The organism is beta proteobacterium MWH-UniP1 (assembly GCA_036362785.1).
GTDB lineage: Bacteria > Pseudomonadota > Gammaproteobacteria > Burkholderiales > Burkholderiaceae_A > Lacustribacter.
Genome location: CP143625.1, coordinates 401424 through 516766 on the forward strand (window position 1 = coordinate 401424; position 115343 = coordinate 516766).

A 115343-nucleotide genomic window follows, 5' to 3' on the forward strand; every position below is an offset into this window, starting at 1 on the left:
TGCAGCTGCAAGAAATGCAGCAGGCGCTAGCCCGCGGCGATCGCGAACTATTGATTGAGTTGTTATCCAAAGCCAGCCAATGGCGAAAGGGTTTTCAGTCGTAATGCTCTACCCCAAGACGATTGTGTTGACGCCCCGCAAGGGGGCCTGTGGTGAAGTGGTGCTGCCTGGCAGCAAGAGTATTTCTAACCGGATGTTGTTACTCGCAGCGCTGAGTCAGGGTACAACACGACTCACCGCGCTGCTAGATTCCGATGACACCCAGGTGATGATGGATTCATTGCGTAAGCTGGGCGTCTCAATTACGCCCACGTCATCGACGGCGTCCAATAGTTCGTCATCCAGCATTTTCGCATCTGATCTTGCGACCAACACTTCGAGCGCGACAAACACGATCGATTCCGCTGGCGGCTTAGATGTCACCATCACGGGCTGCAACGGTGTATTTCCGATTACCGGCAGCGCGGAGTCACCACTCAAACTCTTTATCGGTAACTCTGGTCTCACCATTCGCACACTGGTTCCCGCGATCGTGGCGTCCTTTGCCAAGACCGGTGGCTGCGTTGAAATCAGTGGTGTGCCCCGTATGCATGAGCGGCCGATTGCGGACTTGGTCGATGGCCTGCGCGCGATTGGCGGGAAGATTGATTACCTGGGGGCAGAAGGCTATCCGCCACTTCGCATTACTGGTGTGCCACTTACGAATACGGCAACGATTACGGTCAAGGGTTCGACTTCCAGCCAATATCTAACGGGATTGCTGCAGGCCGCGCCGCTCTTGGCTTCCCAGTTGGGCGGCAGCGTCACCTTGCAAGTCGAAGGTGAGTTAATCAGCAAGCCGTATATTGAAATTACCCGCGCCGTGATGAAACGTTTTGGTGTCGATGTGGCGCAGATCCGTAGCGATCCGATTGCCTATCGAGTCGTACCTGCTGCGCTCACTTCCCCTGGCTCGCTAAAGGTTGAAGGGGATGCATCGTCAGCGTCTTATTTCTTGGCCGCTGGTGCCATTGGCCATGGGCCAGTCCGCGTGATTGGTGTGGGCTCGGAAAGTGTGCAGGGCGATGTCCGCTTTGCGGATGCCTTGGAGCAGATGGGTGCCAAAATCACCTGGGGCCCGGACTGGATTGAATGTGCATCGTCGTTAGGTTCCCTCGCCGGGGGCTCAGTCTATGTCGATGACGCTGCTGGTGTTTCTGCTTCTGCGGACAGTTCGGGTAGTGACGCGGCCATGTCCCACCACCTGCAGGGCATTGATATCGACTGCAATGCAATCCCCGATGCCGCCATGACCCTGGTCGCCTGCGCCATGTACGCGAAGGGGCCAACCCTGCTTCGCAATATCGGTTCCTGGCGGGTCAAAGAGACCGATCGCATTCTGGCGATGGCCAGTGAATGCAAAAAGCTGGGCGTGACCGTGGAATACGGCAATGACTGGGTTCGGATTCATCCGGCGGCCCAACTCAAACCCGCCACCATTGAGACCTATGACGACCATCGGGTGGCCATGAGTTTTGCTCTGGCCAGCTTTGCCAATGCGCCGGTCAAGATTGCGGATCCTGGCTGCGTGGCCAAGACCTTCCCCCGATTCTTCGATGTCTTTTCCGACCTCTGCGCCCAGGCGGTGCCCGTGCTGGCCATTGATGGCCCAACGGCATCGGGTAAAGGGACGATTGCCAGCCTGGTCGCTGCCGAGCTTGGCTTTGGCTACTTGGATAGTGGGGCGCTGTACCGCATCACGGCCTTGGCCGCCCAGCAAAACGGTATCGATGACACGGATGAGCAAGCACTCGCTTCTATGGCAACAGAGATGGATTTGGAGTTTCTTGGCCAGACGATTCTGTTGGATGGCGTCAATGTGAGCCACGCCATTCGGGCCGAAGAGGTGGGCGTGCTGGCCTCGAAGATTGCGGTCTACCCCGCCGTTCGGGCGGCGTTGCTGTTGCGTCAACGGGATTTTGCCCGTCTACCTGGCCTGGTGGCTGATGGACGGGACATGGGTTCTGTGGTCTTCCCTGGGGCACGGCTCAAGGTCTTTTTAACGGCGACCGCCCGGGTGAGGGCGGAAAGACGCTATAAGCAATTGATTGATAAGGGTTTTTCTTGTAATCTTGACGACCTTTCGGCCGATTTAGAGGCGCGAGATGCGCGGGATGCGTCCCGGGCCGTCGCACCACTTAAACCGGCAGCCGGGGCGGTGGTGTTGGATTCCACCGATCTCTCGATAGACCAGGTGGTGCAAACGGTAGTGAATGCATGGCATGACGTCTCAGTGAGACTCACTGGCCAGCTGACTTAACTCTCTGCACTTTTTTGTTTAACTCCGCCGTCCCTTGTGATGGTGTGCTTATGACTTTTCGTCGGAAACTTTCTTTTAATGTCCCAACAACTTAACAACCTTAGCGATATCGCTAAAAACGCTGCACCCAACTCTTTTGCCGCAATGTTTGCAGAGTCCATCTCCCGCCAGGAAATGCGCGCTGGAGAGGTCATCACCGCAGAAGTTCTGCGCATTGACCAAAACCATGTGGTGGTGAATGCCGGATTGAAATCCGAGAGCTTCATCCCCTTAGAAGAATTCTTAAACGACCAAGGTGTGCTCGATGTCAAAGAAGGCGATTTCGTCTCGGTGGCCATCGAAGCCTTGGAAGATGGCCGTGGCGAGACCCGTCTGTCGCGTGACCGTGCTAAGCGCTTAGCCGCATGGGTGAGCCTTGAGCAGGCACTCGAGAGCGGTGAGACCGTGATTGGTACCGTGACCGGCAAGGTCAAGGGTGGCCTGACCGTGATGACCAATGGCATCCGCGCATTCTTGCCAGGTTCCTTGGTGGACACACGTCCGATCAAAGACACATCCCATATCGAGGGCAAGACGCTCGACTTCAAAGTGATCAAGCTGGATCGCAAGCGCAACAACGTGGTCGTATCGCGTCGCGCAATTGTTGAAGCCTCGATGGGTGAAGACCGCGCCAAGCTGATGGAAAACCTGAAAGAGGGCTCCACGGTCACCGGCGTTGTGAAGAACATCACCGACTACGGTGCATTTATTGATCTGGGCGGCATTGATGGCCTGCTGCACATCACCGATATGGCATGGCGTCGTGTCCGTCACCCGTCTGAAGTGCTGACGGTTGGCCAGGAAGTCACCGCACGTGTGCTGCGTTACGACCAAGATAAGAACCGCGTATCGCTTGGCGTCAAACAGCTTGGCGATGATCCATGGGACGGCATTGGCCGTCGTTACCCACAGGGCACCCGCATGTTCGGCAAGGTCACCAACATCACCGACTACGGTGCATTCGTTGAGATCGAGCCCGGCATCGAAGGCCTGGTCCACGTCTCTGAAATGGATTGGACCAACAAGAACGTGAACCCCGGCAAGGTGGTTCAGGTTGGCGACGAAGTGGAAGTCATGGTTCTGGAAATTGATGGCGAGCGCCGTCGTATTTCGTTGGGCATGAAGCAGTGCCGCGCGAACCCATGGCAGGAATTTGAATCCACCCACAACAAGGGTGACAAGGTCAAAGGCCAGATCAAGTCGATCACCGACTTTGGTGTCTTTATTGGTCTGCCCGGCAACATCGATGGTCTGGTGCATCTGTCCGACTTGTCGTGGACCGAGACCGGTGAAGAAGCGGTTCGTAACTTCAAAAAGGGTGACGAACTCGAAGCCGTGGTGCTCGCCATTGATGTTGAGCGTGAGCGTATCTCGCTTGGCGTGAAGCAGCTGGATGGAGACCCCTTCACTTCCTTCGCATCGCGCTTTGATAAGGGCTCGATCGTCAAGGGCACCGTGAAGACTGTGGATGCCAAGGGCGCCGTGATCACACTGGATACCGATGTTGAGGGCTATCTGCGTGCCTCTGAGATTTCGCGTGATCGCGTGGAAGATGCGACCAAGGTGATGGCTGAAGGCGACACCGTTGAAGCCATGATCGTGAACCTGGATCGCAAGACCCGCACCATCAATCTGTCGATCAAGGCCAAGGATTCGGCTGAGACCGCAGAAACGATGCAGAAGATGGCCGCTGAAACAGCTGGCACCGCCGGTACCACCAGCCTGGGCGCATTGCTGCGTGCCAAGTTGGATGACCAGCAGTCTAAAGAGTAATGACCAAGTCTGAATTGATCGCTCGGCTTGCCGAGCGATTGAATCAGCGGGGCACACCGCTTGCCACGCGTGATTGCGAGTTTGCAGTCAAGACACTTCTTGATGCGATGGCCGAGGCCTTGGGCCACCGCCATCGTATTGAGATCCGCGGTTTTGGTACATTTTCTCTGTCGTATCGGCCTGCCCGTGTGGGTCGCAATCCCAAGTCAGGCGCCCAGGTCCGTGTTCCAGAAAAACGCGTGCCGCACTTTAAGCCAGGCAAAGATCTGCGTGAACGCGTAGATTTTCCCAACCCCTAATCGCATCGCCCATCCGGTGACGACCCCGGCAATGGAGACCCCGTTTGGAAATTAATCTCGCCTGGTTGTTAGCCCTGCCAGTGGTATTTGCATTGGGCTGGGCTGCTGCCCGTTTTGATCGTGGCCAGCAGCGCCGCGAAAGCCGTCATGTTCCCAAAGATATTCTGAAGGCCATGTCGCTCGTCTTGGCCGGTGACGCTGCAAAGGCAACCGATGCATTGTTATCAGCGGCACGCTCCCAGCCCGACGCCATGGAATTGCACCGTGCCGTGGGCAATCTCTATCGCCAGCGTGGCCTGACCGATCGCGCCATTGAAGTCCACGAGGCTGCCCTTCGCCACCCCGAGCTCACCATGGCCGATCGTGTGGACCTGGTGCTGGATCTTGCCCGTGATTATTTGGCCGCGGGTTTATTTGATCGCGCGAATAGCGTATTGGAAGATTTTTTAAATCATGTCGCCACGGGCGAGCAGGCTGCAATTTTTAAAGATCGTGTGAATGAGGCGCGGCTGATGCTGCTTCAGACCGCACAACGCACACGTGATTGGCAGCAGGCCATTCATTGGGCCAAAGAGGCGCACCAGGCCGGTGCCACCTTTGGTGACCATGGCTATGAGCAGCTAATGGGCCACTTTTATTGTGAACTCGCGGCACTGGCCGTGATTAAGAATGACACGCAGGCCGCTCTGGGCTATTTGACCCAGGCCGATACCTTTGCTGCTCCAGGACCTGCCAAGCGGGTGGCCATGATGCGGGCGCAGTTGGCGGGATCTGGTGTGCTCGCTTCTGGCGTTACTTCTGTGGCAGGCGCTGACGCGTCTGGGGCTGCGGCTGCCGGTGATGCTGCACCGCCGCCTGCGGTTCGTGCCTGCACCGTGTGTGGATTTCGTTCGAAAACACTGTATTGGCAGTGCCCGGGATGTCATCATTGGGATAGTTTTGAGGCCACAAAATGACCAGAAATTTCCAAAACGTACGGGTGTTGGTGGTGGGCGATGTCATGCTCGATCGCTATTGGTTTGGCGACGTGGAGCGCATCTCGCCCGAGGCCCCCGTGCCTGTTGTGCGCGTGCAAGACTCGGATGAGCGTTTAGGCGGTGCCGCCAACGTGGCCCGTAATATCGCCGCCCTTGGCGCAACTTCTTTATTGATGGGCGTGGTTGGCCAAGACGAGGCTGGTGTCAGCGTTCATAAACTTATTGCCCAGTCGGGCATTGAAGATCATGTTTTTGATGATGCTCATGCCAAAACTACTGTGAAGCTTCGCGTGATTGGAAGGCAGCAGCAGCTGCTTCGCGCAGACTTTGAGTCGGTGCCCGATCACGAAGTGCTGGTTGAAAAGCTAGACCAATTCAAATCACTGCTGCCTGGGATTCAGGCGGTGGTGTTGTCTGATTACGGCAAGGGTGGTCTTTTGCATATCCACGACATGATTCGTGCGGCCAAGGCCCACGGTGTGATGACCTTGGTTGACCCCAAGGGTGACGATTACGAGCGTTATCGTGGCGCCACGATCCTGACACCCAACCGATCAGAGTTCGCCCAAGTGGTGGGCAAGTGGAAGTCCGAAGCGGATATGACCCATCGGGCCCACCATCTGCGTTCTTCACTAGATCTGCAGCATTTGCTAGTGACCCGTTCAGAAGAGGGTATGAGTCTGTATACCGAGATGTCGGGTAAGCCCGCTGAGATTCATGTGGCGGCCCACGCCCGCGAGGTCTTCGATGTCAGTGGCGCAGGCGATACAGTGATTGGCACGCTAGCTGTGATGCTGGCCTCAGGTGAATCGATTACATCGGCCATGGAACTGGCTAACCGCGCAGGCGGCATCGTGGTGGGTAAGCTGGGAACCGCTACGGTGACGGCAGAAGAATTATTTTCGGAAGGTTGAGCATGACAATTATTGTGACCGGCGCAGCCGGCTTTATCGGCAGTAATCTAGTGGCGGCACTGAACCAGGCGGGCGAGAACCAAATCATTGCGGTGGACGATCTGACCGATGCCGATAAATTTAAAAACCTGGTCGACTGCGATATTGCGGATTACATCGACAAAGATGATTTTCTAGATATGGTCGAGTCCGGTGTCTTTGGAAAGTCATCCGGCAAATCCAAGGGCAAGAAGTCGCACGGCATTACAGCCATTCTTCATCAGGGCGCCTGCTCCGACACCATGGAGACCGATGGCCGCTACATGATGGACAACAACTATCAGTACTCGCGCATTTTGTTGGCCTTTGCCCAGCGGCACCGTATTCCGTTTCTGTATGCATCATCCGCAGCAGTCTATGGCGCGAAGACACTCTTTCGTGAAGAGCGGGCTGCCGAGGGCCCATTAAACGTCTACGGTTATTCCAAGTTTTTGTTTGACCAGGTCGTGCGGTCACTCTTGCACCCCGGCCTCGATGGCGGCATGCCAAATTTGAGCGCACCCGTGGTGGGTTTTCGTTATTTCAATGTCTATGGCCCCGGTGAACAGCACAAGGGCCGTATGGCCTCCGTTGCCTTTCATCATTTCAATCAATACCTGGCCGAGGGCCATGTCAAACTCTTCGAGGGCCACGACGGCTGGAAGGCCGGCCAACAAGAGCGTGACTTTGTGTCGGTGGAAGATGTGGTCAAGGTCAATATGCACTTTTTAAATAAAGCATTGGCGGGTGAGAGCGCCAGCGGCATTTTCAATCTGGGTACGGGCCGTGCGCAGACGTTTAATGAAGTCGCCCAGGCCGTGATCAACACGATTGAAGAGGCAAAGGCGAGCACCTCGAATAAGGCTGCCGCAACGAAAGTAAGTAAGACGAGCAAAGCGAGCGCGGTAACCACGGTAAGTGCAGCAACTAAGGCAAAAGCCGGTGCGCAGAAGGCGGGCTTTAACAAGAAGTCGGTCGAAGAGCTGGTTCGCGAAGAAAAGATTCGCTATATCCCGTTTCCGGATGCGTTAAAGGGTAAGTATCAGAGCCACACGCAAGCCGATCTCACCCGATTGCGTGCAGCGGGCTATAAGCAGAAGTTTTTAACGGTACAAGAGGGTGTGAGCCGGTATGTCAACGCTCGCCTTACCGCTTCTTAAATACCGATTAGGTCTCTATGCACGGCTGGCCCGGGTCGATAAACCGATCGGGACACTGCTGCTGCTATGGCCAACGCTTTGGGCCCTGTGGTTAGCGGCTGGCGGCTTTCCGGATCTGCCCCGCTTGATTGTGTTTGTACTGGGCACGTTTCTCATGCGCTCGGCAGGTTGCGTTCTAAACGATATTGCGGATCGCAAATTTGATGACAAGGTCAAGCGCACCCGTGAGCGGGTCTTGGCCAGCGGCAAGGTCTATCTTTGGGAGGCAGTGAGCGTAGCTCTGGTGCTGCTGGGCGCTTCTGCGTTATTGCTGCTTTTCTTAAATGATTTAGCCGTTCAGTATGCCTTTACGGCGGTGTTCGTGGCCGCCGTCTATCCCTACTTCAAACGATTTTTTGCCATGCCCCAAGCCATGCTGGGTGTGGCCTTTGGCTTTGGTATTCCCATGGCCTTTGCCGACACTCAGGGCCAGGTGCCCGCGGTGGCCTGGATGATGTTTATTGGTAATTTCTTTTGGACCATTGCCTATGACACGGCGTATGCCATGGTCGACCGTGATGATGATGTGAAGATTGGAATTCGTAGCAGCGCGATTACCTTTGGCCGCTTCGATGTGCTGGCCGTTGGCATTTGTTATGCGATCTTCATGTGGTGCATGTTTATCGTGGGTCAGTCATTGCCCGGCGCATCTGGCACCCATTGGGTCTATTGGGCGGGCTGGGGCATTACCGCGGTGCTTTGTGCGCTATTCACGCTCAGAATTCGCAGCCGCGATCGGGACGATTGCTTTGCAGTCTTTCGGGCCAATAACTACATTGGCATGCCGTTCTTTGTCGCGATTGCGATTCAGGTGGGGCTCTAGACCCTAGTCCGTTTGGATGGCTATTCGCCGCATATTCTGCGGCGAATAATGGGGCTAATCACCGCAAAACATGCGGCGATTAGCTGCTCCTTCTCTCGTATCAAAAGACTCAGGAGCCAGTTGACCACCCAAATAGTAACGTTTATGATACCAATAATTTCTACGGGCTATGTGCTCAAAGAGTTGACGCGCGTTGGTGGGACGAAGAAACGGCAGCAGCAAGACATTGATTTGGCGGTTGATCGGTGGGAAGAGCATAAGCGCCGAAAGGCAAGGACAAGTTAGTAGCCATGGCACTCACAAAAAACTTCAAAGAGACAGTAGCGGCACGCATACAGAGCGACCCAAGGTTTGCTGAAGCGATGCTGGACGAAGCAGTCACTCTATTCGTGAATGGAGAGCCAGAGACTGCCAAGCTTCTTCTGCGCGACTTGGTGAATGCCACGCTGGGTTTTGAAATGCTTGCCCAGCAGATCGATAAGCCGGTGAAAAGTCTTCACCGCATGTTATCAGTGCACGGTAACCCAACTATGACTAACCTATCAACGATTTTTGCTGCGATTCAGAAACAGCTTCATGTTGAAATTCGTACCAGGGTCGTAGCGGTATAGTCGTTATCTAAGCGATTATTCCCCGCCCCCATACCCACCGCCCACACCATCACTTAAATTCCCGCGACATCTCCGCACCACGATCACGGGCAGCGACCAGGGCACGCTCGATGATGGCCAGGAACTGATCACGATCCAGACTCGCTAATGCAGCAGCGGTCGTGCCACCCTTCGATGTGACTTTTTCTCGCAGCAGCGCAGGCGGCTCGCCAGAAGATTCCAAAAGTGCGACCGCACCTTTCAGGGTCTCGATGGCAAGCTCTGCGGACTGCGCGCTAGATAAGCCAAGGTGTTCGCCGGCAGCAGTGAGCGCCTCGACAAACCGAAACACATAGGCTGGGCCAGAGCCTGATAGCGCAGTAACCGCATCCATCAGATCTTCACGTTCAATCCAGACTGATTTACCGACGGCATTCATCAGTTGCTCTGCTTGTGCACGGGCCGGTGCAGAAACGGTGGGGGCAGCAAAGAGGCCTGTGATACCTAGTGAAATTAAGGCGGGCGTATTGGGCATGGCGCGGACTACCCGAGCGTTGCCACACCAGCGGCTTATCGAATCAATTGAAATACCGGCAGCAATCGACAACAGAAGCGACTGCTGCAGCAAACTTTTAAGTTCTGGTGTGGCCTGCTCAATCGCTTCTTTCATGTGCTGCGGTTTAACAGCCAAGACGACCCAGGTGTTCGCTGCATCTGCTGAAAAACTCGCCGGGCAAGTGCGGGTGTCGATTGAGAAGTCCACGCCATTGGCTCGAATATCTGCACTAAAACGCGACAACAGTTTTTCTTGTGCAGCTGGGTTGAGATCAATCACATGAAGCCGCTGCAGCGGCGATTTGCTCTCGAGCAGGCCACCGATTAATGCGGTTGCCATGTTGCCGCCGCCAACAAACAAAAGATTCATGAGAGATCCTTTTTCAAAAACATGGTCCAGCGCACACCCAAGATACGAAGACATGAGAAATATACGCCAGCAGCGATTACCAAGATGATGCCAAGCCAAATGATGCGAACGAGCGGCGTGTTGGCAAGGGCGGCCCAGTCCAATTCCAGGGCAATGACTGCAATGGCAGCCCCCATCACCACGGCGCTGACTTTGATCTTCACAAGAAAGCCAAACCATCCGGCGCCTGGCGTGTAAATGCCACGTCTACGCAGACCCAGATAGAGCAGTGTGGCATTGGCACAGGCCGCAAGACTTGTTGCTAAAGCCAAGCCTGCATGGGCAAACATAGGCACAAAAACCAAGTTCAAGAGCTGGGTTAAGACCAGGGTGAAGATGGCGATCTTCACAGGGGTCTTGATGTTTTGTTGGGCGTAAAAGCCGGGTGCCAAGACTTTGATGGCGATTAAGCCAACAAGCCCGACGGAATAGGCCACCATGGCCTGCGACGTCATGAGCAAATCTTGATGATCAAACTTTCCGTAATGAAAAAGTGCCGCCCCAAGGGGAATGGCAAGCACGGCAAGACCAACGGCTGCGGGAATCGCAAGGAGCGCGACCAAACGCAGGCCCCAGTCAATGAGTGCGTTGACGCGTTCCATGTTCTTCTCGCCGTTGGCCTTACTCAGACTCGGCAGCAGCACCGTACCAAGCGCTACGCCCAGCAATGCCGTTGGAAACTCCATCAAACGGTCTGCGTACGAGAGCCACGACACACTGCCGCTTTCTAAGCGTGCCGCGATATGGGTGTTGATGATGAGACTCACTTGGGCAACGGAGACGGCGAGTGTTGCCGGCACCATGAGGGTCAGCACACGTCGAACATTTGGGTCACGCCATGCGGCCTTGAGTGACCAGTCATTGTTACTGGTTGTCGTGCCGACGCTCAATGTCGTGCTCGCAGTTGGACTCGTATCGGCACTCGTGCTCGTGGTGCCGGAGGTCGACATCGCTTGCGTCTTACGAAGCGTTCTTCGAATCGCCCAGGCCATTAGGGCCAGCTGGGCGATACCCCCCAGAACCACGGCGATGGCCAAAGCCCAGATCGGCTGGGCTAAGTGGGGTGAAAGCAACACTGCGCAGCCGATAAACGACAGGTTGAGAAGCACCGGGGCAAAGGCCGGGGCCTTAAATTCCGACCAGGTATTGAGCAGGCCCGATGCTAGGGCCACCAGAGAAATCATCAGGATGTAAGGGAACATCCAGCGGGTGAGTACCACGGTGAGGTCAAAGGTCGCCTGGTCCCCCGCAAAGCCGCCAGACATCAGCCAGACCAGGATCGGGGCGCCGATAATGGCGACCAGGCAGACCAGGGCCAGGGCGGCGGCCATAACGAGCGCCGCATGCCGGGCGAGCCGCAGGGCAGGGCCATCGCCCTGTTGGGCCTTGATCTGGCCCAAAACGGGCACAAAGGCCTGGGAAAAGGCCCCTTCGGCGAAGAGTCGGCGCAGTAGATTGGGCAGCCGGAAGGCCACAAAAAAGGCGTCCGTCTGGCTTCCCGCCCCGAAATAGGCGGCAGTCAGGGTCTCCCGGGCCAATCCCGTAATACGGGACAGTAGGGTCAGCCCACTAATCGTGGCGGCGGTCTTGAGCAGATTCATGATCGGCGCTATAGTTTAGGGCTTTTCCCCGAGAACAATAGGAATTCCGAATCCATGGCAAATTCAGCCTCCGCGCGTAAGAGCGCCCGTCAAGCTGCAGCGCGTCGTCTGCTTAACGCAGGCCTGCGTTCGGCTTACCGTACCGCAGTGAAGTCTGTCCGCAAGGCAGTGGTTACTGGTGATGCAAAAGCTGCTGCTGAAGCATACCGCGCCGCAACCAGCGTGATTGATCGCATTGCTGACAAGAAAATCGTTCACAAGAACAAGGCGGCTCGCCATAAGAGCCGCTTGGCCGCCGCTGTAAAGGCAGTAGCTGCCAGCTAAATTCAGCATGTTGGTTAGTGCTGTGCGCTGACTAAATATAGCCTGGCCCGCCGCATGTCATATGCGCTGGCCCAACAAGAACCCGACTGATGTTTAGTCGGGTTTTTTGTCTCATTCCGCTGATTCCTGCGCGAATTGTTTTTGAACTCAGAACGACGCAGGCCTTGACGTACCCATAATAGGCATTATCATGCCCATTATGGGTACAAATACTTCCGACTCGTCTTCGACCGAGCGTCTCAATATCGGCCTTGGTGATGCATTGTTTACGAGCACCCAGCAGCGGCTACTCGCTTTGTTGTTTGGTCAGCCTGAGCGTTCTTTTTTTGCAAATGAACTTATCAAATTGACTGCATCTGGATCGGGAGCGGTTCAGCGGGAACTCAAACGATTAACCGAGAGCGGATTGGTTAATTCAAAAAGAATAGGCAATCAGCGTCATTTTCAAGCGAACTCGGAATCCCCAATATTTGAGGAACTAAGGCAGATCGTTCGGAAGACCTTTGGTCTCGTAGAGCCAATACGGCATGCCTTAATTTCTTTTGGCACATCGATTGAGTGCGCGTTTCTTTTTGGTTCGGTTGCGAAAGGTACCGATAGTGCAGCAAGCGATATTGATCTACTTATTGTAAGTAAAACGCTTACCTATCCGGATCTTATGACTCAGCTGATGGAGGCTGAGGTAAACCTGGGCCGTACGATTAATACGACGATTTATACGCCAACCGACTTAAAGCAGCGAGTGAAAGAAAAGAACTCTTTTGTGACACGCGTACTCGAGCAACCCAAGATCTGGGTTATTGGAAGTAATCTTAGTTTTTGAGGGTAGATTACTTCTTCTCGCGCACACCAAATAGCGCTGTTCCAATTCGCACTATGGTCGTGGCTTCTGGAATTGATTCAGCCACGGCAGACTCCAAATCACTGGACATACCCATCGACAGCACATTGAAGTGCTGTTGCTGTTCAAGGGGAATCTGCTGCTTAATCTTTTGAAATAGTGCGGTGAGTGCGGCGAATTGCTGGCGCTGTAATTGCGTGTCGTCGGTGGGCTCTGGAATCGACATTAGCCCGCGCAGTGTTAGTCGCGGCAATCCTGCAATTGCTAGAGCTGTGGCGATCGCTTCGGATGGGTCTACGCCACTCTTACTGGCTTCACCGCTGGTGTTGATCTGCAGGCAGATTTGTAATGGCGCCATGTCGGCGGGGCGCTGCTCGGATAAGCGGCGGGCAATCTTTTCCCGGTCCACCGAATGCATCCAGTCGAAATGCTCCGCCACATCTTTGGTCTTGTTGCTCTGAAGCGGCCCAATAAAATGCCAAGTCATTTGCTGGCGGTATTTGGCCAGTGTGTTGATCTTATCGACACCCTCTTGCACATAGTTTTCACCGAATTCGGTTAGACCCGCAGCAAATACCTCTTCGACTGCAGATGCGGGAAAGGTTTTGCTCACAGCAAGCAAGCGGATCTGGGCAGGATCCTTGCCGAACTGCTGGCAAGCTTGACCAATACGTTGTTGGATGTTGCGAATGCGGTCAGGAAAACTCATCTTATTGCTCACGCATAGAACCAGCCACCATATCGAAGCGGACCCACCGGCATTCGATATCGCCGTTATATACCGGCACGCGCCGTGCAGCCTTTAATCGCATGGCCGTCTCTAATTTCAAATTGTCAGATAGAACCCAGGCCTGCCAGCCCGCGTAACTCTTCTTCAGAGTCTCGGCAAGGCTGCGCTCAAATTCATTAGACTCGGTGCTTGTTTCACTCGAGTCATCACCGCCTTCGTCATTCGCAGACCGCGCCCGAAAGCGGCCGTCTTGTTCAAGGCGTTTGCCGTAAGGCGGGTTAGTGATCAGCATGCCGTGATCGGCAATCGGAGTGGTGTCACGAAAGGCTGCGGTCTTCCAATGAATGGCCTGCGCGGCAGCTTCCGGTAGCGCACGTGCTGCATTTTGTTGGGCAAGCGCCATCATGCGTGAGTCGATGTCACTGCCTTGCATCTTTGGGATATGGGCGCCGGCTTTTGTATTTTCTATCGTGCGCTCAATTGATTCTTTCGCTTCGGCCCGCAGTGCCCGCCAATTGACTTGGCCCATCGGTGATGTCGGGTGAAAGCCCTCGGCGGCAAAGCTTCTTGGTGCTCCGGGCGTATAGCCAGGGGGCAGCTTTAATGCGCGTTGCATGGCCTCAATCAGCAGTGTGCCACTGCCACAGAATGGATCCATTACCGGGGATTGGCCGTCCCACTGACTGATGGCAATTAATGCCGCAGCCAAGTTTTCTCGCAGTGGGGCCTCGCCTTTGGCCTGACGCCAGCCGCGCTTAAAGAGCGGCTCGCCGGATGTATCCAGATAAATTGTGATCGTGTTTTGATCGATGAAGGCCCAGACCCGAATATCGGGATGGGTCGTGTCGATGGATGGCCGCTTACCACGTGCGATACGAAAACGATCACAGATGCCATCTTTCACAAGAAGAGTTGCAAAGTTTCTAGCGAGTGGTTTTTCTAATCGTGGCTCACGGCCCACTGCCAGATCAATACGCAGTGTCTGACTCACCGTGAACCAGTTTTCCCAGAGAATTTTGGTCGCGATCAATCGGATATCGTCGGGCTGACGAATTGCACCGCCACCGACTTCAATCAAAATCCGCGTAGGAATACGGGCCCAGATATTGGCCCGAGCAATCGCCTCTGCGCTCGCCACGAAGCGTGCACCGCCACGGCCTTTGATGACCTCTTGAAAACCGGGCAGGCCCTGCAGCTCCTCGGTAAGTGCATCTTCAAGGCCTGACGGGCAGACTGCAAAGCCGGAAAGACGTGATGCCGTTTTTTCCGACCAGCGTTTGGCGGCGGGGCTTTTGCCCCGCTTCTTATCAGGTGACTCGGCCGCCTTTGGCGGCCGGGGCTTGAGTCGAATAGTGGTGTCGCTCACTTAAAAGGGCTTCACCACAACCAGAATCACCACAACGGTAAGCAGCAGCACTGGCACTTCATTAAACCAGCGATACCAGACGTGGGAATGCGTATTGCGGCCACGCTTAAAGTCTTCCAAACGGTTGTGGCACATCACGTGATAGCCAATGAGCACAATCACAAAGGCAAGCTTGGCATGCATCCAGCCACCACCAAAGCCATAGCCCAGCCACAGCCACAGACCAGAGATGATCGTGAGTACCGCAATCGGGGTGACAAACCGATAGAGTTTGTGAGACATGATTAAGAGCCGATCACGCTCGGCCTTGTTGGCATCGCCATCCGGCACCATGGCCAAGTTCACAAAAATTCGCGGCAGATAAAACAGACCTGCGAACCAACTGGTCACCATAATGATGTGAAACGATTTCCACCACAGCATTGCTTACTCCCTGACTTCGCCTTGTCCCAAGACCACCCACTTATAAGTGGTCAGGCCCTCGAGCCCCACAGGGCCACGGGCATGAATCTTGTCGTTGCTAATCCCGATCTCTGCACCCAGGCCATATTCAAAGCCATCGGCGAATCGGGTCGAGGCATTGATCATGACGGAAGCGGAATCGACATCGCGTAAAAACCGCATGGCATTGGTGTGATTTTCGGTCACGATGGCATCGGTGTGATGGGAGCCATAGTGGTTGATGTGATCCATTGCTTCTTCCATACCCGTAACAGTGCGCACCGCTAGAATTGGCGCTAAGTACTCGGTATGCCAGTCGTCTTCCGTTGCGTCTTTGATGTCCACACCATCAAGATCCAAAATCTTTAATGCAGCCCGGGTCTTGTCGCAGACACGAAGTTCCACACCCTTGGCCCGATAAATCGCGACCAACTCGGACAAAATCCGTGGGTCGGCCGATGCGGCGACCAAGAGGGTCTCCATGGTGTTGCAGGTGCCGTAGCGATGGGTCTTGGCGTTATCGGCAATACGCACGGCTTTTTCTACATCAGCATCGTCATCAATGTAGACATGGCAGATGCCATCTAAGTGTTTGATGACGGGGACCTTGGCTTCCTGGGTAATACGCTCAATTAATGATTTGCCACCGCGCGGCACGATCACATCAATGTATTGGGGCATGGTGATCATGGCAGATACCGCCTCGCGATCCGTGACCGGAATCACCTGCACGCCAGTTTTGGGCAGACCTGCCGCGGCCAGTGCCTGCTGAATGAATTCGGCTAGGCAACGATTGCTCTCAATGGCCTCTGAGCCGCCGCGTAGCACCGTGGCATTGCCTGCTTTGATACACAGTGCTGCTGCGTCAATCGTGACATTGGGCCGCGACTCATAAATGATGCCAATCACGCCGAGGGGCACCCGCATATGGCCGACAGAAATACCCGTGGGCCGCTTACGAAGTTGCGTGATCTCGCCAATCGGGTCGGCCAGCGCAATGATCTGGTGAATGCCCTCGATCATGGTGGCAACGGCTTTGTCGCTTAGTGTCAGCCGATCAACAAAGGCGGCATCGGCACCATTGGCTTTCGCTTTGGCCACATCTTTGGCATTGGCTTGGGCCAGTACGGCGCGGTTTTGGTCAATGAGATTGGCGAGTTTGGCCAGCGCATCATTTTTTTGACGCGTTGTGGAGGCCGCCATCTGCCGGCTGGCAAGGCGGGCCTGCTGGCCCAGATCAGCCACCTGCTGACGAATGGCATTACTTGAATCGGACATGATGTTGCCGTGACTCCCAGTGATGGGGATAAATTTCTAAAACGAACGGTGAAACGGGCGGTACAGCGCTTTAGGCAAACTCAATGGCCAAGCGCTCCAACGCAACCCAGGGATCATCGTTTTTCAGGCCTTTGACGATTGTATCGACCTCTGCCGCCTGACGCAGGGCCCGCCAGGTCTTCGCCGGGTTGGCCCGCCTGCAGGCACTGCTGATCAGGCGCTCTTTATGCCGAGGGATACGGGCCTCGCGCAGGGCCATATCGGCGGAGCGGCCGTTGGCCATGAGCTGCTGTGTGCGGGCCAGCATGCGTAAATCTTCGGATACGGCCCAGAGCACCAGAGGAATGGGTTCGGCCTCGGCTTTTAAGCCCCGCAGAATACGGATGGCCCGGGCCAGATCACCGGCAAGCAGCGCTTCGCCCAATATAAAGGGGTTAAAACGGGCCACATCAGCAATCAATTGCCTGACGTCTTCCACATCCAGCGCTCCATCTTTTTTCTCGTGATGCAGGGCGAGTTTCAGAATCTCTTGGTGGGCAGCAATCAGATTGCCTTCGCACTGATCGCAGATCCAGGCAATGGCATCGGGCGTGGCGGTCAGGCCCACGCTACGCAGCCGCTGCGACAGCCAACCCGGCAGATCAGATCGGTAGAGCTCGGGCACGATGATCACCGTGCCGGCCTGATCCAGGGCATTGAACCAAGACGAGGCCATCATGGCCCGATCGGCCCGTGGCAGGGACACGAGCAGGGTGACATCAGCAGGCGGGTTGGCACACCAGGTCTGAATGGCCTTGCTGCCCTCGGTACCTGGCTTGCCGGTGGGTAGCCGCAGGTCCATTAGCCGCTGTTCAGAAAAAAGAGAGCCCGTGCCACTTGCGGCGATCCAGCCCTTCCAATCAAAGCTGCGGTCCGGCACTTCGACCTGGCGCTCGGTAATGCCAATGGATTTGAAATGTTGACGCAGACCGTCAGTCGCCTCGCCCACTAAGAGTGGGTCGTCGCCCGATACTGCCCAGACAGTAGGTGTGGATTTGGCGCTTGCCGACTGGATGATTTTTTTTATGCCATCGGCCGCACGCAGATCGAGCTTGACCTGCATGGTTTAGTTGGCCATTGGTTTTACTGCGCGCAGTCGGCGAATGATCTGTTGGGCCAGATCGCGCTGCATGTCTTCAATCATGAAGTTTTCTGCGCTCGTCATGGCCAGTGCTTCGCTCTCGGACACCGTGATGTCGCGGGTCTGGGTGAGGTCTTGTGGTGAGCTTAATTCCACGGCGAAACCATCGGTCACCCGGTAACTCACCCGCATGCGCAGCTGAATCTCTCGCGGCCGGCCCGCACTACTAAAGGCCACCACGGCGCGATCGACGGTCTGAGACATGATGATTAAAACCGCTTCGGCCTCGACTGGCTTTTGCACAATCTTGACCTTGGGCTGGCCGTAGAGCATCTGACGCACCTCGTTGGCCACACCACTGTCACCCTGAATCACGATGGTCTTAAATGGGATGCCCAGATCAAATCCGCGGATCTTAAAGCCGCAGCCGGTTATCAATACCGCGGCCAGGCCAAGCACGGCCGCAATAATCAGGGCCCGAATCCAGGTGCGACGACGACGCTTGGCGGCCCCTTTGGCCCCCATGTCGTAGTAGTTGGTGAACATGCGCATATAGGCAATCAGACCACAATGTTGACGAGTCTGCCAGCCACCACGATGACTTTTTTGGCAGGCTTGCCTTCAGCAAATTTGGTAAAGGCCTCGGTGGCAAGCGCTGCAGCCTGGATCTGGTCTTGGCTAGCACTTGCCGCAACCACCACGCTGCCACGGACCTTGCCATTGATCTGTAACACCAACTCAATCGAGTCACGTACCAGGGCCGACTCATCAACGGCTGGCCATGCGGTATCGAGCATGTCGCCATGCTGGGCAGCAAAGCCGAGATCTTTCCAGAGTGTCCAGCCGATGTGGGGTACCACAGGGTAGAGCGTGCGCAGCAGAATCGATAGGCCTTCGGTGAGTGCGAGATTCATATCCGCATTCGCGGCATCTTTGGCGGCGTCCTCCAGGGTATTCAACATCTTCATGGTGGCTGACACGACGGTGTTGTACTGGCGGCGCTGCATATCAAAGTCCGCCTGTTTTAAAAGCGTGTGCATGTCGCGGCGCAGTGCCTTGGCCTGATCATTCGTCATTGCCGAGAAGTCTTTGGCGGCAGGCGTGAGCCGGCCTTGTAGGCCAGTGGAGAAGACCCAGAGACGACGCAAGAAACGATAGGCCCCTTCCACGCCAGAGTCCGACCACTCGAGTGTCTGCTCGGGTGGCGAGGCGAACATGGTGAAGAGCCGTGCGGTGTCTGCGCCATAACGATCGATCAGGGCCTGCGGATCAATACCGTTATTTTTCGACTTGGCCATCTTTTCTGTGCCGCCCATGATCACGGGCTGTCCGTCGGCAATCAGTGTGGCGCTAATGGGGCGGCCCTTATCGTCGAACTGCACGCTGACATCGGCAGGGTTAAACCAGCTCTTTCGGCCTGCGCTGTCTTCACGGTAATAGGTTTCATTGAGCACCATGCCCTGGGTGAGCAGGTTGGAAAACGGCTCGTTGAATTTCACAAGGCCGATGTCGCGCATGACCTTGGTCCAAAAGCGCGCATAGAGCAGGTGCAAGACCGCGTGTTCAATGCCACCGATGTATTGGTCCATCGGCATCCAGTAGTCGTTACGTGCATCGACCATGGCATCTTTGGCGTCCGGCGCGCAATAGCGCATGTAATACCAGCTCGAGTCGATGAAGGTGTCCATGGTGTCGGTCTCACGGCGGGCAGGCTTGCCGCAGCAGGGGCAGTCGACCTTCAGGAAACGCTCATCTTTGGTGAGCGGATTGCCACTGCCATCGGGCACCAGATCCTCCGGCAGCACCACGGGAAGATCTTTTTCGGGCACGGGCACTTCGCCGCAGCTATCGCAATGAATGATGGGAATGGGTGTGCCCCAATACCGTTGGCGGCTAATGCCCCAGTCACGCAGACGGAACTGAATGCGCTTTTCACCAAGGCCCATTGCGGCAAGGTCGTCTGCCACAGCCGTCACCGCTGCCTCATGGGCCAGGCCGTCGTATTTGCCAGAGTTGACGCAGACTGTGTTGGTTTTGTCGGCGTACCACTCTTGCCAGACCGACGTATTAAAGGCCTCGGCGGCGATGTCGTCTCGTAGCGAGCCTGCGAGCGGGAGCGACGACTCGCCGACGAGGCCACGTTTACGAGTGATCACCTGATGAATCGGCAATTGATATTTCTTGGCAAATGCAAAGTCACGCTCATCATGGGCCGGCACACCCATCACGGCGCCATCGCCATAGGTCATCAGCACATAGTTGCCCACCCAGACCGGCACGGGCTTTTGCGTTAAGGGGTGGGTCACGGTAAAGCCCGTGGGCATACCCTCTTTTTCACGAGTTGCTAGGTCGGCTTCGGCAACGCCACCGGCCTTGCACTCCTCAATAAATTTGGAGAGTGCCGGATTATTGGCGGCAGCAGCAGTGGCAATCGGGTGTTCCGGTGCAACGGCCACAAAGCTCACGCCCATGATGGTGTCGGCACGTGTGGTGAAGACAAACATCTTGCCGTCTTGAATCAGGTCACCCTTGGCATCTTTGATCTGGTGCGGAAAGGCAAAGCGAACACCGGTGGATTTGCCGATCCAGTTTTCCTGCATGATCTTGACCCGCTCTGGCCAGCCAAGATCCGATAAATCAGAGAGCAATTCATCCGCGTATTTGGTGATGCCCAGGTAGTACATGGGGATCTCACGCTTTTCGACGACTGCGCCGCTGCGCCAGCCACGGCCATCCACCACCTGTTCATTGGCCAACACCGTCTGGTCAATTGGGTCCCAGTTCACGGTGCCGGTCTTCAGATAGGCAATGCCCTTTTCGCGCATCTTCAAAAAGAGCCACTGATTCCACTTGTAGTAATCGGGCGAGCAGGTGGCGACTTCGCGGGACCAATCAATGGCAAGGCCCATCGATTGCATCTGCTTTTTCATATAAGCGATGTTGTCGTAGGTCCACTTGGCCGGAGCGACCTTATTGGCCATGGCGGCGTTTTCTGCGGGCAGGCCAAAGGCGTCCCAGCCCATGGGCATTAAGACGTTGTAGCCCTGCATGCGAAGCGCGCGGGCCATTACGTCGTTGATCGTGTAGTTGCGGACATGGCCCATGTGCAGCTTGCCCGATGGGTAGGGCAGCATGGAGCAGGCGTAGTACTTGCCCTTTGGGAAGCGCGGGTCGTTCTCGCGGGCCCGGTAGGCATCACTCGATTGCCAGGCGGCTTGGGCCTGGGATTCGATGGTCTTGGGCTGGTAATTCTGGTCGGACGGGCCTTGCGGGGATGACATGGGAGGAACCATTTTCTGTAATTTCGGCAATCTCGGGATTTTATCAAGGGGGGTTGGCCAGAGTCCTTAGAATGCAGGCATGGCTGACCTTTTACACCGATTAAATCCAGAACAGCGTGCCGCCGTTACGCTGCCCGCAGAATCCGCACTCATCCTGGCTGGCGCCGGCAGTGGCAAGACCCGGGTCTTGACCACCCGCATTGCCTGGCTGATCTCCAGCGGCCAGGTGAGCCCCCAGGGCATCTTGGCCGTGACCTTTACCAACAAGGCCGCCAAGGAGATGGTGGGCCGGCTTTCGGCCATGCTGGCCGTCAATGTCCGCAATATGTGGATCGGGACCTTTCATGGCCTGTGCAACCGGCTGCTCCGGGCCCATCACCGCGATGCGGGGCTGCCGGCCACCTTTCAGATTCTGGATAGCCAGGACCAGTTATCGGCTGTGAAACGGCTTTTGAAGCTGTTGAATTGGGATGACGAGAAATTCCCGCCCCGGCAGCTTCAGTCGTTTATCAATAGCGCCAAAGAGCAGGGACTGCGTGCCGCTGATATTGATGACAGCGATGGCTACAACAAGAAGTTTATTGAGTTCTATCAGGCCTATGACGAGCAGTGCCAACGCGAAGGCGTGGTGGACTTTGGTGAGCTGCTCTTACGTTCCGTTGAGTTGCTCAAACGCAATACCGCACTTCGCGATCACTATCGCATGCGGTTTCGTCATATTCTGATTGACGAGTTTCAAGACACCAATCCGCTGCAGTATCAGTGGATTAAGCAGTTGGCCGGCGACACAACCTCTGTGTTTGCCGTGGGTGATGATGACCAGTCGATCTACGCGTTTCGTGGGGCCGATGTGGCCAATATGATGAATTTCGAGCGCGAGTTTGGTGTTAAGCACATGATCAAGCTGGAGCAAAACTACCGCTCCTGCGGCCATATTCTGGATGCGGCCAATGCCATGATCCAGAACAACTCGCAGCGCTTGGGCAAGAACCTGTGGACCGATGCGGGTGCTGGTGAGCAGCTACGCGTGATGGAGGCGGCCAGTGATGCACTCGAGGCCTATTGGCTGGTTGACGAGATTCGATCCCTGATTGCCGATGGTTTTGCCCGCAAAGAAATTGCCATTTTGTATCGCAGTAATGCCCAGTCCCGCGTGATTGAGCATGCGTTGTTTAACGCCGGCATTCCGTACCGCGTGTTTGGCGGCCTGCGGTTTTTTGAGCGTGCCGAGATCAAACATGCGCTGGCCTATCTGCGGCTGATGGAAAACCCACACGATGACACCTCGTTTTTGCGGGTCGTGAATTTCCCCACGCGCGGTATTGGTGCGCGCAGTATCGGGGCCCTGCAAGACAAGGCCAAGGGCCTGGGATTAAGCCTTTATGCAGCGGTGCCCCATATGGAAGGCAAGGCTGGCTCGGTCTTGGGCAGTTTCACCCGATTGATTGAGCAGATGCGCTTTGAGGGCCAAGGCTTAAAGCTCAATGAACTCGTTGGTTTGGTGATCGAAAAGTCTGGTTTGATTGCCCACTATCAGAGTGAGAAAGAGGGCCGTGACCGGGTTGAAAACTTAGAAGAATTGATTAACGCGGCGGCTGCCTTTATCTCTGAAGAGGGCGAGAGCATTACCGATGATGGCGAGATCAAGATGCCGCCCCTGGTGGCCTTCTTAACCCATGCATCGTTAGAAGCGGGCGATAACCAGGCCGAAGAGGGCCAAGACGCCGTGCAGTTGATGACGGTGCATTCGGCCAAGGGCCTGGAATTTAATGCGGTCTTTATTACGGGGTTGGAAGAGGGGCTCTTCCCCCATGAGAACTCCATCATGGAGCCCAATGGCCTAGAGGAAGAGCGGCGCCTGATGTATGTGGCGATTACGCGTGCCCGGCAAAAACTTTATTTGTCACTGGCCCAGACCCGGATGCTGCATGGCCAGACCCGCTACAACATGCGCAGCCGTTTCTTGGAAGAACTGCCCGAGGCTAATTTACGTTGGCTCACACCGCGATTAAATCCAGCGGGTGTCATGGGCGGTGGCATGAATTACGAGGGCGGCTCGTCCTATGGGTATGGCAACCCGCGCGGTGGCAGTTGGCAGTCGAACAAAGGCGGTTGGAATCGCGGTGGTGGTTCGGGTGGCAGTAGCGCTTCAACAGGTCCCGGTGGTGGTGGCAAGGCGGCTCAGTTGGGCGCCCATGACAGCGGCTTTAGAGTCGGCCAGACCGTAAGCCATGCCCGCTTTGGTCAGGGCGTGATTGTGGGCCTGGAGGGCTCTGGTGAAGACGCCCGCGCCCAGATCCAGTTCAAACGCGATGGGGTGAAGTGGCTGGCCTTGGCGGTGGCGAAGCTAGATCCCGTCTGAGGGCTGCAAGCTTACTCGTTTGCTTCCGTGAACGGTGTTGCGGTCTGCTCACCTTCACCAAACACATCTTTGGTGCTTTGATAAAACGAGCCGTGGGCAACCGCCATCAGAATCAGGGTGATGGGGAACATAAAGGCGGTCATGGTGCCGGGTTCAAAGCTCATGTTTTGACTGAGTAAGGCCAGCACAGCACCCACGAATACGGTCAGCCCAATCCAGGTGAGCAGGTATCGCAAGAACGCGCCCTTGTTCCGCCAGACCGCGAAAAAGCTGTAAAAAAGTGCCTTGGTGGGCTTGAAGTCAGACCACATCACAAGCTGTGGCGCGAACCAAAAGGCCATCAGCACCGGAATATAAAGAATGATCGATACCGCAGCAGCAGTGCGCATGCTGTTGACCTCTTCACCCTGTGGGGGCACGCCAGCCGTAATCCACTGCACCAAGACTCCGCCATCAAAAATCGAGCTCACCAACAGAATCGCCAGGATTTCCGCGGCATACCAGCCGCCCAGAATCAAAATGGACTTGGCTTTTTCAGAGCGAAAGGCACTCACCAGAAGTGGTGGGGATGGTGGCCGTTGCTCATCCACGGCCCGCGCAATTTCCATAAAACCAAGGGCAAGCCCAGGGGAGAGTAATAGCGGCACAACCGCGCCCACGATTGGAATAAAGGCGAACATCAACATGGATGCCCAGTAGATAAACAGAATCAGGGTCCAGGCCAGGGGCTGCCGATGAAAAAAGCGAAAGCCCGCCCGCAGCCAGGTCTGACCGACTCTGGCTTCAAGCAATCTGGGCTGGGATCGAAGTCGCATGGTGTGATGATTCTATTTTTATCGATTGAGTTTTACCGACTCAGCAGCGTAAATCACTTGGCAGAGGAGTTTTTTGCTTTGGTGGCATGCAAGTCACGCCGCGCCACCAGCAGCCGCTCAAAATGACTCGGGTCTTTGGGTGTGAGCATGGCAGCAGTGCGGGGCTTATGCCAATCGTAAAGCCTGGAAACCCAGAAACGATAGGCCGCTGCACGCAGGGCCATGGGCCAGGCTTCTTGCTCATCTGCTGTGAGTGGACGAACCGATGTATAGCCCGCAAGTAATGCATCACGACGATCGGCAATGAGTTCCCCGGAGTCGGCCTCGGACAAATCAATGCACCAGTCATTCATGGTGACGGCCAGATCAAACACAAAGTGATCCACGCCAGCGAAATAAAAATCAATAAAACCACCCAGCACTGGGCCGGCTGCGGTCTCTTCAAACAGCACGTTGTCTCGAAAGATATCCGCATGTACTGCGCCGCGGGGAAGCCTTGCGGCAAGTGGACTCTGGGCAAAAGCGGCCTGGGCCGCTAGTTCATCTTTTAAAAGGGTGGCCTGTGTGGGCGTGACGAATTCCAATAGCTCAGGGACTGTTGCCTGCCACCAAGACAAGCCACGCAAATTGGGCTGGCTACCAGCATAGTCACTAACCGCCAGGTGGGATTGGGCAATGGCAGCCCCAAGAAGTTTGCAATGCGCAGCCGTCGGTGCCGGCTGCCAGCTGCCTTTTAGCCGAGTGGCCAGTGATGCCGGCTTGGATTCACAGGTGTGCAGGATTTTGCCGCTGCGATCGGCCATGGGCCGTGGGCAGGCCACACCCCGGTCAGCCAAATGCCGCATGAGCTCCAGATAAAACGGAAGTTCTTTGGCAGAGAGTTTTTCAAAGATCGTGAGAACGAACCGGCCCTGGGTCGTGTCGACAAAATAATTGGTGTTCTCAATGCCCGAGGCAATGCCCTCGAAGCCAACGAGTTCACCAAGATCAAAGCCAGCAAGTAGTGATTGAAGCGATCCCTGAGAAACTGGGGTAAAGACAGCCATTGGATTACTTGAGTCGTTTAATCAAACTCGAAGTATCCCATCGTTGGCCGCCCATTCGCTGGACGTCGCTGTAAAACTGGTCAATTAAGGCGGTGACGGGCAGCGGTGCGCCGTTGCGCCGGGACTCTTGCATACACAGGCCCAGGTCTTTGCGCATCCAATCCACGGCAAAGCCGAAGTCGAATTTGTCGTCGACCATGGTCGGCCCACGGGCCTCCATCTGCCAGGACTGGGCTGCCCCCTTGCTAATGATGTCCAGCACCAGCTTCATATCCAGGCCGGCCTTCATGCCGAAGTTAATGCCCTCGGCCAGGCCCTGAACCACGCTGGCCACACAGATCTGATTGACCATTTTGGCCAGCTGGCCTGCGCCGTTCTCACCCACCCGGGTAAAGGCCCGAGAAAAGGCCATGGCAACGGGCTTGGCACGCTCAAAGGCATCGGCATCGCCGCCCACCATCACAGTGAGTGCGCCATTAATGGCTCCAAGCTCGCCGCCTGAGACCGGCGCATCCAAGAACACAAGCCCCTTGGCCTTAGCGGCTAGGCCAAGCTCTCGGGCAATCTCAGCGGATGTCGTGGTGTGGTCGACAAAGACGGCGCTTTTTTTCATGGCATCAAATGCACCATTGGGCCCGAGCGTGACGCCCCGCAGGTCATCGTCATTGCCTACACAGGAAAAGACAAAATCCGCGCCTGTCGCGGCCTCTGCTGGGCTCTTAGCAACGCGGATCTTGCAGTCTTGGTGTTTGTCTGCCCAGGCCTGAGATTTGGCCTGGGTGCGGTTGAATACCGCGACAGTGTGGCCGGCTTTGGCAAGGTGGCCCGCCATCGGGCCACCCATCACGCCTAAACCGAGAAAAGCAACGTGCTTTTTGTCTGCGTTGTCGATCAAGAGTCTTCCTCAACGAAGGCTTCGTCACGCTTCTTGCGGATGAAGGGGAGGGCAACAATGATCAGCAGAACAGCTGCCATGCCCAACATCGTGGCCGAGATTGGACGATCCAGGAAGACCATCCAGTCACCACGCGAGATGGTGAGTGCGCGACGCAGATACTCTTCCATCATTTCGCCCAAGATAAAGCCCATCAGCAGCGGTGCGGGTTCGCAATGCCACTTCTTGAAGTAGTAGCCCATGATCGCAAACGGGATGGTCATGAGTACGTCCCAGACGTTGTTGTTCAAGCTGTAAGCACCAATACAGCAGAACATCAGAATTGCGGGGTACAAGAAGCGATAGGGCACTTGCAGCAGTTTGATCCACAGACCAATCAGCGGCAGGTTCAGGATCAAGAGCATCAAGTTGCCGACCCACATCGAGACGATCAGGCCCCAGAAGAGCGTGGGGTTGCTGCTCATCACCTGGGGGCCAGGCTGGATGTTGTGGATCATCATGGCCGCGATCATCAGCGCCATCACGGGAGTGGTCGGGATACCCAGGGTTAGCATTGGAATAAAGGACGTCTGAGCACCAGCGTTATTGGCTGCTTCCGGGCCCGCCACACCCTCAATTGCTCCTTTACCGAATTCCTGGGGCTTTTTGCTGATTTTCTTTTCAATTGCGTAGGCCGCGAAGGACGACAGCACCGAACCACCGCCAGGCAGGATGCCCAAGAAGGAGCCTAGGGCGGTGCCGCGGATTGCAGCAGGGCCACCGCGCTTCCAGTCCTCTTTTTTCGGCATGTAGTTCGTAACTTTCTCTTTCAGAAGGTCACGTGCTTCGCTTTGCTTTAAGTTGAAAATGATTTCAGCAAAGCCAAACATGCCCATGGCGATCACGGCGAACTCGATACCATCGGATAGTTCGGCAATGCCAAAGGTAAAGCGGGTTGAGCCAGAGTTAATGTCGGTTCCGATCATGCCCAAGAGCAGGCCCAGCACCACCATGCCCAGAGCCTTGATGATCGATCCGTGGGCGAGCACCACTGCAGCAATCAGGCCCAAGACCATCAGCGAGAAGTATTCGGCAGGGCCGAATTTAAAAGCGACCTCAGCAAGCGGGGGCGCAAAGGCTGCTATCAACACCGTGGCGACTGTTCCTGCAAAGAATGACGCTAAAGCAGCGGTTGCTAGCGCGATACCTGCTTTGCCACGTCTTGCCATCTGATAGCCGTCTAGCGTGGTGACCACCGATGCCGATTCGCCCGGCAGGTTCACCAGAATCGCGGTGGTCGAGCCACCGTACTGGGAGCCGTAGTAGATACCGGCCAGCATGATGAGTGCGGTGGAAGGGTCGGTCATCTTGTAGGTGATGGGCAGCAGCATGGCGATGGTCGCCAGTGGGCCGATGCCGGGTAGCACACCAATCAGAGTGCCAAGAAGACAGCCGATAAAGCAGTAGAAGAGGTTGTCCAGGGTAAACGCGGTAGCTGCGCCTAGCGCCAGGTTTGCGAGTAATTCCATTACAAAAGCCTTTCGGAAACGGTTGGCCGTTACCTATCGTTATTGAGTGAAAGCAGGGGGAAGGATGGGGAACTGCAGTTCAATGCCGTAGCCAAACACCGTGATACCAACAATCGCTAAAACGATTGCCAAGATCACGGTCTCCTTCTTGTTGGACTCCTCACTTGCGGCTGCAGCCAAAAAGACCAGGAAACACGCGGAAATCAGAAAGCCGGCGATCGGCAGCAGGAGCGCGAAGCCACCAACGCTAGCGAGTACCAGGCCAAAACCACGCCAATCGGTTTTTTCGGGCGGCTCCTGGGCTTCCTTGGGCAAAAAGGCCATGACCAGAACGATCAATCCCAAGAACAGAATGATGCCGGAGAGCAGGGTAGGGAAATACCCCGGGCCCATTCGGTTGGCGGTGCCCATGGAATAGTCTTGGGCGTAAAGGCCGAAAAACGCCCCGATCAGGACGAACATGATTCCGGCATAAAAATCTCGACGGTTATAAATCCGCATAAAACCTCCGCAAAAAGCTCCAAGATTCTTGCACACTCGCTATCCCCGGTAAACTTAGGGGATTCCTTGTAAACCCACCGTACTCGTCCCAAACAGCTTGTTAAATTTAGGCCATGAACGCTTCTGAAATCCGCGAAAAATTCCTTCGTTTCTTTGAATCGAAGGGCCACACTATCGTTGCCTCGAGTCCGTTAGTGCCAGCCAATGATCCGACCCTGCTTTTTACCAATAGCGGGATGGTTCAGTTCAAAGATGTCTTTCTGGGCCGAGAACAGCGCCCATACAAGCGGGCGACGTCGTCGCAGCGCAGTGTGCGTGCCGGTGGCAAGCACAATGATTTGGAAAATGTCGGTTATACCGCGCGGCACCATACGTTTTTTGAAATGCTGGGCAATTTTTCGTTTGGGGATTACTTCAAACGTGACGCGATTCATTACGCATGGGAGTTGTTGACTCAGGTCTACCAGCTACCCGCGGAACGGCTCTGGGTTACGGTCTATCAGGAAGACGACGAGGCCTATGACATCTGGGCCAACGAGATCAAAGTCCCCACGGCACGCATTGTGCGTATTGGCGATAACAAGGGTGCCCGCTATGCCAGCGATAACTTCTGGCAGATGGCCGATACCGGTCCCTGTGGCCCGTGTAGCGAAATTTTTTATGACCACGGCTCGGAAGTCTGGGGCGGCCCACCGGGAAGCCCCGAGCAAGATGGCGACCGTTACATCGAGATCTGGAACCTGGTGTTCATGCAGTTTGAGCGTGATGAATCCGGCAAGATGACGCCGTTACCCAAGCCCTGTGTGGATACGGGCATGGGCTTAGAGCGCATTGCGGCAGTTTTGCAGCACGTACACAGTAACTACGAAATTGATTTGTTCCAGAACCTGATCAAGGCCGTTGCTCGCGAAACCGGTTGCAAAGATTTAACGAATCCATCACTGCGCGTCATTGCAGACCACATTCGTGCCTGTTCATTTTTAATTGTGGATGGTGTGATTCCGGGTAATGAGGGCCGCGGCTATGTGCTGCGCCGAATCGTGCGTCGGGCCCTGCGGCATGGCCACAAACTTGGCCAAACGCAGCCATTTTTCTACAAGATTGTGGCGGATCTGGTTGCCGAGATGGGTGCTGCCTATCCTGAATTGGCTAAGGCATCTGACCGTGTCGCGGCAACACTCAAGCAAGAAGAAGAGCGTTTCGGTGAGACCCTGGAAAAGGGCATGGGCATTTTGGAAGCGGCGCTAGCGAAAGTCCAAAAGGGTGGCAAGCTCGATGGCCAGACGGCATTCACGCTGTATGACACCTTTGGCTTTCCCTTGGATCTGACGGCGGATGTGTGCCGTGAGCGTGGTGTGGAAGTCGATGAGTCGGGCTTTGATGCGGCAATGACACGCCAGCGTGAGCAGGCCCGTGCTGCTGGCAAATTCAAAGCCGCAGATACGCTGGAATATTCCGGCGTGTCGACCCAGTTCGTCGGCTATGAGCGTTTAGAGCAGACCGCAAAGGTAACGGCGCTCTATCGCGGTGGTGTGTCGGTACCCAGCGTTCATGCGGGTGATGCCGCGGTGGTGGTGCTGGATACCACGCCGTTTTATGCCGAGTCGGGCGGCCAGGTGGGTGATGAGGGCGCATTGCGTGCCGAGAACATGGCTTTTGCGGTAGAGGACACACAAAAGATTTCTGCTGAAGTCTTTGGTCACCATGGGGTGGTGTTAACCGGTGATATCAAAGTCGGTGATGAAATTATTGCGGCGGTGGATACCGTACGTCGTGCCCACACGGTGCGGAATCACTCGGCCACTCACCTTTTACACAAAGCTCTGCGTGAAGTGTTGGGCAGCCATGTCCAGCAAAAGGGCTCGCTGGTCGATCCAGAGAAGACTCGCTTTGACTTCTCACACAATCAGCCAGTGACCGACGATGAGATTCGTCGTATTGAAGAGATCGTGAATGCCGAGATTTTGGCCAATCAAGAAACGCGCGCTCAAGTCATGGCCTTTGATGATGCGATTGCCCATGGTGCCATGGCGCTCTTTGGCGAGAAGTATGGCGATCAGGTCCGTGTCTTGGATATTGGTTCTTCATGCGAGCTTTGTGGTGGTACCCATGTGAGCCGCACGGGCGATATTGGGCTCTTTAAAGTGGTGTCGGAATCCGGTGTGGCCGCTGGCATTCGTCGTATCGAGGCGGTGACTGGTGAGAACGCCCTTGCTTTGCTGCAGAGCCTTGAGCATCGCGTGGCCCAAGCCGCGGCACTGATCAAGGCACCGGCTGCTGAGTTGCCCGCACGTCTGGCCCAAATCATGGACAACGTGAAGGCCTTGGAAAAAGAGATCGGCCGATTGAAGTCCAAGCTTGCTGCCTCGGCGGGTAATGATCTGGCCTCTCAGGCGGTGGATGTGGCGGGCATCAAGGTCCTTGCCGTGCAGATGGAAGGCGCCGATGTGGCCTCGATGCGTGAGACCTTAGATAAGCTGAAAAACGCCCTGAAGTCCGCTGCCATCGTGTTGGCCAGTGTGGAGGGCAGCAAGGTCTCGCTGATCGCTGGTGTGACTGCCGATCTCACTTCTAAGATCAAAGCTGGCGAGTTGGTGAACCATGTTGCAACGCAGGTGGGCGGCAAGGGTGGTGGCCGCCCCGATATGGCCCAGGCCGGCGGTAACGACCCATCGGGTCTGCCGAAGGCGCTGGCCAGCGTAAAAGCATTTGTCGAGTCAAAGGCATAGTGTGGCGACTATGAGCGAACCAGATCGCATTGTGGATACGCGGGGCCTGAATTGCCCCATGCCGATCCTGAAGGCCAAGAAGGCCTTAAACGACATGTCCTCGGCGCAGGTGCTAAAAGTCTTGGCCACCGATCCTGGTGCAGCGCGGGATTTTGAGTACTTCTGCAAAAACACTGGCCATCGACTTATGGAAAGTACTGAGTCGGGCGGGGAATATGTGTTTCTGATCCGAAGAAAGGATTAGACTGCCCGCTGAGGAGGAGGGATCGTCATTTGAGGGAGTGACGATCATTTGGGCGCCAAGCGATTGGCGCCCTTTTCTTTTGCACTCATCGTTCGATTGCCGACGGCCTATCATCGGGCCTGCCCCGGCTCGAAGTGTTCGCTGAGTTTATCGATCGATTTACACCGCTGCGGCCTGTCATTGGGCCCGCCTCGGCTCCAAGCGTTCGCCGAGTTCGGATCCCAATGCCCGCCGCCGAGTTAAGCGATCGATTTAAACAGGCCGCCAGCTCTGAGTGACTTTATAAATTACTTAGTTGATTGTTAATCCGAGCAAGCGCTGTTTCGAAGTCCGCTAAGCGTTGTTTCTCTTGCGCAACCACTGCTTCTGGCGCACGGGCAACGAACGATTCGTTAGACAGCTTGCCTTTGGCCTTCGTGATTTCGTTTTCTAGGCGGGCGACTTCTTTAGATAAGCGCGCACGCTCGGCTTCCACATCAATCTGTACGACCAACATCAGTTTGAGATCGCCCACAATCTGCACAGGTGAGCGCTTGGCCTCTTCGCCAAGGGACTTCTCAAACGTCACATCGCTCAGTTTTGCGAGCGCTTTGAGACTTGCAGCGATCTGTTGCCGCTCCAGGCTATCGAGCCTCAGGTCGATCTTCGTGGCGGCATTGATGCTCTGGATGTTTTCCGTGCTGATGCGAAGCGGCACCTTTTCTGCGGGCGACAGATTCATCTCGGCACGCAGGGCGCGAATGGCGTTGACCATTTCTTTCAACTGACCCACACGGGCTTCAGATAGGGTGTCGATCTTGCTGGGTTCGCTCTTGGGGTAGGGCGCGGTCACAATCGAATCAAACTCGCCGGCCTCAAGCTTTAACGAGCGCTTGGCGGTCTTGGCCACGGTCTGCCAGAGCTCTTCGGTGATAAACGGAATGATGGGGTGGGCCAGGCGCAAGACGGTTTCTAGAACGCGCAGCAGGGTACGCCTTGCGGCCTTCTGTGCATTGGGTTTACCGGTGGCGATCTGGACTTTTGCCAGTTCAAGATACCAGTCGCAGAATTCATTCCACACGAACTCGTAAATCTCGCGCGCTGCCAGATCAAATCGATAGTCGGTCAGATGCTGCTCCACTGCGGCCTCGGTTCGCTGCAATTGAGACGTAATCCACCGATCGACAAAGGTGAAGTTCAACACGCCATCGGGACCGCAATCACCAGCGCAGACATCTAAGCCGTTGTCTTGGCCCTCGCAATTCATCAACACAAAGCGGGTGGCGTTCCAAAGCTTATTGCAGAAGTTACGATAGCCCTCGCAACGATTCAAATCAAAGTTAATGTTGCGGCCGGGTGTGGCCAGGCTGGCAAAAGTGAAGCGCAGTGCATCGGTGCCAAAGGCGGTAATGCCATTGGGGTATTCGGCCCGCGTCTTCTTTTCAATTTGCGCAGCCTGCTTGGGGTTCATCAAGCCGGTAGTGCGCTTGGCAATCAGCGCATCCAATGCAATGCCATCAATCAGATCGATGGGGTCCAGGGTGTTGCCCTTGGACTTACTCATCTTCTGGCCTTCTGCGTCACGCACCAGCGCATGCACATAGACATGGTGAAAGGGCACCTTGCCGGTGAAATGGCAGGTCATCATGATCATCCGGGCGACCCAGAAAAAGATGATGTCAAAGCCAGTGACCAAAACGGAAGATGGCAGAAACTGTTCTAGTCCGCCCTTGATGTTCGGTGTGCCTTTGGTGTGATCCCAGACTTGATTGGGATCGACAAGCGTTGAGAAGGGCACGAGCGCAGATGAGAACCAGGTGTCCAACACATCGGGGTCACGCACAATCGCACCGCTCCAGCCGGCCTTGGCGGCTTGGGCCTTGGCATCAGTTTCAGAGCGGGCCACGAAGACCGCGCCGTCGTGAATGGGCTGGCCATTGGTATCGGCTTTGTACCAGGCGGGAATCTGATGGCCCCACCAGAGCTGACGGGAAATACACCAGTCTTGAATATTTTCTAGCCAGTGACGATAGGTGGATGTCCAGTTTTCCGGAATAAATTTCACATCACCGCTATCAACGACTTCAAGTGCGCGGCCAGCGATGCTTTTGCCCGGCGTGAACGTGCCTTCGGGTGCGGGTTTGCTCATCGCGACAAACCACTGGTCGGTGAGCATGGGCTCAATCACGGCATTGGTGCGATCACCGCGCGGGACCATGAGTTTGTGTTTCTTGGTCTCAACCAACAGGCCAAGCGCTTCTAGATCCGCCAGGATTTTCTTGCGGGCATCAAAGCGATCCAAGCCCTGATACTGAGTCGGCGCATTCGCATTAATGCGTGCATCAAGCGTTAGGATATTGATTTTTTCCAGGCCATGACGCTCGCCCATGGCGTAGTCATTAAAGTCGTGGGCCGGTGTGATCTTCACGCAGCCCGTGCCGAATGCCGCATCGACATAATCATCGGCAATGATGGGAATCTCGCGGCCGACCAAGGGCAGCTTGAGCGTTTTGCCAATCAGGTGCTGATAGCGGGGGTCTTCGGGGTTCACGGCAACGGCCACGTCGCCCAGCATGGTCTCGGGCCGTGTGGTCGCCACGATCAGCCCCTGACTGCCATCGGCCATGGGGTAGTGAATTGACCAGAGTGAGCCGTCTTCTTCTTCGCTCACGACTTCTAAGTCTGATACTGCAGTGAGCAGTTTTGGGTCCCAGTTGACCAGCCGTTTGCCGCGATAAATCAGGCCTTGTTCAAAGAGCGCCACGAAGACTTCTTTGACGACTTCGGAGCACTGGGGGTTCATGGTGAAGTATTCCAGGCCCCAGTCGCAGCTTGCCGCCAAGCGGCGCATCTGACCTGTGATGGTGGAGCCCGATTGCTCTTTCCACTCCCAGACACGCTCAATAAACTTTTCACGGCCCAGATCGTGACGCGAGACATTCTGCGCATCGAGCTGTCGCTCCACCACAATCTGCGTGGCAATGCCTGCGTGGTCGGTGCCCGGCAGCCACAGGGTGTTATCCCCCTTCATGCGGTGCCAGCGGGTGAGTGTGTCCATCAGCGTTTGGTTAAAGGCATGGCCCATGTGGAGCGTGCCGGTCACATTGGGTGGTGGCAGTTGAATGGAAAACGCCTCGCGGCCAGCCGTGTTGCCTGCCTTGTACAGGCCACGGCGTTCCCACTCGGGGCCCCACTGGCGCTCGATGTCCGCAGGTTCAAAGGATTTGGCCAGTTCACTCATGATGATTTTTTCGAGAGGTCGTAATTTTTGATGTCATAGCCACGGTCGCGGTAAAAAGAAAACCGTGCACGGGCCTTGGTCTTGTCGTCTTCGTCTTGTGAGACCACTTCAAAGAGTCGAACAAAACGGGCAAAAAATGGGGGTGGTGAGTCATCAAGATTGAGTAGCAACGTGTGGCTATGTAGCTTGATGTCGCTGTCTAACAAAATGATCGGTGAGTCTTGTGCCTCAGGCAAAGACGCATGGGCATGCGGAATAAATTCCTCAGGCCACAGGCTCCACAACAAATCGTCGTACTCATCCAGGCGCGCACGGTCAGTGCAGAAGACCGCCAGCGGCGTTTCAATCTGCGCCTGGCCAGCGTTTAAGATTTTTCTCGTGAGCCTGCAGGCGTATTCGAGACGGTTCGGTGTGTTGAAATGAAAATCAATCGAGGTCATGGCCGCGGAGCATTGGGCATTACTCCAGGCCGTTTCTCAAGTACTCGACTAGCAAGGACACGGGCCGGCCGGTGGCACCCTTGGCAGCACCTGACTTCCAGGCAGTGCCAGCAATATCCAGGTGGGCCCAGCGATAGGATTTGGTAAAGCGCCACAGGAAACAGGCCGCTGTCACGCTGCCTGCAGCCCGACCGCCCACGTTGGCCATATCGGCAAAGGGCGACTTGAGCTGCTCTTGGTATTCCTCTTGGAGGGGCATACGCCATGCGGGATCGAGCGCGTCTTGGCCGGCTTTGAAGAGCGCTTCAGCAAGCGCATCATCGGCACTGAACAATCCCGTATTCACGCCGCCCAGCGCAATGACACAGGCACCCGTGAGCGTGGCGATATCCACCACTGAGGCAGGCTTGAATTTCTCAACATAGGTCAGCGCATCGCACAGGATGAGTCGGCCTTCAGCATCGGTATTCAGAATCTCAACCGTCTGACCGGACATCGAGGTCACGATGTCACCAGGGCGGGTGGCCGTGCCACTGGGCATGTTTTCACAGGTGGGGATCACGCCAATCACGTTGCGCTTTAAGCCCATTTCGGAAACGGCCCGCATTACACCCAAGACGGTGGCAGCGCCCGACATGTCGTACTTCATTTCGTCCATATCGGCGGCGGGTTTGATGGAGATGCCGCCCGTGTCAAAGGTAATGCCCTTGCCAACCAACACATGGGGAGCGTCTTTGGCGCTGGCGCCCTGGTGCTGCAAGACAATGAACTGAGGCGGCTGGGCCGAACCCTGGGCCACAGCCAAGAGGGCACCCATGCCATGCTTTTCCATGGCGGCCCGGTCCAAGATCTCGATCTTCAGACGCAGCTCACGGGCCAATGTCTTGGCGGTGTTGGCCAGATAGGTGGGCGTGCAGACATTGGGTGGCAGGTTGGCTAAATCCTTGGTCAGCTGAAGACCATTGGCCAAGGCCTGGGCATCTTCAATGACTTTCGGGGCCTCGGTCGGACGCATATCGCCTGGCAAGAGCATTTCGACGTGGGTGATGCCCTCGGCGGCAGGCTTGGCGGTCTTGGCCTTGGGATCGGCTGCGCCGTCTTCCTTTTTGGTCTTGAAGCGATCAAAACGATAGCCAGCTTCTCGGATGCAGGTCACATGGGCGGTCACGCGCCAGTTGCCAGACCGCTCGCCGTTTTTACCCTTCACGGGGACATCAGTCAGAAAAGAAGCGATCCGCTTGATGCCTTTAGAGCCGCTGACCGACTTCACCGCGCCCTTGATGGCGTCGCAGAAGATTTTGTCGGTGAATTCGTCCCGCTTGCCCAGGCCCACCAGCAGTGCACGGGGCGACGGGATGCCCGTCACATCGCGAAGCAGCAGGTTATTGCCCACCTTGCCGTCGATATCACCAGCCTTGATCGCGCGGGCCACAGCGCCATTGGAGACCTTGTCCAGCACCTTGGCGGCGTTGGACAGCTCGACGGCCCCGGTGCTGGTGGCAAATACGCCAATCCAGACACAGTCCGCAGCAGCTCGGTCGACCGGCTTGTTGCTGGCAATGAATTGGGGGGCTTCCCGGTGTTCGCCGGGATCTTTGACTTCTTTTTGATCTTTGCTCGAGGCGGTAACGGTCATGACAAAATGCCTAGATTCGGGAATCCTGCGATTATAAGGAAAATGCTCTTCCACAAATCCCTGCTTCGGGAACTCCGATCCACTGCCGGCGGGGTTTTGGCCATTCTGATGACCACCCTGGTCACCATGATTCTCATCCGTGCCCTGGGCCGGGTGGCCTCTGGCCGGGTCGATGGCGAGCTGGTCCTGCCGCTGATCGTGTTCAATACCGTCAGCCTCATGAATACGGTCTTGATGCTGACCGTCTACATCTCAGTATTGATGGTGCTGTCGCGCTGGTGGCGGGACTCCGAGATGGTGATCTGGCTGGCCTCGGGCAAGAGCCTTTTGGACTTTGTGAAACCCGTCTGGCGCTTTTTGTGGCCCATGATGCTGGTCGTGGCGGTGCTTTCCACCGTGGTCGGGCCATGGGCTCGGCAGCAGATCCTGAACTTTGAAGATGAAATCCAGAACCGCGGGGATGCCCAGCGGGTGAGCCCTGGTCAATTCCGGGAATCCTATTCGGGCCAAAGGGTTTTCTTTTTAGAGAACCCCGACAACGAAAACGGCCGTATTGGCACGGTCTTCATCCGGTCGATGGAAAGCACGGGCCGCCGAGTCTTGCTGGTGTCTTCGACGGGTCGTTTTGAGAAAGATATCGATGGGCAGCAATGGGTGGTGCTTGAGCGCGGCTATCGCACGGACATGATTCCTGGCCAGTTGGAATCCCGAACAACGAGTTTTGATGTCTATCGAATACGCATGGATCAGTCCGCGCCGGGTGTGAAGCCCCAGGAAAACACGCGGGCCATGTCGACATTAGATTTGATGAAAAAGACCGAGCCCGGTGCCAAAGGCGAAATTGCCATGCGTGTGGGCCTGCCGCTGCTCACGCTGGCATTGGGCATTCTGGCCATTCCATTGGCGGTATCGAACGCACGCTCTGGCCGCGCGGTGAATTTGATTCTTGCGCTCTTGATTTATTTGATTGCCAGCAATTTGTTTAGCGCGGTAAAAGCAGCAGTGGGTCAAGGCAAGATCAGTTTTGCAATGGCCTGGTGGCCGCTGCCACTCGGGCTTTTGATTGTTGCGGCCATTATGTTTTGGTGGCGCATGACCCAGCGGCCCGGCCCCATTGAATGGCTCTGGCAGATGGCCCGGCGCATTGGGCTTGTTAAATCAAAAACGACTGCGTCGGCCTAAGGTGACTCACCGATGAAAGCACTTTTATTTCAGCGCTATCTTGGCAAGAGCATCTTTCAGGCCACGATCTTCGTGCTCTGCGGCTTTTTGTCGATGTTTTTGTTTTTCGATTTTCTGGCCGAGATGGACGAAGTGGGCATTGGGGGATACCGCTTTAACCATGCGGTGGCCTATGTGCTGTTGGGTGTGCCCAGCCGGGTGGTGGAGTTGGCCCCCATTGCCGCTTTAATTGGCACCATCTGGGCCTTGTCGCAAAGCGCGGCGAATTCTGAATTTACGGTCTTTCGTGTATCGGGCTTGCTGCCCGCCACGGCGATCAAGGCCATGCTGCGGATTGGGCTACCCATGGTGGTTGCAACAGCTCTTTTTTCTGAGGTGATTGTGCCGCTCTCAGAGGATTTTCGTGGCGGTATTCGTGACGGTAGTGGCTCTGGTCAGATGCGCTCTGGGCTCTGGCTTCGGGATATGCCCGAAGCGTCCGGAGCCGACAGCAAGGCGCTGCGGTTTGTGAACGCGGGCAAATTCACCCCTGAACAGATCTTGCAGCGCATACAGGTCTATGACTTTGATGAGCGGCAACGGCTGGTTGTGACGCTGGAGGGTGAGAGCGGCCATTATGTTGGCCAGGTGGGCGATCGGTATGAATGGGAGTTGCGCAAAGTCAAGCGTGTGGATTTCGCTGCTGATGGATCGGTTTCGCAGCGCTCGCTAGATCAGGTAAAAGTCATGTCCATGCTGTCACCTGAAATGCTCGGGGCATTGGTGACCAATCCAGATCGCATGTCATCAATTGATCTCTACCGTTATGTTGTTTATCTGAAAGCGAATAAACAGCAGTCCGATCGTTATGAAATCGCACTGTGGAAACGGGTTGTTTACCCGTTTGTGATCTGGGTGATGATGCTCTTGGCCCTGCCGGCGGCGTTCATACAGGCACGGGCTGGCGCAGTTGGTGCCCGGGTCTTTGCCGGCATTATTGTGGGTGTTGGTTTTCACTTGCTCAACAGTCTTTTTTCACATCTTGGCGTACTCAATACCTGGCCCGCGCCCGTCATGGCCCTGCTGCCAAGCTTTTTGGGCCTTGCGGTGGCTGGGGTCTTGTTTTATCGGGTCCAGTACCGCTGAAGTAAACTCTCGGCTTTGCGCCGCAGCGTTGCGACCCTCCGGCCGCCTGTCCCCGAATCTTTAGGAGTGTTTGGATCTTGAGCCATCAATGTTCGTTAGTCCCCTCAGGCCGCAAATTTGATGTTGATGACGGTGAAACAATTCTGGCGGCTGCCTTGCGCTCCGGAATTGTGCTGCCCTATGGCTGTAAAGACGGCGCCTGCGGATCCTGCAAGTCGCAGATCGTGGAAGGTCAGGTGGACTACGGCCACTATCAGAGCAAGGCCTTATCGGATGCGGAAAAGGCACAGGGTGGTGTGCTGATTTGTTGTGCCACGGCCAAGACCGATGTGGTGATCAAGGCCCGAGTGGTGGCTGCCGAGGGCATGATTCCTGTACGCAAGATGCCGTGCCGTGTGCAGAGCATCACCAAGGCCGCACCAGATGTGGCGATTGTGAATTTGCAGCTACCCGCCAACGACAAGTTTGAATTCTTAGCCGGCCAGTACATCGACATCTTGCTGAAAGATGGCAAGCGCCGCAGTTACTCCATGGCCAATGCGCCGCATCAGGGCAATGTGATTGAGCTGCATATCCGCCACACGCCGGGTGGCGCCTTTACGGATGCGATTTTTGGAAGCGGCACGCCATCGGCGAATGCCATCAAGGAAAAAGACATTCTTCGCTTTGAAGGGCCACAAGGGACATTCTTCTTGCGTGAAGACAGTGCCAAACCTATGGTGATGTTGGCCAGTGGTACTGGCTTTGCGCCAATCAAGGCCGTGATTGAGCATGCAGCATCGAAAAATATTGCCCGGCCTATCGTGCTCTACTGGGGTGGTCGCCGCCCCCAGGATCTGTATCAAATGGATTTGGCCAAGCAGTGGGAGAAGACACTGCCCAACTTTAAGTTTGTACCTGTTGTGAGCGATGCGCTAGCGGAAGACAACTGGTCTGGCCGAACGGGCTTTGTGCACAAGGCCGTGATGGAAGACTTCCCTGATTTGTCAGGTCACCAGGTGTATGCCTGTGGTGCGCCGATTGTGGTGCAGTCGGCACTGAAAGATTTCGTGGCACAGTGCAAATTGCCCGAAGAAGAGTTTTTCGCGGACGCCTTTACGACTGCGGCGGATTTGGCGAAGAGCTCCTAAACGCCACGCTCCGCCAAAAACGCTTTGAGCGCCCGGCCGGTGTGGGTCTTGAGCTTGGCAATTGCCGCTGGGGTGCCTTGGCCCACCAGGCTGCCGCCACCGGCGCCGCCCTCGGGGCCAAGATCAATCAGCCAATCGGCCTGGGCCCAGATATCGAGCTGGTGCTCAATGACCACGACCGAATTACCCGCATCGACCAATCGATGCAGCACGTGAATGAGTTTCTCGATATCGGCCATGTGCAGGCCGACGGTGGGCTCATCCAACACGTAGAGCGTGTGCATCTGGGTCTTGCCGGATGAGGTGGATGCCTTGACTAGCTCAGTGACCAGCTTGATCCGTTGGGCCTCGCCACCGGAAAGGGTGGGGCTGGGCTGCCCAAGGGTCAGGTAACCCAGTCCCACGTCTTGCAAGAGTTTTAGCGGCCGCTGCACTGATGGGTGGTTTTCAAAGAATTCCACTGCATCGTTGACGTTCATATTCAAAATGTCGGCAACATTCTTGCCCCGCCAGAGTACGGATCGGGTCTCGGAATTAAATCGGCTACCACCGCAGGCATCACAGAGCACGCGAACATCGGGCAGGAAGTTCATTTCCACCTTTTGCCAGCCCTGGCCTTCGCACAGACTGCAGCGGCCATCCCCAGTGTTAAACGAAAAGCGGTTGGCCTTCCAACCACGCATACGGGCCTCTTCGCTCTCGGTCAGTAGCTTGCGAATGGTGTCCCATACGCCAATGTAAGTGGCGGGTGTGGATCGTGGTGTCTTGCCGATCGGGGTCTGATCGACTTCAAGTACACGGTCGATTGACTCCACACCGGTGATTTTCTGGCAGCCCCGCCAGGTGGGCGTGTGGCTAACACGCTTGGCTTTGCGGCCCTGTGCAATGGTGCGTTTCATGTTGGCCATTAGCACGTCGCGGGCCAGGCTGGATTTGCCCGAGCCAGACACACCTGTGATCACGGTCAATCGATGCAGAGGAATTGTGACGTCGATGGACTTCAAGTTATGCAGATTGGCCCTGTGAATTTTCAAGGCCTCTTCGGCTTGGTCACGACGTGGTTTTTTCGGATGCTGCAGTGGTGTGCGCAGATAGCGGCCGGTGAGCGATTCTTTTGCCTTGGCGATCTGACTCTGGGTGCCTTGTGCCACCAGCTGCCCGCCCTGGGATCCGGCGCCGGGGCCAATGTCGATCACGTGGTCGGCGAGTCGAATGGTGTCTTCGTCGTGTTCAACAACCACCAGGGTGTTGCCCTTGTTTTTAAGTGCTGAGAGCAATCGCAGCAGTGCCTGGTTGTCGCGTGGGTGCAGGCCAATAGTGGGCTCATCCAAGATGTAGCAAACGCCTTGCAGGTTTGAACCTAGCTGCGCCGCAAGTCGTATGCGTTGGGCTTCACCGCCCGAGAGCGTTGGTGCCGCACGATCCAGGGCAAGATAAGAAAGGCCCACCTCGGACAGGAAGTTCAATCGGGACTCGATCTCGCTAATCAGGTCTTTGGCAATCGTGCGATCACGGGTACTCAGCGTCTTTTGGACGGTCTGTAGCCAGTTGGGCAGATCGCCTACGGGCTGGGCCGAGACCTGCGCGATATTGTGGCCTTCTATGCGTACTGCAAGCGCGGTGTGATTCAGGCGAGCGCCCTCGCAGGCTGGGCAGCGTAGATCCGCGGGTGTCTCATCTTCCAAGGTGTCTGTGTCCGCATCGTCGGCAAAGCCACGGCTCGATTCCTGCCAGGCCTCTTCTTCGCCCGTCTGTTCGGCATCAAAATCATCAAGCTTGGCGCCGGTACCGAAGCACTGATGGCACCAGCCGTGTTTGGAGTTGTAGGAAAACAGGCGTGGATCTGGCTCGGCAAAGCCGGTGCCGCAGGATGGGCAGGCCCGTTTGGTGGAGAGTGTGGTGACCGTAGCCTTTGGCCCATCGAGTGGCGCCAAGATCTGCACGACACCCTGGCCATAGTTCAACGCCTGCTGGAGCAGGTCTTTTAGCGCTGTTTCGTTTTTGGGCGTGATCACCACATCGCCAATCGGCAGTTCGATGTTGTGCTCTTTGAAGCGATCCAATTTGGGAAATGGCGATACCGGCACAAAGCTGCCGTCGACCCGCAGGGCCTCGTAGCCCTTGGATGCGGCCCATTTCGCGAGATCTTGATAGATGCCCTTGCGGTTAATCACCAGCGGCGCCAACACGCCAATTCGTTTGCCGCGGTGCCGTGTAAAGAGCGTGGCCACAATCGATTCCACGCTCTGCGGTTCAATCGCAATCTCGCAGTCGGGGCAATACTGGGTGCCGACTTTGACAAACAACAGGCGCAGAAAGTGATGAATTTCAGTAAGCGTGCCCACCGTACTCTTGCGGCCACCACGGCTGGTCCGCTGCTCAATGGCCACGGTGGGTGGAATACCAAAGACCGCATCGATATCCGGCCGGGATGCAGGCTGCACGAACTGACGTGCGTAGGCATTGAGCGACTCTAGATATCGGCGTTGCCCTTCAGCAAACAGAATGTCAAAGGCAAGCGTTGATTTGCCGCTTCCCGAGACACCGGTAATCACGGTGAGCTGTTCACGGGGAATGTCCACATCAATGTCTTTGAGATTGTGCTCCCGCGCCCCATGAATTTCGATACTGGTGTTGCTCGCCGCATGGCGGTGTTGTGCTTTCACCGACATTGCGGCTCTGGGTTCTTTGGCTTTGAGTGGGCCGGCGGCGTCGCGCAGGGCCTGGCCAGTGTGCGAGGCCTCGCAGGCCATAACTTCAGCAACTGGCCCCTGGGCCACGATATTGCCGCCCGCGTGGCCCGCTTCTGGGCCCAAATCAATCAGCCAGTCGGCACTGGCAATCACATCCAAGTTGTGCTCGACGACTAGCAAGCTGTGGCCCGCTGCTTTCAGGGCGTTGAGCGCCTTCAGCAGCTTTGCAATGTCATCAAAGTGCAGTCCCGTGGTGGGCTCATCAAAGATAAGCAATGCACCCTTAATCTTTTTGTCGGCCGCTTCCGCCAGCTGGCCCGCAATCTTCAGCCGTTGGGCCTCTCCGCCCGACAGGGTTGGCACTGGCTGGCCGCATTTGAGATAGCTGAGCCCCACATCGACTAGGGGCTGCAGTCGCCGTGCGATTTCCTCATCACCTGCGAAAAACGCCAAAGCCTGTTCAACCGTTAAATCGAGCACATCGGCAATCGAGTGGCCCTGAAGTTTGATTTCCAGAATTTCATTGCGGAAACGTTTGCCATCGCAATCCGGGCAGCGCAGATACACGTCAGACAAGAACTGCATTTCCACATGCTCAAATCCGTTGCCACCGCAGGTGGGGCAGCGGCCATCGCCCGAGTTAAAGCTAAAGGTGCCCGGCGTGTATTGGCGTTGTTTGGCTTCGGGCAGGGTGGCGAATCGATTTCGAATCGCATCAAAAGCACCGACATAGACAACCGGATTGGATCGTGTGGTTTTGCCAATTGGGGATTGGTCAATCAGCATCACGTCGTGGATGAGCTCTGCGCCTTCTAACCGATCATGGGCCCCGGGCGTTTCGGTGGGTTTGCCCTTCGCTTTACAAAGCGCGGGATAAAGCACATCTTGAATCAACGTTGATTTGCCGCTTCCGGACACACCGGTGATACAGACCAGCTGGCCCAGTGGGATATGGACATCAATGTTTTTTAGATTGTTGGCCCGAACACCGATGAGCGACAGCTGTTTTGCGGCTTTGAGTGGTGTCGTTTGACCCTTGGCGGCGGCCACCTGGCGTTGCCCACTCAGATAGTCCGCCGTGAGTGTCTTGGCTTTTAGAAGTTTGTCGTAAGGGCCGTTAAACAGAATCTCACCGCCGTGCTCGCCTGGCCCGGGGCCAATGTCGATGATGCGGTCGGCGGCCTGCATCACGAGTGGGTCATGTTCTACTACGACCAAGGTGTTGCCGGCATCTCGCAGCTGCTGCATGACTTGCACAATCCGATGCAGATCCCGTGGGTGAAGGCCGATCGATGGCTCATCCAGCACAAACAGGGTGTTGACCAAGGATGTGCCCAGAGCCGTGGTGAGATTGATGCGCTGGACTTCACCGCCCGATAGGGTGCGTGACTGTCGATCCAGCGTGAGATAGCCCAGGCCAACATCGACCAAGAACTTCAGTCGCGATGTGATCTCTTTGGTGACCAGGTCATTGGCGGCCTCTTTGGCGGATGCATTGGTGTGGCTCGTCTGGGCGACTCTGGCCACCCAATCAAAGGCCTCATCAATGGGCATCAGCATCACGTCGTGTACGGTCTTGCCCAGAATGGTCCACTGCAGGGCCTCTGGCTTTAGGCGGGCGCCATGGCACTTCTGACACTCGGTATAGCTGCGATAGCGCGACAGCAAGACCCGGACATGCATCTTGTAGGCCTTGCTTTCGAGATATTCAAAGAATCGATTGACGCCGTACCACTGGCGGTTCCAATCGCCCGACCAGTCATCATCGCCGTTAAAGATCCAGTCACGATGGGCCTGCGATAGTTTGCGAAAAGGCGTATCAGTGGGAACGCCGCGCTTGGCGGCAAACTTCATTAACTCTTTTTGGCAATCCAGATACGCATTGGTCTGCCAGGGCTTGATCGCGCCGTCGGCCAAGCTTTTTCCTTCGTCTGGAATGACTAGACCAGGGTCAATGCCAATCACACGGCCAAAGCCCTTGCAGGTCTCGCAGGCGCCAATTGGCGAATTAAATGAAAAGAGTGCGGGCCTGGGTTCCGAGTAAGTGATCTTGCAGCTGGTACAGGCGAGCTGCGAGCTGAAGTCGTGAACTGTGTCGCCAATCTTGATTCGGCAGCGGCCATGACCAAAGCGCAGGGCTGATTCCACCGACTCGTGGATGCGGCTCTTAGGGGTCTCGTCACGGAGCACCAGCCGGTCTTGAATGACATAGAGTGTCTGTGCATCACGCGATTGAATCTTGGTAAAGCCTTGGGCCGACAGCCAGGCTTCAATTTGCTCATCTGGCAGTGACTCTGGCGTATGGATCGGGAAGCTGATTTCAATGCGGCTATCGACGGGGCTTGCCAAGATCAACATGGCAATCCCTTGGGCCGTCTGCCGGGCAACGGGTTTGCCGCAAGATCCGCAGTGCAGGTCCGCAAGCCGTGCAAATAACAGCTTGAAGTGATCCGTGAGCTCGGTCATGGTGCCCACGGTGGAGCGTGATGTTCTTACTGGATTGGTCTGGTCAATCGCAATTGCTGGTGGGACGCCATCAATGCGGTCCACCTGAGGCTTGTCCATGCGATCCAGAAATTGCCGGGCATAGGCCGAGAAGGTTTCAACATAGCGGCGCTGGCCCTCGGCATACAGGGTGTCAAAGACCAGTGAGCTCTTGCCAGAGCCCGACACACCCGTGACGACGATCAACTCGCCGAGTGGCAGATCGAGATCAAGATTTTTTAGATTGTTCTGGCGTGCGCCGCGAATACGAATCGCGTGGTGGGCTGAGCCCGCCAGTGATTTTGGCAAGCCCATGGCTTAGCGCTTTTTCTCGTGATCGTGACTCTGGCCGTGGCCATGTTGGTGATCGTGTTCATGGCCATGATCGGGCTTATGACCATGCTCGTGTTCATGCTTGTGACGTTGTTCTTCTTGGTGCTCGTGACCATGATCATGCGCGTGGTCATGGTGATGATCAGGCCCGCAATGTTCGTCGTGCACGTGGTCATGTCCACAGCCCGGCCCGTGAACGTGGCCCGTTGGTGTGTTTTCAGCGGCGAGCAACACGGCTGATTTGTCTTTCAGTGTGGCATCTTGCTCGGGATCAAACTGGTCCATGCTGGTGAGCACACGAAAGCCCATGGTCTTGAGTTCGCTCGCGGCCATGTCGGCAGTGGTTTCGCCCCGGGGAAATTTCACAAAGTTGTTGCCGACTTCTACCGGGATGGCCCGCTGGGCCAGAAAGCGCACCACCCGCAGCAGTAGCAGTGGGGTGGTAGACGTGTACACGTGGATCTTTGTGCGATGGGTTGGCGATGGGTTAGCGCTTGTGATCGGGCTCATTGGTGACTTTCAGCATGATTTTGCCCACATGGGTTGATGACTCCATTAAAGCATGAGCTTTCTCGACTTCGTTTAAGGGAAATACGGCGTGGATCAGGGGCATCAGTCGGCCGGCGGAGAGTTCTGGCCAGATCGCGTGCTGCAGGGTTTTGGCCAGCCGGGCCTTGGCTTCATTTGATCTGGCGCGCAGGGTTGATCCCGTAAAAGTCAGGCGCTTCATCATCAGAAGCCGCCAGTCGGCATCGGTCTTGGGGCCGGCAAGAAAGGCAATCTGAAGCAGGCGGCCCTCCAGGGCCAGGCTTCGCAGATTTTTTTCGATATAGGGCCCACCCACCATGTCCAGAATCACATTGACGCCCTGGCCGCTGGTCATGGTTTTCACTTCAGCCTGCCAGTCTTGGGTCTTGTAATTCATCACGTGATCGGCACCGATGGCCTTGCAGGCTGTTGCTTTTTCATCAGACCCAACAGTGGTGATGACCTTTGCCCCAATCCATTTGGCCAGTTGAATCGCTGTCACCCCAATGCCGCTCGATCCACCGTGAATCAACACGGTCTCACCAGCACGTAATTCGCCGCGTTCGATCAAATTGGCCCAGACGGTGAGATAGGTTTCGGGCACTGCGGCAGCTTGAAGAAGATTGAATCCATGTGGAATTGGCAGGCAGTGGCCGGCAGGTGTCGTCACAAATTCCGCATAACCGCCGCCGGGTGTGAGTGCGCAGACTTGTTCACCAACTTTCCACTGATCGACGCCCTCACCAACTGCTGCAATCGTGCCGCTGACTTCTAAACCCATGTAGGGTGATGCATCAGCAGGTGGCGGGTAGCTGCCTGACCGTTGCAAGAGATCAGGCCGATTCACGCCCGCATAGGCGACCTGAATCAGCACTTCGCCTACTTTGGGCGTTGGCGTTGGCACATCAATAATGGCGAGATCCGGCGTGCGGCTTGAATCGTGGGCAACAACGCGCATGGTTTATTTCCAGGAGTCTTTGAGTGTGACCGTGCGATTGAACACCGGCTTGCCAGGCTTGGAGTCGCGATAGTCCGCAACGAAATAGCCATGCCGCTCAAACTGAAAGCGATCTTCGGCGTTCGCCTCTTTTAGGCTCGGCTCCATCGCGGCCTGAATCACCGTGAGCGAGTTGGGGTTGAGGTCGTCCATGTAGTTGCGCTCCAGCTCGGGCGGATCGCCTTCACGTCGTGCACCTGGCGTTGGGTGGGCAAAGAGACGGTCATAGAGCCGCACCTCGCCCATATAGGCATGGGCTGCCGATACCCAGTGGATATTGCCTTTGACTTTGTATTGATCTGCACCGGGTGTGCCGCTCTTGCTGTCGGGAAAAATCTTGGCACGAATCGCGGTGATCTCGCCCTGCTCGTTTTTCTCAACACCAGTGCATTCAACGACATAGGCATAACGCAGACGCACCTGTGCGCCGGGGCTTAAACGGAAGAAGCCTTTCACCGGCACTTCTTGGAAGTCTTCGCGTTCAATCCAGAGCTCACGGGAAAACGGCACGGCCCGCTTACCAAGATCAGGCTGCTGCGGATGATTGGGCGCGAAGCAGTCTTCAGTGTGGTCGGGCGCAACGTTTTCTAGGATGAGTTTGACAGGATCGAGTACCGCCACCTTGCGAAGCGCAGTCTCATTCAGATGGTCGCGCATGCACTCTTCGAGCACGCTGTAATCAATCCAGCCATCTGATTTCGACACACCAATCATTTCCGCGAAACGCCGAAAGCCCTCGGGCGTGTAGCCACGGCGGCGTGCGGCCATGAGTGTTGGCATGCGGGGGTCATCCCAGCCATTGACCGATTTGGAGTCGATCAACTCAATCAGTTTGCGTTTTGACAGCACCACGTAGGTCAGATTGAGCCGTGCAAACTCATATTGATGGGGCAGGGCCTTGGGGTTGAGTTTGCCGCAGGCAGCGACCTTCTCTAACAGCCAGTCATAAAGCGGCCGATGGTCTTCGAACTCTAGCGTGCAGACCGAATGGGTGATGTTTTCAATCGCATCCGATAGTGGGTGGGCATAGTCGTAGAGCGGATAGATACACCAGGTGTTGCCCGTGCGGTGGTGATCGGCATGCCGAATGCGATAGAGCACCGGGTCGCGCATATTCATGTTGGGCGACCCCATATCAATCTTGGCGCGAAGCACATGGGTGCCATCGGGAAACTTTCCGGCACGCATATCGCGAAAGATCTGCAAAGACTCCGCAGCAGGACGATCACGGAAGGGTGAATTTTTACCAACTGCGGTGAGCGTGCCGCGGTTGGCACGAATCTCATCAGCGGTCTGCGAATCAATGTAGGCAAACCCCGCCTGAATTAGCGCTTCAGCAAAATCATAGAGCTGCTCGAAGTAGTCGCTCGCGAAATAGTGATGGTTGCCCCAGTCAAAGCCCAGCCACTTCACATCCGCCTCGATCGCATCCACATACTCCTGCTCCTCCTTGGTCGGATTGGTGTCGTCTAAGCGCAGGTGGCAGCGGCCCTGATAGTCGCGGGCCAGACCAAAATTCAGGCAGATCGACTTGGCGTGGCCGAAGTGCAGATACCCATTGGGTTCCGGCGGGAACCGGGTGACCACCGACTGAACGCGGCCAGCGGCCAGGTCTGCGTCGATGATGTGACGGATGAAATTTACGGGGGCTGCGGGAGGGTTTGTCATGGGTTGAGATAAAACGGCTGAAACCCCGATTTTAGCTACACTGAGCGACTAATTTTGACCTTCTTTGACCGGGATGCCGCCAGTGAGCACCGATTCTGCCAAGACCGATCTGCCCGAGCGTTTATTGCTCATTGATGCGTCGAGCTTTTTGTATCGCGCCTTTCATGCACTTCCGGACCTGCGCACCAAGACTGGCCTGCCAACAGGGGCCTTAACGGGCATGGTCAATATGCTGCGTCGTGTGCAGGCGGACTATCCCTCACATTACGTGGCCTGTGTCTTTGATCCCAAAGGCCCCACCTTCCGGGATGCGATTTATTCCGAATACAAGGCCAATCGGGCGTCCATGCCTGAAGATCTTGCGGCCCAGATCCCACCGGTGTTTCAGGCGGTGAAGGCCCTGGGCTGGCCACTGATTGTGGTGGATGGGGTGGAGGCTGACGACGTGATTGGCACGCTAGCGGTTCAGGCGGCTGAGAAAAAACTCCCCACCATTGTGGTGACCGGCGATAAAGACTTGGCCCAGCTGGTCAATGACCATGTGGTGCTGATCGACACCATGAGCCGTGATGGCGGCCCCGCCAAGGTGTCAGATCGCGATGCGGTGATTGAAAAATTCGGTGTGCCGCCCGAGAGGATCGTGGATTACTTAGCCCTGGTGGGGGACACGTCGGACAACGTGCCCGGCGTGGAAAAGGTTGGCCCCAAGACGGCGGCTAAATGGCTCTCCCAATATGGCTCTTTGGATGGCGTGGTGGAAGCTGCACCAAGTATTTCTGGTGTGGTGGGGGAAAACCTGCGTAAAGCGCTGGACTGGCTACCCACGGCCAAGGTCTTGGTGACCGTTAAAACAGATTGTGATTTGTCCGCCGCAATTGAGAGTTTTGAGTCGGATCTGACCTGGCGGCCAATTGATTTAGCCGCGATTGCAGAGCTCAAAGAAAAGTATCAGCTCGACCGCAGTCTGCGCGGGGTGGGTGAGACCGACGGTGCAGGATCGGCGGGTAGCACTCGTGCCTCTGGTGCGTCTTTGGGCCGTGATTTTTCGGCTGCCCGTCAGTCGGTGTCTGACACCTCTACCATCGCTGCGTCAGGACTCTTTGATATGGCGGGCGAATACATGGCGATTACCGATTGGCCGGCCTTTGATCGGCTATTTGCGGAATTGCAAAGCGCGCCCCTGGTGGCGGTTGATACGGAAACCACATCCATTGATGCCCGGGCTGCAAAGATTGTGGGCATCTCATTTGCGGTTCGCGTGGGCCAGGGCTATTACATCCCGCTCGCACACCAGTATGCGGGGGCGCCCGCCCAGTTGGATCGTGATCAGGTCTTAGCGCGTCTGAAGCCATGGCTTGAAAGTGACACCCATAAAAAGGTCGGCCAGAACCTGAAATACGATCAGCACGTGTTGGCCAGTGTTGGCATTTTTATGCGTGGCATTGCCCATGACACGCTTTTGCAATCCTATGTTTTAGAGGCCCACAAATCCCACGATCTGGATTCACTATCGCAGCGGCATCTGGGCCGAAAAGGCTTGAGTTATGACGAAGTCACTGGCAAGGGTGCTTCCCGCATTGGGTTTGAGCAGGTTGCCGTGGATGTGGCCACCCGTTATTCCGGCGAAGATTCGGATTTCACGCTGCATGTTCACGAGACACTCTGGCCGCAGATTCAGCAAGAGGCATTGTTGACCAAGATTTACCAAGAGATCGAAATGCCAGTGGCCCAGGTGCTCTGGCAGATGGAGCACAACGGTATTCAGATTGACAGCGCTTTGCTCAATGAGCAAAGCGAAGAACTCGCTAAAAAAATCAGTGCCCTTGAGGCCCAAGCCTATGAGCTTGCAGGTCAGCCCTTTAATCTTGGCTCACCCAAACAGTTGGGAGAGATTTTGTTTGGCAAGCTTGGCTATGCGCCTGTGAAGAAAACGGCCACCGGTGCGGCATCGACTGATGAAGAGGTCTTGGAAAAGCTAGCCGAGGACTATCCGCTTCCCCGTGTGCTGTTGGAGTGGCGCAGTTTTTCAAAACTGAAGTCGACCTACACCGATAAGCTGCCGACTATGGTGGATCCCGTAACTCAGCGGGTCCACACCACGTTTTCTCAGGCCGTTGCGGTCACAGGCCGACTGGCATCGAGTGACCCCAATCTTCAGAACATTCCGGTGCGTACCCAAGAGGGCCGCCGAATTCGGCAGGCCTTTGTTGCGCCAAAGGGCCACAAGCTGATGGCTGCAGACTATTCACAGATTGAGCTGCGAATCATGGCGCATTTGTCGGATGATCCTGGTTTGTCAAAAGCGTTTCTTGCTGGCGAAGATGTACACCGAGCGACCGCGAGCGAGGTCTTTGGGGTGCCACTCGATCAAGTCTCGGGTGAGCAGCGGCGCTACGCCAAGGTCATTAACTTCGGCCTGATCTACGGCATGAGTGCCTTTGGCTTGGCGCGCAATTTAGATATCGACCGTGGTATCGCGAAAAATTACATCGATCAGTATTTCGCAAAATACCCAGGCGTGGCCCGCTATATGGACGAGATTCGTAAAAGCGCCCGTGCCAAAGGCTATGTGGAAACGGTCTTTGGTCGCAGGTTATGGCTGCCCGAGATCAATTCCCCCAATGGGCCGCGGCGCCAGGGCGCCGAGCGGGCGGCGATCAATGCCCCCATGCAGGGCACGGCTGCCGATCTGATTAAGCTTGCCATGATTGAAGTGCAAAAAAGCCTGACCGAGAAAAAACTTCGGTCACGGCTGGTCTTGCAGGTTCACGATGAACTTGTTTTAGAAGTGCCTGACGAAGAGGTGGAAACGGTCCGGGCCATGCTGCCGCAGAAGATGGAAAAGGTAGCGACGCTGAAGGTGCCGTTGATTGTAGAAATTGGTGTTGGATACAACTGGGACGAAGCCCATTAAACAAAAAAGGAGACAGAGATGAACAGTTTTTTAAAAGACGAGATTAATTCCTTATCCCCCAAAAGCGACTCTGGTAGCACACGGCGCGGTTTCTTGCAGGGATCGATTGCAGCCGGCTTTGCGGCTGCAGTGGCGCCTACGGGGCCATTACTTGCGCAGGTGATTAAAACCGATACGGCCGGGCTGACGGCCGGCATGGTGGAGATTCCCGCTGCAGACCGTAAGATTCCCGCTTATCGGGCGATGCCAGCGGGAAAGACCAAGCTTGGCACTGTGATTGTGGTGCACGAGATTTTCGGTGTGCATGAGTACATTCAAGACGTCTGCCGGCGCTTTGCGAAGCAGGGCTACTTGGCAGTCGCACCTGATTTTTTTGCTCGCCAAGGGGACGTCAGCGCGTATAAATCGATCCCTGATATTTTCGCCAATGTGGTGAGCAAGGTGTCAGACACCCAGGTCTTGGGCGACGTAGATGCGACGATAAGCTGGGCCGCCGGAAATGGTGGTGATCCTTCAAAAGTGGGTATCACGGGCTTTTGTTGGGGCGGCCGCATTGTCTGGATGGCTTCTGCTGCCAATCCAAAATTAAAAGCGGGTGTCGCTTGGTACGGCCGATTGATGACCATGGTGAATCAGGCCACGCCGACTCACCCACATGACATTGCGGGTAAATTGAATTGGCCGGTGCTGGGTCTGTACGGAGGCAAAGACGATGGCATTGGTCTGGATACCGTGGAAGAGATGAAGACCCGTCTGTCCTTTGGCGGCAAGGCATCCCAGGAATCAGAGTTTGTGATCTACCCCGATGCGCCACACGCATTTCATGCGGACTATCGGCCAAGCTACCGCAAAGAGGCCGCAGAGGATGGCTTTAAGCGTGCGTTGGCCTGGTTTAAGAAGTACGGCGTGGCTTGATTAAGTAAGCCCAGCGCTGGCACTTGGGCTGGCGTTGCTCACCGCCTGCCTCGACGAAAGTCACGGGGCTTGACAGCCCCTGTAGACTCCAAAACATGATGCTTACCTACACCCTAATTTGCGCTATCGCGGCAACGATCTGTTCAATCCTATTGGCGGCGACCATTTCGCTTGGTCCGCTTTCTCGCGTGGTCGACCGCTTGGTAAGTTTTTCTGCCGGCATGCTGCTTGGTGCGGCACTCTTGCATCTGCTGCCCGAGAGCATTCATATGGGCGGAGAGATTCATGGGGTGAGCAAGGCATTGCTTGCCGGCTTGCTGGGCTTTTTCGTGCTGGAGCGATTGGCCATTCTTCGGCATGACCATCATCATGAGCATGACGGCCACGATCACCCCCAAGGCCATGACGCCCAAGCCGCAGGCCGCGGTGGTTGGGCCTTGTTGGTGGGCAGCAGCATTCATGCCCTTGCCGATGGCATTTTGATTGCAGCGGCATTTCATGCGGATGTGGCGTTGGGTCTTTTAACTGCACTTGCGATTGCGACTCACGAGGTGCCACAGCAAATCGGCAATTTCTTAGTCTTGCTCAATAGCGGTTTTACTAAACCAAAGGCGCTTATTTTTAATGTACTGACCGGTACCGGTGCGCTGGTCGGTGCACTTGTCGGCTACTTTTATTTGGCCCAGGCCAGCGATTGGGTGCCCTATGTGTTGGTGATCGCGGCAGCTAACTTCATCTACATCGCCCTGTCGGACTTGATTCCGCAGTTGCATGCCCAGGCCCATCATCACGGGGGGCTGAGGCGCGCCGCCTGGTTGCAGCCAGCACTTATGCTGCTGGGAATCGCGGTCGCAGGTTACGCCTCAAGTCTCTTACACGCCCACTGATTTCGACGCTTTCGCCATTTGCACGCCATTTCCGGGGCGGCAATGTGGTAACTTTGCCAACGTATTTGGGTGGTGGATAAGCAAAAAATCAGTCCGCTGCGCGGTCTAATTAATTACGGAGAAGAATGAGTCATGGGTGACAACGCTGAGATAACAGTGAAAGGCCTGCTTGTTGTGGGCGAAGGTGTCAATCTGAAAGGAACGTTCTCAGTGCCTGAGAAAGCCGTTATTTCTGGCACTCTGGAAGGCGAATTAACCGCTAAAGAAATTAACGTTCTTCAGACCGGGGTGGTTCGCGGCAAGATTGTTGCCGACGTTGTCGACATTAGCGGCCAGGTCTTTGATGCATTGACCTCGAAGCGCTCGTTGTTTGTTCGGTCCTCGGGTGTTCTTACCGGAACGGTGAAATATGCCGAGTTAGAGATCGAAAAAGGCGGCCGACTCGAGGGTCAGCTGGATCGCTTCTCCGAGGGGGGCGGGGCCTCTGCTGTCCGGCCGGCCGGCGTGGTTGGGGCTACCACCGGAACTGTGCCAGGAAAAGATGGCACTCCTGAGAAGAAAATTTAACGAGGGCGGATATGGCAATTTTTGGATCTAAACCAGAACAATCTTCCGAAGATCTTCCGAGCGATCAGCAGGGCGGCATGTCGCCCCAGTCTGCTGCTCCACCTCAGCGGCAAGATGTCGTGTCCTCCGGGGCCCGCGACATATCGCCCTCGGGTCGTGATGAGGCGAATCGCCCATCGGTCATTAGCGAAGGCTTTTCATTTGTGGGCGAGATTCGCGGCAAGGGCCCCCTGACTGTTGACGGGGCAACCGAGGGGGTCATTGAGGTTGGGTCCCTGGTCATTGGCGTGGGTGGCCGATCAGAGGGTCAAATCAGTGCCAAATCGATCAACGTCAAGGGCCGACTTTCGGGTACCGTGAATTGTGACGAGTTGGTCATTGGCGGTCGCGCCGAGGTGGATGGTCAAGTGACCTATGGGTCTCTTACGATTCAGCGCGGCGGAAACGTCCGCGGCGAACTCAAGCGAAAGTAAGCTTGTTATCCCTGCCGCTGGGCCCCTGCCGATCACGGCGGGGGCTGGCCCCGCAGGCGTTTAGGTGGTCTGACCGCTGATCAGGCCTTTTACGGTGGCGCCGTGGTTCATCCCCACCGACTTTGCCCAGATATTTCCCTCGACAACCGCACCGGCGGTTAATTCAACGCGCTCCGAGGCCTGGATACTCCCCGAAACCCGGCCGGCGACCAACACACGGTGGGCAGCAATGTCTCCGTCAACAAAACCGGTCTCGGCTACGGCGACTGTGGGGGTCGTGCCCGAGGTGGCCTCGATATCACCAAGTACCTGGCCGTCAATCCGCACGTTTTCGCCAACCCTCAGCCGGCCATGAACTTCAGACTTCGGCCCAACCAGGGTTCGAAATAGCTCCCCTTCAAGGAGAAGAAAGCTTTTTTCGGTTTTTTTCTTGAAGATGCGAGAAATTGGAGGCATTTTGACTGCTTTTCGAAGGGCGTTAGTACGAATGTTATAGGACGTTTGATAGGGTCGGAAAGATAGTGTAAGATTTTCCTACAAAAAAATAGTATAAACGTCATATGCAATTTATCTGGATCAGTGGCCCCGTTGGGCCCATTCGATCTGTTGAGGTGACAGCCAAAAAGTTGTTAATTCTGGCCGGAGTCGTTCTTACGGTTGTTTTCGTATTGATCACTTCACTCAACTTGGTCGGCGCACGTGCCATTTTCAATACAAGTCCCGAGTTGGTGCAAAAACTCGGCGGTCTGATTACTGTCGCAGAGCAGGAAGCTCGCGAGGCCGAGTTCAGCTCGGAAATCGCCCAGATTCGTCTCGTGCTGAAAGAAATGGAGCGCGAACTGCAAAAGGCAGAAGACTTTAAGCACCGCCTTCAGACCCTCATGTCCCGCGACCCTAAAGAGATTTCCAACCGTCGCGAGGCTTCTGGTAACGGTGGTACCTCTCTGTTTGGCGAATCAAAGGCGGGTGGCCGCGGTGGCCCCTTTATCCCGGGCGACCTAAAGAAAGTCATCGGAGATCAAGACAGTAACCCCCATCCGCTGGGCGTTTCTTCAGATGCTGGTGCAACCGGTTTGGTAACCCCCGAAGTGCGGCGTCTGAGCGCCCGCGCTGAGCAATTGCGCGGCAGCGCTGACAAACTATCCCGGGCCTGGTCGAGCAACTTCGACGTGTTGAACACTTTGCCTCTGGCCGTGCCGGTGGACCACAACCGTGCTGAGGTCGACGTTTCGAGCGCCTTTGGTTTTCGGAAAGACCCATTTAATGGTCAGCGGGCTTTCCATGCCGGTATTGATTTTTCGGCCACACCAGGCACACCTGTCTACGCGACCGCCGATGGCATCGTGGCCGAAGTTAGTAATTCCCCCGGTTATGGCCGAACCATCATCATCCAGCATCCGTCTGGGTACATGACGCTTTATGCCCACTTGTCCACGATCCGCGTGAAGCAAGGCGATCGCGTCAAGCGTCATGCGGTGATTGGCGGCATTGGTTCCACCGGCCGTTCAACCGGCCCCCATCTTCACTACGAGGTTCTCTCAGGCGCCAAAGCGCCTGTGAACCCGAAACTCTTTCTTTCTGCGTTAGGCAACTAGCCTAGTTAGATTCTGTTTGAGCCGTCACAGCTCAAAGCTCTATCTTTGGCGGGCACACCCGCCCCGCTTGTTCCCGCGGTCCAAGAGATGCCGGTTTTGCTTACATCGACGCTCGCAAGCCTGGCAGAATTTTGATGCATCGCTGGAATCGGAAGCTCATGGCTTGAGAGGTTGTAAACCCTCGTATTTAATGTGCATTCCGTATCCTCGATAGAGTGGAACCACATTACCGTTGATGGCTGCATCCGGATCGAAAGGGTCATCAACGGAAGCAGCTGCGACAGAAGCAAATTGGCCGGGGTGACCCAGTTTGTTGAAGTGCCCTTGTATCTCAGCAAGGTTGGTCGGTAGCTTTGCCTCAGCCTCGGGATAGCGAACTGCCCGTACAACCACCCACTCAGGCCCCGCGTCGCCAACGAACCAAAGCGAGGGATTTACTCGAGGATCCCCGTTCCACGACATCAAATCCCGCCCCTGTTTGATAAGTTCATCTCGAACCACTTGGACAGCGAGGTCTTGCAACTCCCAATCGGTCATTACGATCTTTTCGGCGGATATCAGAGCCGGGGGGGGGGTGACTGGTTGACGAGACCTGGCGTCCAGGAGCCCCCAACCCGGCTCTGTTAGCTCCCAGTCTCCACCGACCTTGCGGCATTGGCATTACGCAGGCGTGCCCGGCGTAGCCGTCGGCAACAGCAAGCAGCCCATCCGGATTGCCCGGGGTTTCTAGCCGATCATCCACATCTTCAAGCTGTATGTAAAAGAGCTGATTACCGAGCCGAAAGGACAAATGCTCAAGAAACGGTGGGTTAAGGTGCGCGCGCAGCCAACTCTGCAGTGGCCCTGCGCTTGGTTCTGAATGTGAAGCCCTGCTGCGTTCCAACAGCGCGCAAAGTCCTCAGTAACTTCGGACATGTGAATGTCATACATTTTCTGCACCTAGTCTCGTCAAAGATCTGACTCTCTCATGTAAAGCGGTTGCCGTGGCTCACCCAAGAGCACTTCAGGCCCGTGTGGGGTCGAAATACGGACCGCAACGCACTCATCGTCAATGATCGCCCGCTTGAGTTCAGTGGCGGTTCGGCAAAAGACGACCCTGCGATCACACTCTCCGCAAAGCCGAGTGCGCTCGTCAGCCGTCGGTGTAAGTGAATCCCAGATCTTGGGGCACTTAAACTTGAATTCGCAGTTACGGATCTCTGCATCTCTTTGCACGGCAATCTCTTTTTTGAATTCTTTACTATTTTAAAGGGCCGTATGGAGATTGATGCTCTCTTCCAAATGCGCAGAGCTCATCGTCCAGTGCGGCATAACCCACAAATGAACTGTCCGTGGGCCCAACAATTTCAAACTCCATTGATGGTGAGAATTCAGATCGCACTTTTTTGGCCAGATCGTAAGGCACCCCAATATTTTCTTTGTCATTGCGATCAAAGTCTGGCCAACCTTCGCTAACGCCGAACATTTCGCTAAGTTTCTCGTCGAAGCGTTGACTGCGATATAAAAAATTACCGGCCGCAGCGACGTAGAGAAGATGTTTGCAGGAAACCTCCTCGGTAGGTTCCAGTGGATGCCCGCAAAAGGGGCAGTGGATTGGTTGGGCGTACCAATTTTCTAATTCCACGCAGTTAGTCGTTGACATGAAACCACTCCTCTTCCGGCAAACTGCGCAAAAACTTATCCACTAGATCAAGTGCTCCGTGCTTATCCGCCCACTGCAGATGCTCTCTTAATCTCGCCGCCTTGCAAGCCGCTGGTTCATGCCAAGCCGCCAAGATTAGCGGTAGAGGTGGTTCCCATCGTGCGTCGACTTGTCTTGTATTTGGTAGAAGGTCATAGAGGCGTTTCCAACTGACTGGCATCGGACAGACCCTCTCGTTTTCCTGGCAATAGTTCAAGAGTGCTGCTAACCGTGGACCTTCACTGTTCATAAACGAGACTCCCTTACGCTAGCCCAAATCCCCTCGAACGCTGCCTTTTTAAGTTGCATATTTTGGAGTGAATAGGGCTCACCCAATGAGCCCGCTGCGCGGCATCATGATCAATCTTTGCAAAGATTGGACGGGTTTGCTCTAAATTCCACTATACTGACCATATACATTATGTGGCAAAAATCTGATGGCCGAACAGCCGCCGTCCGCCATGACCGTCCGCGACGTTGCAGGGTTCCTGGCCGTGGATGAGAAGACGATCTACCGCCTAGCCCAACAGGGGGGGGCTACCCGGCTTTAAAGTGGCAGGTACTTGGAGATTCCAGCTGCAGGATATCCAGGGGTGGATTGAGGCGCAGAAGATGCAGTCGCGCAAGCGTAACGGCTGAAAGGGTTTTGTATGGCAAAAACAGACAAGAAAAATGGTGGCGACCTGGGCTTTGAGGCCGAGTTGTTCAAGGCAGCGGACAAGCTGCGAGGCAACATGGAACCCAGCGACTACAAGCACGTGGTGCTAGGCCTGATCTTCCTCAAGTACATCTCTGACGCATTCGATGAGAAGCACAAGCAGTTGATGGCAGAAGATTCCAGTGCTGCCGAAGACCGTGACGAGTACGCCGCTGACAACGTGTTCTGGGTACCCAAGGAAGCTCGTTGGTCAAACCTGCAAGCCAATGCCAAGCAGCCGACTATCGGCACGCTGATCGACGACGCCATGCGTGTGATCGAAAAGGACAACGAGAGCTTGAAGGGTGTGTTACCCAAGGACTACGCACGTCCTGCGCTCAACAAGATCATGCTGGGCGAGTTGATCGACTTGATCTCCAAGATCGACCTGATGGCAGGTGGCGAACACAGAAGCAAAGACGTGCTTGGCCGTGTTTACGAGTACTTCCTCGGTCGCTTTGCGGGTGCTGAAGGCAAAGGCGGCGGCGAGTTCTACACGCCTCGCAGCGTCGTTCGCACTCTGGTCGAAATGCTGGAGCCGTACTCGGGCCGTATCTATGACCCTTGCTGCGGCTCAGGTGGCATGTTCGTGCAGAGCGAGAACTTTGTCCGTGAGCACGGTGGACGAATTGGCGACATTGCTGTCTATGGTCAAGAGTCCAACTACGTGACGTGGCGACTTGCCAAGATGAACTTGGCAGTGCGCGGCATTGACAGCGACATTCGTTGGAACAACGAGGGTAGCTTTCATAAAGACGAACTGCGTGACCTGAAAGCCGACTTCATCCTCGCCAATCCTCCATTCAACATAAGTGATTGGGGTGGCGAACGACTGCGGGATGATGTGCGTTGGAAGTACGGCGTACCTCCGGTCGGCAATGCCAACTTCGCTTGGTTGCAACACATCGTGCATCACCTTGGTCCGAACGGTACTGCGGGCGTGGTGCTTGCGAACGGTTCGATGACTTCCACACAGTCCGGCGAAGACGTGATTCGCCGTGAGATGGTTGAACAGGATGTGGTGGACTGCATGGTTGCACTGCCGGGGCAGCTTTTCTATTCCACGCAAATCCCAGCTTGCTTGTGGTTCCTAGCACGCAACAAGAACCCCGGAAAAGGACTACGTGACCGCCGTGGCAGCGTCCTGTTTATTGACGCTCGCAAGATGGGTGTGCTGGTTGATCGTGTTCGTCGTGAGCTTACCGACGAGGATGTTCAACGCATCGCAAACACCTATCATGCTTGGAGGGGTGAAGCAGGCTGCGGTGAGTACACGGATGTAGCTGGCTTCTGTCGCAGTGTGCCGCTGGCCGAGATTGCAAAGCATGGGCACGTACTGACACCCGGGCGCTACGTGGGTACGGAAGAGGTCGAAGACGACGATGAATCGTTTGAAGAAAAGATGCAGTCGTTGACTGAAAAGCTGGCTGAGCAGATGGCGCAAGGTAATGAGCTAGATGCACTCATTCGCAGGAAGCTTGAAGGGGTAGGCTATGGCTTCTGATTGGGAAATTTCTTCAGTTGGAGAAGTGAGTCATGTCGTTACAAAAGGTACGACTCCAACAACCCTCGGATATCAATTTCAGGAAAGTGGTATCCGATTCGTAAAAGTTGAGACACTTTCAAACGATGGAGCTTTTTATAAAGATAAGTTTGCCTACATTTCAGAAGAAGCTCACGAAGTATTAGCTCGATCCCAGCTACGTGAGAACGATATTCTCTTTAGCATTGCGGGCACCATTGGGCGGACTGCACTTGTAACAGCCGAATGGCTCCCTGCGAACACTAATCAAGCAATAGCCATAGTTCGACCGAACACTGATGCCGTATTGCCTAAGTTTTTGCGCTACGTCCTTACAAATCCTAGTTTCACCCAAACAGCGAATACAAAGACTGTTCAATCAGTTCAAGCGAACTTTAGTCTGGGGGAGCTCAAGCTTTCCAAATTCAATCTGCCATCGATTTCGGATCAACAAGAAATTGTTGGTGTACTTGGATCACTCGACGACCGCATCACACTGCTACGAGAAACCAACAAGACACTAGAAGCTATTGCACAAGCCATCTTCAAGTCATGGTTCATCGACTTTGATCCAGTGCGAGCGAAGATGGAAGGCCGTGCACCCGCAGGCATGGACGAAGAAACTGCTGCATTGTTTCCTAATGAGCTTGTGGAAAGTGAGCTTGGGTTGGTGCCGAAGGGTTGGTCGGTACAAGGTTTAGACCAGATTGCAACCTATTTGAATGGCCTTGCGCTGCAAAATTATCCACCAACAGGCACTGACGATCTTCCCGTAATCAAGATTGCTCAGCTACGCAAGGGTGACACCATAGGTGCAGACAAGGCGTCCAGAGCAATAAAGCCTGAATACGTAGTTAAAGACGGAGACGTTCTCTTTTCTTGGTCAGGTAGCCTTGAGGTCGAGATATGGTGTGGTGGGGAAGGTGCACTGAATCAGCATTTGTTCAAAGTAACGTCCGAGAAGTTCTCAAAGTGGTTTTACTACTTGTGGACACGAAAACATCTTGAACATTTCCGGCAGGTTGCAGCAAGCAAGGCTACAACCATGGGTCACATACAACGCTAACATCTTTCGGATGCAAAAGTAGTCGTGCCGAGCAAGCAACTTCTGCAAGCCGCCGATGCTCTTTTCCAGCCGCTTATTGATCGGATTACTGCGAACTCGCTACAAGCAAAAACTCTAGCGGAAATTAGAGATGCTCTATTGCCGCGCCTAATCTCTGGAAGGCTGAGGCTTATTGATGAAAGAGCCGGAGGAGCAATTTAATGCTTGACTGGTGTCCTGCTATGCGTGAGGTCTGCGGGTATTGGAGAAATACGCCAATGCTCTTGCAGACCTTTGAGGCAGTCGAGCAATCGCTTGAGCAGGATAACGATACATGTATTGATTGTGCGAAGGCGATGGTTGAGTCCGTCTGCCAGCTCATCATCTCAAGCTTTCACTCCGAAGAGTCACCCTTACTTCCACAAAAAGACAATCCAAGTCTCTCGGACTGGCTTTATGCGGCAATAAGAGCTTTGAAGCTTGGGGATGTGCGTGATGACAAATTCCAGAAGCTCGTATCAAGTCATCACAAGCTTGCAAGAGCGCTCAACGATCTTAGAAACGATGCAGGCCCAGCAAGCCACGGAAAAGACCCTTACTTAAAACGGCTTGCTGAGCACCATCGACGCTCAGCAGTTTTGGCTTCAGATGCAGTTATTGCCTTCTTGCATCAGGCCTATCTGGATAGCAAGCTGAATCCAGAAGTATCTCGTGAGCCATGGGAACGCTTTGAAGAACAAAATCGATTGATTGATGAGTATGTAGGAGTTCGGATTGACGAAGACGAGCCTCAGCAGTTGATCTTCAGATTGCCGAATGGTGATGAATTACCTATACAAGCAGAAGCAAGTCGACTTTTGTATTTGTTAGACCGCAGTGCATATGTTGAGGCTTTGAATGCTGCCAAGGATGCAGCGATAAAGAGCAACAGACAGCATGACAGCGAAGACGAGATAAGAGCATAAGAAAGGAAGAACAAATGGCACTCTGGCTTGTACGTGGGGGAAGCTACGGAGAACACGAATCGAAGTTCATAGACGAAAGTAAGGTTTGCTTGACGTGGGGTGAATTGACGGCAACCGACATGACGGGTATCCCCGACTATGACGGTATCAAGCAGCGTGTCACGCAGTTGTTTCCCAACGAGCCTGTAAGAAAGCTTGGCAACTGGTCTGGGCAAGTCTGGGCTTTTGTTCTTGCGATGAAGGAAGGCGACTGGATCGTCATGCCACGCAAAAACAAAGCCACGATTGCGATTGGAGAAATCAAGAGCAAGTGTAAGTTCGACGCCAGTGCTCCCAACGACTACAAGCATTACCGTGAAATCAAGTGGCTCGATACCGAAATCCCACGCAGTAACTTTGACCAAGACGTGCTGTACTCATTCGGTGCCTTTCTGACTGTCTGCGAAATCAAGCGTAACGATGCCGAAGCACGTGTTCGAGCCATGGCAAAGAACGGCTGGCACGTTCCAGCAGTTGGTACGACGAAGGCGAGGGTTGTGGGTACGACAGATGGAAACACTGCAACAGCCACAGCTACGGATGAAGCAGGCGTTGACCTAGAGCAGCTTGCCAAGGATGCCATCGCCAAGCTGATCATCCAGAAGTTCAAGGGACACGGCATGGCACGTCTAGTCGATGCCATCCTGCGTGCCCAAGGCTTTACCACTTACCTTAGTCCCGAAGGCCCGGACAAAGGTATCGACATACTCGCTGGAAGTGGCGCTTTTGGCTTCGAGAGTCCCAAGATTTGCGTTCAGGTCAAATCCGGCGACACACCTGCCGACCATCCCGAATTCACACACTTGATCGGTGCCATGCAGAGCGTACAGGCTGACTATGGTTTGTTCGTGTCGTGGTCTGACTTCAAGCAAACGGTCAACAAGGAGGAAGCCGCCAAGTTCTTCAAGGTACGTCTGTGGAATCAGAACGACCTGATCGAACAGTTACTCCTGAACTACGACAAGCTCGATCAAAACATTCGGGCTGATATCCCCTTGAAACGCATCTGGCTCGTGGCAAACGCCGACGCTTGATCTGACATAAGAATACGGAGCGAGACGACCATGGCCTTTATGAGTGAAGCTGCGCTGGAGCAGATGCTTGTCGATCAACTTAGCACGCTGGGCTACAGCATTGCAGCAGAGGAGGTCATTGGGCCGGATGGTTCGCATCCAGAGCGTGAAAGCCACGATCAGGTCATTCTGACACGCAGGCTTGCCGAAGCCGTTGCCCGTATCAACCCCAGTGTTCCCGAAGAAGCAAGGGCAGATGCAGCTCGCAAGCTGACGCAGACAGAGTTCCCCACTCTGCTAGAAGAAAACCGCCGTATCCACAAGCTGCTGACTGAAGGGGTGGATGTTGAGTACTACGACCGGGATGGCACGCTGAAGGCTGGCAAGGTTAACCTGATCGACTTCCATAACCTCGACAACAATGATTGGCTGGCGGTCAATCAGTTCGTGGTGATTGCCGGTACTTACAACCGCAGACCTGACGTTGTGGTCTTCGTCAACGGGCTGCCTGTGGCTGTGATCGAACTCAAAGCACCTGGCAGTGACAACGCCACCCTGGCCAGTGCGTTCAACCAACTGCAAACCTATAAGTCACAAATCCCAGCGCTGTTCACGACCAATGCGGTGTTGATTACGAGTGATGGACTGACCGCACGTATTGGCTCGCTGAGCGCAGACATTGAGCGTTTCATGCCATGGCGCACTACCGATGGCAAGGATGTGGCAGCCAAGGGCACACCGGAACAGCAGACACTGATCGAGGGTGTTTTGGAGCGTGGCCGCTTGCTGCAACTGCTTCGTGACTTCACGGTGTTTGGCGATACAAAGGTTGGGCTAGCGAAGATCATCGCCGGATACCACCAGTTTCACGCAGTCAATCATGCGGTGGCCTGCACGATCAAAGCCAGTCGGCCAGAGGGTGACAAACGTGCAGGGGTCATCTGGCACACGCAGGGTTCAGGCAAAAGCCTGCTGATGGCTTTTTACGCTGGGCAGCTTGTGCGTCACAGTGACATGGCAAACCCAACCCTTGTCGTACTCACTGACCGAAACGACCTCGACGATCAACTGTTCGGCACGTTCTCCATGTGCCAAGACCTGATTCGTCAGCGTCCAGAACAAGCCAACAGTCGGGAAGACCTGCAAAAGATTCTCAGTCGTTCATCGGGTGGCGTGGTTTTCACGACTATCCAGAAATTTAGCCCGGATGCAGGCACAAGCACATATCCCGTACTCACAGACCGCCGCAACGTCATCGTGATCGTTGATGAAGCCCACCGCAGTCAATACGGATTCAAGGCCAAGATGGACAGCAAGACGGGTGAGATTGGCTACGGCTTTGCCAAGTACCTGCGTGATGCTCTGCCGAACGCATCATTCATCGGTTTCACCGGTACACCCATTGAAGCCGATGATGTCAATACACCCGCAGTGTTCGGCAACTACATCGACGTTTACGACATTAGCCGCGCTGTGGAAGATGGTGCGACGGTGCCCATTTACTACGAGTCTCGGCTTGCACGTATCGAGCTGGATGAGGACGAGAAGCCCAAGATCGACGCCGAGATTGAAGCACTGACTGAAGAAGATGACCTGATCGAACAGGAACGCTTCAAGAAGAAATGGTCAACGATTGAAGCATTGGTGGGCAGCGACAAGCGCATTGACTTGGTTGCCAAGGATTTGGTCGATCACTTCGAGGCACGAACAGCAGCGATGCCGGGCAAAGCCATGGTTGTCTGCATGAGCCGCCGTATCTGTATCAAGCTCCACGATGCCATCGTCAAGCTTCGGCCTCAGTGGTACAGCAAAGACGACACGCAGGGTGCGATAAAGGTCGTGATGACTGGTGCAGCCAGTGACCCTATCGAGTGGCAAGAACACATCGGCAATAAGCAGCGACGTGACACGCTGGCTGGCCGTGCCCGTGACCCTAAAGACGATTTGAAGATCGTCATTGTTCGGGACATGTGGCTGACCGGGTTCGATGCGCCCTGTATGCACACCATGTACGTGGACAAGCCGATGCGTGGTCACGGATTGATGCAGGCCATTGCTCGTGTGAACCGTGTGTTCAAAGACAAGCAAGGTGGCTTGATCGTTGACTACATCGGTATCGCCCAAAACCTCAAGTCAGCTCTGCAAATCTACAGTCCCGGCGACCGTGACAAGACAGGCATCGACGAGAGCCAAGCAGTAGCCGTGATGCTGGAGAGATACGAAGTGGTGCGTGACATGTTCCACGGCTACGACTACCGCACTGCACTTGATGGCACACCCCAAGAGCGCATGTTGATGATGGCTGATGCCATTGAATGGGTCTTGAACATGCAGCAGAAACTGGCTGCAAAAGAAAATACCGAGGACAAGAAAAAGCAGGCACACAGACGCTATCAAGATGCCGTGCTGGCTTTGAGCAAGGCGTTCAGTCTTGCCAGTGCAAGTGACGAGGCACGTGGCATACGAGAGGAAGTGGGTTTCTTCCAAGCCATTCGTGCAGCCTTGATCAAGAGCGCTATTGGTAGTGGTGCAAAACAGCAAGACAAGGACATGGCGATCCAGCAGATCCTCAGTCGTGCAGTCATTTCCACTGAGATCGTGGACATACTGGCAGCGACAGGATTGAAGACGCCGGACATTTCGATTCTGTCGGAAGACTTTTTGGCTGAGTTGCAGCAGATGGAGCGCAAGAACCTCGCCTTGGAAGCACTCAAGAAGCTGCTGAATGATGGCATTCGATCACGCAGCAAGACCAACGTGGTCGAAACCAAGGGCTTCACCGAGCGTCTTGAAAATGCTGTGGCTCGATACCATGCCAACGCCATCACGACAGCCGAGGTGTTGCAAGAGTTGATCGAATTGGCCAAAGACATACGTGCTGCAAGGGCACGTGGCGAGGACAGCGGCCTGAGTGACGACGAGATTGCTTTTTACGACGCACTGGCTGAGAACAGCAGTGCAGTCGAGGTCATGGGCAACGATCAACTCAAGCTGATTGCCCACGAACTACTGGAAAGTCTCAAAGCCAACGTGTCCGTGGATTGGGCGCATCGTGAGAATGCACGAGCAAGGCTACGGGTCTTGGTTAAACGCATCTTGAAGAAGTACGGTTATCCCCCTGACATGCAAGATCAGGCAGTACAAACGGTACTCCAACAAGCTGAGGCGTTAAGCGCGACTTGGGCGACAAACTACGCTGAGTGATGCACAAACTCAGCTAATGCGGAGTTACACAAGCGGTTTTAGAAGAAGTAGGTGGTGGCGATTCGGGGATTCGAACCACGGACCTGCGGATTAAAACTTAGGCCAAGACCACTACGACCCCCTGGTTCTTAGCCAAGTACTTTGTCCAAATGAGCGCCTGCTGACTTTTTGGCGGGAGCTAAAACTATTGTCGTACCAACCTCATTTAATCAGTGCGCCCCAGAACCCCCTGTTTTTCAGAGGCGTACCTAGCCTTGCTCAGGTCAACAGGTTTTGAGCAGAAAGCGGTTTGAGCAGGGTTTCGGGGCTGTTTCCGGCGGGGCGAGGTCAATAGCCCCAAAGCAAAAGGCCCCGCGTGTTGCGTGGCTCCGGGCATGCTCATGTGGCCATGAGCAAGTTAGTGCTGGTAATTTTGGCGGCCCAGCAGGGGTCGCTTCGCTAACTTGCTGAGGTCAAAATAAATCAAGTTCTGGTGGTGTCGGGGATTCGAACCTCTTGAACATAACGATACCCCGAACAACTGAGCGTAGGGAGTATAAAAAACCTGGCTAACCATATAAATGAGTGGCAAACAAAAGTTTGACAAAAATCTCATCGCACTAACTGTTCGCGGATTTTGAAAATTTGTGAAATGCTTATTCCAAATTCATTCTTGTAACGCACCCACAAAAACCGCATGCTTCGCTCCTTCACAACAAGGAGTCAAGAATGAATATAGCTGCTCATTTACAAGAATACGGATCGCGCATCTTTGCCACCGCTACGATCACGATTGGTCTTATGGTTTCCGGCCAAGCCATCGCATTCGGACCGATTGTGTCCCCACAGGAGCTAAAGACCTTGGCAAGCCGAGGGGATGTGCGGATCCTTGATATTCGAGAAACGCAAGGCACGCCTGAGGCACCAAACTACGATGCTGGACATATCCCCGGCTCAGTATCTGCGCCCTACTCAAGCTTTCGAGGAAACAAATCCAACCCGGGCCGCCCCGTACCTGAGGCAAAGCTTTCAGCGCTATTAGGCACCATCGGGGTGACGCCTGACACGAAAATTGTCATTACAAATCGCGGCACTGATGCCACTGATTTCGGGGCGGCAGCACGCGTTTATTGGACCCTGAAGGTTGCGGGCCTGAAGAGTATTGCCATCCTTGACGGTGGACTGAAGGGGTGGGCATCTGCTGGCTATGCTTTAAGCACGGAAAAACCAAGCATTAAACCCACCACACTTAGTCTGAAATACGACGAATCAGCAATTGTGACGACCGATGAGGTGTCACAAGCGCTAGGCTCAAAAGATTCAAAGACCAAACTCGTCGATGCAAGACCTGCAGGATTTTTCAAAGGCGAAGTGCGCCATGATGCCGCCAGCCGCTACGGCACTCTACCGGGGGCCCAAAACTTTAGTCACGATTTATGGTTCTTGCCCAAGTCAGCGACTTTGAAACCCAGAGGCGAGATCGAGTCTTTGGCAAAGCGTGCAGGACTGATTCATGACCAGGAGACCGTTTCTTTTTGCAACACAGGACACTGGGCGGCAACCAACTGGTTCGTTCTGTCAGAGGTTTTAGGTCAGAAGGGGGTCAAGATGTATCCAGAATCGGTCGTCGCTTGGTCTAAGACCGAACTTCCTCTGGACAACGAACCTGGTCGTGTTGGAACGCTGTGGCGGGACCTCAAAAGGATTTTTTGATCAAAACCGATCGTAGATTACGCCCCAGTTCCGCGTGCTCTGGAACTGGGGCTCGGTCGGTAACAGCGCTAATTAGGCCTTCGAGCGACTCTTTGTTTGGCTTAATTGCTCCGATAAAAAGAACGGCAGTGTCCTTCACAACAATCACGGTCGGAAACGTCTCGATCTCGGGGCTACCTGGTAGCTCTTCAAAGTCATCAAGGTCTACCCAGGTCACTCTGCAGCCGTGAAAATCCTTGACGATCGTTTTGAAATTACGACAGACCCCGCACCAATCCGCGCAAACAATCAGAACACTTGCCTCGAGATTCAACCTTTAGGCCCAATGAAAATTCTCACCAACGCAGCGCCACGGGCGCAATCAGGCGCCCAATAAGCCCGGTTAGGAATATCCCAAGCGTGTACCAGATGGCGACAAAGGTGGGCGAAGATTCTGGGCAGGCCAAGGCGTACCCCAAGGCACCAAGGCCTCCTGCCAAAAACCCGCTGGCCCATCCGGCCTGCTTGAGTCGTGTTGGCGCAAGTGTTCTAAGCACAAGGAGTATGCCAAGCAATGCCGGCAAGGAAAACACCATGAGTGTCCATGAGCATGATGTCCATGTTTGACCAAGCACAGCGGCACTCTTTTCGTTGCCGGGTGCAAGCGCAAAATACACAAGCCCAACAAGCAGCATGCCCCCCACCACGGCCAAGAGCAGTTTGCTCGCACGACCCAGCCTTGAGACCGGTTTGGCGAGAGCGGCCGTGAGTAGTCCCGCAGCGATGGCCAGAGCGAAGGCATAGCCAAGCTTGACCCAGGTGATAAACAGCGTAAAGCTCTCAGCAGACAAAAGACCAATAAGACTTACCGACAACAAAACACTCACAAGAAACCCGGCCGCCGAGACCGGGACGAGTCGCCTGGGCACGGAAGACGCTGGCGCAGGGCCTCATCGCCCAGGATTTCGTTGGCGAGTTCCACCCAGGCTTCAGGGCTGCTGGCCAGTCCGTGCAGCATGACGATGATCCGCCTGTTCGGATCGTAGGGCTGCATCAAGTAGACGTGCGGGCGGTCGATGCCACCCTCGCGCCCGAGCAGGCTGCGCAGCGACTGGCGGTTGAAATTGGCACGGGCCAGCCATACGCCATAGCCGGCCGTGAAATTGGCCGCCAGCGGCACACGTTGGCCGCGCAGCATAATGGCCGATTCCACATAGGGGTCATGCACCGTCAGACGGGCTGTACGAGCATGCAGCACGCTGTCCAAGTTGTCTCCGTCGGGATGCAGCAGAACCGTCATGGACGGCGCGGGCATCTCGCTCCAGGGCAGCGGTTGCTGATCATGTTTTGCCGCTGGGCGACCACCCCGAGTTGGGGCGGCGCTCAGGGACTCGTCCGGAATGACCGCCACAAGCTCGGCGCCAAAGCCGTCGCGCCGGTAGAGGCTACGCAATCCACGGAAAGACAGGGACGAGGCTGGCAGGAGTTCGGCTGGCACCGCCGTACTGCCCGGTAAGCGCGCGCCGCGCATATCCAGCTTCAGTTCCCAGCCTGCAATGTTCCAACTGGTCTGGTCGGGCAACTGCGTCGGCATTTGTTGCCGAACTTCGAACATGCCGGTGGCCGCATGCTCGACGGCATAGTTATACCAATCCCGCACTTGGGTCTGGCGATCCTCGAAGGCCCGCTCTCCCGGAGTATGGTCACCAAGGAACAGATAAGCATAGGCATAGCGAATCGTCTCAAGCCAGGCGGCTTGCTGCGCTGAGCCGGGCTTCATGGCCTGAGCCTGCGCCAGCCATAGTTCGGACAGTGCAGCCAGGCGTCTATCCGTGGCGACCCCCGTCACGGTAGCCAAGGCCTCCGCGCACTCCGAGGAGATCGGCTTTGCGCATGCCTGCTCATCCAATGCCGCCACCCTGATGGTCTGGACAGTCGCATCGCTGAGCTTGCCACGTGTCAGGATGTCGCCGCGCTTGAGTTCGATGGCCTCCCTGGCAGGTAGCGTATGAACTTCAACCACTGGGCCGAACTCGCGCAGGATCGAGCAGCCCCCCAGCAGCAGCGGAGCAAGAGCGGCGCATGCAATGAGAAGGCAGGCCTGCGGGAACCTCATGGATTCACCTCGTTGGCAGGGATGCCTGGCACGCCTTGTCGAATCGACATCGAGAAGTCATCCTCTGACACATCGGAAGCAAGGGCACGTTCGTTGATATGCCCCAGTGCCTGCAATTCATCGTAACGATAGCCAGGCGTCAATCCATGCAGGTCGTAGACGTACCGCGCAAAATATCCAGACAGCAGCAGGCGATAGTCCATTGGCAATGCGGGCGCAATGACCCGGGCCAGCTCGAATACGATGGTCGTGCAGTTACTGGTTAACGTGTTGTAAAAGCGCGGTTTCTGCCGCAGTTCATTGGCCGCGTTCAGATACTCCAGAAACAACGCGCGGGCACTCGCCTGATTCATCTGCAAGCGATAGAGATAAACATCTTCGCCTCGCGCGTTGCTGCGCGTACGCACAATGTCTCGCTCATCGGCGGCTACCAGGATCTGCTCGAACTGACGGAAGAATCCTCCTACCGCCGAGAAGGACTCATGGCGTTCCTTGCGAATTTCCAGCGAGAACACCACGCGTTCACCGCCATCGAAGCCGAACGACACCAGGGTGTGGGCGATGTGCGGCCCCATCCAGTAGGAAAGCACCAAGTCGGCGCTGCGCAGACGATCCAGGTCGTATGTGCGGCTCTCCCACTGCGGGGTGTAGTCGGTTTCGCTGCGCCACTGGAAGTTGCGCACATTATTCAGGTGAACATGGTTGCCGTCGATCCTGGCCTCCAGCAACTGAGCGACATCGTCAGCCCATACACGCTGGTGTGACGGCTGCAGCGTCCCCCACCACATGAGCAGGGAGGCGGCTGCGATCACAAATGCGAATCCGGCGATGTTGCGATTGCGCCGCCCAAGCAAGCCCGCCCGCGACAAGACAACGGTCACACCCAATGTGGACCACATGGCAATGACAAACCATCGCACCACCGAAGGTCCCGGCATCTGATGCCACAGAGCCAGCGCACCCCACACAGTCAGCAGCAGTACCACAAAGCCGATCGCCAAGCCTGCAAGGGCGCGCAGGACTCTGTGCATCACTCCGCTCATTGAGGCTGCAAAAGCTCAAGCAACAGTTGCCGGTGCGCATCCCGTAACTGCACCAGCGAGATGGAAGGATTCCCCTTGGACAGCATCGAGGAACTCAGCCACAGCACTGCGGGCGCGAGCGCCAACGGGAAGAAGTGTTCGGTCAAGACGCCCGGACGAATGATGCCCCGTTCTATGTTGCGTTGGATGATGAGCTGCGCCCGCTCTTTCAGTCCGTGCGCAACTTCGTTGTGCCAACGCTGCACCAGCTCTGGTGTTCTGGCGCTTTCGGCCAGAAGCAGCCGGTAAATCGACATCGTGGCAGGGGAGCTAAAGGTCGCGTATAGGCGATCCAGGTAGACATCTACCAGCTCTGGCAACGTCAGATCTTCATCCGGGAGCCAGCCCTGGAAATCGCAAATCTGCTTTGTCGTACGTTCGAGCAAGGCATGAAAAATTTCTTCCTTGCTTTTGAAGTGGGCGTAGATGCCAGCCTTGGACAAGCCTGCGCATTCCGCCAGGCGCTCCATTGACACGGCGTTGTACGTCCGATCCGCGAATTCGACCAAGGCCGCGTCGAGTATTTCTTCTTTTCTGGCGGCAGAGGACAGGTAGCGGCGCTTGTCGGGCGCGTCATCTTTCTTGGGTAGCATTCAAAGGCTCTGTTCAAAGATCTGAGGGGTGTTCCCACGGGCCGGTCACCGGCTCTACCAGAAATCAGGGCCTTCCTTGAACCCAAGCCGGCAGCTCGAATTGATCTGCGTCAATGACCGACGAGCCCGCTGATTGCGGTTCCCGCTGATTGCGGTTCCCGGATTGTAACGTATAATTAAAAACAACCGTCCAGTGGTTTGTTTTCAAATTTCACGATGCAAGCCAACTCAGAGGCGCGAACGAACCCGGCACATCGGGATGTGACACAGGAAGAGCACCTAATCAACCAGCCAGGGGACACGGGGATGCACATATCAACAAGGAGATGAAGTGGACTTGACAGCACTTGCAAGCAGGAAAAGAAGGCCTGCGGACATCGGCCACGAACTCCGCATTGCGTGGGTGGCAGCTATCCCCTCCTCTGCAACCAGACCCTCTTCAGCCCGATACCCGTACGGAACGTGACCATGCCCCCAGCTTCCCTGTTGTTTCCTGCGTTCAGCTTGCGCACTGCCTCGCTGGCACTGAGCGCCGTCGTACTGACCGGCTGCATGTCGCTCGCTCCTGCTCCTGATACCCCGCCGCTGCCGGTACCCGAGGTTTGGCCTGGTCATCTTGAATCGAGCACCGAGGGTGCCCACGCGGGAGAACTTGCCTGGCAGGCCTACTTCACGGACCCTTTGCTGCAACGCCTCATCGAGACCGCGCTGGAGAACAACCGCGATCTGCGCCTGGCCGCGCTGCGTGTCGAGGAAGCCAGCGCCGCATTCCGCATTCAGCGCTCGGATCGATTTCCTGCCGTGGGCGTGGGTGCCCAGGGTGGACGCGCCCGCGTCCCTGGCGATCTGAACATGTCGGGCCGGTCGCAGGTGGGCGGCGAATATCGGGCCGAGGTGGGTTTGAGCACCTGGGAGCTGGATCTGTGGGGCCGGGTCCGCAACCTGGAAGACGCCGCCCTGCAAAGCTGGCTGGCTTCCGACGCGGCCCGCCAGGCCGTCCACCTGGCGCTGATCGCCCAGGTGGCCGACGGTTATCTTGGCTTGCGCGAGATAGACGAACGCGTGGCTATCGCCCGTCAAACCGTCGCGACCCGCGAGGAGTCCTATCGCATTTTCCGGCGCCGCGTTGAAGTCGGCTCGACCTCGAAGCTGGACCTCACTCAAGTCCAAACTTTGCTGAACCAGGCTCAGGCGCTGCTAACCCAGCTTGAGCAAGCCCGCGCCACGCAACGGCATGCGCTGGCGATGCTGGTGGGCGCCGATCCTGGCCCGCTGCCCACCAAGGTGCCCTTCGATGAAACGACGGTGCTGGCTGAGCTGCGGGCCGGTCTGCCTTCGGAGCTGCTGGTCAGTCGCCCGGACATCATTTCCGCCGAACACCAATTGCGTGCCAGCGATGCCCACATCGGCGCGGCCCGCGCGGCGTTCTTGCCGCGCATTGCGCTGACTGGCAGCTTCGGCACGGCCAGCTCCGACTTGAATGGCTTGTTCGATTCCGGCAGTCGCGCCTGGACCTTCATGCCCACCCTGTCACTGCCCATCTTCGATGGCGGGCGCCGACGCGCCAATCTGGAACTGAGCGAAGTGCGCCGCGACATCGCCGTCGCCGGATACGAAAAAACCATTCAAACAGCCTTCCGCGAGGTGGCCGATGCGCTGAGCGCAAAGCACTGGCTGGCTGAGCAGTTGACGATCCAGAGAGCCAACCTGGAAGCGCAAAGCGAACGCGCACGCCTGGCCAAGTTGCGCTACGACAACGGCTCGGCCGCCTTCTTGGAAGTGCTGGATGCCCAACGCGATCTGCTGGGAGCCCAGCAACAACTGGTACAGGCGCGCCGCGCGCTGCTGTCCAGCCAGGTGGCGCTGTATGCCGCGCTCGGCGGCGGCACCCTCGCCGCAGCCGGCGAGGCACAGGGTGCGGCCTCGACTCCCGCTTCCACCCCATCAACCCGTTAAGGCACGCCGAACCCATGACTGTCTCCCCCTCTCTCAAGAAAAAACTCCTGGTCGCTTTCGCTGCAGCGGTTGTTGCCGCGCTGGCCTGGTGGAGCTGGACGAGGTTTACCGACAGCGGCCCGGGCGAAGGATTCGTCAACGGCAATGGCCGCATCGAAGCCACCGAGATCGACGTGGCCACCAAACTTCCCGGCCGCATCGAAGACATCCTGGTGCGTGAAGGCGATTTCGTCACAGCCGGCCAGCCACTGGCCAAGATGCGGCTGGAAACGCTGGAAGCGCAGCGCGACGAGGCCCTGGCCATGCGTCAGCAGGCTGAGCATTCGGTGACCGCGGCGCAGGCACAGGTGGCGCTGCGTGAAGCCGACGTGACTGCCGCCTTGGCTCTGGTTGGTCAGCGCGAGTCGGAACTGGACGCCGCGCAACGGCGCCTGACACGCTCCAGCACGCTGTCGAGTGAGGGAGCCGCCTCGATCCAGGAACTGGACGATGACCGGGCGCGCGTACGGGGCGCCCAGGCGACCCTCGCGGCCAGCAAGGCACAGGCCGCCGCTGCCCGCGCCGCGGTCGAAGCCGCCAGGGCGCAGCTTGTCGGCGCGCAGTCCAGCGTGTCCGCCGCTACGGCCAGTATCAGCCGCATCGAAGCCGACATCCGCGACAGCGAACTGCGGTCTCCGCGCGACGGACGGGTTCAGGTGCGTGTCGCGCAACCCGGCGAGGTGCTTGGAGCGGGCGGACGTGTCTTGAACCTGCTTGATCTGTCGGACGTGTACATCACCTTCTTCCTGCCCGAAACCGTGGCCGGCCGCGTTGCGCTGGGCTCGGAGGTTCGCATCATTCTGGATGCCGCGCCCGAGTATGTGATTCCAGCCACCGTTTCCTTCGTCGCCAGCGCAGCGCAGTTCACCCCCAAGACGGTGGAAACCGCCAGCGAGCGGCAAAAGCTGATGTTTCGCGTGCGCGCACAGATCTCGCAGGAGCTGCTGCGTGAGCACCTGAACCAGGTCAAGACCGGTCTGCCCGGCGTAGCCTGGGTCAAGCTCGACGCCAAGGCCGAGTGGCCTCAGAACCTCTCCGTTCGTGTGCCGGAGTAAGGTATGAGCCACAGCGCGCAGCTCGCGACCGTTGCAATTGTCCGCCAGGTAAGACTGCGCTACCGCGACGTCATTGCCTTGGATGGCATTGACCTGGACATCCCCGCTGGACGGATGGTCGGTCTGATCGGCCCCGACGGCGTGGGTAAGTCCAGCCTGCTCTCGTTGCTGGCCGGTGTGCGCATCATCCAGGAAGGCACGGTCGAGGTGCTCGGTGGCGACATGGCCAGCAAGGCCCACCGCAAGCTAGTGTGCCCGCGCATCGCCTACATGCCGCAGGGGTTGGGCAAGAACCTGTATCCGACGCTCTCGGTCGAGGAGAATCTGCAATTCTTCGCGCGGCTGTTCGGCCATGACGCGCCCGAGCGCCGCCAGCGCATCGATGAGCTGACCCAGGCCACGGGTCTGTTCAAATTCCTGGCACGCCCGGCAGGCAAGCTCTCCGGGGGCATGAAGCAGAAGCTGGGCTTGTGCTGCGCGCTGATTCACGACCCGGATTTCCTGATTCTCGATGAACCGACGACCGGCGTGGATCCGCTGGCGCGTGCGCAGTTCTGGGATCTGATCGAACGCATCCGCGCCGACCGCCCCGGCATGAGCGTGATCGTGGCCACCGCCTACATGGACGAGGCGCAGCGCTTCGACTGGCTCGCCGCCATCGACGACGGCAAGGTTCTCGCGACCGGCACACCGAAGGAATTGCTGGAAAGAACAGGCAGCCCGAACCTGGAAGAGGCATTCATCCGCCTGCTCCCAGAAGAGAAAAAGCGCGGGCACAAACCGGTGGTCATTCCTCCCTTGCCGGAAGACGGCGCCGACGATATCGCCATCGAGGCCAAAGAGCTGACCATGCGCTTTGGCGACTTCGTCGCCGTCGACCGCGTGTCCTTCCGCATCCGGCGCGGTGAAATCTTCGGCTTCCTCGGCTCCAACGGCTGCGGCAAGTCTACGACGATGAAGATGCTCACCGGGCTACTGCCGGCGAGCGAGGGACGAGCCTGGCTGTTCGGTCATGAGGTGGACCCGCATGACTTGGACACCCGCCGCCGCGTCGGCTACATGTCGCAGGCATTCTCGCTCTACAGCGAAATCACGGTACGCCAGAACCTGGAGTTGCACGCCAAGCTGTTCAGCGTGCCCCCGAAGGACATTCCGGGCCGCGTCGAAGAGATGGTGGAGCGCTTCGGCCTGGTGGAAGTCATCGACAGCTTGCCGGCCAGCCTGCCTTTGGGCATACGCCAGCGCCTGTCGCTGGCAGTCGCCATGGTGCACAAGCCCGAACTGCTGATTCTGGACGAGCCGACCTCCGGGGTCGATCCAGTAGCGCGCGATGCGTTCTGGCGGCTGCTCATCGAGCTGTCACGTCGCGACCGGGTGACGGTCTTCATTTCCACCCACTTCATGAACGAGGCCGAACGCTGCGACCGCATGTCAATGATGCATGCGGGCAAGGTGCTCGACAGCGACGTGCCCGCCAAGCTGGTCGAGAAGCGCGGCGCTAAAACCCTCGAAGAGGCCTTCATCGGCTACCTCATCGAGGCGGAGGGCGGCACGGTCGCTCCCGCCGGCCCAACCGAGGCCGCCAATACGGCGATTCAGACGCCAGCGACACACACTGAGCACATCGGGCACAACGCTGAAGGCTTCAGCCTGCGCCGCATGCTCAGCTATCTGTGGCGCGAAGCACTGGAACTGCAGCGCGATCCGGTGCGCGCCACCCTGGCGCTGGGCGGTTCGCTGCTCCTGATGTTCGTGATCGGCTTCGGCATCACCCTGGACGTCGAAGACCTGAGCTATGCGGTGCTCGATCGCGACCAAACCACGCTCAGCCAAAGCTACACGCTGAACCTGGCCGGCTCGCGCTACTTCACAGAGCACCCGCCTATCGTCGATTACGAGGATCTCGACCGGCGCATGCGCAGCGGCGAACTGTCATTGGCCATCGAAATCCCCGCTGGCTTTGCCCGCGATGTATTGCGGGGCCAGAACGTGCAGATTGGTGCGTGGCTCGACGGCGCCATGCCGCAGCGCGCCGAAACCGTGCAGGGCTACGTTCAGGGCATGCACCAGCACTGGCTGCTGGTACAGGCCAGCGAGCGCGGCAGCGCCAGCGCAGCAGGCAATGCGAGCGTCGAGACGCGCTTTCGCTACAACCCCGATGTCAAGAGCCTGCCGGCGATGGTGCCTGCCGTGATTCCCCTCTTGCTGCTCATGCTGCCGGCGATGCTGACCGCGCTGGCGGTGGTGCGCGAGAAAGAGACAGGCTCGATCACCAATCTGTACGTGACGCCGGTAACGCGCATCGAGTTCCTGCTTGGCAAGCAACTGCCTTATGTCGGCCTGGCCATGGTGAATTTCCTGCTGATGAGCCTGCTCGCGGTCACCATCTTCAGTGTGCCGGTCAAGGGCAGCTTCTTGACCTTGGCGCTGGCCGCGCTGATCTTCTCCTTCGCAGCGACAGGCATGGGGCTGCTCGCCTCGGCCGTCACGCGCAGCCAGATCGCGGCCATGTTCTTCGCCATGATCGGCACCCTGATTCCGGCCACCCAGTTCGCCGGCCTGATCGATCCAGTGTCCTCGCTCGAAGGCTCCAGCAAGTTCATCGGCGAGATCTACCCCGCCACGCACATGATCTCCATCAGCCGTGGCGTTTTCAGCAAAGCGCTCGGCTTGCCCGACCTGACATGGCCGCTGTGGTCGATGCTCCTGTCGGTTCCGGTGATTCTTGGCGCGGCCGTTTTGCTACTCAAGAAGCAGGAGCGCTGAGATGCGCAGAAGAAACCTGGCCAACATCTACGACCTCGGTGTCAAGGAGCTGTGGAGCCTTTGGCGTGATCCGATGATGCTCGTACTCATCGTCTATGTGTTCACCGCGTCGGTCTACACCAAGGCCACGTCCATGCCGGAGACGCTGCACAACGCGCCCATCGCCATCGTCGACGAGGATAATTCGGCGCTGTCCCAGCGGATTGCCTCGGCGTTCTACCCACCGCAGTTCACGCCACCGGCCATGATCGACTATGGAAGCGTGGATCCGGGCATGGATGCCGGGCAGTACACCTTTGCCCTGGTCATTCCGCCCAACTTCCAGCGCGACGTGCTGGCGGGGCGATCGCCTGCCGTGCAGCTCAATGTCGACGCCACCCGCATGAGCCAGGCCTTCACCGGCAGTGGCTATATACAGCAGATCTTCACCGGCGAAGTCAATGAGTTCGTCAAGCGTTACCGCGGCACCGACGCGCCACCCGTGGATCTGGCATTGCGCGCACGCTTCAACCCGGCACTGGACAAGGCCTGGTTCGGCTCGGTGGTGCAGATCATCAACCACATCACGCTGTTGTCCATCATCCTGACCGGCGCAGCGCTGATCCGGGAGCGCGAGCACGGCACCATCGAGCACCTGCTGGTGATGCCGGTTACACCCGCGCAGATCATGCTCTCCAAGGTCTGGTCGATGGCCCTGGTCGTGCTGATCGCCTCCTTCCTGTCCCTCAATCTCATGGTGCGCGGCGTCCTGGGCGTTCCAGTCGAGGGTTCCATTGCACTGTTCTTCGCTGGCGCGGCGCTCAGTCTGTTCGCCACCACGTCGATGGGCATCTTCCTCGCCACCCTGGCGCGCAACATGCCGCAGTTCGGTATGTTGATGATGCTGACCATCATGCCGCTGCAGATGCTCTCGGGTGGCACCACGCCACGCGAAAGCATGCCCGAGATAGCGCAGAACATCATGCTGATCGCACCCACCACCCATTTCGTGGAACTGAGCCAGGCTATCCTCTACCGGGGCGCCGGCCTGGAGACGGTATGGCAGCCGTTCCTGGCGCTGGCCCTGATCGGCACGGTGCTGTTTTTCCTGTCGTTAGCACGCTTTCGCAAAACGATCGGCCAGATGGCCTGATCGTTAGACCGCCCGAGTGGGCACTCAACCCAGTAAGGAGTTTGACCATGAGCAATGAAACCATCCCTCTCAACCTGTTCAAGGCGAACCTGGAACTGCAGTTGCGCCTCCAGCGCCTGGTGCAGGAAAACGGCCAGCAATGGTTGGAGAACGCCACGCGCGCGGGCAAAGACGGCATTGCCGAGTCCGGCACTGAGATCGAAAGCCTGCTCAAGGCCCAGAACTGGCAGGAGTTGGCCACGCTGCCCGCGCAGGCCTTCTGGCGTCAGTTTCAGCACCAGATGGGTGGCGCGCAGGCACTAACGCAAGTCGCAATCAAGAATCAGACCACACCTTCACCCAAGGCCTGCAGCAAGCCATTCAGGACTGGCAGAAATCGGTCACGCAGGCCGTAGGCCAGGCAGATGCGATATTGCCGTTCCAGGATATTTTCAAGCAATGGGGAGCGGTGTGGGCCAAGGCACAGGACAAGGACGCACCAGCCAAGACAGGTGGTCGCAATGCCGGCTGAGCAACGCACTGCACTGGTCACCGGCGGCAGCGGCGGCCTGGGCGAAGCCATCGCCCGGGCCTTGCACGATGCGGGCCATACCGTGCTCATCGTCCATTCGCCGGGCAATGCCAGCATTGGCGCGTGGCTGAAAACCCAAGCCGGCGAAGGTTACGACTTCGCCGCCTACGGCGCGGATGTGGCCGACCATGCCCGTTGCCAGGAACTGGCTGACCGCATCCACACAGACGGGCATCGCATCGACATCCTGGTCAACAACGCGGGCATCACGCGCGATGCCACGTTCCGCAAGCTGAGCTACGCCGATTGGGATGCCGTCCTGCGCGTCAATCTCGATTCCGTATTCAACGTGACCCGGCCATTCATCGACGGCATGCTCGACAGGGGCTGGGGCCGGATCATCAACATCTCCTCCATCAACGGCTCCAAGGGGCAGTTCGGCCAGACCAACTACTCCGCCGCAAAAGCCGGCATGCATGGCTTCACAAAAGCCCTCGCACAGGAAGTGGCGCGCAAAGGCGTGACGGTCAACACCGTCTCGCCGGGGTATCTGGATACGAAGATGGTGACGAGCATGTCGGAGGAAGTGGTCAAGCAAGTGACTGCCGGTATTCCCGTGGGCCGCCTGGGACGGCCTGCGGAAGTCGCAGCACTGGTGGCATTCATCGCCAGCGAGTCTGCGGGGTTCATGACCGGCAGCAACGTCTCGATGAATGGTGGCCAGCACATGTACTGACTGAGGAAGGGCCGCCCAGACGATGTGTCGGCGGCTCCTTTCCATTCATTTTTTCCGTTTCATCATAGAGGGAGTGCCCATCGCCATGAATCAAGACACCACGACATCACCAACGGCCGCTTGGGGGCAGTTGCTGTGGGACCCGTTGCGACTATCGGCGATGGCAACCGAGTATGCAGTGGATGCCTGGCAGCGGTCCATTCTGTATGCCGACGTTCGCCGCCAACGCGGCAACCAGTACCAGGAGCATTTGCAGGAGCAGACGCCGAACGTACTCGACTTCGCCTCAGAGGTCATCATGTCCGGGCTGGAGCTTCCGCGGCCAGTCAACTATGGCCTCGTGCGCATCCTGCCGCCAGCCGACACGCCGAGCGATCCCCGCAAGCGGCCGTTCGTGGTGGTCGATCCCCGCGCGGGCCATGGCCCGGGCATCGGCGGTTTCAAACCCGACAGCGAGGTCGGTGCTGCTCTGAAGGCAGGCCATCCCTGCTACTTCGTTGGCTTTCTGCCCGATCCCGTTCCCGGCCAGACCGTCGAGGATGTCATGCGTGCCGAAGCGGCCTTCGTGCGCAAGGTCGGCGAGCTGCACCCCGGCAGCCGCGGCAAGCCCGCGGTCATCGGCAATTGCCAGGCGGGCTGGCAGATCCTGATGGCAGCTGCCGTCTGGCCCGAACTGTTCGGACCGATCATCGTCGCCGGCGCGCCGCTGTCGTACTGGGCGGGCGACATGCCGATGCGCTATGCAGGCGGCCTCACTGGCGGTAGTTGGTTGACGGCATTGACCGGCGATCTGGGCGCCGGTCGGTTCGACGGCGCCTGGCTGGTACAGAACTTCGAGAACCTGGACCCGGCCAATACGCTGTGGAGCAAACAGTACAACCTGTACGCCAAGGTCGACACGGAAGGCCCGCGCCACTTGCAATTCGAGAAGTACTGGGGCGGCATCGTGTTCCTGAACGATGTGGAAATACAGTACATCGTCGATAACCTGTTCATCGGCAACAAACTGAGTACGGCGCAGCTGGTGACGTCTGATGGCGTGCGCATCGACCTGCGCAATATTCGCTCGCCGATCCTGGTGTTCTGCTCCTATGGGGACAACATCACTCCACCGCCCCAGGCCCTGGGCTGGATCACCGACCTGTACCGCAACGACCTGGACGTGCTGGGACATGACCAGACCATCGTCTACGCTACCCATGACAGCATCGGACATCTGGGAATCTTCGTCTCCGGCAGCGTCGGGCGTAAAGAGCACCATGAGTTCGCTGAGAACATCGACATCATCGACGTGCTGCCGGCAGGCATTCACCACATGCAAATCGATGAGCATCCCGACCCAGTGCAGGAAGGAGACCCAACCAGTGACGTCTTCCTGACGCGGATTCGCCGCAGCAGCATCGATGAAGTCCGTGAGATCGTCCGTCCCGACCCGGAGAACGATCGCCGGTTCGCGGCGGTGGCGCGGATCTCCGAGGTCAACCTGGCTTGCTACCGCAGCTTCGTGCAGCCATGGATGCGTGCCCTGGTCACGGACCAGGGTGCGAAGTGGCTGGAGCAGCTGCATCCGCTGCGCATGGGTTATGAATTGTGGTCCGATCGGCACCCGCTGGCCGCCGCTGTACAAGAAGCGGCGCAACAGGTGCGCGAACATCGCCAGACCGTCTCCGAGGCCAATCCTTTCCTGCAACTGCAGACGGAGTTTTCCACCGCCGTCGAACAGATGCTGGATCAATTCCGTGATTGCCGCGACCAAATCTACGCACAGGCCTTTGACATGCTGTACAGCCTGCCGCTGGTTCAGGCCATGACAGGACAGAGCCTGCACGACGATGCGCCGCCGCGACCCCATCCCAGCGAGACGCCCGAACATCGCCAGTATCTGGCGCAAGAGTTGACACGGCTCGAAGCGGATATTCACAACGGCGGGATAACCGAAGCCGCCATACGGGCGCTGTTCTTCGTGCTCGCGGCGCGTGGGGAGGCCGACGGGCGGCACTTTCGGCACGCAGAGGAACTGGTGCGCCCTCATTTGACAAATGACTTCGACATGCAGGCTTTCCGCCACCTCGTGCGTCGGCAGGCTTTGCTCATGAGGCTCGATGAGGACGCCATGGTGTCCGCCATCCCCGGATTGCTCAACGGCATAGCGCCTGAGGACATCCGACAGGTAGCGGGAATGATCGTGCAGGTGATTGGCAGCGGTGATGTGCTGTCCGCACACGAGCAAACCCGACTGGAGCAGGTTTCCACCCTGTTCAAGCGGGCGGCGTGCGAGGCGCAGGCGGCTTCGGCGCTCGCGATGGCAAGTCCCGCCAATGAAACGTCCGCTGCAGCCGTGGACGGGAACTCGGCACCCGCCATGCCAAGCTCTGCCGGTGACACTTCCGCTGCGGTTATGGACACGAAACCCCAAACATCCTCGCCAAAGCCGAAGGCGCCTCAGAAGAAAACTGTGTCCAAGACGCCAGTCGCGCTGCGGACAAGTCAAACACGGCGAGGGAAAGGCAAATGACGACCTCGTCCACACCGGTCGATGCCACTGCCGACGCATTGCAGGTTCTGCGCAACCGCACCTTCGACGAGATCGCCATCGGCGACAGCGCCAGCCTCGAACGCGCGTTTTCGCCGCAAGACATCCACATGTTCGCGCTGCAATCAGGCGATGTGGACCCGGAACCTGCTGCGTCCTCAAGCGCTCGGGACACCACGGAGGCCATTTGTGCAAACGTCCTGATCTCGGCTGTGCTGGGAACACGGCTGCCGGGGCCTGGAACCCGCTATGTCAACCAGAATCTGTGCTTCCTCGGAGCGGTTCGGCCCGGTGACAGGCTGACCGTGCAGATGCAGGTGACCAGCAAGGACACGGCCACCCACCATGTCACGCTGGCCTGCACCTGCACCAACCAGACGGGGGTGGCGGTTTTCCAAGGCCAGGTAGAGGTCGTGGCGCCCACTGAGCGCATGGAACGAGCGCGCACCGCGTTGCCGGAAATACACCCGGATGCGCAGGGCCGCACAGGCCTGCAGCACCTGCTGGCGCATGTCGCGCACTTGCAACCGATTCGGGTGGCCGTCGCCCACCCGTGCGATGCCCCCAGCCTGTCCGCCGCGCTCGAAGCACGCCATGCGGGGTTGATCGAGCCGGTGCTGGTCGGGCCACGGGTGCGGCTCGAAGCAGTCGCCACCGAGGCCGGGTTGGACCTGACCGACGTCGCCATTGTGGACGTCCCGCACAGCCACGCCGCTGCGCAGCAAGCTGTCGCCTTGGCAGCCGCAGGTGAAGTCGAAGCCCTGATGAAAGGGAGCCTGCACACCGACGAGCTGATGTCCGCGCTGGTTTCGGCAGCAGCGGGGTTGCGCACCAAGCGCCGGGTCAGCCATTGCTTCCTGTTGCAGACACCTGCCTATCCGCGCCCGTTCATCGTTACCGATGCGGCGATCAATATCGCCCCGACTCTGGAACAGAAGGCAGACATCATCCGCAACGCCATCGAGCTGGCGCAGGTAATCGGCGTGCGCGAACCCAAGGTCGCGATCCTGGCCGCGGTCGAGACGGTCAGCCCGACGATGACGGCCACGCTGGACGCTGCGGCGCTGTGCAAGATGGCCGATCGCGGCCAGATCACTGGCGGCCTGCTCGACGGGCCGCTGGCCTTCGACAACGCCGTCTCCATCGCCGCTGCGCGTATCAAGGGGATCGTTTCCGAGGTCGCCGGGCAAGCTGACATCCTCGTCGTGCCTGACCTGGAGAGCGGCAACATGCTTGCCAAGCAGTTGATCTTCATGGGCGGCGCAGCCAGCGCCGGGATCGTTCTTGGAGCCAAGGTGCCGGTCATTCTGACCAGCCGCGCCGACTCGCGCGATACACGCATCGCCTCATGCGCAATCGCACTGATGCTGGCCCACCACTATCGACTGTCACCCCCATGAATCAGCAACGTATCCACCCCATTGGAGGAAACACTATGAAGTACTCATTTTCTGGCCGCGTAGCCCTGGTCACCGGTGCAGGATCCGGCATTGGCGAGGCCATCGCGCGACTTCTTGCGAGCAACGGCTTGAGTGTCGTCGTCTCGGATGTCAGCGCCGACAATGCGCAGCGCGTCGCCAAGCTCATCAGCGCCGATGGCGGCCAAGCCGTGGCCAATGTGGCCGACGTGGCACGCATCAATGACGTTGAGGCTGCTGTGGCCTGCGCAGTCGATATGTTCGGCGGCCTTCATTTTGCGGTCAACAACGCCGGTATCAGTGGCGACCAGAGCCCAGTGGGGGAACTGGATCCTGCCGCCTGGAGCCGGGTAATCGATATCAACCTGAACGGCGTGTTCTATGGCCTGCGCCATCAGATTCCCGCCATCCTGCGTTCGGGTGGCGGCGCCATCGTCAACGTCTCTTCGATCCTGGGGGTGGTCGGCGATGCAGGAAACCCAGCGTACGTCGCAGCCAAGCACGCTGTTACCGGGCTGACCCGCTCGGCAGCGCTGGCCTATGCGGCCAAGGGAGTCCGGATCAACTCGATCCATCCCGGTTACGTGCGTACGCCCATCCTGGATTTCCTGGGTGAATCGGCCCTTCAGGAGGCCGTCGGCCTGCACCCGATCGGTCGCCTGGGTACCTCGGACGAAATCGCCCATGCCGTGGCCTTTTTGCTATCGGATGGGAGCAGCTTCTTTGCAGGCACCCAACTCATCGCCGATGGCGGCTACACGGCACGCTGAGTCTGACGACGATGAGACCGCAGGCACACCTGAACGCCCTGGCGAAATCACCAGGGCCGAGCAGCAAGAGGACGACATGATGGATGCGACCACGGCCCGCTCCGGACGCCCCGAGCACGGACTGATCCTTGTACTGAACTGCGGTTCGTCCAGCATCAAGTTTGCGGTATTCGATCCAACGGCCACGCCACTGCCGCGCACCGCATTGTGGAATGGCAAGGTGCAGGGAATCGGTGGCGCCAACCCGGATTTCGGAGAGACGGGGGTTGCGCCGTTCCCGATCGAACTGGAAACGGCACATCCGTATCGCGCCGCACTGCGCCTCATCCGCGATCGTGTCAGCCAGCGGCTCGACGGCCGCCGGATCGGTGCGGTCGCCCATCGTATCGTCCACGGCGGCAGTAAATACTTCATGCCCGTGCGCGTGGACGCGAATGTCCTGGCCGACCTCAAGGGCTACATTCCTCTGGCCCCGCTGCACCAGCCATTCGCGCTCGAAGCCGTGGAGATCCTGCTGCGGGAGCAGCCCGATCTGCCACAGATGGCCTGCTTCGACACGGCCTTCCACCACACTTTGCCCCAGGTCGAGAAGGTCCTGCCGTTGCCCTATGCCGCATGGGAGCGCGGTCTGCGTCGGTACGGGTTTCACGGCCTGTCGTATGAGTACATGGCAGTGGCCTTGCCCGAGCGCCATGGCGACGCGGCGCGCGGGCGCACCATCGTTGCCCACCTGGGCAGCGGCGCCAGCCTGTGCGCCATGCAAGGACTCCAAAGCGTGGCCACCACCATGGGCTTCTCCGCGCTTGACGGCTTGATGATGGGCACCCGTACCGGCGCGCTTGATCCAGGCGCCGTGCTCTACCTGATGGAAATCGAGAAGCTTTCACTGGAACAAGTGGGGCGTGTCCTCTATCACGAGTCCGGCCTGCTCGGCGTTTCGGGCATCTCGGCTGAGCCGCGCGTCATTGTCGGGCACGAGAACGATGCAGGCGAAACGGGGGAGCGAGCGCGCTTGGCACTGGCCCTTTACGTGCGTCGCATCGTGCGCGAGATCGGTGCATTGGTCGCTGTGCTGGGCGGCCTGGACATGCTGGTGTTCACGGCAGGCGTCGGTGAACACAATGCGTTCATTCGCGAACGTGTCTGTGCGGCACTGGGCTTTCTGGGCATTGCCCTGGATACCGACGCTAATGCCAGCGACGCGGCGAAGATTTCCACTGTCCACAGCCAAGTCATCGTGGCGATCGAGCCCACCAACGAAGAGTGGATCGCCGCCAGCCATGCGTTGTCCTGCCTGGACAGGGAGTAGGTGCGATGAAGATCGACGCCTTCCATGGATTCACGCTCGCCATCCTGCTGTTGTTCGTGGGCAAGGGCTTGGTAGCGCGTTGGAGCATCTTGCGTCGATACAGCATCCCGGAATCCCTGGTGGGCGGCCTGGCCTGCGCTCTGGTTGTCTTCGTCCTGTACTACGGGATGGGGGTCACGGTCAGTTTCGACCTGGAAGCGCGTGACGCGCTTCTGTTGTACTTCTTTGCCGCCATTGGCCTGAGTACCGACGCCCGCACACTGCGCCATGGTGGACGGCCCTTGCTGATCCTGTCAGGACTGGCCATCGGGTTCATGGTGCTGCAGAACCTGGCTGGGATGCAGACGGCCCGCGCATTCGGCCTGGATCCGCGCGCTGGACTAATGGTCGGATCCATTTCCCTGACCGGAGGCGTGGGCACCACCTTGGCCTGGTCCGATCACTTTGTTGAAACCCTTGGCATTACCCAAGCGCAGGAACTGGGGTTGGCGGCGAACATGATCGGCCTGATCGCGGCCTGCACCATCGGCGGCCCGATCTCAAGTCTGCTCATGCGCAGGCATCGGCTTCGAGCCTCCGGGGACAGCGCCCTGGAAATTGGCACACTGCACAGCGATGAGCAGCATGCCCGCCTGGACTACTACGGCGTGCTGCTGGCGTTGCTATGGCTCAACCTCGCCTTGATGTTGGGACACGGAATCAACGCCCTCGTCGCACTTACCCCCGTCACGCTGCCCGCCTTTGTGGGCTGCCTGCTGGCGGGAATCCTCCTGCGCACGATCAGCGACTGGATGAGGCCAGGTGGCCGCGGACGGCTATGGAACTGGCCGAGCATGCAGCCAGGCATCGCCCTGATCTCCGACATGTCATTGGGCCTGTTTCTGACCATGGCGCTGATGGGGCTCAGGCTCTGGGAGCTGCAGCCCGTGCTTGCCTTCATCACCGTGGCAATGCTGGTACAGATCGTCCTGGTCATCGCATTTGTTCTTCTGATCGTTTTTCGGGCAATGGGCAAGGATTACCAAGCCGCCGTGGTGTGCGCCGGTTTCGGTGGAATCGCGCTGGGATCTACCGCCACCGCCATCGCCAACATGACGGCGGTCACGCGGGAACATGGCGCTGCACGTGAGGCGTTCATTGTGGTGCCCCTGGTATGTGGGTTCGTCATCGACATTGCGAACGCACTGGTGATCAGTCTGATGGCCGGTTAAGGCGAAAGAATTAACGGAGTGCGCCGGCAGGCGGAGACATATCTAGCACGCTGGCACGGTGTCATCGCAAAAACGCTGATGACACGGGTACCGGTATGCATGAATACAAGCAAGCACAACTACCCCCGGTGTTCAAACGAGGGTGCTCTATCTATTTGAATAGAAATTGAGGTAATGCGTTTTGACAAAAAACACGAAAAGTAATACTTCATCGACAATCGTTCCAGAACTGGATATGCAAGCGCATATGGCTTGGGCCCAGGCCTGGTCCTCAATTTCACCTGAATCGTCGCTGTTGGCCTGGACTGATTGGGCAAGCCATTTAGCGAACAGCCCCGGAAAGCAATCGGAGCTTCTAGCGTTTGCAGGCGCCCTGTCTGAGCAATGGATGTCTCTATTGAAAAAGGGCTTGGTCAGTCCCGACCAGGAAGCTGCAGCGCCTGAACCGTTACCTGCAAATGATCGTCGCTTCAATGATCCTGCGTGGGATCAATGGCCCTACAACCTTTACCGCAGCTCATTTCTTATCCAGTCCCAATGGTGGGAGCAGGCCACACAGGATGTGTGGGGTGTTGATCCACAACACGAGCGTCTAATGGCGTTTGGCGCAAAGCAATGGCTGGAAATGGTGTCGCCAACCAACTCTGCGCTTTTCAACCCGGTTGTCCTGAAAAAAACCATAGAAGAACAAGGTGCCAACCTGGCGCGTGGCATGTCCAACTTCCTTGATGACCTGCGCCGACAACTATCCGGCGAGCCACCTGCGGGAACCGAGAATTTCGTCGTTGGCCGCGACGTGGCGGTGACGGAAGGAAAGGTCGTACTGAGAAATCAATTGATCGAGTTGATTCAGTACGCGCCCACTACCGAGAAAGTCCATCCCGAGCCCATACTGATTATTCCTGCCTGGATCATGAAGTACTACGTACTCGATCTGTCGCCCCATAACTCGCTGATCCGGTATCTGGTTGCACAGGGCCATACGGTTTTTTGCATCTCCTGGAAGAATCCGGATGCGAGTGATCGAGACCTGGGCATGGATGAGTATCTTGAGTTCGGCTTGCATGCAGCGCTGGACGCCGTGACGTCCATTGTCCCCGAACAGGGAATCCACGCTGCTGGCTACTGCCTGGGCGGGACATTGCTGTCGATTGGGGCCTCAGCCATGGCGCGCGACGGCGATACGCGGCTGGTGTCCGTAAGCCTCCTGGCAGCGCAGACGGACTTCAGCGAGCCGGGCGAGCTTGGCCTTTTCATCAATCAGAGCCAGGTGGCGCTGTTGGAGGCCAGCATGGCGCAAACAGGCTTCTTGAGCTCAAGCCAGATGAGTGGCGCTTTCCAGCTACTGCGTGCCTACGATCTTGTATGGTCTCGCATGATTGACGAGTACCTGTTGGGCGACCGTCGGCCAATGACCGACCTGATGGCCTGGAATGCCGATGGGACTCGCCTGCCGGCGAAGATGCATTCGCAATATCTCCGACGCCTTTACCTGAATAACGATCTCAGCGCAGGGCGTTATCCCGTCACGGGCCGTCCGGTTTCAGTGGGAAATATTACCGTACCGATGTTTTGCGTTGGCACTGCGTCGGATCATATTGCGCCTTGGCGCTCCGTTTACAAGCTGCATCTGCTGACTTCAGCCGAACTGACTTTTGTATTGACCACCGGGGGGCACAACGGCGGCATCGTGAGCGAGCCTGGCCGCGGCAAGCGTCGGTATCAAATCCATACGCGCGCCGTGAATGAGGGGTACATGGCGCCAGACGAGTGGCAAGCCACTGCACAGACGCATCCGGATTCGTGGTGGCCGGCATGGTCGGCATGGCTCCAGGAGCGTTCCGGTGATGTTGTTGCGCCTCCGCTCATGGGGTCTGAATCCAATGGATACCCCACTATTTGCGATGCCCCGGGGGAATATGTGCGCAGCTGAATAATCCGATACCCCCCGGCGGCTGCTGCCCGTACACGCAATATTTGTTCGACAGGCCCTATTCTGATAACTGGAGACATTCATGTACTCAAGACTCCTGGTTCCGCTCGACGGAAGTCCCACCGCCAATTTGGCCCTCCACCACGCTGCGGTGCTGGCGCGCCTAAGTGGTGCAACCATCATCCTGCTGCACATCATCGAGGAGATGAAGCATAGCAACGGCTTCGAAAGGCCGAGAATCTACATTGAAGAGGTAAGGCCAGGCTTCCTGGCAGCCGGGGAGAAGCTGCTTGACGAGGCGGCACTCCCGCTGAGGCAGGAAGGCCTGGCGGTAGAGACCGTGCTTCTGGAGAGCAAGGGAGAGCGCGTCTCGGTGCTCATCGCACAGCAGGCACTGGCCACCGGATGCGAGTTGGTCGTATTGGGCACCCACGGACGCCGGGGCGTGGACCGGCTGCTGCTGGGAAGCGATGCCGAGCAACTCGCTCGGATAGCACCAGTTCCCGTGATGCTGGTGCGCCAGCCCCAATCAGTCATTGCGACTGCGTCCCCTGGGCCGAGTGCCACGCCAGCGTGACGAAATTTCAGTCCACCCACCCCGCTGAACGGAGGCTCAGAATCGCAACCTCCTTGGTGCTGCTATTGCTGAGCGTCTCCGCACAGGCCCAGTCCTGCCAACAGGACAACCCGCTCCGCGCAACTGGAACGCTCAATCTGCGGATCGACAACGACATGTTCGGCGGCATTGGACAAGATCAAGGGTACTCCAACGGGTTTCTCGTCAGTTGGGTCTCCCCCAATCTTGTGGACTATCGCGATGACCCTTGCCTACCGCGTCTCGTCCGTGGGCTGAATCGTTTTCTCACAGTGCTGCAACCCGAGGGTTTCGACGAACAGAACATGACTATCGGCTTCGGGCAGATGATGTATACCCCGAGCGACAAAACGCGCAGCGATCTGATCAAAGACGACCGCCCTTTCGCAGGCGCAATGATGTTGAGCCTTGGCTACAACGCGCGGCGCGGCGATACGCTGCGCACCTCACAAATCCGTATCGGCGTTGTAGGCCCCTCGTCCCTGGCCAGGCAAACCCAGAACTGGTGGCATGACACCATCGGAGTGGACAAATTCAATGGCTGGAGACACCAACTGCGCGACGAACCTGTACTGCAATTGCTGCACGAACGCCGAACGCGAGTCTTCAGGCAAGAAAACGTCAGCGGTTGGAGCTGGGACCTCACCCGCCACTGGGGCGGCAGCTTCGGCAATTTCGCCACCTACGCGAATGTCGGGGGAGAATTGCGCTATGGCCTGCGCCTGCCAGACGATTTAGGCACCGCACCGCTGCGGCCGGCTGGAGAAAATACCTCGCCCGTGCGCACGACCGCTGCAGGTAACTGGAACGGACACCTCTTCGTAGCACTCGACGCCCGCTGGGTCTTGCACGACATCACGCTGGATGGCAATACCTTCAAGTCTAGCCATAGCGTTGATAAACGGCCACTCGTGGCGGATGTCGGCTACGGCGTCGCGATTACCCAAGGCAACTGGCGCATCGCGATAGCCCGCTACCACCGCACACGCGAATTCCGGGGACAAAAAGAAATCCCGGTCTACGGAACGATCACCGTAGGACGGCGATTCTGATGCAGATCGATTCCTTGAACGCCATGCAAGCCACTCTGTTGCTGTTCATGACAAGAGCCTGGTTGCTTGTGGAGCTACCACGTCGACGCAGTACTGCCAATGCCGTCGTCATTAGCCAGTTGGCAAGGTGAACACAGCGAGCTGAACGATAAGGCACCCGCGCTCGATAAGAGACCAAGGACAACAAATAAGGAGATAAATGGATGCAACGACTCACCCTGGCCCTACCCGGCAATGAAGATCTGGCCCGCGGCATCGCGCAGGCATGCGGCAGCGAAGCCGGCCGCATCGAAACGCGCCGATTCCCCGATGGCGAGAGCTATGTCCGGTTGCATGGCGAACCTGCCGATCGGATCGTGGATGTGATTTGCACGCTGGCCCATCCTGATCCGCAGTTCCTGCTTCTGGCTTTTGCCGCTGACGCGGCGCGCGAACTTGGCGCGCAAGAGGTGAACCTGATCGCACCGTATCTGGCCTACATGCGCCAGGACAAGCGATTCCATGACGGAGAAAGCGTGACGTCGCGGTCCTTCGCACGTCTGGTCTCATCGACCTTCGACAAGCTGCTCACGGTGGATCCGCATCTGCACCGCTATCCGACGCTCTCCGCGCTCTACACGATCCCCACCATCACCTTGCATGCCGCACCACTGCTGGCCGACTGGATCGCGAATCATGTCGAAGAACCTTTGATCGTGGGCCCCGACGAGGAAAGCGAGCAGTGGGCCGGCGCCATCGCGTCCCGCATCGGCGTACCGCACGCTGTGCTTCGCAAGACACGCCATGGCGATCGCAGCGTGGACATCGATGTTCCCGACCTGTCGATCTGGCGCGGCAGAACGCCGGTGCTTGTGGACGACATCGCATCATCAGGCCGCACGCTCGCCGTCGCGGCGCGCAAGCTCGCCGAGCAAGGAATGCGCAAGCCGGAGTGCGTAGTGGTGCATGCCCTGTTCGCCGAGGATGCCTGGGCCCAATTGACACCGTTGTTTGCCCGAATTACGTCCACCGACGCAGTACCGCATCCGAGCAACCGGATTGGTCTCGCTTCGCTGATTGCCGACGCTCTCTCTAGCGGGAAAACCGATCCGCGAGGCTGATCTTTTTATCGATCCAACTATTTTCAAGGAGACCTGAAATGTCCTCTCAAGCTAACCTCGCAACCGATTGGCGTGCTGGTTACGGGCCCATCGCGCACAGGTCTGAAACCATCGAACGTATGCAGGCCCTAGTGCAACGTCTGGTCGCGCAAAGGCGTATAGCAGACGAAGCCTCGGCCCATGCGCTGCTGGCTGCAGCCGACCGGGTGGCCTGCACGGCCATGAGCGTAGTGGCGCATATGACCTATGCCCGGCGCATCGACCGAAGCGGCTGCCCACTGGGCTCCGATGATTTCAAACAAACGCCCGAAGGCCACACCGGCGGCTCGCTCAACATGGTGCCAGCCTTCGTGGGTTATCTGTTGGCCAACGCGCTGACCGGGACGACACGCGGCTGGCTCATGGGGCAGGGGCACTGCGTGGCCGCGATCGAGGCGGTGAACGCACTGACCGGCGATGTATCCGCCGCCCAGCGTGGACGCTACGACCGCAGCGAGGCGGGCCTGTCGCTCCTGATCGCGGACTTCTACTCCTATGCCATCGATAAGCAGGGTCGGCCCGCGGTACCGCTGGGTAGCCATGCCGGGCCGAACACGGCCGGCGCGATCTCCGAAGGCGGCTATCTGGGGTTCGCCGGGCTGCAGTATGTGCACACGCCGTTGCCGGGAGAAAGCCTGGTGGCATTCCTCAGTGATGGCGCTTTCGAGGAACAACGTGGCTCGGACTGGGCGCCGCGCTGGTGGCGCGCCGAGGACTGCGGCTTCGCCATCCCGGTCATGATTCTCAACGGACGGCGCATCGAGCAGCGCACCCAGATCGTGCAGGAAGGTGGCGCTACCTGGCTGGCCGAAGATCTGCGCCACAACGGCTTCGATCCCGTCATCGTTGATGGACGTGATCCGATGGCGATCGCATGGGCCATTGTTGAAGCCGAAGACACGCTGAGCGCCTTCGCCGCACGCTCGGATCGGCGCTATCCGGTCAAGCTGCCCTACGTGATCGCCGAGACGGAGAAAGGTTTTGGCTTCCCGGGCGCGGCGACCAATGCCGCCCACAACCTGCCGCTGAACGGCAATCCGCGCGAGGATGCGCAGGCACGCGAGGCCTTCAACGCAGGGGCTGCGGCGCTGTTCGTGCCCGAGAGCGAACTGGAAAACGCGCTCACCGTCCTTGCGAATCACGGCCAGAGCCAGCGCTCGCGCGAAAGCGAGCACCCCATGGCCCTACGCCATCCAGCGAGCCCTCATCTGCCGATGCCGGCCTGGGCGCCAACTGAGGTATCGGGCAGCGCCATGTCCGCACTGGACCGTTGGTTCGTGGAGCTAGTGCAGGCAAATCCACAGTTGCGCATCCGGATCGGCAATCCCGATGAACTGGCCAGCAACAAGATGGGGACCACGCTAGCGCTGCTCAAGCACCGCGTCAACGTGCCCGAACCCGGCGTCCCGGAATCGACGGATGGCTCGGTGGTCACCGCACTCAATGAAGAAGCCGTTGCGGCCGCCGCCCTCGCCAACAAAGGGGGGCTGAACCTGATCGTCAGCTACGAGGCATTCGCGGTCAAGATGCTTGGATTGATGCGCCAGGAGATCATCTTCGCGCGTCGGCAGAAGGAGCTGGGCCAGCCGCCAGGCTGGATCTCCGTCCCGCTGATCGTCACATCCCACACCTGGGAGAACAGCAAGAACGAGCAGTCACACCAGGACCCGACCATTGGCGAAGCATTGCTGGGGGAGATGTCGGACACCGCACGCGTGTTGTTCCCGGTGGATGCCAACACGGCGTCCGCCGCGCTGCGAGCGGTCTACGCCAGCCGGGGCCAAGTGGCCTGTGTGGTGGTCTCCAAGCGCGACACGCCGAATCACTTCAACGCCGCCGCCGCTCAATCGCTGGTTGAGCACGGAGCAGCCCATGTAGCCGGCGATCCGGCTACAGCACAACTGCAGTTCGTGGTGATTGGCGCCTACCAGTTGGAGGAAGCGTTCAAAGCCCACGCCCGCCTGGAGCGCCATGGACTTGCGTCGTGCGTCACTGTAGTGATCGAACCCGGCCGCCTGCGCATTCCGCGAGATGACCTTGAGGCCACCTTCGTGGTCGGTGACGAAGCCCTGCAAGCACTCTTCCCGCCTCACTTGCCTCGCGTGTTAATAAGCCATACCCGCCCAGAGCCGATGCTGGGTGTGCTGCGCCGCATTGACAGCGGCACCTCGAAGACGCGGGCTTTGGGCTACATCAACCGCGGCGGCACGCTCGATGTGGCTGGAATGTTGATCGCCAACCGCTGCACCTGGGTGGACGCCATCTATGCCGCTGCGCAAGTGACCGGCCGGAACAGTTCGCAGGTTGCTGCGGCCGCGACCGACGAGCGAATTTCAAGTGGTTCTGACGCGGTCCGCGGCGACCGCGCCGGTTCCTGATTTCACAACCCACAAACAAGAGGGGAGACAAATACATGCTCTCATTGACCAGCCTGGGCGGTGCCGGCACCGTCACCGGCTCCAAACACCTTATCACCCATGGCAATACCCGCATCTTGATCGACTGCGGACTGTTCCAGGGATTGAAAAACCTGCGCGAACTTAACTGGCAGCGCCTGGCAGTTGAGCCCAAGGACATCGATGCGGTCGTATTAACGCATGCGCACCTGGATCATTGTGGGTATCTGCCCCGATTGGTGCTGGACGGGTTCCGCGGGAAGATTTTCTCGACCTCAGCCACGCGAGATGTCGCCGAACTCATCCTACTCGACAGCGCCTGGTTGCAGGAGAAGGACGCCGATTTCGCCAATCGAAAAGGATTTTCCAAACACAAGCCAGCCCTTCCGCTGTATCGGGTTCGGGATGCAGAACGTACGCTCCTGCAGTTCAAACCGGTGCCGCTGCATCAAGAGACTGAATTGCCGGGCAATGCCCGTCTACTGCTGCGCAGCGCCGGTCACATTCTTGGGGCGGCGACGGCTCAGATCGACATTGGCGGCAAGCGTTTGGTGTTCTCCGGCGACTTGGGACGCTTTGACGACATGGTCATGCCTGATCCTGAACCAGTCACGGAAGCGGACTACATCATCATCGAGTCCACCTATGGCAATCGTCGTCATGACCGTTCCGATGCCGTCGAAGCGCTGGGCGACATCATCGAGCGCACGACTCGCCGCGGAGGCACGGTGGTAATTCCCGCTTTTGCCGTGGGACGAGCGCAGTCGTTGATCTACGACTTGTGGCTGCTGCGACAGCGCGGTCGGCTCCGCAACGTGCCCGTCTATCTGGACAGTCCGATGGCCACCAACGCAACTGTGCTGCTGCACCGCCACTCCGACGACCACAAGCTCACGCAACACGATTTCGAGGCCGCATTTTCGGAAGTCAAATACGTGCGCGACGTTGAAGAGTCCAAGGCACTATCGGCGAATCGCTACCCCAAGGTGATTATTTCCGCCAGCGGCATGGCCACCGGTGGCCGCGTGTTGCATCACATAGAAGCGTTTGGCGGCATTCATCAGAACACGCTGCTGTTCTCTGGATTTCAGGCCGCAGGTACGCGCGGACGCAAACTGCTTGAGGGCGCTCGCGAAGTCAAGATTCATGGACGCTGGATGCCGATCAATGCGGAGGTCGCCGAGCTTCCGATGTTGTCGGCTCATGCCGACAGCGATGAACTGATGCGATGGCTGGGCGGCTTTACCCGGGCGCCGGAAGGGGTGTTCATTGTTCACGGTGAATCCGATGCCTCCGAGGCGCTGCGCGAACGTATCCAGCGCGAACTCAAATGGCACGCATCGGTGCCCATGCAAAACCAGGAGTTCGCCCTGTGAGTGCCCGCATCACTCCCCAGACACCCGCCTTGCAAGCATTGCGCATGCGACTGCATGCCCAGCATCAACCCGTCGTCTTGATGCGTACCGATTGCCATGTCTGCCGTGCCGAAGGGCTGGCACCGCGGTCACAGGTACTGATCATTGCCGGCGACCGCACTGTGCAAGCGCTACTGTACCAAATCGACAGCGATCTGCTCAAAACCGGACAGATCGCTCTGTCCGAGGCCGCCTGGGATGCCCTGGACATTCATGAGGGCGATCTTGTGCAGGTTCGGCATCCTCCGCTGCTCGAATCGTTGTCGGCCGTGCGTGCGCGAATTCACGGCCACCGACTGCAAACGACGGAGTTGCAGGCGATCGTCCGTGATGTGGTCGATGGTCGCTATACCGATGTCGCACTTTCGGCCTTCCTGACCGCAACGGCGGTACTGCCTCTGGATATGCAAGAGACCATCCATCTCACCCGTGCGATGGTCGATGTCGGGGATCACCTGCAATGGCAGGCTCCGATTGTTGTGGACAAGCATTGCGTGGGCGGATTACCGGGAAATCGCACCACGCCGTTGGTGGTTGCCATCGCCGCAGCCAATGGATTGGTGATGCCCAAGACCTCATCACGCGCCATCACCTCTCCCGCTGGCACCGCGGACACCATGGAAACGCTGGCTCCTGTAGACCTGGACCTGGATACGCTCAGAAAGGTCGTGGAGAAAGAGGGTGGATGCGTGGCGTGGGGCGGCGCGATGCACCTCAGCCCCGCGGACGACATCTTCGTGCGTATTGAGCGTGAACTGGATATCGACACGCAAGGACAACTGATTGCCTCGGTGTTATCCAAGAAGATTGCAGCAGGGGCGACCCACATCGTGATCGATATTCCGGTTGGGCCAACCGCAAAAGTCCGCAGCCGGGAAACTGCCGAGCATCTTGCGCATCACCTTTCGGAAGTCGCCGCGTCATTTGGCCTTGTATTGCGTTGCCTGTTTACAGACGGGAATCAGCCTGTCGGCAGAGGTATCGGCCCGGCGTTGGAGGCGCGCGACGTGTTGGCCGTATTGCGCAACGAGGCGGATGCGCCGCAAGACCTATGTGACCGCGTGGCGTTGGTGGCGGGCGCGGTGCTTGAGCTTGGCGGCGTCGCCAAAGAAGGGGAGGGACTTCGGTTGGCTCATGAGACGATCAGCAGTGGCCGCGCGTGGGAAAAATTTCAGAGAATCTGCGCGGCTCAGGGGGGATTTCGTGAGCCGCCCCAAGCTCTCTATGTCGAACCGCTTTTGGCAACCACTTCAGGCCGAGCAGTACACATCGACAACCGTAAGCTTTCTCGTTTAGCCAAATTGGCCGGTGCGCCTGAGAGTCCAGCCGCAGGGATTCAATTGCAGGTGCGCTTAGGTGACGAGATAACACGCGGACAACCATTGATGTTTTTGCATGCGCAAACCTCTGGAGAGATGGCCTATGCACTCGCATACGTACAAGGCATTGGGGACATTGTAAAGATTGAACCTTAGCGCCGTGGATAAACAGGGCTCTTGAATGCTCGGTCAAACACAGCCCGGCCTCTCGTTTGGAAAAGTTGAACGCCTACATCTCATGCTCAAGAACATATGAAAAAACATCGCTTAAAAGAAGTTTTCAACCTGCATCGCGTGGAGCAAACAGAAGGAGGTCGTCAGCGCCTGAATAGGAACATTGCTCATGGAACTGCGGCACCTGCGTTGCTTTATCGTTTTGGCCGAAGAACTTCATTTCACACGGGCGGCTGAGCGTCTTCACATTGAGCAACCTCCTCTGTCCCGCGCCATCAAGGAGCTTGAGGACGAGTTAGGCGCTGTGCTCTTCGACCGGGACCGCCGGGGCACCCGACTGACCGCTGCGGGTGCCGTGTTCCTGCAGGACACTCGCCGGCTATTCACCGTCCTGGAGCAGGCCCGCGAGAACGTCAAGGCTGTCGCGGCGGGCTTGCGAGGCAGCCTGCGCATCGCCGTATCCGACGGCGCGCTCGATCCCCGGCTGTCGGCGTTTCTAGCCCGTTGCCGTGCCGAAGAACCCGAGATCGAGATACGGATGTCCGAAGTGCCTTTGGCCGAGCAGTTGCGCGGCCTGCGCTCGGGCGACTTCTGCATCGGATTCGCTCATACCGCCGACGTCGGTGATGGCATCGTCGCCGAACCTATCTGGCAGGACCCGCTGGTGGTCGCCTTGCCAGCCCGGCACGCACTGCTCGTCCACAAGGAGGTTCCACTCCATGAACTCCGGGGGCATCCTCTTGTCCTGTGCGATCCCCAGGTGTGCGAAGGCTACTGCCGCGAGTTGGCGCGCCTCCTGCAGACCCAGGAACACAAACTGAATGTCGTTGAGGAGGTTTCCTCGCTGGACATGATGCTCACCTTGGTCGGTGCCGGCTACGGCGTGGGCTTCATGACGGCGACCAAGATTCCGGTCAGCCAGCGACCGGACGTGGTGATCCGTCCATTGGCGCTGGATACAGCCGTGATCACCACCTACCTGCTTCGACTCGAAAGCAGCAACTCATCGGCTTCGCTGGTGCGATTTATCGACCGCCTCCGGGACCCTTCGAGCGACTGACGCAACGGACCGCACCACTTAAGATTGGGCATCGGCACGCCGGTGTTTGGTGCTTTGATAAGCAATCCCGTTTTACTAATTCCAGCCTGCGCCTTGCGGTAAAGATCTGCGGCGCATGCCCAGATCTCCAGCACAGACATATCAAGCCGCTTAAGAAGATGCGGGGGAGCGCACTCCAGGGCGTATCGCCATGCGGACTTCGCTCCCTCGGTCATGTATTCCGGCGGCTCAACCAGATCACCATCGGGTTTCGGTTCCCGTGGATTGGTTCTGCATTTTTGCAGCGTCCCTTTGATCTGCTTAACTTTTGTCGGTAAAGGTTTTCGACCCGCCATAAATCCTTATTAAGGGGGACCCCCCTTGTTTCAATTTGCACGCACAAAAATTTGGGCTGACGCGCGCATCGCCGCCACCCAACCGTAGAGATTTGATCCCCCTAGGGGGTCTAGCGCCTGCCAGCCGACTCTTTTGCCGTCTTGCGGTTGTGGCAAGAGACACAAAGAGGCTGCAAGTTGGCGCGATCGAACCGCGCACCGCCGTCTTTGAGCGGTACGATGTGGTCCACAACCCCGGCCGCAACGACGCGCCCAGCAGCCTCACATTGGGCACACACAGGCCTATCTCGCAGGACTTGGGCTCTGACCAAGCGCCAATCCCTGGACTGGTAGAAGCCGACCTCGGTGTCAAAGGCTCGCCTGGCCCGTCCGTAGTCACGATGCACTGCGACACGGTGCATTGGGCAATAACCAGGCTTATCGAGCACCGCCCCACAACCGGGGTAGCGGCAGGGAGTCGGTGCACTTTTGGGCATCACGGCAGGTAATCAAGAGAAAAGCAACACGGTGGCCTTATTGACTTGGCTTTCCTCGGAACTAGAGCGTTCATACGAACACCATCAACCAAGCAAAAGGAAGTAGCCATGTCCCACAAACTAACCACTACCCAGCAGGCCATCCTCACCCACGCTCATGAGCATCACGACGGAAAGGTCGAATGGTTTCCGGAAACCTTAAAAGGCGGCGCAAAAGCGAAGACTCTTGAGAGTCTGACCAAGGCTGGACTGATTGCACAACGCAAACGCGCGATTGTCCTTACCAAAGCCGCCTACGCTGCGCTTGGCATCGATCCGCCAAGCCCACCAGCAAAAGCACCTGGTGAAATCAAAACGCGCGAGAACAGCAAACAGGCTCAGGTCATCGCACTACTAAAGCGCCCGGAGGGAGCAACCATCAAACAAATCTGCGAAGCCACCGGTTGGCAGCAGCACACAGTGCGGGGTGCCTTTGCGGGTTCGTTTAAGAAAAAGCTCGGTCTCGTGATCACATCCAGTAAGGATGACAACTCCGAACGGGTATACCGAATCGCCTAACGCGATTCGTCAGCAAGCGCCTCATCTTCCACCGGCTGCTCGGCCCCATGCATCTGGGCCTTTTGGCCGGTGTACTCTTCCCAGCGCTTCACAATGACATCAACGTACTTCGGGTCAAGCTCAATGAGCCTGGCCCGACGTCCAGCCTTTTCACAGGCAATGAGTGTGGAGCCCGAACCACCGAAGGGGTCAAGGACTAGGTCCTTGGTCTTACTGCTGTTACGAATAGCCCGCTCAACCAACTCAACCGGCTTCATTGTTGGGTGCAGATCGTTCTTCGCAGGCTTTTTCACATTCCAAACATCACCCTGGTCACGCGCGCCGCACCAGTAGTGGTCGTTACCGTCTTTCCATCCATACAGGATTGGCTCGTACTGACGTTGATAGTCGGCGCGCCCAAGGGTAAAGGTGTTCTTTGCCCAGATAATGAATGTCGACCAACGTCCACCTGAAGCGCGAAACGCGTTCTGAAGGGTATCGAGCTCGGAAGAACTCATGGCCATGTAAACGGCGCCTTTGGTGTAAACGAGAATGTTGGCGCAGGCATCTTTGAGAAACTGCTCAAAGCCATCGCCCAGGTTGTCGTTCAAGATCGGGCGGTTTTTGCCACGCATCTTGTCTTTCGCTGTATTGGCGTAGTTCACGTTGTAAGGAGGATCGGTAAAGGTCATGTCGACCAACTCGTCACTCAGCAAACGCTTGTAGTCATCGAGCTTGGTGGCATCGCCACACAAAACCTTGTGCTCACCTAGAACCCATAAGTCACCAGGCTTCGAAATGGCCTCCACCACCTCTGGCACAGCGTCCTCATCGGTGAGGCCCTCTTTGTCTGTCTCTTCGCCTGCGATCAGCGCTTCCCACTCTTCTGTTGAAAAGCCCGTGAGTTCGAGATCAAAGCCTGCCTCCTTCAGTTCGGATAACTCAATACCCAAGAGTTCATCTTCCCAAGAAGCGTTTTCACCAATCTTGTTATCCGCCAGGATCAGGGCCCGACGCTGCGTGTCCGTGAGGTGGTCCATGGAGACAACAGGCACCTCAGCCATCCCTAGTTTGCGTGCAGCCAAGAGGCGGCCGTGGCCTGCGATCACATTGTTGTTTCCATCGACCAGGATTGGCGCACCCCAGCCAAACTCACGAATGCTGGCTGCAATCTGCGCAACCTGGGCATCAGGGTGTTGCTTGGCGTTGCGTGCGTAAGGAATCAACGCCTCAACAGAGCGGTACTCTAGCTTGAGTGGGTTCATAGGGCCTTGGAAAAAGAAAAACCCGCGCAAGCAGCCTTGGGCGGGTTTAGGGGATTCAGAAATGCAAACGCCCACAGGGATGATCCGTGCGGGCGCTTTTTTAGCGATTAGTGAAAATGTACATCATCGATATATACCGGTCAAGGTTTTTTTATCGTGAATATCCGTAGTGAACGGCAAGCATGCCAAGTGCGGCCACCAAGATGCCTTTGGCCTCGTACTGATTCAGTGTGCGTCCGTTCCAACCTTCAAGCAAAGACCACTCTTTAACACTTCGGCCAAGGCCAGCCACATGCCAGACCGCACACCCACCCGGGCTGCAGACGCCGCCAACCGCATCCAGCGCTTGCCCTAAGCGCTTTCGTGACCACGCGACGCGCTCGGTAATGGTGTCTTGCCAATGGCCACCCGGGATACGATCAAGCGGCGGCGAACCCACGGGGTTGAGTTGGGCGTAGACAAAGTTGCGGTTGAACTCCTGCCCCGCATCGTGCATCTCTTGCGTAATCGCTCCGTTTTTCAAAAGCAGGCCCAGGCTATCAACGCAGCGAAAGTGTTCGGTCCGATAGCTCGTGCCTTCCTCCTCTAAAGACTCCCACTGCGCGACGCGTCCGCCAGGCAGTTCAACAACGCTGCCATGCATTAGAGGCTCAAGCTTGGGGTGCTTCTTACCCATGGCTTGCCTCCTGATCCATGGCCCAGTGAAGGATGGCAAGAGCATCTGCTTCGTTGTCATCGGCTGGCTGATAACCCTTAGCCAGCATGGCTTCAATAACGAGATCTTTACCGGCGTTGCCCTTGCCAGTGGCGTGCTTTTTAATGGTTGCGACCGGTACGCCCAGGTACGCAACCCCATTGGCCTCGCACCACGCAGACAACTGTCCTTGAAATGCACCATAGGTGTGAGCGGCCGCCGTGCCTTTGTGGGCACGAACCTCCTCAAAGTAAACCCGGGCAATCGGCCCGCTTTGTTCATGCAACTCCGTGAGCCACCGGCTAAAGCGCAGCATCGACATGCCACCACCCTCAAAGCGTCCCGGCTTAAATCCGTGACTTCCCGAGTGGGTCAGTCCGTTGGCCTGCAAAGCCCATCCGGTCGTTTGTCCTAGGTCAAGCGCCAAGATCACGCCCAGCGGTGATGACTCCGTTGCCAATGCCGGTTTGATGCTGTCTGGCGGCAGCTTTGTGCGTATGCCCATGGGCGTGTCCTCCTTTAAGTGCACGAGGCGACTTGGAGGAGCACCACTGCACACCGGGTCAGGGTCTACAAGGCTCCTTCACGTCCGAAGATCGTTCGGGTACGTGTAACGACTTATTTCAATACTTCATTCTTTCAACCTAGATCCCATGGTGGTGGGTCTATAGATATTTCAATATTTCATTCTTTCAATATAGATACCTTTTTCTTTTTCTCTCTTTAGATGTGTCTAGGGACCCACTTTAAAAATGTATATATAGGATGTGGCTTTGAAATTTGAAGAAATTGAAGAAACTCCGGGCTGCACCCACAACCCATTGATTTACATGACTTTTAGCCATTGCGTGGGCCTGCCTTTCGCTTGAAGTAATAGCGACTCCACAAGCCTTGCCTCAGCCAAGGTGCGCAGCACCCCATCTCGTTGGCGGTGATCCATGAACTGGGTTCGCCTGGTGAACTCGCTTTTTGACATTCCGGCTTGGCCTGCATCACGCAAAATCTGCAGTGCCCGCTTGTGGTTTGACTCCACCAGGTTCTCAGAGACTCGAGCGGACGCTTCGCGGATGGTGAGCTCAGCACAGTGCCGTGAGAGCATGATCCCCCAGTGGGCATCGTGATCTTCGATCTGCGGATCAATGGGGTCACGCGATACAGCGCGTATCAAGGCAAGCTTGGTGGCGTTTTCCTCAATACGCGCCAAGATTGATGAGTAGCCCGTGCCCCGGGTTGTTCTGAGTCTCGCCACCAACTCATCATCTAACTGCCTAAATGCAGCCTTTGCAGCCGGTGTCATGGGAACAACTCGAGGGTCCACCATGACCTCGTCGATGGCACCTACATCGGTCAGGTTGCCGCTTAACTTGCCTCCACCCGTGTGAATCAAGATCAGCCGATCGATAAGGTCTTGCGGCGGATCGATGACACCGAACTGCTCATTGCTGTCGGGAAAATCCTCTTCGCTCTCCATGATCAGAAACCGCGCCAGCGACCCATCGGCCACGTTGGATGCCTGTAGCGCCTGCCAAAAGTGCAAGGGCGTTGTGGTGCCGTAGATGCAGGCGCATGGCTGGTGAATCGCCCGGTGGGAGTTGTTGTGCTGATTGCTTGCGTACTCGATGCCGAAATAGGTCGTACCTGCAGTGGTGTAGAGCTCGGTCATCAGATCCAAGATCTCGCAGACATACCGTGGCGATCGTTTGCGGTCGGCTGCCGCAGACAAAAACATGCCGAACTCATCGAGCTGAAACAAGATGGCAGGCTGGCGTTGGATCGCGTTTAAAAGCCCCGAGCCCGAGGCAATCTTATTGCCACCCAAGTACTGCAAAAGGCCCGCCTTGCGAAAGAGCTCATTGACCACGACACGGCTGTGATTCTTGCCCGCACCACTTTCCGCGATGCCCACCACATAGAGATTTGAGCGGGTATTGCTCTCAGTGCGGTACTTGCGCCCCATTAATGCGCCGATGGCACACAAGCTCGCACCGAGCGCTAACACTGGTTGCGGACGTTTGGCGGTAGCGGCCATAAAGGCCATCAGATCAGCGATGATTCCGCCCACCTTATCCCACCCCACGGGCATAGGCTTTGGCGGGGGTGGGAGCACCTGCTGTTCTTCAATGGTGATCGGATCTGCCGCCTGCAACGACTGCAAGAACTCCTTTGCCGGGTGGTGGCCGTTGACCACGATCTCACCATTTAGGCGAATCTCGGCAGCAGGCTCCCAGCCGTTATCAAGGGCAAGCTTATAGATCGTTCCAGCCCCGATCCGATCAGGCGCAAAGCCACGCCATGTCTTTGCCGTGAACTTCGGGTCGTTCTTTCCTGAGGAAGCTGACCACGCATCAAAAAGCGGCCAGCCCTCATCTCCAAGCGCACCCTTGATCGCCAGCCCAATCCGAACCCAGCTGTCGTAATCCAGATCAGCGTTTGGAATGTGTTGTAAGGCATCTTCGACCGCCTCAAAGGTTCCCCGTTGTTCTGGCAGTGTCACCTGTTCTTTAACTGCGGTGTGCCCGGCCACCAAGGTCTGGGGCCGCTGCGCCGGAGGTATGAGTTCATAGGCTTGCTTGGCAAACTCACGCGCCTGGGCCTCTGTGATGGCTGGCAACTCGTCCGGTGTGAGATCGGCCAGAGTCGTGACGGGCCACTCATAAGGCTTGCCCGTATCTGGGTGTACCCCGTACGCAATAAACTGCTGCCCGACGCCCAACACCTCGATAGGCGGGTACTTAAACCCGGAGAATGGCTGCGCTGCGCGGTAGACCAAGAGCCGTTTGGGCGCATGTCCGATGCGAACCGCCGGGGTGTCGCCCAAAAGCCGCTTGGCCAAGCCCTCAATCTTTTCAGCGATTTCTTTTGAAAACAGAACATCAATATCAATGCCGATGACTCGGCCAGCGGCAATACCAATACCCGCCTGCGGCCAGTTACCCCATATGTCGACCTCGTTATCGGTGGTGTCACGCTCGCAGTGCCGACTCCACTTGGGATACTCGTGCCACTTGCCCTTGCGATAGACGCCCGGCTTTTTGGTGTTGGGTTGAATGGGCAGAATCGGATAGCCGCGATCGACCAATGTGGCCCCTAACTGAGCCATGTAGTTGTTGTTTGTCATGGGGCTCCTTAAAACGGTGGGTCATCGCCATAAGACTCCCGCAAGGAGTCTTGAAACGATGTCACGATCACATCAATCAACGTCGCCCACTCCTGCTCGGTCCAGGTCACCAGATCCGTTTTGCCGGTGAGTTCCACGTAGACCCCACCATCCCGACTGGCAGCAGCAAGCGCCGTCTGTTCGTGTTTGTTTGGGTTAATCATTCCTTTAAGCCTGCTTCCAATATCAAGGCAGCGCATAGAGCAGTACTCCGTGCGCGGCCCCTCTTGTCTGGTTAAGGCGGGCTCGTAGCCAAAGCCTCGGGGTGCCCGCCGACATATCGCGCAGATCACTGAAAGCGCGCCCCGACAACCTCCATATAGCGGCCTGATGACCGCACTGCGATCTCGGCTGGGCACTTCAACTGTTGCGCGCAGGCCAATGCGTCATCTACCCGCTTGGGTAATGGCAGCCCCGGTGCGCGATTAGCCCACCAAGAGGCAGCCTTTTGCCGTGGATAGCCGGTGTGCTCGATACAGATCCATTCGCTGTGGTGAGCCAGGCCACTCCAGTAATCAACTCGCAGTGATGGGGGCTTGCCGGGCTTGTCATGCTTGGCATAGCTCACCCGAGTGACAGGCACCCATTGCGAGTTGCGGTTACTCAGAATATCCAGCGTGCTGGCTTTTGTATCGATCTTGAGCTGTGGTGGCGGGAAGATGTGCCCGCAGTCCGGACACTCGCGCACCGATGCATGAACAATACTGTTGCAATCAGGGCAGGCTTTCGTTGGCGCAACGCCATCGTCACCACCTTTAGGGCGCTTAGGCTTTACAGCATCTATGGGGCCGTGGCGCGCGATGTTGCCTGCGAAGTCCAAAACCAAGCAATCGGTCTTGCCTGGTGCAAGCCTGCAACCCCTGCCCACGATCTGCACATAAAGACCTGCCGACTTGGTGGGTCGAAGCATCGCAATCAGATCCACTGCCGGTGCGTTAAAGCCTGTCGTCAAGACATTGGCGTTTGTTAGGCAGCGAATCTTGCCCGCCTTAAAGTCAGCGATGATGCGCTCACGCTCATGGCTTGGCGTATCCCCCACAATCGTCTCGCAACTGATGCCACGGGCGCGAATCGCATCACGAACGTGGTGAGCGTGCTTCACTCCAGCGCAAAACACAATCCAGCTCTTGCGTGTCTTGCCGTACTCCAAGATCTCATCGACCGCCGCCTGCGTGATGCTGTCTTTATCGACAGCCGCCTCAAGTTCCTTGGCGACAAACTCCCCGCCTTGGGTCCGAACCCCGGTAACGTCAAGCTCGGTATTCATCTTCTTGGAAACGACCGGTGCCAAATAGCCCTGATCAATCAACTCCCGTACGGTCGCCTCATAGGCGATGTCGGTAAACACGGCATCGTCGCCCTCATGCAGAAGACCAGAGTCGAGGCGATACGGGGTGGCCGTGAGCCCAATGACTTTGAGATCGGGGTTGAGTCTTTTGAGCCCGGCCAGAAAAGAGCAATACCGGGTGTTGGAGGTCCGGGGGATTAAATGCGCCTCATCAATCAGAACCAGATCGCACTGCTGCACCTCATAAACGTGTTTGTAGATGGACTGAATACCCGCAAACAAGATGCGTGCATGGATATCGCGCTGCTTTAAGCCTGCCGAGTAGATTCCAGCCGGGGCGTCGGGCCACAAGCGCATGAGTTCCTTGTAATTCTGCTCGATGAGCTCTTGCACATGGGTCACGATCAGAATGCGTTGATCAGGGTAGTTCTTTAAGACACCCTCTACAAACTTGGCCATCACCAGCGACTTGCCCCCGGCGGTCGGAATCACAACAAGCGGATTACCGGTGCTTTCGTGAAAGTAGTTGTAGATGCCATTGATGGCGGCGTCTTGGTACGGGCGTAACGTGAGTGTCATACGGTTGCTCCTATAGTCGGTTGCGTTTGCTTATGAATGCCAACGTCTCGCCATAAGCGGCCGTCAGCCATCTGGTACTCCACCCACTGACTGCCAGCATCCACTTGGATGCCGCAGACTAGCGATGGCAAAAAGAGGTGGTGCTCACACGCCTGGCGCTGATCCATCTCGCTTAGTTTTTTTTGGTGGCGCTCGCACTGCCAGCCGCCCTCAACCGGGCTTGAATGCAAGCAGGTGCGGCAGTTGATCTCGGCCGCTGAAGGCGCCGCGCTTGAGCCATGACAAACCGCTGCGTGATCACACATACGGCACTGATACCAAGAGGGGTCCTCTGAGATACGGGCAGGCGCATCTTTGGCAAAGATGATCCGCTCGGCCTTTGCAAGTAAACCCTTGGCGAATTCCGTGTCGACCTCCACACGCTCGATGTAAAGGTCGTCGTTGTCTTTGTTGACCGCCATGTACATCGCACGCGTCATTCCCATGAGATGCATATAAATCTGCATCTGTGCGAAGTGCTGGGGTTTACTCTCGCGCACGGTCTTAGCCACGAGATCGTTAAAGCTTTTATTGGAGTGGGTCTTGAACTCCAAGACATGCCACGTCTTGGGTGCCTCTAGCAGTTTGATGGCCACGCCATCTAAAGATCCGCCGAAGTGCCCGCCATGGGCCTGCACACGAAACTGCCGCCCTGTTTCCGGGTCGACTTCTAGCACCGTGGCACCGACACGACGAAGGTTCAGCACGAGCCTGGCTTCTTCCAACTGTCCAGTTTCAAAGAGCCGTAATAACCGGCCCTCGTGCTTGGCACGCGTCACCCAGCGAAAGTCGTAAAAGAGCGCCCGCTCACAGGGCTTTCCGATCAGCGAGGCGCCGAGGTGACTGCGAAAGCCGTCACCGCTATCGGCCTCATACGCGGAGAAGATGGCCTCACGCGTTGCGCAAAGCTTGATTGGCAACTCAGCCATGACTGGCCCCTTGGGTATCAGCCAGCTGCTTTGCGCGCTGAACCAGGCTCGCCCACTGCTGATCATCAAAGTCAGAGCGAACCACCTCGATGATGGCGTCTTTTAACTTCTCACGGGGCTTGTCGCAGCCAGTATTAAATTGCGCCAGGCGGGCATTGATCAGCGCCTGCTCCTGTTGCTTTAAGCGAAGCGCTGTCTTTGCCCTGTGATACCAACCCGCATCCAGTGTTTTCTTCTCCGCCTGCCGACGAATGTCGGTCGTGGCGATCTGAATCCGTATGGATGAGATTTCACCCTGCAAAGCGGCAAGCCGCTCCTTGCAGGCTTGTGCCGTCTCAGGAATACGAATCTGGTCCTGGGTGTGGAAGGTATCTGCCATATGCTGCATCTCCATTTACGCCTGGCGTTTCCAAGGCAAGCCGTTGGCAGCCGGTGCGTTGGGCGTTGCCACCACACCTGCTCTTGCCACTGGTGCTGGGGCGGCAGCGGGTGTGCCAACGGGCTGGGCCGCGCCACTGCGGGGCAGATAGCGAATCGAGTTTGACTCGCCATACATGCCCTTTGGCGGGCGCACACGCACATCTGCAATCAGAGGAATCAGGTGCAGCTGCTCAGAGTTACTGACCTGGAGCTTGCCCACCGCTCGGCAGATCGATGACAGCGTGCGCTGCGCGATCTGAACGGTGTCAGGGTTGGCGTTAATGAGGTTGAGCCGATCGAAAAGCTTTCGGCCTGCGTACTGACCGTCCAAAATATCGAGCTCAAGATACAGATACTGGCCGTTGCCGTCCTTCGTCACGCGCATCTCAGAGTGTGTAATCTGGGCGAGGTACTTGCCGGGCGGGTAGATTTCGTAGCCATTGCTGGGTTCAATGGAAGATGCGTCAAAGGTTTGTCCTAGGGATGCCATTTCGATACTCCTTTTTCAGTTTCAGTTGGCGGGGGTTGCGTGGGTAGAAATCAACATGTGTTGAACGCTCGGGGGCATGGCCTGCGCAAACGCCTGCCACTCAAGGGGAAGCGTGTCGGGCAGGTCATAACGGTTCTTGGCCAAGAAGGCTGGGCGTTCGACTGTGTGAATTACACGTTCGCCCGACCCCACGGCGCGACTGACTTTTTTGTTGAAGCCGACGTCTGCCTTGACGGTTGAAATTCTGTAATTTGCAAACAAAACCACATCCGAGTGCTCTTGCAGCAGTGCGGCTGCACGGGTATGAAGCTTGATGACGTAGCGGTCGTACGGATCGTGTTCGGGCGAGTCAAAGCGTTTGATATCGGTGTGTGCAATCTGGACAACCGCCATGCCCCGCTCATCTCTTAGCGCGTTAAGCCCGTCCACGTATTGGCGCCACAGGCCTAAGCAAGCCACGTAGCCTTTTCCATAGCCCGCATCCTCAATCGAGTTCCAGCCGTTATCGCGGCAGGCTTTTGCCCACACGAGTGGCTCAAGCCAGTCCACGCTATCGATCACCACGGTCCTAAAGTCGTGGTCCTCTGTATAGAGCGATCCCAACGATTCAAGGACCTCTTCGTAGGTTCGGGCCAGTGGGAAGTGGGTAGCCGGTAAGGTGCCCAGCCCATCTTCGGTTTGAATAAATACCGGGTTGTTTGCCTCAGAGGCAAAAGTGGTCTTGCCGACACCTGCCACACCGTGGATCAAGATGCGTGGCGGTTTAGGTTCTGCTGCTCGGGTGAGCTGTGCGAGTGTGATGGCCATTAGTGGTTTCCTTCGTAGTGGGGGTCATTGGCTGCGGCGGGCATACGGCTAACGTCGATTTGCTCCAACCGATAACTGGGCTTGCCGGTCTTTAGCGTTCGTGCAGGCTCAAAAAGCGCACGCACTGCTGGTGGCCAGGCGTTGTATTTCGACTCGGAGACCGTGACCTCGATACCAACGTAGTTGTTCGGGTCCTCGCCCCACTTGCGCAGTGCGTCAACAGCATCACGTAGCTTCAGTTGGTCGTACTCAGTGCGTTTGGGCAGATCAGCGATAACGACATATCCATCGTTTTCAAACCGAACCCGGCCGGTATCCTTTCCCTCGTCCTTGCGCAAGGCGTGCGCCCGCTCTGCAAATCGACGGTTGAGTTCAGACTGCAGGAGTTGCTCGTAGTGACGGGCTGTCTCCTTGGTGTGATTTGTTTTTTTCAATAGCTGGTCAATCTCGGACAGTGGCAGGCCCTCAAGCTCTGCGACATACAACTGCCCAATTTCATCCAGCACGTCAGACTCAGGTGTCATGGGAGCTCGCTTTCAGTTGGCGTGGTTGGTGGGGGTGGCGGATTTGAGACGGCTCCTGATTTCAGGTGGCGTGTGATTAGTGTTTGCGCGGACCGCTATGTACTTGTAATGACACTCAGCAATCCTGTTACTGAACAGGTGAACAAGCCCTAGCTCACAAGCAATCCACGCCCGTTTCGCAAGTGCGTTGAGTCGTTGTCGCTCACGGTATGGCAGGCCGCTGAACGAATCGGATCGATCCATAATCAAGAAGCCCTCGTGATACTGAATCGCATCACCTGCCGCCGCCGTCGCGATCCAGTCGCACAGAGCTGGTTCGGTCAGTTTTTCTGTTCCTATTGGGGGTTGCGAAACGCCCCCCACACTTACCCTCTGGTCTACAGAGGCATGGCTTGTGGCCTTAAATTTCAATGTGTCGTCGTACAAGTTCAGATCTCCGGGCGTGAGTTGGCCTATCGCCGCCGCCCGAGGGCGTGGCGCTTGTGTTGCTCTTAAGTGTTCTTACTGCGCGGAGTGCTTTTTTTTCTCAGGCACCCCGCAATCAGTTATGCGGCCGGCCGAATACCAAACATTCGCAAATGCATGCGCAAGTCGGTAAGACGGCGGTAGAAAGTTGCAGTGCTCATGCCAGACGCTTTTACAGCGTCGGCAATGTCCTGGTGAGTACGCAAAAGGTCATAAATAGCCTGTTGCTCACTATTCATAAAAGCCGTGGCTACGCTTGAATCGTGGCTATGCGTAGCCCGAGGGAAAACATCGTCATCCAGTTCCGACGCTGCGTAGGCCACTTCTTCCCGTGCCTCGAGGGGTCTTCCCATATCGGGATCGTTCGCGGCAGATCCAGTGAATCCGCCCCAAAAGATAGTTCGTTGGCCAATAAGGTCGTGTACCAGCTCAATTGACCGGTTTTTGCTGATCATGCCGGTGAAGGTGCCGAGACTGCCCTTCGTGGGGTCAAACCGGTCTCTACGCTCAAGCAACGCTAGTGTTATTTCCTGCTCAAAGTCCTCGCGCTCGGCCTGTGATAGGGCCTGTCTTGCGGCAACTTGTGCTGTTCGAACCCTAGCGGCTGTTATGGATGCCTGGAGGTACTCGTCCTGTACGGGTGCTGTGATTTTCATTTTCGACTCTTCGTGTGCGGTTGAACATGTTTTGTATTGAATCCGGTTCGCTTAAGTGAGTCACCGCAGTTACGGTAGCGGCCTCCGCAGTTGCGGCAGCGGACGAAAAATACGGGGTCATGTCTGATCCAGTTGATTCAATGCAAGCGGAAACTTTTCCTCAAGGTTGCGCTTAGAAACACCTGGAACTCTTGGGAAATGAGCAACCAAGGCCTCCACCACAGCTGTCTGATTCTTAAACACTGAGTGCGGCTGCCCTGAGGGGGTCTTCATCAAAAACAGCCTTAGCATCGACCCGATAATGTTTAGGTACGACGCTTCTGTTCGCGGCGCTGGAACACTCTCCGACGGGGTTTGTAATTTGGCAAGCAGCGCCTCATTCTCATCTGCCAGTCGATTTCTATCCGCTCTCAGATTGCGATATTCATCGGCGGCTTTCTCGAGCCTCGCCTTTAATCCATCGCGTTCTGCCTGAAGCGCCAAAAAGGCATCTGTTTTGATAGCTGAATGAGTATTGCGCTCAATGTCGTCAAATAAGAATTCTGGTTTGTCAGACGGAAACTGCGATGCGATCCAATCTTTTAAATGCTGCCTGGACACATGACGTCTTTCGGGAGCCACATGCTCATCTACGACTTTCCCATTCTCTCGACTGCATGGCAAAAGTCCCTTCTCAATCGCGTCGTGTATAGCCCGACACCTCGGCTCGAGACATGAAATATAAGGATGCTTAAAAATGCCTCTGGCACTTTCTGTGGAGATTGACAGATGTTCATCCACCTCGCCCATAGGAATCCCACACCAAAGAGCCGCAGCAACTGGAACCCTATAGACCGTGAAATAGGCTTGCACGGCCTCGCAGCTGTCGTTTTCCCATTTTTTGTTCATTTCGCTTCGCTCCCTTGGTCTTCGTCTTTAGCAGCGTCTTTCGGAACATCTGGTTCCATGTCTTTGGCGCCGATATCAATAGCTCGCACCTGGAGTTGCTGAAATAACCCCTCTTGTATCTGGTCTCGCAGATTCCAAATAACCTTGTGGGGGTTGAAGATCAGTACATAGTGGTAGGGGCCTGCGGGGCCTTCTTTGGCATCGATAAACCCGAGTTGTTTCAAGGAGGCCATCCGGTCTTTCCAGGTTGAAAGCGCACGTTCACCAGTAAAGCCTGCCTCGGACGCGAAGGTCATTGGGTTGTCGATGACCAACATAGAGTGATCAAAGGCACGGCACCACAGAACGAAGTAAGAGCGCCCGCCGGGCTTGTTCTTGGTAAGTGAGTCGATGATGTTCATCAGAACCGGCATCGTCCTGGGGATCACGGTGAATCCCTTTACCAACTTTCGGTCCCACAGAAGGCCCTCGTCGACATTGGGCCAAAAGCTGTCGCGCAGCGACTTGTTCTTCTCCTGAGCTTTGGCGGCCTTCTTATTGAAAACTGCTGCCATTGGGGGTCCTTTCAGTTGCGGTTTCGATTGGAACAATTGTCCACCGAAAGGAGCCCGACTCGCAATGAGAAAGACATCTCAACTCATGCCCAATAGACCTTAAATTATGCTAACTCAAATATTGAGTTTGCTAAAAAATATGCACTTTCATAAATTCAAATCGAATTTTTAATGACAATAAAATCTTGGTAGTTGTTACTTATCAAGCACTTATAAAAATTTTGCTGTATTCATAGTATTCAGTGATCTTGATTATCTTTGTTGTCATAGTAGTCATGTGGCCGCCCCGGAATGCCTGAGGTCCTGTTTTTGAGGCTCAAATAGGGGTTTGGCGACCACAGACCCCAGCATCACTGGTGCGGTGCCCTGAGAAAAAAGCTGTGGCCGGGCAGTAATAACAGGTATGCCGAAACATGCCCCCTCCCTCCCGAACCCCGCCTTAACCCTACCCGTAGCCGAGCTGGCCCCCTTATGGGGCTGGGGTGCAGTCAGGCTCCTGAATAAGCGCAAACAACTTGCTGAACGCACCGAACAGAGCGTTAGTACAGGTGTTTTGACCACCCAGGAGGAATCCGATGACGCTCAGTAGCACCCTGGCCCGCGTGGCCGCCCTGAAATCTGCCCCGATGAGTGATCTGCGGCGGATGTGGGAGCAGTTATTCCACCAACCAGCACCTCAATTCAACCGTCAATTCCTCGAAAGCCGGCTTGCCTACCGGATACAAGAGCTCGCCTTGGGCGGGCTTAAACGGGAGACCGTTCGACGCCTTGAGCGTCTCGGCGATGAGCTAGACGGGGGCAAAAAGCATGTTCGAAAGCGGCGCCTGGACAACCGCCCGGTTGCCGGTACAAGGCTCATTCGTGAGTGGAAGGGGGTAACCCACGAGGTGACCGTTGCTGACGATCACTTTGTTTACCAAGGCAAGCCCTACAAGTCGCTCTCAAGCATTGCGAAGGAGATCACCGACACAAACAGGAACGGCTGGGCGTTTTTTGGTCTGCAAAGCTCGAGGGGCGGCTAATGGCAACACCTCAACGCAAACTCTGCTGCGCAATCTACACTCGCAAATCCACTGACGAGGGGCTTGAGCAGGACTTCAACTCGCTCGATGCCCAACGCGACGCATGCGAGAACTACATCTCCAGCCAAAAAGCCGAAGGATGGCTGCAACTTCCTGAGCGTTACGACGACGGCGGCTACTCCGGCGGCAACATGGACCGCCCCGGACTACAGCGGCTGATCGCCGACATTAAGAAAGGGGTTGTCGACATCATCGTTGTTTACAAGATCGATCGCCTATCTCGATCGCTTGCTGACTTTGCAAAGCTGGTGGAGATCTTTGACGAGCACAAGGTGACATTTGTCTCCGTAACGCAGTCCTTCAACACAACCACATCGATGGGCCGGCTCACGCTGAACATCCTGCTCTCATTTGCACAGTTTGAGCGAGAGCTAGCCGGTGAGCGTGTGCGCGATAAGATTGCCGCATCACGACAGCGCGGTATTTGGATGGGCGGCATGCCCCCGCTTGGCTACGACGTGTCTGAACGAAAGCTCGTCCCAAACCCGGCGGAAAGCAAACTCGTGCAAGAGATCTTTCGCCGGTTTGCGCTGGTTGGCTCTATGGCTAACTTGGTCAAAGACCTCAGAGCGAAAGGCATCACCTCGAAGTCATGGACTACCGCAAAGGGTGTTGAGCGAAAAGGAAAACTGGTCGACAAAGGTTATATCTACAAGCTTCTGAACAACCCGGTGTACTTAGGTATTGCTGCCTACAAGGGACAGCATTTCACGGGCCAGCATCCGGCGATCGTCGACCAAGCGCTTTGGGATCAAGCACACAAAGCACTATCCCGTGATCGTGAAAAGAAACAGAAAAAAGCCGCACGCTCTGAGCGCGACTCGAAGGCACCCTGCCTCTTAAAGGGGCTTCTTTACTCCGCAGAGGGGCGTTGCTTTACGCCTGGCTACACGATTAAGAAACAGAGGTACTACAGGTATTACATCAATACCGATGCCATCAAGCTAGGGTCGGCTGCGTGTGAGGTGCAGCGCCTCCCGGCGGGTGAAATCGAGGCAGTGGTCATCGAGAAGGTGAAAGAAGTTCTGCGCCTGCCTGAAATCACCGCAGCGGCCGTTGCGGAGGTAACAAGACTACGACCAGATATCGAAGAGGATGAGGCTATCGATGCCTTGCGATCTATTGATGCGGTCTGGGATGAACTCTTTCCAGCCGAGCAGGCTAGGATTGTTAAAAGCCTGATCCACCGGATCACTGTGCGTCCGGATGGAGCATCGATTGAATGGGTCTCCGACGGAGTTGCAAAGCTGATTAACCAGACCGTCCGCCCGAGAGAAAACTTGTTGGAGGCAGCATGACGCCCACGACTGAAATAGCGATGAACTTTTATCGCCGAGGCGTCAAAACGATCATCATTAAACCGGACGGCTCTCGAGTCCTTGAGCGAAAAGAGGCCAAGGTCGATAACAGCATGGTCAAGGCTATCGCTCGGGGATTCAGGTGGCAGCGAATGATGCTTGATGGCGTTTACAACACGATCTACGACATCGCTGAAAAAGAGAATATCAGCCCATCGTTTGTCAGCCGAATTTCCCGGCTCGCAACTCTATCCCCCCGAGTCGTTGAGTCAATCGTTGAAGGTAAGCATCCACCGCACCTGACGATGAAAGACTTATTTAAGCCTTTTCCAGCCGAGTGGGCGTTACAAGAACAGGTGTTCTTGAACCTGACTCCTATCGAATGGACAGACCAATAAAAATCCCAACCGCCAAAACAATGATGAGGATCAGCCAAGATGGCGCGCCAGAGCTCTGGTGAGGGATCTGTGGATCTTGAGTGGTGGGGTCTGAATCAGGTAAGTCCAGACGCTTTCGATATGAAAGACCTGTGCCCGGCAGCCCCACGTTACCAGTTAGTTTCCCATCCCTCGCAGTAACGCTTGCTCCACGCGTACCAACGGTCCAAGAGATGCCGGTCTTGCTTACGTTAAGCCGAAGACCCGGCAGGATCTTGATTCGTCTTTGAAAACGGAAGCTCATTCTGTTGCGGTTAAATGGAGTCTAATTAACTCAATAACCCATAACCTCGCCGACATACAAGCGGACTTCATCATCTGGCTGCTTAATCTCCACAGCAACGCAATCATTGTTGATAATCGCCTTCTGTAGTTCACTGGCCTTCTTGCAATAGACGACTCGCCGATTGCACTCGTTGCAGTGGCGAACTTTGGGGTCGTGCGTTTTCATTAAAGCGTCCCAGTCTTTAGGGCACTTGAAGCGAAACTCACAGTTTCGGATCTCAGCAGTC

Annotated in this window: 95 protein-coding genes and 2 pseudogenes (1 of these 97 only partly in view); 52 read left to right on the plus strand and 45 right to left on the minus strand. The window is 56.8% G+C overall.

Going from position 1 to position 115343, the window contains the following annotated elements; genetic code table 11:
• From AOB54_02030 to AOB54_02070, 9 genes are all read left to right on the plus strand, one after another.
• Positions 1-104 carry the 3' end of a prephenate dehydrogenase gene (locus tag AOB54_02030; GenBank protein WVN42182.1) on the plus strand. The gene continues 850 nt to the left of window position 1, outside the view, so 104 of the gene's 954 nt are visible here — the last part of the coding sequence; its start codon lies off the left edge, out of view; it ends in the stop codon at positions 102-104.
• Positions 104-2299, plus strand: coding sequence for a 3-phosphoshikimate 1-carboxyvinyltransferase (aroA, locus tag AOB54_02035; protein WVN42183.1), 2196 nt, complete (start codon positions 104-106; stop codon positions 2297-2299). Before AOB54_02030 ends, aroA begins: the two co-directional genes overlap by 1 nt.
• 78 nt (positions 2300-2377) lie before the next feature.
• The gene (rpsA, locus tag AOB54_02040; GenBank protein ID WVN42184.1) at positions 2378-4111 is read left to right on the plus strand and encodes a 30S ribosomal protein S1; all 1734 of its coding nucleotides are present in this window, start codon (positions 2378-2380) and stop codon (positions 4109-4111) included.
• Complete coding sequence (locus AOB54_02045) at positions 4111-4410, plus strand: integration host factor subunit beta (GenBank protein WVN42185.1); 300 nt, start codon at positions 4111-4113, stop codon at positions 4408-4410. Before rpsA ends, AOB54_02045 begins: the two co-directional genes overlap by 1 nt.
• A gap of 44 nt (positions 4411-4454) precedes the next feature.
• On the plus strand, positions 4455-5366 hold the full coding sequence (locus AOB54_02050; GenBank protein WVN42186.1) for a hypothetical protein: 912 nt from the start codon (positions 4455-4457) through the stop codon (positions 5364-5366).
• On the plus strand, positions 5363-6301 hold the full coding sequence (rfaE1, locus tag AOB54_02055) for a D-glycero-beta-D-manno-heptose-7-phosphate kinase (protein ID WVN42187.1): 939 nt from the start codon (positions 5363-5365) through the stop codon (positions 6299-6301). The genes AOB54_02050 and rfaE1 overlap by 4 nt, the downstream gene beginning before the upstream one ends.
• Before the next feature lie 2 nt (positions 6302-6303).
• Entirely contained in the window at positions 6304-7479 is a 1176-nt protein-coding gene (gene rfaD, locus AOB54_02060; protein ID WVN42188.1) for an ADP-glyceromanno-heptose 6-epimerase, read from the plus strand.
• Positions 7451-8341 (plus strand): 4-hydroxybenzoate octaprenyltransferase, encoded by an 891-nt coding sequence (ubiA, locus tag AOB54_02065; GenBank protein WVN42189.1) that lies wholly within the window; start codon positions 7451-7453, stop codon positions 8339-8341. The genes rfaD and ubiA overlap by 29 nt, the downstream gene beginning before the upstream one ends.
• 290 nt (positions 8342-8631) lie before the next feature.
• Positions 8632-8952 carry a transcriptional regulator gene (locus AOB54_02070; GenBank protein WVN42190.1) on the plus strand — a complete coding sequence of 107 codons (321 nt, stop codon included), beginning with the start codon at positions 8632-8634 and terminating at the stop codon, positions 8950-8952.
• A gap of 49 nt (positions 8953-9001) precedes the next feature.
• On the opposite strand, the gene proC is transcribed toward AOB54_02070, so the two are convergent.
• Entirely contained in the window at positions 9002-9856 is an 855-nt protein-coding gene (gene proC, locus AOB54_02075; GenBank protein WVN42191.1) for a pyrroline-5-carboxylate reductase, read from the minus strand.
• On the minus strand, positions 9853-11496 hold the full coding sequence (murJ, locus tag AOB54_02080; GenBank protein WVN42192.1) for a murein biosynthesis integral membrane protein MurJ: 1644 nt from the start codon (positions 11494-11496) through the stop codon (positions 9853-9855). Before murJ ends, proC begins: the two co-directional genes overlap by 4 nt.
• Before the next feature lie 54 nt (positions 11497-11550).
• Here murJ and rpsT point away from each other — a divergent pair, with 54 nt between their 5' ends.
• Both rpsT and AOB54_02090 read left to right on the plus strand, forming a co-directional pair.
• The gene (gene rpsT, locus AOB54_02085) at positions 11551-11820 is read left to right on the plus strand and encodes a 30S ribosomal protein S20 (GenBank protein ID WVN42193.1); all 270 of its coding nucleotides are present in this window, start codon (positions 11551-11553) and stop codon (positions 11818-11820) included.
• 190 nt (positions 11821-12010) lie between these two features.
• Positions 12011-12643 (plus strand): nucleotidyltransferase domain-containing protein, encoded by a 633-nt coding sequence (locus AOB54_02090; protein WVN42194.1) that lies wholly within the window; start codon positions 12011-12013, stop codon positions 12641-12643.
• A gap of 7 nt (positions 12644-12650) precedes the next feature.
• On the opposite strand, the gene AOB54_02095 is transcribed toward AOB54_02090, so the two are convergent.
• From AOB54_02095 to leuS, 7 genes are all read right to left on the minus strand, one after another.
• Positions 12651-13370 (minus strand): YggS family pyridoxal phosphate-dependent enzyme, encoded by a 720-nt coding sequence (locus AOB54_02095; GenBank protein ID WVN42195.1) that lies wholly within the window; start codon positions 13368-13370, stop codon positions 12651-12653.
• Position 13371: 1 nt separating this feature from the next.
• The gene (locus AOB54_02100; GenBank protein WVN42196.1) at positions 13372-14757 is read right to left on the minus strand and encodes a class I SAM-dependent RNA methyltransferase; all 1386 of its coding nucleotides are present in this window, start codon (positions 14755-14757) and stop codon (positions 13372-13374) included.
• A complete protein-coding gene (locus AOB54_02105; GenBank protein WVN42197.1) occupies positions 14758-15180 on the minus strand; it encodes a CopD family protein in 423 nt (140 codons plus the stop codon). It lies immediately after the preceding gene.
• Positions 15181-15183: 3 nt separating this feature from the next.
• Positions 15184-16476: a glutamate-5-semialdehyde dehydrogenase gene (locus AOB54_02110; protein ID WVN42198.1), complete on the minus strand. Its 1293-nt coding sequence runs from the start codon at positions 16474-16476 to the stop codon at positions 15184-15186.
• Between the two features lie 70 nt (positions 16477-16546).
• Positions 16547-17578: a DNA polymerase III subunit delta gene (gene holA, locus AOB54_02115; GenBank protein ID WVN42199.1), complete on the minus strand. Its 1032-nt coding sequence runs from the start codon at positions 17576-17578 to the stop codon at positions 16547-16549.
• A 3-nt stretch (positions 17579-17581) separates the two neighbouring features.
• Positions 17582-18148 carry an LPS assembly lipoprotein LptE gene (lptE, locus tag AOB54_02120; GenBank protein WVN42200.1) on the minus strand — a complete coding sequence of 189 codons (567 nt, stop codon included), beginning with the start codon at positions 18146-18148 and terminating at the stop codon, positions 17582-17584.
• A gap of 8 nt (positions 18149-18156) precedes the next feature.
• Complete coding sequence (gene leuS / locus AOB54_02125; GenBank protein ID WVN42201.1) at positions 18157-20877, minus strand: leucine--tRNA ligase; 2721 nt, start codon at positions 20875-20877, stop codon at positions 18157-18159.
• Positions 20878-20956: 79 nt separating this feature from the next.
• Here leuS and AOB54_02130 point away from each other — a divergent pair, with 79 nt between their 5' ends.
• A complete protein-coding gene (locus AOB54_02130) occupies positions 20957-23239 on the plus strand; it encodes a UvrD-helicase domain-containing protein (protein ID WVN42202.1) in 2283 nt (760 codons plus the stop codon).
• Positions 23240-23250: 11 nt separating this feature from the next.
• Here AOB54_02130 and AOB54_02135 read toward each other — a convergent pair whose 3' ends face one another.
• From AOB54_02135 to AOB54_02155, 5 genes are read right to left on the minus strand one after another with little or no spacing between them, the layout of a single operon-like run.
• The gene (locus tag AOB54_02135; GenBank protein ID WVN42203.1) at positions 23251-24054 is read right to left on the minus strand and encodes a BPSS1780 family membrane protein; all 804 of its coding nucleotides are present in this window, start codon (positions 24052-24054) and stop codon (positions 23251-23253) included.
• Between the two features lie 53 nt (positions 24055-24107).
• Entirely contained in the window at positions 24108-25100 is a 993-nt protein-coding gene (locus AOB54_02140; protein ID WVN42204.1) for a homoserine kinase, read from the minus strand.
• Between the two features lie 4 nt (positions 25101-25104).
• Entirely contained in the window at positions 25105-25995 is an 891-nt protein-coding gene (locus AOB54_02145; GenBank protein ID WVN42205.1) for an NAD(P)-dependent oxidoreductase, read from the minus strand.
• Entirely contained in the window at positions 25992-27503 is a 1512-nt protein-coding gene (locus AOB54_02150) for a tripartite tricarboxylate transporter permease (protein ID WVN42206.1), read from the minus strand. Before AOB54_02150 ends, AOB54_02145 begins: the two co-directional genes overlap by 4 nt.
• Positions 27504-27542: 39 nt before the next feature.
• Positions 27543-27965, minus strand: coding sequence for a tripartite tricarboxylate transporter TctB family protein (locus AOB54_02155; GenBank protein ID WVN42207.1), 423 nt, complete (start codon positions 27963-27965; stop codon positions 27543-27545).
• Between the two features lie 152 nt (positions 27966-28117).
• On the opposite strand from AOB54_02155, the gene alaS reads away from it, so the two are divergent.
• Together alaS and AOB54_02165 are read left to right on the plus strand one after the other, a co-directional pair.
• Positions 28118-30733 carry an alanine--tRNA ligase gene (gene alaS, locus AOB54_02160; GenBank protein WVN42208.1) on the plus strand — a complete coding sequence of 872 codons (2616 nt, stop codon included), beginning with the start codon at positions 28118-28120 and terminating at the stop codon, positions 30731-30733.
• Between the two features lie 10 nt (positions 30734-30743).
• Complete coding sequence (locus tag AOB54_02165) at positions 30744-30977, plus strand: sulfurtransferase TusA family protein (GenBank protein WVN42209.1); 234 nt, start codon at positions 30744-30746, stop codon at positions 30975-30977.
• Positions 30978-31257: 280 nt separating this feature from the next.
• Here the strand turns inward: AOB54_02165 and AOB54_02170 are convergent, their stop codons facing one another.
• The 3 genes from AOB54_02170 to AOB54_02180 are packed head-to-tail and all read right to left on the minus strand — an operon-like array spanning position 31258 to position 36273.
• Complete coding sequence (locus AOB54_02170) at positions 31258-34197, minus strand: valine--tRNA ligase (protein WVN42210.1); 2940 nt, start codon at positions 34195-34197, stop codon at positions 31258-31260.
• On the minus strand, positions 34194-34637 hold the full coding sequence (locus AOB54_02175) for a DNA polymerase III subunit chi (protein ID WVN42211.1): 444 nt from the start codon (positions 34635-34637) through the stop codon (positions 34194-34196). The genes AOB54_02170 and AOB54_02175 overlap by 4 nt, the downstream gene beginning before the upstream one ends.
• A gap of 19 nt (positions 34638-34656) precedes the next feature.
• Positions 34657-36273 (minus strand): leucyl aminopeptidase, encoded by a 1617-nt coding sequence (locus AOB54_02180; GenBank protein WVN42212.1) that lies wholly within the window; start codon positions 36271-36273, stop codon positions 34657-34659.
• Positions 36274-36315: 42 nt separating this feature from the next.
• Between AOB54_02180 and lptF the strand changes: the two genes are divergently transcribed.
• The 3 genes from lptF to AOB54_02195 all read left to right on the plus strand — a co-directional run bounded on the left by lptF (position 36316) and on the right by AOB54_02195 (position 39710).
• Positions 36316-37455: an LPS export ABC transporter permease LptF gene (lptF, locus tag AOB54_02185; GenBank protein ID WVN42213.1), complete on the plus strand. Its 1140-nt coding sequence runs from the start codon at positions 36316-36318 to the stop codon at positions 37453-37455.
• A 12-nt stretch (positions 37456-37467) separates the two neighbouring features.
• Positions 37468-38580 (plus strand): LPS export ABC transporter permease LptG, encoded by a 1113-nt coding sequence (gene lptG, locus AOB54_02190; protein WVN42214.1) that lies wholly within the window; start codon positions 37468-37470, stop codon positions 38578-38580.
• A gap of 77 nt (positions 38581-38657) precedes the next feature.
• Positions 38658-39710, plus strand: a complete 1053-nt coding sequence (locus AOB54_02195) for a CDP-6-deoxy-delta-3,4-glucoseen reductase (GenBank protein WVN42215.1) — start codon at positions 38658-38660, stop codon at positions 39708-39710.
• Here AOB54_02195 and uvrA read toward each other — a convergent pair.
• From uvrA to AOB54_02215, 4 genes are read right to left on the minus strand one after another with little or no spacing between them, the layout of a single operon-like run.
• A complete protein-coding gene (gene uvrA, locus AOB54_02200; protein ID WVN42216.1) occupies positions 39707-45202 on the minus strand; it encodes an excinuclease ABC subunit UvrA in 5496 nt (1831 codons plus the stop codon). The genes AOB54_02195 and uvrA overlap by 4 nt on opposite strands.
• A 3-nt stretch (positions 45203-45205) precedes the next feature.
• On the minus strand, positions 45206-45730 hold the full coding sequence (locus AOB54_02205) for a hypothetical protein (protein WVN42217.1): 525 nt from the start codon (positions 45728-45730) through the stop codon (positions 45206-45208).
• Entirely contained in the window at positions 45708-46706 is a 999-nt protein-coding gene (locus AOB54_02210; GenBank protein WVN42218.1) for an NAD(P)H-quinone oxidoreductase, read from the minus strand. Before AOB54_02210 ends, AOB54_02205 begins: the two co-directional genes overlap by 23 nt.
• Before the next feature lie 3 nt (positions 46707-46709).
• The gene (locus AOB54_02215) at positions 46710-48413 is read right to left on the minus strand and encodes a glutamine--tRNA ligase/YqeY domain fusion protein (GenBank protein ID WVN42219.1); all 1704 of its coding nucleotides are present in this window, start codon (positions 48411-48413) and stop codon (positions 46710-46712) included.
• Positions 48414-48522: 109 nt separating this feature from the next.
• Between AOB54_02215 and polA the strand changes: the two genes are divergently transcribed.
• The 5 genes from polA to AOB54_02240 all read left to right on the plus strand — a co-directional run bounded on the left by polA (position 48523) and on the right by AOB54_02240 (position 54169).
• Positions 48523-51327: a DNA polymerase I gene (gene polA, locus AOB54_02220; protein ID WVN42739.1), complete on the plus strand. Its 2805-nt coding sequence runs from the start codon at positions 48523-48525 to the stop codon at positions 51325-51327.
• Positions 51328-51345: 18 nt separating this feature from the next.
• Complete coding sequence (locus AOB54_02225; GenBank protein WVN42220.1) at positions 51346-52242, plus strand: dienelactone hydrolase family protein; 897 nt, start codon at positions 51346-51348, stop codon at positions 52240-52242.
• A 95-nt stretch (positions 52243-52337) separates the two neighbouring features.
• Positions 52338-53129, plus strand: a complete 792-nt coding sequence (locus AOB54_02230; GenBank protein ID WVN42221.1) for a ZIP family metal transporter — start codon at positions 52338-52340, stop codon at positions 53127-53129.
• Positions 53130-53261: 132 nt separating this feature from the next.
• A complete protein-coding gene (locus AOB54_02235; GenBank protein ID WVN42222.1) occupies positions 53262-53696 on the plus strand; it encodes a polymer-forming cytoskeletal protein in 435 nt (144 codons plus the stop codon).
• A gap of 11 nt (positions 53697-53707) precedes the next feature.
• Positions 53708-54169, plus strand: a complete 462-nt coding sequence (locus AOB54_02240) for a polymer-forming cytoskeletal protein (GenBank protein WVN42223.1) — start codon at positions 53708-53710, stop codon at positions 54167-54169.
• A gap of 60 nt (positions 54170-54229) precedes the next feature.
• On the opposite strand, the gene AOB54_02245 is transcribed toward AOB54_02240, so the two are convergent.
• Positions 54230-54625 (minus strand): polymer-forming cytoskeletal protein, encoded by a 396-nt coding sequence (locus AOB54_02245; GenBank protein ID WVN42224.1) that lies wholly within the window; start codon positions 54623-54625, stop codon positions 54230-54232.
• Between the two features lie 104 nt (positions 54626-54729).
• Here AOB54_02245 and AOB54_02250 point away from each other — a divergent pair, with 104 nt between their 5' ends.
• Positions 54730-55764, plus strand: coding sequence for a M23 family metallopeptidase (locus tag AOB54_02250; protein WVN42225.1), 1035 nt, complete (start codon positions 54730-54732; stop codon positions 55762-55764).
• Positions 55765-55920: 156 nt separating this feature from the next.
• On the opposite strand, the gene AOB54_02255 is transcribed toward AOB54_02250, so the two are convergent.
• From AOB54_02255 to AOB54_02265, 3 genes are all read right to left on the minus strand, one after another.
• A complete protein-coding gene (locus tag AOB54_02255) occupies positions 55921-56301 on the minus strand; it encodes a hypothetical protein (GenBank protein ID WVN42226.1) in 381 nt (126 codons plus the stop codon).
• A 411-nt stretch (positions 56302-56712) separates the two neighbouring features.
• Positions 56713-56979 (minus strand): hypothetical protein, encoded by a 267-nt coding sequence (locus AOB54_02260; protein ID WVN42227.1) that lies wholly within the window; start codon positions 56977-56979, stop codon positions 56713-56715.
• A 25-nt stretch (positions 56980-57004) separates the two neighbouring features.
• A complete protein-coding gene (locus tag AOB54_02265) occupies positions 57005-57406 on the minus strand; it encodes a hypothetical protein (protein ID WVN42228.1) in 402 nt (133 codons plus the stop codon).
• 689 nt (positions 57407-58095) lie between these two features.
• Here AOB54_02265 and AOB54_02270 point away from each other — a divergent pair.
• The 6 genes from AOB54_02270 to AOB54_02295 all read left to right on the plus strand — a co-directional run bounded on the left by AOB54_02270 (position 58096) and on the right by AOB54_02295 (position 67622).
• Entirely contained in the window at positions 58096-59646 is a 1551-nt protein-coding gene (locus AOB54_02270) for a class I SAM-dependent DNA methyltransferase (protein ID WVN42229.1), read from the plus strand.
• Positions 59636-60730, plus strand: a complete 1095-nt coding sequence (locus tag AOB54_02275) for a restriction endonuclease subunit S (GenBank protein WVN42230.1) — start codon at positions 59636-59638, stop codon at positions 60728-60730. The genes AOB54_02270 and AOB54_02275 overlap by 11 nt, the downstream gene beginning before the upstream one ends.
• 257 nt (positions 60731-60987) lie before the next feature.
• Positions 60988-61674: an abortive infection family protein gene (locus tag AOB54_02280; protein WVN42231.1), complete on the plus strand. Its 687-nt coding sequence runs from the start codon at positions 60988-60990 to the stop codon at positions 61672-61674.
• 14 nt (positions 61675-61688) lie between these two features.
• Positions 61689-62747: a restriction endonuclease gene (locus tag AOB54_02285; GenBank protein ID WVN42232.1), complete on the plus strand. Its 1059-nt coding sequence runs from the start codon at positions 61689-61691 to the stop codon at positions 62745-62747.
• 30 nt (positions 62748-62777) lie between these two features.
• Positions 62778-65930 (plus strand): type I restriction endonuclease subunit R, encoded by a 3153-nt coding sequence (locus AOB54_02290; GenBank protein ID WVN42233.1) that lies wholly within the window; start codon positions 62778-62780, stop codon positions 65928-65930.
• A 708-nt stretch (positions 65931-66638) separates the two neighbouring features.
• The gene (locus AOB54_02295) at positions 66639-67622 is read left to right on the plus strand and encodes a sulfurtransferase (protein WVN42234.1); all 984 of its coding nucleotides are present in this window, start codon (positions 66639-66641) and stop codon (positions 67620-67622) included.
• Positions 67623-67957: 335 nt separating this feature from the next.
• Here the strand turns inward: AOB54_02295 and AOB54_02300 are convergent, their stop codons facing one another.
• From AOB54_02300 to AOB54_02315, 4 genes and pseudogenes are all read right to left on the minus strand, one after another.
• Positions 67958-68488, minus strand: a complete 531-nt coding sequence (locus AOB54_02300; GenBank protein ID WVN42235.1) for a DUF1109 domain-containing protein — start codon at positions 68486-68488, stop codon at positions 67958-67960.
• Between the two features lie 50 nt (positions 68489-68538).
• Positions 68539-69717, minus strand: a pseudogene (locus AOB54_02305) (alpha/beta hydrolase).
• A complete protein-coding gene (locus AOB54_02310) occupies positions 69714-70748 on the minus strand; it encodes a DUF4105 domain-containing protein (GenBank protein ID WVN42740.1) in 1035 nt (344 codons plus the stop codon). Before AOB54_02310 ends, AOB54_02305 begins: the two are co-directional and overlap by 4 nt.
• An 8-nt stretch (positions 70749-70756) precedes the next feature.
• The gene (locus tag AOB54_02315) at positions 70757-71392 is read right to left on the minus strand and encodes a TetR/AcrR family transcriptional regulator (protein ID WVN42236.1); all 636 of its coding nucleotides are present in this window, start codon (positions 71390-71392) and stop codon (positions 70757-70759) included.
• A gap of 468 nt (positions 71393-71860) precedes the next feature.
• Here AOB54_02315 and AOB54_02320 point away from each other — a divergent pair, with 468 nt between their 5' ends.
• The 19 genes and pseudogenes from AOB54_02320 (at position 71861) to AOB54_02410 (ending at position 97911) form a co-directional block, all read left to right on the plus strand.
• A complete protein-coding gene (locus AOB54_02320; protein ID WVN42237.1) occupies positions 71861-73348 on the plus strand; it encodes an efflux transporter outer membrane subunit in 1488 nt (495 codons plus the stop codon).
• A gap of 14 nt (positions 73349-73362) precedes the next feature.
• Entirely contained in the window at positions 73363-74442 is a 1080-nt protein-coding gene (locus AOB54_02325; protein ID WVN42238.1) for an efflux RND transporter periplasmic adaptor subunit, read from the plus strand.
• Between the two features lie 3 nt (positions 74443-74445).
• Positions 74446-77208 carry a ribosome-associated ATPase/putative transporter RbbA gene (rbbA, locus tag AOB54_02330; GenBank protein WVN42239.1) on the plus strand — a complete coding sequence of 921 codons (2763 nt, stop codon included), beginning with the start codon at positions 74446-74448 and terminating at the stop codon, positions 77206-77208.
• Between the two features lies 1 nt (position 77209).
• A complete protein-coding gene (locus AOB54_02335; protein WVN42240.1) occupies positions 77210-78340 on the plus strand; it encodes an ABC transporter permease in 1131 nt (376 codons plus the stop codon).
• A 47-nt stretch (positions 78341-78387) separates the two neighbouring features.
• Positions 78388-78851, plus strand: a pseudogene (locus tag AOB54_02340) (phasin family protein).
• Entirely contained in the window at positions 78841-79587 is a 747-nt protein-coding gene (phbB, locus tag AOB54_02345) for an acetoacetyl-CoA reductase (protein WVN42241.1), read from the plus strand. Before AOB54_02340 ends, phbB begins: the two are co-directional and overlap by 11 nt.
• An 85-nt stretch (positions 79588-79672) precedes the next feature.
• Positions 79673-82102: a DUF3141 domain-containing protein gene (locus AOB54_02350; GenBank protein WVN42242.1), complete on the plus strand. Its 2430-nt coding sequence runs from the start codon at positions 79673-79675 to the stop codon at positions 82100-82102.
• On the plus strand, positions 82099-83520 hold the full coding sequence (locus AOB54_02355) for a bifunctional enoyl-CoA hydratase/phosphate acetyltransferase (protein ID WVN42243.1): 1422 nt from the start codon (positions 82099-82101) through the stop codon (positions 83518-83520). Before AOB54_02350 ends, AOB54_02355 begins: the two co-directional genes overlap by 4 nt.
• A 35-nt stretch (positions 83521-83555) precedes the next feature.
• Positions 83556-84308, plus strand: a complete 753-nt coding sequence (locus AOB54_02360; GenBank protein WVN42244.1) for an SDR family NAD(P)-dependent oxidoreductase — start codon at positions 83556-83558, stop codon at positions 84306-84308.
• A 76-nt stretch (positions 84309-84384) separates the two neighbouring features.
• Entirely contained in the window at positions 84385-85617 is a 1233-nt protein-coding gene (locus AOB54_02365; protein ID WVN42245.1) for an acetate/propionate family kinase, read from the plus strand.
• A 5-nt stretch (positions 85618-85622) separates the two neighbouring features.
• Positions 85623-86828, plus strand: coding sequence for a sodium/glutamate symporter (gene gltS / locus AOB54_02370; protein ID WVN42246.1), 1206 nt, complete (start codon positions 85623-85625; stop codon positions 86826-86828).
• Between the two features lie 235 nt (positions 86829-87063).
• On the plus strand, positions 87064-88761 hold the full coding sequence (locus tag AOB54_02375) for an alpha/beta fold hydrolase (GenBank protein ID WVN42741.1): 1698 nt from the start codon (positions 87064-87066) through the stop codon (positions 88759-88761).
• 82 nt (positions 88762-88843) lie between these two features.
• A complete protein-coding gene (locus AOB54_02380) occupies positions 88844-89338 on the plus strand; it encodes a universal stress protein (GenBank protein ID WVN42247.1) in 495 nt (164 codons plus the stop codon).
• Positions 89335-90408: a lipid A deacylase LpxR family protein gene (locus tag AOB54_02385; GenBank protein ID WVN42248.1), complete on the plus strand. Its 1074-nt coding sequence runs from the start codon at positions 89335-89337 to the stop codon at positions 90406-90408. Before AOB54_02380 ends, AOB54_02385 begins: the two co-directional genes overlap by 4 nt.
• 203 nt (positions 90409-90611) lie before the next feature.
• Positions 90612-91508, plus strand: coding sequence for a ribose-phosphate pyrophosphokinase (locus AOB54_02390; protein WVN42249.1), 897 nt, complete (start codon positions 90612-90614; stop codon positions 91506-91508).
• 38 nt (positions 91509-91546) lie between these two features.
• The gene (locus AOB54_02395) at positions 91547-93925 is read left to right on the plus strand and encodes a xylulose 5-phosphate 3-epimerase (protein WVN42250.1); all 2379 of its coding nucleotides are present in this window, start codon (positions 91547-91549) and stop codon (positions 93923-93925) included.
• A gap of 35 nt (positions 93926-93960) precedes the next feature.
• Positions 93961-95319 carry an MBL fold metallo-hydrolase gene (locus AOB54_02400; protein WVN42251.1) on the plus strand — a complete coding sequence of 453 codons (1359 nt, stop codon included), beginning with the start codon at positions 93961-93963 and terminating at the stop codon, positions 95317-95319.
• Complete coding sequence (locus AOB54_02405) at positions 95316-96833, plus strand: thymidine phosphorylase family protein (GenBank protein WVN42252.1); 1518 nt, start codon at positions 95316-95318, stop codon at positions 96831-96833. The genes AOB54_02400 and AOB54_02405 overlap by 4 nt, the downstream gene beginning before the upstream one ends.
• Positions 96834-97020: 187 nt before the next feature.
• Positions 97021-97911: a LysR family transcriptional regulator gene (locus AOB54_02410; protein WVN42253.1), complete on the plus strand. Its 891-nt coding sequence runs from the start codon at positions 97021-97023 to the stop codon at positions 97909-97911.
• A gap of 445 nt (positions 97912-98356) precedes the next feature.
• Here the strand turns inward: AOB54_02410 and AOB54_02415 are convergent, their stop codons facing one another.
• Complete coding sequence (locus AOB54_02415) at positions 98357-98722, minus strand: HNH endonuclease (protein WVN42742.1); 366 nt, start codon at positions 98720-98722, stop codon at positions 98357-98359.
• A 108-nt stretch (positions 98723-98830) separates the two neighbouring features.
• On the opposite strand from AOB54_02415, the gene AOB54_02420 reads away from it, so the two are divergent.
• Positions 98831-99280, plus strand: coding sequence for a DUF3489 domain-containing protein (locus tag AOB54_02420; protein ID WVN42254.1), 450 nt, complete (start codon positions 98831-98833; stop codon positions 99278-99280).
• Here the strand turns inward: AOB54_02420 and AOB54_02425 are convergent.
• The 14 genes from AOB54_02425 to AOB54_02490 all read right to left on the minus strand — a co-directional run bounded on the left by AOB54_02425 (position 99277) and on the right by AOB54_02490 (position 112014).
• Positions 99277-100524 carry a site-specific DNA-methyltransferase gene (locus AOB54_02425; GenBank protein WVN42255.1) on the minus strand — a complete coding sequence of 416 codons (1248 nt, stop codon included), beginning with the start codon at positions 100522-100524 and terminating at the stop codon, positions 99277-99279. The two genes, AOB54_02420 and AOB54_02425, sit on opposite strands and share 4 nt — an antisense overlap.
• A 151-nt stretch (positions 100525-100675) precedes the next feature.
• The gene (locus tag AOB54_02430; GenBank protein WVN42256.1) at positions 100676-101200 is read right to left on the minus strand and encodes a hypothetical protein; all 525 of its coding nucleotides are present in this window, start codon (positions 101198-101200) and stop codon (positions 100676-100678) included.
• Positions 101193-101723 carry a hypothetical protein gene (locus tag AOB54_02435; GenBank protein ID WVN42257.1) on the minus strand — a complete coding sequence of 177 codons (531 nt, stop codon included), beginning with the start codon at positions 101721-101723 and terminating at the stop codon, positions 101193-101195. Before AOB54_02435 ends, AOB54_02430 begins: the two co-directional genes overlap by 8 nt.
• A 321-nt stretch (positions 101724-102044) precedes the next feature.
• Positions 102045-104336, minus strand: a complete 2292-nt coding sequence (locus AOB54_02440) for a PriCT-2 domain-containing protein (protein ID WVN42258.1) — start codon at positions 104334-104336, stop codon at positions 102045-102047.
• An 8-nt stretch (positions 104337-104344) separates the two neighbouring features.
• Entirely contained in the window at positions 104345-104539 is a 195-nt protein-coding gene (locus AOB54_02445; protein ID WVN42259.1) for a DUF6511 domain-containing protein, read from the minus strand.
• A 125-nt stretch (positions 104540-104664) separates the two neighbouring features.
• Positions 104665-106242, minus strand: coding sequence for a DEAD/DEAH box helicase family protein (locus tag AOB54_02450; protein ID WVN42260.1), 1578 nt, complete (start codon positions 106240-106242; stop codon positions 104665-104667).
• On the minus strand, positions 106239-107210 hold the full coding sequence (locus AOB54_02455) for a PD-(D/E)XK nuclease family protein (protein ID WVN42261.1): 972 nt from the start codon (positions 107208-107210) through the stop codon (positions 106239-106241). The genes AOB54_02450 and AOB54_02455 overlap by 4 nt, the downstream gene beginning before the upstream one ends.
• Entirely contained in the window at positions 107203-107589 is a 387-nt protein-coding gene (locus AOB54_02460) for a hypothetical protein (protein WVN42262.1), read from the minus strand. Before AOB54_02460 ends, AOB54_02455 begins: the two co-directional genes overlap by 8 nt.
• A gap of 15 nt (positions 107590-107604) precedes the next feature.
• Entirely contained in the window at positions 107605-108120 is a 516-nt protein-coding gene (locus AOB54_02465) for a DUF669 domain-containing protein (GenBank protein ID WVN42263.1), read from the minus strand.
• A gap of 21 nt (positions 108121-108141) precedes the next feature.
• The gene (locus AOB54_02470; GenBank protein WVN42264.1) at positions 108142-108927 is read right to left on the minus strand and encodes an ATP-binding protein; all 786 of its coding nucleotides are present in this window, start codon (positions 108925-108927) and stop codon (positions 108142-108144) included.
• The gene (locus tag AOB54_02475; protein WVN42265.1) at positions 108927-109451 is read right to left on the minus strand and encodes a hypothetical protein; all 525 of its coding nucleotides are present in this window, start codon (positions 109449-109451) and stop codon (positions 108927-108929) included. Before AOB54_02475 ends, AOB54_02470 begins: the two co-directional genes overlap by 1 nt.
• A 545-nt stretch (positions 109452-109996) precedes the next feature.
• On the minus strand, positions 109997-110572 hold the full coding sequence (locus AOB54_02480; protein ID WVN42266.1) for a sigma factor: 576 nt from the start codon (positions 110570-110572) through the stop codon (positions 109997-109999).
• Between the two features lie 117 nt (positions 110573-110689).
• Positions 110690-111460 (minus strand): hypothetical protein, encoded by a 771-nt coding sequence (locus tag AOB54_02485; protein ID WVN42267.1) that lies wholly within the window; start codon positions 111458-111460, stop codon positions 110690-110692.
• Positions 111457-112014, minus strand: a complete 558-nt coding sequence (locus AOB54_02490) for a hypothetical protein (GenBank protein WVN42268.1) — start codon at positions 112012-112014, stop codon at positions 111457-111459. The genes AOB54_02485 and AOB54_02490 overlap by 4 nt, the downstream gene beginning before the upstream one ends.
• 575 nt (positions 112015-112589) lie before the next feature.
• On the opposite strand from AOB54_02490, the gene AOB54_02495 reads away from it, so the two are divergent.
• From AOB54_02495 to AOB54_02505, 3 genes are read left to right on the plus strand one after another with little or no spacing between them, the layout of a single operon-like run.
• On the plus strand, positions 112590-113036 hold the full coding sequence (locus AOB54_02495; protein ID WVN42269.1) for a DUF2924 domain-containing protein: 447 nt from the start codon (positions 112590-112592) through the stop codon (positions 113034-113036).
• Positions 113036-114394: a recombinase family protein gene (locus AOB54_02500; protein WVN42270.1), complete on the plus strand. Its 1359-nt coding sequence runs from the start codon at positions 113036-113038 to the stop codon at positions 114392-114394. The genes AOB54_02495 and AOB54_02500 overlap by 1 nt, the downstream gene beginning before the upstream one ends.
• On the plus strand, positions 114391-114792 hold the full coding sequence (locus AOB54_02505; GenBank protein WVN42271.1) for a hypothetical protein: 402 nt from the start codon (positions 114391-114393) through the stop codon (positions 114790-114792). Before AOB54_02500 ends, AOB54_02505 begins: the two co-directional genes overlap by 4 nt.
• Here AOB54_02505 and AOB54_02510 read toward each other — a convergent pair.
• Positions 114770-115075: a DUF4236 domain-containing protein gene (locus AOB54_02510; GenBank protein WVN42272.1), complete on the minus strand. Its 306-nt coding sequence runs from the start codon at positions 115073-115075 to the stop codon at positions 114770-114772. The two genes, AOB54_02505 and AOB54_02510, sit on opposite strands and share 23 nt — an antisense overlap.
• Positions 115076-115343: the final 268 nt, after the last annotated feature.

What these genes read in the sequence shown, in the direction of transcription:
- aroA (WVN42183.1), top strand. Translation starts at nt 104, where the DNA reads ATGCTCTACCCCAAGACGATTGTGTTGACGCCCCGCAAGGGGGCCTGT.
- rpsA (WVN42184.1), top strand. Translation starts at nt 2,378, where the DNA reads ATGTCCCAACAACTTAACAACCTTAGCGATATCGCTAAAAACGCTGCA.
- AOB54_02045 (WVN42185.1), top strand. Translation starts at nt 4,111, where the DNA reads ATGACCAAGTCTGAATTGATCGCTCGGCTTGCCGAGCGATTGAATCAG.
- rfaE1 (WVN42187.1), top strand. Translation starts at nt 5,363, where the DNA reads ATGACCAGAAATTTCCAAAACGTACGGGTGTTGGTGGTGGGCGATGTC.
- rfaD (WVN42188.1), top strand. Translation starts at nt 6,304, where the DNA reads ATGACAATTATTGTGACCGGCGCAGCCGGCTTTATCGGCAGTAATCTA.
- ubiA (WVN42189.1), top strand. Translation starts at nt 7,451, where the DNA reads ATGTCAACGCTCGCCTTACCGCTTCTTAAATACCGATTAGGTCTCTAT.
- AOB54_02070 (WVN42190.1), top strand. Translation starts at nt 8,632, where the DNA reads ATGGCACTCACAAAAAACTTCAAAGAGACAGTAGCGGCACGCATACAG.
- proC (WVN42191.1), bottom strand. Translation starts at nt 9,856, where the DNA reads ATGAATCTTTTGTTTGTTGGCGGCGGCAACATGGCAACCGCATTAATC.
- murJ (WVN42192.1), bottom strand. Translation starts at nt 11,496, where the DNA reads ATGAATCTGCTCAAGACCGCCGCCACGATTAGTGGGCTGACCCTACTG.
- rpsT (WVN42193.1), top strand. Translation starts at nt 11,551, where the DNA reads ATGGCAAATTCAGCCTCCGCGCGTAAGAGCGCCCGTCAAGCTGCAGCG.
- AOB54_02090 (WVN42194.1), top strand. Translation starts at nt 12,011, where the DNA reads ATGCCCATTATGGGTACAAATACTTCCGACTCGTCTTCGACCGAGCGT.
- AOB54_02095 (WVN42195.1), bottom strand. Translation starts at nt 13,370, where the DNA reads ATGAGTTTTCCTGACCGCATTCGCAACATCCAACAACGTATTGGTCAA.
- AOB54_02105 (WVN42197.1), bottom strand. Translation starts at nt 15,180, where the DNA reads ATGCTGTGGTGGAAATCGTTTCACATCATTATGGTGACCAGTTGGTTC.
- AOB54_02110 (WVN42198.1), bottom strand. Translation starts at nt 16,476, where the DNA reads ATGTCCGATTCAAGTAATGCCATTCGTCAGCAGGTGGCTGATCTGGGC.
- holA (WVN42199.1), bottom strand. Translation starts at nt 17,578, where the DNA reads ATGCAGGTCAAGCTCGATCTGCGTGCGGCCGATGGCATAAAAAAAATC.
- lptE (WVN42200.1), bottom strand. Translation starts at nt 18,148, where the DNA reads ATGCGCATGTTCACCAACTACTACGACATGGGGGCCAAAGGGGCCGCC.
- leuS (WVN42201.1), bottom strand. Translation starts at nt 20,877, where the DNA reads ATGTCATCCCCGCAAGGCCCGTCCGACCAGAATTACCAGCCCAAGACC.
- AOB54_02130 (WVN42202.1), top strand. Translation starts at nt 20,957, where the DNA reads ATGGCTGACCTTTTACACCGATTAAATCCAGAACAGCGTGCCGCCGTT.
- AOB54_02135 (WVN42203.1), bottom strand. Translation starts at nt 24,054, where the DNA reads ATGCGACTTCGATCCCAGCCCAGATTGCTTGAAGCCAGAGTCGGTCAG.
- AOB54_02140 (WVN42204.1), bottom strand. Translation starts at nt 25,100, where the DNA reads ATGGCTGTCTTTACCCCAGTTTCTCAGGGATCGCTTCAATCACTACTT.
- AOB54_02150 (WVN42206.1), bottom strand. Translation starts at nt 27,503, where the DNA reads ATGGAATTACTCGCAAACCTGGCGCTAGGCGCAGCTACCGCGTTTACC.
- AOB54_02155 (WVN42207.1), bottom strand. Translation starts at nt 27,965, where the DNA reads ATGTTCGTCCTGATCGGGGCGTTTTTCGGCCTTTACGCCCAAGACTAT.
- alaS (WVN42208.1), top strand. Translation starts at nt 28,118, where the DNA reads ATGAACGCTTCTGAAATCCGCGAAAAATTCCTTCGTTTCTTTGAATCG.
- AOB54_02165 (WVN42209.1), top strand. Translation starts at nt 30,744, where the DNA reads ATGAGCGAACCAGATCGCATTGTGGATACGCGGGGCCTGAATTGCCCC.
- AOB54_02170 (WVN42210.1), bottom strand. Translation starts at nt 34,197, where the DNA reads ATGAGTGAACTGGCCAAATCCTTTGAACCTGCGGACATCGAGCGCCAG.
- AOB54_02175 (WVN42211.1), bottom strand. Translation starts at nt 34,637, where the DNA reads ATGACCTCGATTGATTTTCATTTCAACACACCGAACCGTCTCGAATAC.
- AOB54_02180 (WVN42212.1), bottom strand. Translation starts at nt 36,273, where the DNA reads ATGACCGTTACCGCCTCGAGCAAAGATCAAAAAGAAGTCAAAGATCCC.
- lptF (WVN42213.1), top strand. Translation starts at nt 36,316, where the DNA reads ATGCTCTTCCACAAATCCCTGCTTCGGGAACTCCGATCCACTGCCGGC.
- lptG (WVN42214.1), top strand. Translation starts at nt 37,468, where the DNA reads ATGAAAGCACTTTTATTTCAGCGCTATCTTGGCAAGAGCATCTTTCAG.
- uvrA (WVN42216.1), bottom strand. Translation starts at nt 45,202, where the DNA reads ATGGGCTTGCCAAAATCACTGGCGGGCTCAGCCCACCACGCGATTCGT.
- AOB54_02205 (WVN42217.1), bottom strand. Translation starts at nt 45,730, where the DNA reads ATGAGCCCGATCACAAGCGCTAACCCATCGCCAACCCATCGCACAAAG.
- AOB54_02210 (WVN42218.1), bottom strand. Translation starts at nt 46,706, where the DNA reads ATGCGCGTTGTTGCCCACGATTCAAGCCGCACGCCGGATCTCGCCATT.
- AOB54_02215 (WVN42219.1), bottom strand. Translation starts at nt 48,413, where the DNA reads ATGACAAACCCTCCCGCAGCCCCCGTAAATTTCATCCGTCACATCATC.
- AOB54_02225 (WVN42220.1), top strand. Translation starts at nt 51,346, where the DNA reads ATGAACAGTTTTTTAAAAGACGAGATTAATTCCTTATCCCCCAAAAGC.
- AOB54_02230 (WVN42221.1), top strand. Translation starts at nt 52,338, where the DNA reads ATGATGCTTACCTACACCCTAATTTGCGCTATCGCGGCAACGATCTGT.
- AOB54_02235 (WVN42222.1), top strand. Translation starts at nt 53,262, where the DNA reads ATGGGTGACAACGCTGAGATAACAGTGAAAGGCCTGCTTGTTGTGGGC.
- AOB54_02240 (WVN42223.1), top strand. Translation starts at nt 53,708, where the DNA reads ATGGCAATTTTTGGATCTAAACCAGAACAATCTTCCGAAGATCTTCCG.
- AOB54_02245 (WVN42224.1), bottom strand. Translation starts at nt 54,625, where the DNA reads ATGCCTCCAATTTCTCGCATCTTCAAGAAAAAAACCGAAAAAAGCTTT.
- AOB54_02250 (WVN42225.1), top strand. Translation starts at nt 54,730, where the DNA reads ATGCAATTTATCTGGATCAGTGGCCCCGTTGGGCCCATTCGATCTGTT.
- AOB54_02255 (WVN42226.1), bottom strand. Translation starts at nt 56,301, where the DNA reads ATGACCGATTGGGAGTTGCAAGACCTCGCTGTCCAAGTGGTTCGAGAT.
- AOB54_02265 (WVN42228.1), bottom strand. Translation starts at nt 57,406, where the DNA reads ATGTCAACGACTAACTGCGTGGAATTAGAAAATTGGTACGCCCAACCA.
- AOB54_02270 (WVN42229.1), top strand. Translation starts at nt 58,096, where the DNA reads ATGGCAAAAACAGACAAGAAAAATGGTGGCGACCTGGGCTTTGAGGCC.
- AOB54_02275 (WVN42230.1), top strand. Translation starts at nt 59,636, where the DNA reads ATGGCTTCTGATTGGGAAATTTCTTCAGTTGGAGAAGTGAGTCATGTC.
- AOB54_02280 (WVN42231.1), top strand. Translation starts at nt 60,988, where the DNA reads ATGCTCTTGCAGACCTTTGAGGCAGTCGAGCAATCGCTTGAGCAGGAT.
- AOB54_02285 (WVN42232.1), top strand. Translation starts at nt 61,689, where the DNA reads ATGGCACTCTGGCTTGTACGTGGGGGAAGCTACGGAGAACACGAATCG.
- AOB54_02290 (WVN42233.1), top strand. Translation starts at nt 62,778, where the DNA reads ATGGCCTTTATGAGTGAAGCTGCGCTGGAGCAGATGCTTGTCGATCAA.
- AOB54_02295 (WVN42234.1), top strand. Translation starts at nt 66,639, where the DNA reads ATGAATATAGCTGCTCATTTACAAGAATACGGATCGCGCATCTTTGCC.
- AOB54_02310 (WVN42740.1), bottom strand. Translation starts at nt 70,748, where the DNA reads ATGCACAGAGTCCTGCGCGCCCTTGCAGGCTTGGCGATCGGCTTTGTG.
- AOB54_02315 (WVN42236.1), bottom strand. Translation starts at nt 71,392, where the DNA reads ATGCTACCCAAGAAAGATGACGCGCCCGACAAGCGCCGCTACCTGTCC.
- AOB54_02320 (WVN42237.1), top strand. Translation starts at nt 71,861, where the DNA reads ATGCCCCCAGCTTCCCTGTTGTTTCCTGCGTTCAGCTTGCGCACTGCC.
- AOB54_02325 (WVN42238.1), top strand. Translation starts at nt 73,363, where the DNA reads ATGACTGTCTCCCCCTCTCTCAAGAAAAAACTCCTGGTCGCTTTCGCT.
- rbbA (WVN42239.1), top strand. Translation starts at nt 74,446, where the DNA reads ATGAGCCACAGCGCGCAGCTCGCGACCGTTGCAATTGTCCGCCAGGTA.
- AOB54_02335 (WVN42240.1), top strand. Translation starts at nt 77,210, where the DNA reads ATGCGCAGAAGAAACCTGGCCAACATCTACGACCTCGGTGTCAAGGAG.
- phbB (WVN42241.1), top strand. Translation starts at nt 78,841, where the DNA reads ATGCCGGCTGAGCAACGCACTGCACTGGTCACCGGCGGCAGCGGCGGC.
- AOB54_02350 (WVN42242.1), top strand. Translation starts at nt 79,673, where the DNA reads ATGAATCAAGACACCACGACATCACCAACGGCCGCTTGGGGGCAGTTG.
- AOB54_02355 (WVN42243.1), top strand. Translation starts at nt 82,099, where the DNA reads ATGACGACCTCGTCCACACCGGTCGATGCCACTGCCGACGCATTGCAG.
- AOB54_02360 (WVN42244.1), top strand. Translation starts at nt 83,556, where the DNA reads ATGAAGTACTCATTTTCTGGCCGCGTAGCCCTGGTCACCGGTGCAGGA.
- AOB54_02365 (WVN42245.1), top strand. Translation starts at nt 84,385, where the DNA reads ATGATGGATGCGACCACGGCCCGCTCCGGACGCCCCGAGCACGGACTG.
- gltS (WVN42246.1), top strand. Translation starts at nt 85,623, where the DNA reads ATGAAGATCGACGCCTTCCATGGATTCACGCTCGCCATCCTGCTGTTG.
- AOB54_02375 (WVN42741.1), top strand. Translation starts at nt 87,064, where the DNA reads ATGCAAGCGCATATGGCTTGGGCCCAGGCCTGGTCCTCAATTTCACCT.
- AOB54_02380 (WVN42247.1), top strand. Translation starts at nt 88,844, where the DNA reads ATGTACTCAAGACTCCTGGTTCCGCTCGACGGAAGTCCCACCGCCAAT.
- AOB54_02390 (WVN42249.1), top strand. Translation starts at nt 90,612, where the DNA reads ATGCAACGACTCACCCTGGCCCTACCCGGCAATGAAGATCTGGCCCGC.
- AOB54_02395 (WVN42250.1), top strand. Translation starts at nt 91,547, where the DNA reads ATGTCCTCTCAAGCTAACCTCGCAACCGATTGGCGTGCTGGTTACGGG.
- AOB54_02400 (WVN42251.1), top strand. Translation starts at nt 93,961, where the DNA reads ATGCTCTCATTGACCAGCCTGGGCGGTGCCGGCACCGTCACCGGCTCC.
- AOB54_02410 (WVN42253.1), top strand. Translation starts at nt 97,021, where the DNA reads ATGGAACTGCGGCACCTGCGTTGCTTTATCGTTTTGGCCGAAGAACTT.
- AOB54_02415 (WVN42742.1), bottom strand. Translation starts at nt 98,722, where the DNA reads ATGCCCAAAAGTGCACCGACTCCCTGCCGCTACCCCGGTTGTGGGGCG.
- AOB54_02420 (WVN42254.1), top strand. Translation starts at nt 98,831, where the DNA reads ATGTCCCACAAACTAACCACTACCCAGCAGGCCATCCTCACCCACGCT.
- AOB54_02425 (WVN42255.1), bottom strand. Translation starts at nt 100,524, where the DNA reads ATGAACCCACTCAAGCTAGAGTACCGCTCTGTTGAGGCGTTGATTCCT.
- AOB54_02430 (WVN42256.1), bottom strand. Translation starts at nt 101,200, where the DNA reads ATGGGTAAGAAGCACCCCAAGCTTGAGCCTCTAATGCATGGCAGCGTT.
- AOB54_02435 (WVN42257.1), bottom strand. Translation starts at nt 101,723, where the DNA reads ATGGGCATACGCACAAAGCTGCCGCCAGACAGCATCAAACCGGCATTG.
- AOB54_02440 (WVN42258.1), bottom strand. Translation starts at nt 104,336, where the DNA reads ATGACAAACAACAACTACATGGCTCAGTTAGGGGCCACATTGGTCGAT.
- AOB54_02445 (WVN42259.1), bottom strand. Translation starts at nt 104,539, where the DNA reads ATGATTAACCCAAACAAACACGAACAGACGGCGCTTGCTGCTGCCAGT.
- AOB54_02450 (WVN42260.1), bottom strand. Translation starts at nt 106,242, where the DNA reads ATGACACTCACGTTACGCCCGTACCAAGACGCCGCCATCAATGGCATC.
- AOB54_02455 (WVN42261.1), bottom strand. Translation starts at nt 107,210, where the DNA reads ATGGCTGAGTTGCCAATCAAGCTTTGCGCAACGCGTGAGGCCATCTTC.
- AOB54_02460 (WVN42262.1), bottom strand. Translation starts at nt 107,589, where the DNA reads ATGGCAGATACCTTCCACACCCAGGACCAGATTCGTATTCCTGAGACG.
- AOB54_02465 (WVN42263.1), bottom strand. Translation starts at nt 108,120, where the DNA reads ATGGCATCCCTAGGACAAACCTTTGACGCATCTTCCATTGAACCCAGC.
- AOB54_02470 (WVN42264.1), bottom strand. Translation starts at nt 108,927, where the DNA reads ATGGCCATCACACTCGCACAGCTCACCCGAGCAGCAGAACCTAAACCG.
- AOB54_02475 (WVN42265.1), bottom strand. Translation starts at nt 109,451, where the DNA reads ATGACACCTGAGTCTGACGTGCTGGATGAAATTGGGCAGTTGTATGTC.
- AOB54_02480 (WVN42266.1), bottom strand. Translation starts at nt 110,572, where the DNA reads ATGAAAATCACAGCACCCGTACAGGACGAGTACCTCCAGGCATCCATA.
- AOB54_02485 (WVN42267.1), bottom strand. Translation starts at nt 111,460, where the DNA reads ATGAACAAAAAATGGGAAAACGACAGCTGCGAGGCCGTGCAAGCCTAT.
- AOB54_02490 (WVN42268.1), bottom strand. Translation starts at nt 112,014, where the DNA reads ATGGCAGCAGTTTTCAATAAGAAGGCCGCCAAAGCTCAGGAGAAGAAC.
- AOB54_02495 (WVN42269.1), top strand. Translation starts at nt 112,590, where the DNA reads ATGACGCTCAGTAGCACCCTGGCCCGCGTGGCCGCCCTGAAATCTGCC.
- AOB54_02500 (WVN42270.1), top strand. Translation starts at nt 113,036, where the DNA reads ATGGCAACACCTCAACGCAAACTCTGCTGCGCAATCTACACTCGCAAA.
- AOB54_02505 (WVN42271.1), top strand. Translation starts at nt 114,391, where the DNA reads ATGACGCCCACGACTGAAATAGCGATGAACTTTTATCGCCGAGGCGTC.
- AOB54_02510 (WVN42272.1), bottom strand. Translation starts at nt 115,075, where the DNA reads ATGAGCTTCCGTTTTCAAAGACGAATCAAGATCCTGCCGGGTCTTCGG.